Origin of the sequence: Leeuwenhoekiella sp. MAR_2009_132 (genome assembly GCF_000687915.1) — a bacterium.
Classification (GTDB): domain Bacteria; phylum Bacteroidota; class Bacteroidia; order Flavobacteriales; family Flavobacteriaceae; genus Leeuwenhoekiella.
On record NZ_JHZY01000002.1, the window covers coordinates 403700 to 519042 of the forward strand.

92 protein-coding genes and 1 tRNA gene (2 of these 93 running past the window's edge) are annotated in these 115343 nt (G+C 36.5%); 58 read left to right on the forward strand and 35 right to left on the reverse strand.

Translation table 11 applies throughout. The features are described 5' to 3' along the window. The 4 genes from P164_RS01725 to P164_RS01740 form a co-directional block, all read right to left on the reverse strand. A protein-coding gene (locus tag P164_RS01725) for a hypothetical protein (RefSeq protein ID WP_028374761.1) crosses the window boundary here: on the reverse strand, positions 1-45 show its start. It extends 2817 nt beyond the left edge of the window; the window shows 45 of its 2862 coding nt (coding positions 1-45); it begins with the start codon at positions 43-45; the stop codon falls past the left edge of the window. A 39-nt stretch (positions 46-84) separates the two neighbouring features. Beyond that, on the reverse strand, positions 85-876 hold the full coding sequence (locus tag P164_RS01730) for a WxL protein host-binding domain-containing protein (protein ID WP_028374762.1): 792 nt from the start codon (positions 874-876) through the stop codon (positions 85-87). 182 nt (positions 877-1058) lie between these two features. After that, positions 1059-1703 (reverse strand): hypothetical protein, encoded by a 645-nt coding sequence (locus P164_RS01735; RefSeq protein ID WP_028374763.1) that lies wholly within the window; start codon positions 1701-1703, stop codon positions 1059-1061. A 73-nt stretch (positions 1704-1776) separates the two neighbouring features. Beyond that, a complete protein-coding gene (locus P164_RS01740; protein ID WP_028374764.1) occupies positions 1777-2100 on the reverse strand; it encodes an STAS domain-containing protein in 324 nt (107 codons plus the stop codon). 400 nt (positions 2101-2500) lie between these two features. On the opposite strand from P164_RS01740, the gene P164_RS01745 reads away from it, so the two are divergent. Continuing rightward, positions 2501-2797 carry an STAS domain-containing protein gene (locus tag P164_RS01745; RefSeq protein ID WP_028374765.1) on the forward strand — a complete coding sequence of 99 codons (297 nt, stop codon included), beginning with the start codon at positions 2501-2503 and terminating at the stop codon, positions 2795-2797. 39 nt (positions 2798-2836) lie between these two features. On the opposite strand, the gene P164_RS01750 is transcribed toward P164_RS01745, so the two are convergent. Beyond that, a complete protein-coding gene (locus P164_RS01750) occupies positions 2837-3745 on the reverse strand; it encodes an AraC family transcriptional regulator (RefSeq protein ID WP_028374766.1) in 909 nt (302 codons plus the stop codon). Positions 3746-4047: 302 nt separating this feature from the next. Here P164_RS01750 and P164_RS01755 point away from each other — a divergent pair, with 302 nt between their 5' ends. The 6 genes from P164_RS01755 (at position 4048) to P164_RS01780 (ending at position 16863) form a co-directional block, all read left to right on the forward strand. Next, positions 4048-5646 carry a glycoside hydrolase gene (locus P164_RS01755; RefSeq protein ID WP_051621128.1) on the forward strand — a complete coding sequence of 533 codons (1599 nt, stop codon included), beginning with the start codon at positions 4048-4050 and terminating at the stop codon, positions 5644-5646. Between the two features lie 5 nt (positions 5647-5651). Continuing rightward, positions 5652-7052 (forward strand): sugar porter family MFS transporter, encoded by a 1401-nt coding sequence (locus P164_RS01760; RefSeq protein WP_028374768.1) that lies wholly within the window; start codon positions 5652-5654, stop codon positions 7050-7052. Positions 7053-7082: 30 nt separating this feature from the next. Continuing rightward, entirely contained in the window at positions 7083-9914 is a 2832-nt protein-coding gene (locus tag P164_RS01765) for a sugar-binding domain-containing protein (RefSeq protein WP_035899290.1), read from the forward strand. Between the two features lie 17 nt (positions 9915-9931). Then, positions 9932-13228, forward strand: coding sequence for a DUF5107 domain-containing protein (locus P164_RS01770; protein ID WP_051621130.1), 3297 nt, complete (start codon positions 9932-9934; stop codon positions 13226-13228). A 28-nt stretch (positions 13229-13256) separates the two neighbouring features. After that, complete coding sequence (locus tag P164_RS01775; protein ID WP_081817296.1) at positions 13257-16025, forward strand: sugar-binding domain-containing protein; 2769 nt, start codon at positions 13257-13259, stop codon at positions 16023-16025. A gap of 112 nt (positions 16026-16137) precedes the next feature. Beyond that, entirely contained in the window at positions 16138-16863 is a 726-nt protein-coding gene (locus tag P164_RS01780) for a DUF3891 family protein (protein ID WP_028374771.1), read from the forward strand. 21 nt (positions 16864-16884) lie between these two features. Here P164_RS01780 and uvrA read toward each other — a convergent pair whose 3' ends face one another. Continuing rightward, positions 16885-19425 carry an excinuclease ABC subunit UvrA gene (gene uvrA, locus P164_RS01785; RefSeq protein WP_028374772.1) on the reverse strand — a complete coding sequence of 847 codons (2541 nt, stop codon included), beginning with the start codon at positions 19423-19425 and terminating at the stop codon, positions 16885-16887. A gap of 531 nt (positions 19426-19956) precedes the next feature. Between uvrA and P164_RS01790 the strand changes: the two genes are divergently transcribed. Together P164_RS01790 and P164_RS01795 are read left to right on the forward strand one after the other, a co-directional pair. Further along, positions 19957-20346, forward strand: a complete 390-nt coding sequence (locus tag P164_RS01790; protein ID WP_028374773.1) for a hypothetical protein — start codon at positions 19957-19959, stop codon at positions 20344-20346. A gap of 88 nt (positions 20347-20434) precedes the next feature. After that, on the forward strand, positions 20435-21622 hold the full coding sequence (locus P164_RS01795; protein ID WP_051621132.1) for an AbiH family protein: 1188 nt from the start codon (positions 20435-20437) through the stop codon (positions 21620-21622). 464 nt (positions 21623-22086) lie between these two features. Here P164_RS01795 and P164_RS01800 read toward each other — a convergent pair. After that, a tRNA-Ser gene (locus P164_RS01800) sits at positions 22087-22171 on the reverse strand. A gap of 90 nt (positions 22172-22261) precedes the next feature. After that, on the reverse strand, positions 22262-22924 hold the full coding sequence (locus P164_RS01805) for a vancomycin high temperature exclusion protein (RefSeq protein ID WP_028374775.1): 663 nt from the start codon (positions 22922-22924) through the stop codon (positions 22262-22264). Between the two features lie 162 nt (positions 22925-23086). Here P164_RS01805 and P164_RS01810 point away from each other — a divergent pair, with 162 nt between their 5' ends. Then, entirely contained in the window at positions 23087-23716 is a 630-nt protein-coding gene (locus P164_RS01810) for an NAD(P)H-dependent oxidoreductase (RefSeq protein WP_028374776.1), read from the forward strand. Here P164_RS01810 and P164_RS01815 read toward each other — a convergent pair. From P164_RS01815 to nhaC, 11 genes are all read right to left on the reverse strand, one after another. Then, the gene (locus tag P164_RS01815; RefSeq protein ID WP_028374777.1) at positions 23711-24058 is read right to left on the reverse strand and encodes a hypothetical protein; all 348 of its coding nucleotides are present in this window, start codon (positions 24056-24058) and stop codon (positions 23711-23713) included. The two genes, P164_RS01810 and P164_RS01815, sit on opposite strands and share 6 nt — an antisense overlap. An 82-nt stretch (positions 24059-24140) precedes the next feature. Next, entirely contained in the window at positions 24141-25286 is a 1146-nt protein-coding gene (gene ribB / locus P164_RS01820) for a 3,4-dihydroxy-2-butanone-4-phosphate synthase (protein ID WP_028374778.1), read from the reverse strand. An 80-nt stretch (positions 25287-25366) separates the two neighbouring features. Beyond that, positions 25367-26983: an LptF/LptG family permease gene (locus P164_RS01825; RefSeq protein ID WP_081817297.1), complete on the reverse strand. Its 1617-nt coding sequence runs from the start codon at positions 26981-26983 to the stop codon at positions 25367-25369. 4 nt (positions 26984-26987) lie between these two features. Next, positions 26988-27644: a LolA family protein gene (locus P164_RS01830; protein ID WP_234405810.1), complete on the reverse strand. Its 657-nt coding sequence runs from the start codon at positions 27642-27644 to the stop codon at positions 26988-26990. A gap of 1 nt (position 27645) precedes the next feature. Next, the gene (locus tag P164_RS01835) at positions 27646-30039 is read right to left on the reverse strand and encodes a DNA translocase FtsK (RefSeq protein WP_028374781.1); all 2394 of its coding nucleotides are present in this window, start codon (positions 30037-30039) and stop codon (positions 27646-27648) included. 149 nt (positions 30040-30188) lie between these two features. Continuing rightward, positions 30189-30560, reverse strand: coding sequence for a diacylglycerol kinase family protein (locus tag P164_RS01840; RefSeq protein ID WP_028374782.1), 372 nt, complete (start codon positions 30558-30560; stop codon positions 30189-30191). A 3-nt stretch (positions 30561-30563) separates the two neighbouring features. Further along, complete coding sequence (gene tpx / locus P164_RS01845; RefSeq protein ID WP_028374783.1) at positions 30564-31064, reverse strand: thiol peroxidase; 501 nt, start codon at positions 31062-31064, stop codon at positions 30564-30566. A gap of 142 nt (positions 31065-31206) precedes the next feature. Continuing rightward, entirely contained in the window at positions 31207-31455 is a 249-nt protein-coding gene (locus tag P164_RS01850) for a DUF6952 family protein (RefSeq protein WP_028374784.1), read from the reverse strand. Continuing rightward, the gene (locus tag P164_RS01855; protein ID WP_028374785.1) at positions 31436-31750 is read right to left on the reverse strand and encodes a thioredoxin family protein; all 315 of its coding nucleotides are present in this window, start codon (positions 31748-31750) and stop codon (positions 31436-31438) included. Before P164_RS01855 ends, P164_RS01850 begins: the two co-directional genes overlap by 20 nt. Positions 31751-31855: 105 nt before the next feature. Then, positions 31856-32494 carry a peroxiredoxin gene (locus P164_RS01860; RefSeq protein WP_028374786.1) on the reverse strand — a complete coding sequence of 213 codons (639 nt, stop codon included), beginning with the start codon at positions 32492-32494 and terminating at the stop codon, positions 31856-31858. Between the two features lie 324 nt (positions 32495-32818). Further along, positions 32819-34303, reverse strand: coding sequence for a Na+/H+ antiporter NhaC (nhaC, locus tag P164_RS01865; RefSeq protein ID WP_028374787.1), 1485 nt, complete (start codon positions 34301-34303; stop codon positions 32819-32821). A 286-nt stretch (positions 34304-34589) separates the two neighbouring features. On the opposite strand from nhaC, the gene P164_RS01870 reads away from it, so the two are divergent. From P164_RS01870 to P164_RS01985, 24 genes are all read left to right on the forward strand, one after another. After that, entirely contained in the window at positions 34590-36968 is a 2379-nt protein-coding gene (locus P164_RS01870; RefSeq protein ID WP_028374788.1) for a hypothetical protein, read from the forward strand. Between the two features lie 280 nt (positions 36969-37248). After that, positions 37249-39462 (forward strand): hypothetical protein, encoded by a 2214-nt coding sequence (locus P164_RS01875; protein WP_028374789.1) that lies wholly within the window; start codon positions 37249-37251, stop codon positions 39460-39462. A 279-nt stretch (positions 39463-39741) separates the two neighbouring features. Then, positions 39742-41424: a hypothetical protein gene (locus P164_RS01880; RefSeq protein ID WP_028374790.1), complete on the forward strand. Its 1683-nt coding sequence runs from the start codon at positions 39742-39744 to the stop codon at positions 41422-41424. Positions 41425-41493: 69 nt separating this feature from the next. Beyond that, positions 41494-42900: a dihydrolipoyl dehydrogenase gene (gene lpdA / locus P164_RS01885; protein ID WP_028374791.1), complete on the forward strand. Its 1407-nt coding sequence runs from the start codon at positions 41494-41496 to the stop codon at positions 42898-42900. Positions 42901-43044: 144 nt separating this feature from the next. Then, positions 43045-44019 carry an NAD(P)H-quinone oxidoreductase gene (locus P164_RS01890; RefSeq protein ID WP_028374792.1) on the forward strand — a complete coding sequence of 325 codons (975 nt, stop codon included), beginning with the start codon at positions 43045-43047 and terminating at the stop codon, positions 44017-44019. Between the two features lie 20 nt (positions 44020-44039). Further along, positions 44040-45278 carry an ATP-binding cassette domain-containing protein gene (locus P164_RS01895; protein WP_051621134.1) on the forward strand — a complete coding sequence of 413 codons (1239 nt, stop codon included), beginning with the start codon at positions 44040-44042 and terminating at the stop codon, positions 45276-45278. Between the two features lie 200 nt (positions 45279-45478). After that, complete coding sequence (locus P164_RS01900) at positions 45479-49117, forward strand: PAS domain-containing hybrid sensor histidine kinase/response regulator (protein WP_051621136.1); 3639 nt, start codon at positions 45479-45481, stop codon at positions 49115-49117. A gap of 22 nt (positions 49118-49139) precedes the next feature. Further along, on the forward strand, positions 49140-49871 hold the full coding sequence (locus tag P164_RS01905) for an Hpt domain-containing protein (RefSeq protein WP_028374794.1): 732 nt from the start codon (positions 49140-49142) through the stop codon (positions 49869-49871). A 168-nt stretch (positions 49872-50039) separates the two neighbouring features. Continuing rightward, positions 50040-50408 carry a response regulator transcription factor gene (locus P164_RS01910; RefSeq protein WP_028374795.1) on the forward strand — a complete coding sequence of 123 codons (369 nt, stop codon included), beginning with the start codon at positions 50040-50042 and terminating at the stop codon, positions 50406-50408. Between the two features lie 111 nt (positions 50409-50519). Then, a complete protein-coding gene (locus tag P164_RS01915; RefSeq protein WP_028374796.1) occupies positions 50520-51515 on the forward strand; it encodes an NADP-dependent oxidoreductase in 996 nt (331 codons plus the stop codon). Between the two features lie 96 nt (positions 51516-51611). Beyond that, the gene (locus tag P164_RS01920; protein WP_028374797.1) at positions 51612-52037 is read left to right on the forward strand and encodes an HYC_CC_PP family protein; all 426 of its coding nucleotides are present in this window, start codon (positions 51612-51614) and stop codon (positions 52035-52037) included. A gap of 121 nt (positions 52038-52158) precedes the next feature. After that, on the forward strand, positions 52159-55914 hold the full coding sequence (locus tag P164_RS01925; protein ID WP_028374798.1) for an efflux RND transporter permease subunit: 3756 nt from the start codon (positions 52159-52161) through the stop codon (positions 55912-55914). Between the two features lie 98 nt (positions 55915-56012). Further along, positions 56013-57257 carry a TolC family protein gene (locus tag P164_RS01930; protein WP_081817298.1) on the forward strand — a complete coding sequence of 415 codons (1245 nt, stop codon included), beginning with the start codon at positions 56013-56015 and terminating at the stop codon, positions 57255-57257. Between the two features lie 11 nt (positions 57258-57268). Further along, positions 57269-57880 (forward strand): DUF3347 domain-containing protein, encoded by a 612-nt coding sequence (locus tag P164_RS01935; protein WP_051621138.1) that lies wholly within the window; start codon positions 57269-57271, stop codon positions 57878-57880. An 89-nt stretch (positions 57881-57969) separates the two neighbouring features. Beyond that, on the forward strand, positions 57970-60696 hold the full coding sequence (locus P164_RS01940) for a heavy metal translocating P-type ATPase (RefSeq protein ID WP_028374800.1): 2727 nt from the start codon (positions 57970-57972) through the stop codon (positions 60694-60696). 3 nt (positions 60697-60699) lie between these two features. Then, complete coding sequence (locus P164_RS01945; RefSeq protein ID WP_028374801.1) at positions 60700-61404, forward strand: PepSY domain-containing protein; 705 nt, start codon at positions 60700-60702, stop codon at positions 61402-61404. A gap of 16 nt (positions 61405-61420) precedes the next feature. Continuing rightward, the gene (locus tag P164_RS01950; protein ID WP_028374802.1) at positions 61421-61906 is read left to right on the forward strand and encodes a DUF305 domain-containing protein; all 486 of its coding nucleotides are present in this window, start codon (positions 61421-61423) and stop codon (positions 61904-61906) included. 31 nt (positions 61907-61937) lie between these two features. Beyond that, complete coding sequence (locus tag P164_RS01955) at positions 61938-63665, forward strand: efflux RND transporter periplasmic adaptor subunit (protein WP_028374803.1); 1728 nt, start codon at positions 61938-61940, stop codon at positions 63663-63665. A 217-nt stretch (positions 63666-63882) separates the two neighbouring features. Further along, positions 63883-64965: a 3-oxoacyl-ACP synthase III family protein gene (locus P164_RS01960; protein ID WP_028374804.1), complete on the forward strand. Its 1083-nt coding sequence runs from the start codon at positions 63883-63885 to the stop codon at positions 64963-64965. Positions 64966-65239: 274 nt separating this feature from the next. Beyond that, positions 65240-68860 carry a chemotaxis protein CheB gene (locus P164_RS01965; RefSeq protein ID WP_028374805.1) on the forward strand — a complete coding sequence of 1207 codons (3621 nt, stop codon included), beginning with the start codon at positions 65240-65242 and terminating at the stop codon, positions 68858-68860. A 1-nt stretch (position 68861) separates the two neighbouring features. After that, positions 68862-71075, forward strand: coding sequence for an ATP-binding protein (locus tag P164_RS01970; RefSeq protein WP_028374806.1), 2214 nt, complete (start codon positions 68862-68864; stop codon positions 71073-71075). A gap of 11 nt (positions 71076-71086) precedes the next feature. After that, positions 71087-71497, forward strand: coding sequence for a response regulator (locus tag P164_RS01975; RefSeq protein WP_028374807.1), 411 nt, complete (start codon positions 71087-71089; stop codon positions 71495-71497). A 1-nt stretch (position 71498) separates the two neighbouring features. Continuing rightward, on the forward strand, positions 71499-72086 hold the full coding sequence (locus P164_RS01980) for a response regulator (RefSeq protein WP_125411734.1): 588 nt from the start codon (positions 71499-71501) through the stop codon (positions 72084-72086). After that, entirely contained in the window at positions 72043-72606 is a 564-nt protein-coding gene (locus P164_RS01985) for a biliverdin-producing heme oxygenase (protein ID WP_028374808.1), read from the forward strand. Before P164_RS01980 ends, P164_RS01985 begins: the two co-directional genes overlap by 44 nt. Here P164_RS01985 and P164_RS01990 read toward each other — a convergent pair. Genes P164_RS01990 through P164_RS02005 form a run of 4 tightly spaced genes read right to left on the reverse strand, consistent with a single transcriptional unit; the run spans position 72603 to position 76025 of the window. After that, positions 72603-73793, reverse strand: a complete 1191-nt coding sequence (locus tag P164_RS01990) for a class I SAM-dependent methyltransferase (RefSeq protein ID WP_028374809.1) — start codon at positions 73791-73793, stop codon at positions 72603-72605. The genes P164_RS01985 and P164_RS01990 overlap by 4 nt on opposite strands. Before the next feature lie 3 nt (positions 73794-73796). Further along, the gene (locus tag P164_RS01995) at positions 73797-74891 is read right to left on the reverse strand and encodes an AI-2E family transporter (protein ID WP_028374810.1); all 1095 of its coding nucleotides are present in this window, start codon (positions 74889-74891) and stop codon (positions 73797-73799) included. Continuing rightward, complete coding sequence (locus P164_RS02000) at positions 74891-75403, reverse strand: TrmH family RNA methyltransferase (RefSeq protein ID WP_028374811.1); 513 nt, start codon at positions 75401-75403, stop codon at positions 74891-74893. The genes P164_RS01995 and P164_RS02000 overlap by 1 nt, the downstream gene beginning before the upstream one ends. Then, complete coding sequence (locus P164_RS02005; protein WP_035899479.1) at positions 75393-76025, reverse strand: DUF4159 domain-containing protein; 633 nt, start codon at positions 76023-76025, stop codon at positions 75393-75395. The genes P164_RS02000 and P164_RS02005 overlap by 11 nt, the downstream gene beginning before the upstream one ends. A 154-nt stretch (positions 76026-76179) precedes the next feature. On the opposite strand from P164_RS02005, the gene P164_RS02010 reads away from it, so the two are divergent. Next, positions 76180-76569 (forward strand): glyoxalase superfamily protein, encoded by a 390-nt coding sequence (locus P164_RS02010; protein WP_028374813.1) that lies wholly within the window; start codon positions 76180-76182, stop codon positions 76567-76569. Positions 76570-76574: 5 nt separating this feature from the next. Here P164_RS02010 and lysA read toward each other — a convergent pair whose 3' ends face one another. Then, positions 76575-77792, reverse strand: a complete 1218-nt coding sequence (gene lysA / locus P164_RS02015; protein WP_028374814.1) for a diaminopimelate decarboxylase — start codon at positions 77790-77792, stop codon at positions 76575-76577. 148 nt (positions 77793-77940) lie between these two features. Here lysA and P164_RS02020 point away from each other — a divergent pair, with 148 nt between their 5' ends. The 4 genes from P164_RS02020 to P164_RS02035 all read left to right on the forward strand — a co-directional run bounded on the left by P164_RS02020 (position 77941) and on the right by P164_RS02035 (position 81032). Further along, on the forward strand, positions 77941-78597 hold the full coding sequence (locus P164_RS02020) for an LON peptidase substrate-binding domain-containing protein (protein WP_028374815.1): 657 nt from the start codon (positions 77941-77943) through the stop codon (positions 78595-78597). A 98-nt stretch (positions 78598-78695) separates the two neighbouring features. After that, the gene (gene sucC / locus P164_RS02025) at positions 78696-79892 is read left to right on the forward strand and encodes an ADP-forming succinate--CoA ligase subunit beta (RefSeq protein WP_028374816.1); all 1197 of its coding nucleotides are present in this window, start codon (positions 78696-78698) and stop codon (positions 79890-79892) included. Between the two features lie 229 nt (positions 79893-80121). Next, positions 80122-80484 (forward strand): hypothetical protein, encoded by a 363-nt coding sequence (locus tag P164_RS02030; RefSeq protein ID WP_028374817.1) that lies wholly within the window; start codon positions 80122-80124, stop codon positions 80482-80484. 185 nt (positions 80485-80669) lie between these two features. Beyond that, complete coding sequence (locus P164_RS02035; RefSeq protein ID WP_035899300.1) at positions 80670-81032, forward strand: hypothetical protein; 363 nt, start codon at positions 80670-80672, stop codon at positions 81030-81032. Between the two features lie 53 nt (positions 81033-81085). On the opposite strand, the gene P164_RS02040 is transcribed toward P164_RS02035, so the two are convergent. Further along, entirely contained in the window at positions 81086-81982 is an 897-nt protein-coding gene (locus P164_RS02040) for a site-specific tyrosine recombinase (RefSeq protein WP_028374818.1), read from the reverse strand. 108 nt (positions 81983-82090) lie between these two features. On the opposite strand from P164_RS02040, the gene P164_RS02045 reads away from it, so the two are divergent. The 6 genes from P164_RS02045 to P164_RS02070 all read left to right on the forward strand — a co-directional run bounded on the left by P164_RS02045 (position 82091) and on the right by P164_RS02070 (position 86229). Further along, a complete protein-coding gene (locus P164_RS02045) occupies positions 82091-82702 on the forward strand; it encodes a porin family protein (RefSeq protein WP_028374819.1) in 612 nt (203 codons plus the stop codon). Positions 82703-83038: 336 nt separating this feature from the next. Further along, complete coding sequence (locus P164_RS02050; protein WP_028374820.1) at positions 83039-83641, forward strand: porin family protein; 603 nt, start codon at positions 83039-83041, stop codon at positions 83639-83641. Between the two features lie 196 nt (positions 83642-83837). Beyond that, complete coding sequence (locus P164_RS02055) at positions 83838-84365, forward strand: outer membrane beta-barrel protein (RefSeq protein WP_028374821.1); 528 nt, start codon at positions 83838-83840, stop codon at positions 84363-84365. Positions 84366-84447: 82 nt separating this feature from the next. After that, positions 84448-85020, forward strand: a complete 573-nt coding sequence (locus P164_RS02060; RefSeq protein WP_035899302.1) for a porin family protein — start codon at positions 84448-84450, stop codon at positions 85018-85020. Positions 85021-85071: 51 nt separating this feature from the next. Continuing rightward, positions 85072-85497: a type II 3-dehydroquinate dehydratase gene (gene aroQ, locus P164_RS02065; RefSeq protein ID WP_028374822.1), complete on the forward strand. Its 426-nt coding sequence runs from the start codon at positions 85072-85074 to the stop codon at positions 85495-85497. A gap of 6 nt (positions 85498-85503) precedes the next feature. Further along, positions 85504-86229, forward strand: coding sequence for a diphthine--ammonia ligase (locus P164_RS02070; RefSeq protein ID WP_028374823.1), 726 nt, complete (start codon positions 85504-85506; stop codon positions 86227-86229). Between the two features lie 124 nt (positions 86230-86353). Here the strand turns inward: P164_RS02070 and lpdA (P164_RS02075) are convergent, their stop codons facing one another. The 5 genes from lpdA (P164_RS02075) to msrB (P164_RS02095) all read right to left on the reverse strand — a co-directional run bounded on the left by lpdA (P164_RS02075) (position 86354) and on the right by msrB (P164_RS02095) (position 89993). Further along, on the reverse strand, positions 86354-87730 hold the full coding sequence (gene lpdA / locus P164_RS02075; RefSeq protein ID WP_035899303.1) for a dihydrolipoyl dehydrogenase: 1377 nt from the start codon (positions 87728-87730) through the stop codon (positions 86354-86356). An 85-nt stretch (positions 87731-87815) separates the two neighbouring features. Further along, the gene (locus P164_RS02080) at positions 87816-88385 is read right to left on the reverse strand and encodes a uracil-DNA glycosylase family protein (protein ID WP_028374825.1); all 570 of its coding nucleotides are present in this window, start codon (positions 88383-88385) and stop codon (positions 87816-87818) included. A 22-nt stretch (positions 88386-88407) separates the two neighbouring features. Continuing rightward, the gene (locus tag P164_RS02085) at positions 88408-88962 is read right to left on the reverse strand and encodes a hypothetical protein (protein WP_051621142.1); all 555 of its coding nucleotides are present in this window, start codon (positions 88960-88962) and stop codon (positions 88408-88410) included. Positions 88963-89043: 81 nt separating this feature from the next. Continuing rightward, the gene (msrB, locus tag P164_RS02090; RefSeq protein WP_028374826.1) at positions 89044-89445 is read right to left on the reverse strand and encodes a peptide-methionine (R)-S-oxide reductase MsrB; all 402 of its coding nucleotides are present in this window, start codon (positions 89443-89445) and stop codon (positions 89044-89046) included. A gap of 77 nt (positions 89446-89522) precedes the next feature. Beyond that, the gene (gene msrB, locus P164_RS02095) at positions 89523-89993 is read right to left on the reverse strand and encodes a peptide-methionine (R)-S-oxide reductase MsrB (RefSeq protein ID WP_028374827.1); all 471 of its coding nucleotides are present in this window, start codon (positions 89991-89993) and stop codon (positions 89523-89525) included. A gap of 179 nt (positions 89994-90172) precedes the next feature. Between msrB (P164_RS02095) and P164_RS02100 the strand changes: the two genes are divergently transcribed. The 6 genes from P164_RS02100 (at position 90173) to P164_RS02125 (ending at position 100513) form a co-directional block, all read left to right on the forward strand. Then, positions 90173-92107: an alpha-1,4-glucan--maltose-1-phosphate maltosyltransferase gene (locus tag P164_RS02100; protein WP_028374828.1), complete on the forward strand. Its 1935-nt coding sequence runs from the start codon at positions 90173-90175 to the stop codon at positions 92105-92107. 35 nt (positions 92108-92142) lie between these two features. Further along, a complete protein-coding gene (locus P164_RS02105; protein WP_028374829.1) occupies positions 92143-93780 on the forward strand; it encodes a trehalose synthase in 1638 nt (545 codons plus the stop codon). Further along, positions 93773-95695: a 1,4-alpha-glucan branching protein GlgB gene (glgB, locus tag P164_RS02110; protein ID WP_028374830.1), complete on the forward strand. Its 1923-nt coding sequence runs from the start codon at positions 93773-93775 to the stop codon at positions 95693-95695. The genes P164_RS02105 and glgB overlap by 8 nt, the downstream gene beginning before the upstream one ends. 108 nt (positions 95696-95803) lie before the next feature. Further along, positions 95804-98197 (forward strand): glycoside hydrolase family 31 protein, encoded by a 2394-nt coding sequence (locus tag P164_RS02115; protein WP_028374831.1) that lies wholly within the window; start codon positions 95804-95806, stop codon positions 98195-98197. A gap of 86 nt (positions 98198-98283) precedes the next feature. Beyond that, positions 98284-99096: a M48 family metallopeptidase gene (locus P164_RS02120; RefSeq protein WP_028374832.1), complete on the forward strand. Its 813-nt coding sequence runs from the start codon at positions 98284-98286 to the stop codon at positions 99094-99096. An 82-nt stretch (positions 99097-99178) separates the two neighbouring features. After that, complete coding sequence (locus P164_RS02125) at positions 99179-100513, forward strand: MFS transporter (RefSeq protein WP_028374833.1); 1335 nt, start codon at positions 99179-99181, stop codon at positions 100511-100513. A gap of 61 nt (positions 100514-100574) precedes the next feature. On the opposite strand, the gene P164_RS02130 is transcribed toward P164_RS02125, so the two are convergent. Genes P164_RS02130 through P164_RS02145 form a run of 4 tightly spaced genes read right to left on the reverse strand, consistent with a single transcriptional unit; the run spans position 100575 to position 103507 of the window. Then, positions 100575-101303 (reverse strand): head GIN domain-containing protein, encoded by a 729-nt coding sequence (locus P164_RS02130; RefSeq protein ID WP_028374834.1) that lies wholly within the window; start codon positions 101301-101303, stop codon positions 100575-100577. Positions 101304-101323: 20 nt separating this feature from the next. Further along, on the reverse strand, positions 101324-102424 hold the full coding sequence (locus P164_RS02135; protein WP_028374835.1) for a hypothetical protein: 1101 nt from the start codon (positions 102422-102424) through the stop codon (positions 101324-101326). Then, entirely contained in the window at positions 102405-102944 is a 540-nt protein-coding gene (locus tag P164_RS02140) for a hypothetical protein (RefSeq protein WP_028374836.1), read from the reverse strand. Before P164_RS02140 ends, P164_RS02135 begins: the two co-directional genes overlap by 20 nt. 5 nt (positions 102945-102949) lie before the next feature. Then, complete coding sequence (locus P164_RS02145) at positions 102950-103507, reverse strand: RNA polymerase sigma factor (protein ID WP_028374837.1); 558 nt, start codon at positions 103505-103507, stop codon at positions 102950-102952. Between the two features lie 227 nt (positions 103508-103734). Between P164_RS02145 and lon the strand changes: the two genes are divergently transcribed. The 5 genes from lon to P164_RS02170 all read left to right on the forward strand — a co-directional run bounded on the left by lon (position 103735) and on the right by P164_RS02170 (position 110986). Next, positions 103735-106185, forward strand: coding sequence for an endopeptidase La (lon, locus tag P164_RS02150; RefSeq protein ID WP_028374838.1), 2451 nt, complete (start codon positions 103735-103737; stop codon positions 106183-106185). A gap of 117 nt (positions 106186-106302) precedes the next feature. Further along, the gene (porQ, locus tag P164_RS02155; RefSeq protein WP_028374839.1) at positions 106303-107322 is read left to right on the forward strand and encodes a type IX secretion system protein PorQ; all 1020 of its coding nucleotides are present in this window, start codon (positions 106303-106305) and stop codon (positions 107320-107322) included. A gap of 52 nt (positions 107323-107374) precedes the next feature. Beyond that, positions 107375-108070 carry a (d)CMP kinase gene (cmk, locus tag P164_RS02160; protein WP_028374840.1) on the forward strand — a complete coding sequence of 232 codons (696 nt, stop codon included), beginning with the start codon at positions 107375-107377 and terminating at the stop codon, positions 108068-108070. Between the two features lie 21 nt (positions 108071-108091). Beyond that, positions 108092-109252: an MFS transporter gene (locus P164_RS02165; RefSeq protein ID WP_028374841.1), complete on the forward strand. Its 1161-nt coding sequence runs from the start codon at positions 108092-108094 to the stop codon at positions 109250-109252. A gap of 303 nt (positions 109253-109555) precedes the next feature. Next, positions 109556-110986: an NAD-dependent succinate-semialdehyde dehydrogenase gene (locus tag P164_RS02170; protein WP_051621144.1), complete on the forward strand. Its 1431-nt coding sequence runs from the start codon at positions 109556-109558 to the stop codon at positions 110984-110986. A 60-nt stretch (positions 110987-111046) separates the two neighbouring features. Here the strand turns inward: P164_RS02170 and P164_RS02175 are convergent, their stop codons facing one another. Next, positions 111047-111886, reverse strand: a complete 840-nt coding sequence (locus tag P164_RS02175) for an alpha/beta hydrolase (RefSeq protein ID WP_051621147.1) — start codon at positions 111884-111886, stop codon at positions 111047-111049. A 194-nt stretch (positions 111887-112080) separates the two neighbouring features. Between P164_RS02175 and rpsA the strand changes: the two genes are divergently transcribed. Further along, positions 112081-113934 (forward strand): 30S ribosomal protein S1, encoded by a 1854-nt coding sequence (rpsA, locus tag P164_RS02180; protein ID WP_028374843.1) that lies wholly within the window; start codon positions 112081-112083, stop codon positions 113932-113934. 271 nt (positions 113935-114205) lie between these two features. Further along, positions 114206-115343, forward strand: the 5' portion of a protein-coding gene (locus P164_RS02185; RefSeq protein WP_028374844.1) for a GlmU family protein. 41 nt of this gene lie beyond the right edge of the window; 1138 of the gene's 1179 nt are visible here — the first part of the coding sequence; its start codon is at positions 114206-114208; its stop codon lies off the right edge, out of view.

Sequence of the window (115343 nt, forward strand, 5' to 3'; positions counted from 1 at the left end):
GCACACCGGGACTATATAAATGAGTTTTAATAATTGAGTAAACATAATTTTATAAATTAGAAGTGCATTCGTTTTTATAGAATACTAGTTGATGTTGAGACTTATATTAGTGCCTATGTATTCCTTTCGGGAATCTGCTGTGAGAATGCATTGATAGGTTCCTTTCTTTAGGGTAGATATGTCGAGGTTATAATCTATACACATGCTAGGAAACACCATTAAACGTTTGGTTTTAGACTTTAAAATATTCTCCCCTTCTTCATCATAAACCTCTAGATTTAATTGTACACCTTCTACATATTTTGACTTGTTGAGCAGGTTTATTTTTAGAGAATTTTCATTTAGCTCATTTTTCTTGATATGCACATCTGTAAAATCAAGATCTACATTTGAAGCTTGATTTACGTGAGTTATTAGGCCTACGGCATATCTTATTTTGGTACTTAAATCTATTTGGCGTGTAAGATGTTCTTTCTTAACTGGTTTTGCTATTTCGATCATTAAAACAGACCAGAACGTGCCATTTATTGATTTGTCTTCAGGTATTTTAATTTGATATTTGTAAACAAATTTTTCTTTAGGTCCTATAAATTTATCCATTAGGTTTCCTTCAAACCAGGACTTAGAAGATTGTTCGTGAGTAATAGAATCGCTAAAGATTCTGTCATTTCCACAAGAGAAAATGGCGTCATTTAATTTAAACACAATTTGCTGCTCCTGGTCTGTAGTGTTCATTAGAACGAGTTCGCCCTGAATATACTCACCTGAGTTACCAGAGAAGGTATGTGTAAGACCATTTAATACAATTACACTGGCTTGACTTTTAAATAAAACCAGTAAAAAAAGGACGGTAGAATAGAATGTTGTTTTCATCATAAATAGTTATTTACTATAAATTTAAAGTTGAAAAAAACGCTTTATCGTTATTTTCGGTAGATGTATAATTGCCTTAGACCAGTGGAATATTTGAAACTGTGATAAGAATTTATATTCTTATGAATAGGGTAAAAAAAAAGCCCTTCACCTTCGTAAAGAGCTTTTTTATAAGCACTTATATTTTATAAGTCTGTTAGTGTGTATACAATAGTAGATTGATAACTACCTGCCTTAAAACTTGCAAAATTTCCATTCTGTTCTACAGTGTAGGTTAGTTTTACACCTTGATTATCATCACCGGTATAAACACTTTCAATACTATCTACCAGTAACGCATCTGTACCTACTGGTACCGTTTTTCCCAGGGCAACTCCTGTAGCAACCACAGTTCCTGCAGAATCTACTGTACCACCATCTGTTACAATTACAGGAGCATCAGGAGTGATTCTTAGATCTAGATTACCGGGAAACGTGCTGCCAGTTTCAAACCTTACGTTTATTTTCCGCGTTAAATCATAACCATTTGCATTAGAAGCTCCTGCCACAACACTGGTGTAGTTGAGGTACAGGTTTGTGTAACTCAATGCTTGAAAGTCGTATAAACCGGCTTCGGCATTTATACCAGATACTGTAGCATCAGACATATCAAATACAATGGCTGCAGCTTCTGTATTTGTGTTAGCATCAAAGATGTCTAACAAAGCAACTTCGGGAACATCAACATTGAGAATATGCGAAGCGATATTCGTATCATTGTTGTCTTGAGCGTTTACAAACTGAAAACCGGCTATAGCGGCACATACTAGGTAATTTTTTAAATTTTTCATGATAAAAGGATTTGAGGTTAACGTTTAGATATACTATAATTTTGATATTCTGTTTTAATGCAGTTTTTACGATTTAGGTATTCTTCCTTAAGGTCGACTTGCAAAAGCGCTCAACAAATAAATTACTTACTCCTGTTGCTTTTAATGCTTTTTTAAAGACTTCATTTTCTAAACCTATCAGGTTTAGTATTTTTTCATTTTCAGTAGCTAATTTTTTAATGAGATACAGCATAAATACACCTGAACTGTCTATAATTTCTATACCATTTATATTGATTGTGACATCTTTAAAGCGCATTAAAGCATATTCAATTTTCAATTGGATTTCAGATACGTTTTTACACGATAATTCTCCTGTAATTTTTATCTCGTGTTTAGAACTATCTAAGAAAAACATATAAGTGGGTTTTTGTTTCTCAAAGATTCTCAATCAAATTAGATATGTGTAAGAATTTTCGATAACTACCATTTATGTATAGACGAGCACCCTTTTTATATGTTCAAATTGAAATGTTATTTAACTAATGTTTGAATATTAGTGTTTTACGTAATAAAAAGGTTAAGATATTAAACAGTCTAAAAATGTTTTTTTTGTAAAGAAGAGCAGATGTTCGTATTTCTTTATCGTTAATTAATTTATTTTGACGATAGAAATGCGTAGTTGAAAGATACTTCTCAGGATTTTATCAAAAAAAAAGCGAAAAAGATTTTACTAAAAATATTTTTACCAGGAAGTGTTTGATGAGTATTGATTTGCAATAGCTTATAGATTGTGATATTAATTCAAAGTTGAAGCCATGACGTTAAAAGTAGAAATAGATAGTTCCATAATCAAACTGAATGGGGTATTCGCTGTAGAATCGATTCAATTAATAGAGGAAATGTTAAAAGCTTATTTAAAGACGAATACGCGTTTAATTATAGATTTATCAAGCCTTAGTAGAATAGATGTAGAATGTGTGTTTTTCCTCGAAAAATTTATTAAAAAGCAGGATAAAAAAAACAAATCTATTACGATACGTCGTGTAAAGAATAATAGAATTCTTAAGGCATTTAAAGTCTTAAAGTTAGAAACACTTTTTGAGGATTACTAAATCTGTGTATTGCGTTTTTGTATTACATTGCTACCCAAACTAAGCCTTAGTCCTTTCTGTTTTATACTCTTTTCTATAAGTAGATGGCGGCATACCCATAAGTTTCTTGAAAGCTTTTGAATAGTAATAGGCATCCTCATAACCTATTTTAGCGCAAATTTCCTTTATACTCAAATCTGTGAAATACAAATATTGACATGATTTCTGAATCTTTAGTTTATTAAAATATTGAATAGGGGAGTTGCCCGTTTTTAATTTAAAAAGCTCAGAAAAACGTGAAACCGATAAATTTTGCTGGGTTGCAATATCTTCCACTTTAAAGGTTTTACTTAAATTATTGTTTAAATATTCAATAGACTTTGAGATTGCATCCGTTTTTTCTGCAGTTGATATATCAACTTTACTGTAAATCATATTTACCAGTAAATTGTATAAGCTTAAGTTAGCAAGTTCCAGGTCCTGCATCTCATAACCAGACTCCAAGATGCCCATAATTTTTATAAATTCCTTTCGCCGGGTTTCACTGCGCGCAATAGCACGTACGCTTTCAACAGGAGCAGCAATGTAACGGTCGTATAAAAGATCTGCTTTGTTTCCAACAAAATGAGACCAGTAAATCGTCCATGGATTTTGAGTCGAACTTTGGTAATGATGGCTCACATGTGGCGGAATGATTATATAGGTATTGGGTTTGAGATCATATTTGTTTTCACCTAGTGTGATTTGTCCATTTCCTTCAGTACAATAAAGAAGTATGTATTCTTTACTCCCTAATCTACGTTTTCGATCATGATAAATCGCATGAGGATAATGACCGAGTGCTGTTGTATAAAAGTCTTGTATGAGAGGGTTTTGTGTTATTTCGTATTGCACATTAGGAGGTAGGGTAATCATACGCTGTCCCACAAAGCCATCTTTCACCTTTTTATATTTCGGTATATATTCCATATTAATATACTTTAGTAATCTCAATCTAAAATGAAGAACTCTTTATTTCCGTTTAGGAATTTAACATTATTCCTATTAAAATGCGGTTTGTTTAAGTTCTAATTTAATATCACAATAGAATTTTAGTTGACGCAGTAAACTTATACAATCGGAATATTTTACAGGTTTTCCGTTTTTTAGTCTATTTGGTAGCACAGCGAAAACGATATATTTGTAGGTGATATAAAGTTAGCAAGTTGCTGTAAATTATTAATTAGATTGTAAATAAGTATCTTAAGCTAACTAATTCTAAGTTTTAAATAATGCTCAAAAGACAACTGCATTTCGGGTTAATTACGAAGAATATTCTTGGAGTATTCCTCTGTTTTTTTGCGCTCAATTTAAAGGGTCAGGAACTAAAAGTTGTAATAGATGATTCGGTTATTTATCAGGAAATTGATGGTTTTGGTGCTTCAGATGCGTGGCGTTGTCAGTTTATAGGAGCAAATTGGCCTGCGGCGAAAAAAGAACAAATGGCAGACTGGCTATTCAGTAAAGAAGTTGATGCGAGTGGTAATCCTAAAGGCATTGCACTTTCGCTATGGCGATTTAATATAGGTGCAGGTACGGCAGAGCAAGGTCGTGATTCTCAAATACGCAATGAATGGCGCCGTGCAGAATCGTTTATAGATGCCTCCGGAACTTACGACTGGAATAAGCAGGCAGGCCAACAGTGGTTTTTACGCCAGGCGAAAGATGCCGGGGTTGAGCAATTTTTAGCTTTTTTAAACGCACCTCCCGTAATCTGGTCACTCAACGGAAAAGGATATGCTGCTACTAAAGATGGCGAACTCAATTTAAAACCCCGGCATTTTGAGGATTATACCGATTTTATGATTGCTTTTTTAAAGCACTTTAAAACTGAAGGAATTGAATTTGATTATATAAGTCCGGTAAATGAACCCCAATGGGATTGGGAAAAGCCTAATCAGGAAGGAACGCCGGCAACTAATTCCAATATTGCAACTTTGGTTAAGTCGTTAAATACAAAGCTTCTTGAAAATAAGCTCAAAACCACAATAACCATAACCGAAGCAGGCGAATTAGAATTTCTATACGAAGCTAATGGCAAGCCTAATCGAGGCAATCAGATTGAAGCATTTTACACGCCTGAATCTGTTAACTATCTGGGTGATTTAGAAAATTTAAGCGCTTCCGTTAGCGGACACAGTTATTTTACGACCTGGCCCGTTTCTAAATTGATAGAAACCAGACAAAAACTTAGCAAATCCCTTATTGAAAATAATGTAGATTACTGGCAAAGTGAATTTTGTATTCTTGAAAATACAGAGGATATAGGTAGCGGTAATACCCGTGATTTGGGTATGGCAACTGCACTTTATGTTGCACGCGTTATTCACGCAGATCTTACTTTGGCGAATGCCAAATCCTGGCAATGGTGGACGGCAATTACAGGGGTAGATTATAAAGATGGATTGATTTATATAGACACTGGTAATTCTGAAAATAGATATGACCGAACCTCATTAAAAACAGACGGTGATTTTCACGATTCTAAACTGCTGTGGGCATTAGGAAATTACTCCAGATTTATTCGCCCCGGGTTTCAGCGGGTTTCAGCATCATATTCAACCCAAAAAAGCCTTGAAGAACAATATAGCGACCTAATGGTTTCTGCGTATAAAAACCCGGATACAGGAGCTCTTGTTCTGGTTTTAATCAATTATGCAGACCAGGAACAGCATATAGCATTAGATGCATCAAAAGTGGCTTTTAAACACGCTTATGAAACTTCAGAAACGCAAAATATGCAGCATCGTAAGTTGACAGGAAACCAACTTAAACTGCCTCCACGCAGTATAACCACACTAACCAGCGAAAGCTTACAACCCGGTAATTAAACCTTATGGAACACACTAAATTTAATTTTAAGTACTTGCTTTTTCTTGCGCTTGTATCTGCAATGGGAGGTTTTCTTTTTGGTTATGACTGGGTTGTTATAGGTGGTGCAAAACCTTTTTATGAGCTCTATTTTAGTATAAATGAAATGCCTTCTTTACAAGGCTGGGCAATGAGTAGCGCACTGGTGGGATGTATTTTTGGAGCGGTAATTTCGGGGCTTGCTGCAGATCGTTATGGTCGAAAAATTCCATTAATTTTTGCGGCGGCTCTATTTACACTTTCTGCATTTGGTACCGGCTATGTAGACACATTTACTCCTTTTATAATTTACAGATTAATAGGAGGTCTGGGTATAGGTCTGGCTTCTACGTTATCGCCTATGTATATCGCAGAGATTGCACCTGCTAAATACCGTGGGCAGTTTGTAGCTATTAATCAGTTGACCATCGTAATAGGTATTCTTGCAGCTCAAATCGCTAATTATCTAATTGCAGATGCGATACCAGATGATCAGACAGCATCTCAAATGTTAACTTCCTGGAATGGACAAACCGGTTGGCGCTATATGTTTTGGGCAGAATTAATCCCTGCAGGATTATTCTTTATCCTTATGTTTTTAGTACCTAAGAGTCCGCGATTTTTAGCCAAAATCAACGAAGATCAAACTGCGCTTGGCGTATTAGAAAAAATTGGTGGGGCAGCATACGCCCGCAAAGAACTTGATACGATGAAGCTTACGCTTGCCGAAGGAAGTCAACGCAAAATTCAGTTTTCAGAATTACGCAGTTCTAAAGTATTACCCGTATTAACTATTGGGATTGTATTGGCAGTTTTTCAACAGTGGTGCGGTATAAACATCATCTTCAACTATGCCGAAGAAATATTTACCGCCGCAGGATATAGTGTTGGCGATATGCTCTTTAATATCATCATTACGGGTAGTGTAAACCTCATTTTTACTTTTGTCGCCATGCGTACCGTAGACAGTTGGGGACGTAGAAAATTAATGCTTTTTGGCTCTGTTGGTCTGGCACTGGTCTATGCATTATTAGGTGGAGCGTATTATTTTAATTTTAAAGGATTACCGGTTTTAATTCTAGTAATTGTTGCCATCGCAATTTACTCGATGTCACTGGCACCTATTACCTGGGTAGTTTTATCAGAAATATTCCCCAATCGTTTACGAGGCGTAGCGATGTCTATTGCTACTTTTTCACTATGGGTAGCCTCATTTATCCTCACATTTACCTTCCCTATTTTAAATGATTTGTTAGGTTCTTATGGCACGTTTTGGGTTTACAGCGGTATCTGTGTTCTTGGTTTTCTGTTTATCAAAAAGAAACTGCCCGAAACTAAAGGGAAGAGTCTCGAAGAAATTGAGTTTGAACTTACAAAGAATACATAATTCACAATACTAATCTTTAAATCTCAATATATGAAGTACGTCTTCAGCATTTTTATTTGCGCGGCAGTAGCACTTATTTCGTGTAAATCAAATCAAACTGAATCCCTGGACCTTTCGGGTAGCTGGAATTTTAAAATTGATTCACTTAATCAAGGTGAAGCCGAAAAATGGTACACCGCAAAACTTGAAGAAACGGTAGAACTGCCGGGTTCGATGACAACTAATGGCAAGGGAAATAAAATAAGTGTTGAAACAAAATGGACCGGTCAAATCGTAGATAGCGCCTGGTATACCGTAGATAAATATGCCAAATACCGTAAACCGGGGAATGTGAAAATTCCCTTTTGGCTACAGCCAGATAGGCATTATGTGGGCGCAGCATGGTATCAAAGAGAAGTTACGATTCCTGAAGATTTTAAAGGTAAAAATGCACAACTCTATCTGGAGCGACCACACTGGGAAACTACTTTATGGGTAGATTCAGATCGTATAGGAATGCAAAACAGTCTTGGGACGCCGCATACCTACAATCTGGGCGAACTAACTCCTGGGAAGCATTTGATTTCTATACGTATCGATAATGCAATTAAAGACATTAATCCTGGTATAAATGCCCACAGTATGACCGATCATACGCAGACCAACTGGAATGGGATTATAGGCGAAATAAAGCTGGAAGCAAAACCTTTAATTTCACTACAGCAGGTTAATTTATATCCTGATGCGTCAACAAAAACAGTTGCGCTTCGCGGAAAATTAAATGGTTCAATTAAGACAGAAGAACAGGTTATTTTAAAAATAGCTGTCAACGGTACGGGATCAAATACACAAACGTATAAGGAAGTATCTGAACATATAACACTCGATTCCGAAGGATATTTTAACCTGAATTATACGGTAGATGAGGTGTTGCTTTGGGATGAATTTACGCCCAACTTGTATGAGATGAATCTTACGCTTCAGTCAGAAAGCGGTACAGATACTAAAACAATTAGTTTTGGATTTAGAGACTTCAAAGCAAAAGGGCAGCAGTTAGTAATTAATGATCGTCCGGTTTTTTTACGTGGAACTTTAGAATGCGCCGTATTTCCTATTACAGGTTATCCTTCAACAGACGTAGCAGAATGGAAACGTATTATGAGCGTAGTAAAAGACCACGGATTGAATCATGTACGTTTTCACTCCTGGTGTCCGCCTGAGGCTGCTTTTGTGGCAGCAGACGAGTTGGGTGTTTACATACAGGCTGAAGCATCAACCTGGCCTAATGGAAATTCGTCTATAGGAGACGGCTTTCCGGTAGATAAATGGTTATACCAGGAAACTCAGGATATTTTAGATGCCTATGGTAATCATCCATCCTTTGTTTTAATGACCTCAGGTAATGAGCCTTTGCGTAGAAATCACAAACCCTATTTACGCAAATACGTAGATCATTTTAGAACTATAGATAACCGAAGATTGTATACCGGTGCTGCAGATCGCCCTTATCTTGATAATCTGGATTATTACAGCAATATGGATGCGCGGGTACAGCGCTGGGGTGAGGGACTCAATAGTGTGATAAATGGTAAAGCACCACAAACGCTTTTTGACTTTAGAAGTATAACAGATACAATCCCAATGCCGTATGTAAGCCACGAGATTGGGCAATGGTGTGTATATCCTAATTTTAAAGAAATGTCAAAATACACGGGAGTTTTAAAACCGAAAAATTTTGAGATTTTTAAAGAAACCTTAGAAGAGCATCACTTAGGTCATCTGGCAGATAGTCTGGTTTTAGCATCGGGAAAATTGCAAACCCTTTGCTATAAAGCAGATGTAGAAGCCGCATTGCGAACTAAAGATTTTGGTGGTTTTCAACTTTTGGGATTATCCGATTTTCCGGGACAGGGTACCGCATTGGTAGGTGTTCTTGACGCGTTCTGGGAAGAAAAAGGATATGTGAGTCCGGCAGAATTTAAATCTTTTAGTGGGGAGACCGTACCATTAGCACGTTTAGAAAAACGCACTTTTCTCAACAGTGATACGCTAAATGCTTCGGTAGAGCTGGCACATTATGGTCAAGAACCTTTACTAAATGTGACTCCTTTCTGGGTTATCAATGATACTAACGGAAACACCGTAGAAAAAGGAACGTTCCCAGCTCAAGATTTTCAAATAGGTAATGGGATTGCACTGGGCGAAATTTCGCTTCAGCTCAATAACATAAAAACAGCACAGCAATTAAAGTTAAGTGTCTCTGTTGAGGAGTTTACAAACAGCTGGGATATTTGGGTATATCCCGCCAAAAAAGAAGTATTAAATAGTAAAGTCCAGGTAGTTGAGAAGCTTGATGCAGCAACACTGGCATTTTTAGAACAAGGTGGCAGCGTTTTATTAAACGGGACAAAAGGGGCTCTTGTAGCAGGTAAAGGGGGTGATATCGGTATCGGTTTTTCGAGCATCTTCTGGAACACCGCCTGGACGCGTGGTGAAAAGCCAACTACCTTAGGGATTTTATGCGACCCCAATCATCCTGCGCTTGCAGATTTTCCAACACAATACCATTCTAACTGGCAATGGTGGGATGCTATGACGCACAGCAATGCGATAATTCTTGATGAATTTGGTTCAGAATTAAAACCTATAGTACGTGTTATAGACGACTGGTTTGAAAACCGAAGTCTGGGATTGTTGTTTGAAACGCGGGTAGGTAACGGAAAACTTCTGGTTTCAGGAATTGATTTACATACAGATCTTAAGAATCGTATTGAAGCTCAACAACTACTTTTTAGTTTAAAAAATTATATGAGTGGCGATGCCTTTAATCCTACTCAAGAATTAGATATCAATAAAATAAAGGCACTTTACACTTCTAAATAAATATTAAGAATACGAGAATGAGTACAGTTAAAGCTTGGAGAGAAACCGTTGTAATCCCTACGTATGAAGTAGGAACACCAGAAAAATATCCTGTATTTTTAGAAAAACGCGTGTATCAGGCCAGTACGGGTTCTGTGTATCCGCACCCGGTAATTGAGCAGATAAGTGACGAGAAAGTAGACAAAGAATGGGATGTTATTTTTATAGAAAATGACTACATACAGTTGATGATTCTTCCCGCTCTGGGCGGAAGAATTCAGCGTGCTTATGATAAAATACGTCAGCGTGATTTTGTGTATTACAATCAGGTGATTAAGCCTGCACTGGTAGGATTAACCGGTCCGTGGATTTCTGGTGGTATAGAATTTAACTGGCCACAACACCACAGACCCAGTACATATGATCCTACAGATTCCTATATTGAAGAAAACAAAGATGGAAGCGTAACCGTATGGGTTAGTGAACTCGAGCGTATGTTTCGCACTAAGGGTATGGCAGGTTTTACCTTGCATCCTGATAAAGCTTATCTAGAAATAAAAGCACAGTTATATAATCGTACACCTCACCCGCAAACTTTTTTATGGTGGGCAAATCCTGCGGTGGCAGTAAACGATCATTATCAATCTGTTTTTCCTCCAGATGTAAACGCGGTTTTTGATCACGGTAAGCGTGATGTGTCTGAATTTCCTATCGCAAAAGGAGAATATTACAAAGTAGATTATGCACCGGGCACCGATATTTCTAGATACAAGAATATTCCTGTACCTACATCTTATATGGCAATTACTTCAAAATACGATTTTGTAGGGGGCTATGAGAATGATAGTAAAGGCGGATTATTACACGTAGCAGACCATAATGTGTCGCCGGGTAAAAAACAATGGACGTGGGGTAATGGTGATTTTGGTCAGGCCTGGGATCGTAACTTAACTGATGAAGACGGACCGTATATTGAGTTGATGTGTGGGGTTTACACAGACAATCAGCCAGATTTCTCGTGGATGCATCCTTACGAAGAGAAAAGCTTCAAGCAGTATTTTATGCCGTATTATAATGTAGGTGTGGTAAAAAATGCTACTAAAGAAGCGTTGCTTAATTTGGAAATGGAAAACGGAAAGGCAAGATTAAAAATTTATGTCACGGGTATCTATGAGAATGCAAAAGTAACCTTAACAGCTGCCGATCACGTTTTTCTTGAAGAAACCCTTGACCTGGATCCTGCTTCCGGTTTTGATTCCTTAATAGATACGGCCACCGCAGACCATAAAGATTTAAAGGCAACGCTTACTGATGCTAACGGTAAAGTGTTGGTGAGTTGGTCGCCTGGTGATGATAGCGTAGAAGAAATTCCTGAAGCGGCAAAAGCAGCAAAAGAACCTCAGGAGATAGATACAGTAGAGCAATTATTTTTAAATGGGTTGCATCTTGAGCAATACCGTCACGCCACCTTTGATGCGACGGCCTATTATCTTGAAGCTTTAAAGCGCGCTCCCGGTGATGTACGCTGTAATAACGCCATGGGATTATGGAAGATGAAGCGGGGCCAGTTTGAAGAGGCGCTTGTATATTTTAATACTGCTATAGAAACACTTACAAATAGGAATCCTAATCCCTATGACGGCGAACCTTATTTTAATAAGGGTGTTGTTCTCAACTATTTAGGTAGAAAAGATGAAGCGTATGCGGCCTTCTTTAAATCCTGCTGGAATGCTGCCTGGCAAGCTGCGGGCTACTTTAATCTCGCGCAAATAGACTGTGAACGAGCAGATTTTGATAAGGCATTAGAGTTAGTAGACAAAGCTCTAATAAGTAACTGGCACAATCACAAGGCAAGACATTTAAAGGCGATTATCTTAAGAAAATCAGGAAACAAAGATGAGGCACTTCAGCTTATTGAAGATTCACTAAAGATAGACCGTTTTAATTTTGGAGTACGTTATGAGCGCTTTCTGCTAACCGGTGATCAAGAAGATTTAGTAACACTTAAAGAATTATTGCGAGGCTACCAGCATAATTATATAGAGTTTGCACTCGATTATGCACAGGCAGGTCAATATGAAGAGGCAATTGCACTGCTTAAAGAGATAGCTCAGGGAGAAAATGTATATCCGTTAGTGGGTTATTTTATAGGGTATTTCTATCAGCAAAAAGGAGAGGTTGCTAAAGCTTCAGTATGGTTTAAAAAAGCTCAAGAATTTTCACAGGACTATTGCTTTCCAAACCGTTTAGAAGAAGTAATTGCATTAAAAGCTGCCTTTGACTTTGATAACACAGATGCTAAAGCTTCATATTATTTGGGTAATTTTTGGTATGCTTCTCGTCAATACAAAGAGGCGCAAAATTGCTGGGAAGCGTCAATACAACTTGATGAGCGTAATGCTATTTGTCATCGTAACCTTTCTTTATTGTATTATAATAAAACCGATCAAAAAGATTTAGCACGCACGCACTTAGAACAGGCATTTAAATTAGATCCTACAGATGCACGTTTGTTGATGGAGCTGGATCAATTATACAAAAAGATAAATGTTTCCGTAGAAGCGCGTTTAGAACTTTTAGAGCAAAACTTGAGTTTAACCCAGTCTCGAGATGATTTGTATTTAGAGCGTATTGCCTTATATAACTTTAAAGGTGATCACGAGAAAGCTTTAGAATTGCTAGAATCACGACAGTTTCACCCGTGGGAAGGAGGTGAGGGGAAAGTTCCTTTTCAGCATATAAATACCCATGTAGAATTAGCAAAAAGATATTTAAGTAATGACAGGGCAGAGGATGCAATAACTCATCTGGAAGCCGCGCAGGAGTACCCTCATAATTTAGGGGAAGGCAAACTTTTTGGCGCGCAGGAGAATGACATCTTTTACTGGCTAGGTTGTGCCTATGAGCAATTAGGCAAAACACAATCTGGAAAAGAAGCGTGGCAAAAAGCTTCAGAAGGACTAAGTGATCCCAGCCCGGCGATATTTTACAACGATCAGCAGCCTGATAAAATATTTTATCAGGGTCTAGCCCTGCTAAAATTAGGGGAGCAGGCCGAAGCTCAAAAGCGTTTTGAAAACCTAAAAAATTATGGAGAAGCGCATAAAGAAGACGCAGTGAAACTCGATTATTTTGCAATCTCGTTACCCGATTTATTGATCTGGGAAGAAGACTTGCAAGTGCGTAACCGTATTCACTGTGACTATCTTATAGGTTTAGGCGCTTTAGGTTTAGATAATTTGGCAGCTGCCGAAAAAGCTCTTAGCAAGGTTCTACATGAAGATTTGTATCACCTTCCGGCGCATTTACATCGTAAGATGGCCTTGCAATCTTAAGTAGTCTAACTTTTAAAAATTCCATTTTATGTTTAAATTTTTTACGGGTATTGTACTAATCGTTGCGCTAAACGCTTGCAATACTGCAATTAAATCAGACATAACTGCTGGTGATACATATCGCATAAATCTTACCGGTAACTGGCAGGTAAAATTAGATTCGCTTGATGCGGGCGAAGCAGCGCAATGGTTTGCAAAAACCCTGAAGGGTCAGGCTATAACATTACCGGGTACATTAGATGATGCCGGTATAGGAACCGCAGATACACTTACTCCGGCTCTTAACAATTATGTGTTGTCTAATCTGGCACGTAAGCATCAATATATTGGTAAAGCCTGGTATCAACGGGAAATCACAATTCCTGAAAACTGGAGTGGTAAAGAAATTAATTTAAAACTCGAACGCGTATTGTGGAAATCTACTGTGTTTATAGATAATAAAAAGGTTGCCAGTCGTGAAAGTTTAATAGGTAGTCATGATTATGAGTTGGGTGCTTATTTAACTCCGGGGACACATAGCCTTACGGTGCTTATAGACAACTCAGATTTTTACCCAAATATTAATGTAACGGGTGATCGCTATCCTATTGAAGTTAATCAGGAAATGGCACATGCCTATACAAATCACACGCAGATAAAATGGAATGGTATTTTAGGAGAAATAGTCTTAACCGCTTCAGATAAAGCAACGATTGCTAACCTTCAGGTGTATTCAGATACTAAAAATGAACTACTTGATTTTGTTTTTGAATCGACTCAAAATAGCATTACAGACTTTAGTATAGAAATTCAAAAAGCTGACGGAAGTGTGCTTTTTTCGCAGCCTATAACAGCGCCAAAGCAAGATGGGAATCTTGTTAAGATAACGATTCAAAAACCAGAAAATATAGAGCAATGGGATGAGTTCAACCCTGTGACGTATAAGGCAGTTTTAAAAACTGAAAAAGAACAGATTGCTCTGGAATTTGGGTACAGAACTGTAACTACAGCAGATGCGCAATTGCACTTAAATAACCACAGAATATTTTTAAGAGGAAACTTAGAGTGTGTTATTTTTCCACTTACAGGGTATCCGCCTATGCAAGAAGCCGAGTGGGCAAGCCTTTATAAGCAAGCCAAAGATTATGGCTTAAACCATATACGTTTTCACAGTTGGTGTCCGCCCGAAGCGGCATTTGCAGCAGCAGACAAAGCCGGAATGTATTTACAGGTAGAATTGCCCCACTGGAGTTTAAAAGTAGGTAAAGATGCTGCTACAACTACATTTTTACAGCAAGAAGCAGATAAGATTTTAAAAGACTATGGGCACCACCCTTCTTTTTTATTCTTCTCGATGGGTAATGAATTAGAGGGTGATTTTAACGTATTAAATGATTTGGTAGCAGATTTAAAAATGAAAGATTCGAGACATCTGTATGCTACAACTAGTTATTCGTTTCAGAAACCTGCGGGGTTACGTCCCGAGCTTGAAGATCAATTTTTTATAACGCAGTACACCGAAAAAGGCTGGGTACGTGGACAAGGTATTTTTAATACCAAAGCACCACATTTTGATCAGGATTATACGGCTACAAGTTCGCATCTTAAAATACCTATGATTTCTCATGAAATCGGGCAATACTCGGTATATCCAGATTTAAGCGAAATCCCTAAATATACAGGAGTTCTTGCACCACATAATTTTGTTGCCGTTAAAAATGATTTAGAGCAAAAGGGGCTTATAGCTCTTGCTTCAGATTTTACTCGTGCATCGGGTAAACTTGCTGCGATGCTTTATAAGGAAGAAATAGAGCGTGCATTAAAAACCCCTGGTTTTGATGGATTTCAGTTATTGCAATTACAAGATTTTCCCGGTCAGGGCACTGCATTGGTAGGATTGTTAAATGCATTTTGGGAATCTAAAGGAATTATTTCGGGTGAAGAATTTAAAACATTTAATAGTGAGCTCGTACCCTTAGCTCGGTTTGAAAAAGCGGTTTATGAACAGGGAGAAACCGTTAAGGTTGATTTAGAAATCGCCAATTTTTATAAAGAACTCAAAAATCAAAAATTACTTGCTACGCTAAAAGACAGTAAGGGAACTTTAATACAAGAAACTCGTGTCGAAAATTTAAACCTTGCGCTAGGAAATAATGTTGATTTAGGAATATTAGAAACTTCAGTTCAAATTGACAAAGCTGATGTTTGGTCACTAGAATTAAAGCTTGATGGTACTAATTATGTAAATAATTGGTCTATTTGGGTATATCCTAAAGAGCGTGTTACTCCTGCACAAACTATTGTGACTACGCAATCTTTTGAAGAAGCAACTACAGCTTTAAAATCGGGCAAAACGGTATTTTTTAATCCGAAGTTAGAAGAATTAAAGGGAATTGAAGGGCGTTTTGTACCGGTGTTTTGGAGTCCGGTGCATTTTCCTGATCAGCCGGGAACTATGGGATTGTTGATAGATACTAAAAATAAAGCTTTAACAGATTTTCCTACTTCTACTTATAGTCAGTGGCAGTGGTGGGATTTATGTATTCAGTCAAAATCTGTAAAACTTGATGGACTTCAAATAAAACCTATCGTTAGAGTGATCGATAATTTTGTTACCAACCACGATCTGGCAAATCTGTTTGAAGCAAAAGTAGGCGACGGAAAATTGGTGTTTTCGGCTATAGATCTTTCCACCGATTTAAAAAACAGACCTGTTGCCCGTCAATTACGCAACAGTATTTTAAATTATATGGCTTCGGAAGAATTTCAGCCAAAAAATAATTTAGCACCTAAGGTTCTTACTGCATTTAAAAAGTAAAACAGAATTGCCAGCAGGTCTTTTTTAAGAAAATTTCCGTAAGTAATTTTATGCATTTAAAGTTATATTAAAGTAGAACAATGTATAGTTAAGTCCTGTTATATTTACGGCTATGATCGTAAGTGCAGACATAAACGGAACCCGTATAATTACGCAAACACACCACGCGCATATAGCGTGTTATATAGGGCATCAATTAAAAAATAAATATAAGAATGCTTATTTTGCTGATGTTATAGCGGCTATCGCTTTTCATGAAACCCGGGAAACCGATTTTAATTATACGCGCCAACTTAATGATCTAGGGCAACCGGTATCTTTTGACAAACCTGATGTTACCGAGGCGCAACTTGGTAAAAAGGCTGAAGAAATTTTGAATGGTTTAAAAAGCAGATCATTGCTGGTGGCTGCCTTAGTCTGTAGTCATCTTAAATTTTTATCTCCACAGGTTTTTGAAGCGGGATTGGTATCCACAATCAATTGTGATCTTGATAAGCAAGCGATGAAAGCCTATAATCTAAAAACAGATTCATATAATATTTTATATGGAATCGTACGTTTTTGCGATCGGCTTAGTTTAATGATTTGTCAGGACGAACTTCCCGATGCAAATCGTTCTTACGATATTAATGATGCGCTGGGAGATACTATTCACAACCTGTGCGATAAGGAGGGTGAGTTGATAATTAATCCGTGGCCCTTTCAAGAGGATGAGGTTATCATTAATTATGAATATCACATTTTAAAACAGCGTAGTTTTAAAAATAGCCAAACCTTCTACAAAGCATTTAAAGAAAGTGAAATAGGATTTTCTAAAATAGTTTTTAAAAAATCCTAATTTCTCAAGCTAGTGGTTTTATTAAGCAGTTCCGGTAAATTTTCGGCTTAAATAAACTGCAGTTTTGCTTTCTTTATTCTGTGCGACTTTTTCTGGTGTTCCTGCTGCAACTACAGTACCTCCTTCATCACCGGCTCCTGGGCCTATATCTATAACCCAATCACTTGCAGCAATAATTTGCATATCGTGTTCTACTACAATAACCGTATTGCCTGCGTCAACTAATTTTGTTAGCTGTACTTGCAACTTTTCAACATCTGAGGGATGCAATCCTGTAGTAGGCTCGTCGAGAATATAGAGGGTGTTTCCACGGTTTGTGCGTTGTAATTCTTTAGCCAGTTTAATACGTTGCGCTTCACCACCCGAAAGTTCGGTAGCGGGCTGTCCCAGACGTAAATATCCCAGACCTACTTCCTGAAGAACGCTAAGCGTGCGGTTGACACGATCGTCTTCCTTAAAAAAAGAAAGAGCCTCGTTAACCGTCATATTTAACACCTGAGCAATATTTTTAGTGTTATAAGTAACTTCTAAGGTCTCGTCATTATATCGCGTCCCGTTGCAAACAGGACAGGGCGCATAAACACTGGGCAGAAATAATAATTCTACCATGACAAAACCTTCGCCTTCACAATTTGCACAACGCCCTTTTCCCACATTAAAAGAAAAACGGCCCGCACTGTATTTGCGAGATTTAGCTAATGGTGTTGTCGCAAATAATTTACGTACAGCATCAAAAAAACCGGTATATGTCGCCAAATTTGAGCGCGGAGTACGGCCAATAGGTTTTTGATTAACCACAACCATGCGCTTCAGATTTTCAGCACCTTCGGTGATGGTGCCGCCTAATGTAGTAACGACATCCTGTTGAAGCTCATCTTCTAACTCTTCTTCTGCGGGAATACTGTTTCCGAAGTAGGTTGTCATCAATTCTACCAAAACCTGACTTACTAAGCTACTTTTACCCGATCCTGAAATTCCGGTAACGCTGGTTAATACTCCTAACGGAAAAGAAACTTCTAAATTTTCGAGATTGTTTCGGGTTACTCCACTTAAGCTTAGCCAACCGGAAGGTTCACGGGCTACAGGCTTTTTAAAAGGTAATTCATCAAAAAGATGCCTTCCGGTTTTTGAACGGTTAATTTCTTTTAAGCCTTTTGGCGGACCGCTGTATAAAATTTTACCACCGCCTTCACCTGCTTCAGGACCTACATCTACAATCCAATCTGCGTGACGTATTAAATCTAACTCGTGTTCTACTACAAATAGTGAATTTCCGCTTGCTTTTAGTCGGTCTAAGGTCTTTAATAAGGCTTCAGTATCTGCAGGGTGCAAGCCAGCAGATGGTTCATCTAAAACATACACCACACCAAATAAATTACTACGCACCTGAGTTGCCAATCGTAACCGCTGGTGCTCACCGGGTGATAGGGTAGGTGTGTTGCGTTCTAAAGACAAATAGCCCAGGCCCAGTTCTAATAATACAGCTACCCTGGCTATTAAATCTTCAGCAATGCGCTGTGCAACTAACACTTTTTCTTTATGGTCTTTGCCTAATTTTTTTAGTGCAGGAGCAGAGCCATCACTATAGGGTTGAAAAATAGCCTGTATTTTTTTTAAGGGTAATCGTGAAATATCGGCGATATCATAACCTTCAAAAGTTACGGAAAGCGACTCACGCTTTAAACGTTTACCGTGACAGGCAGGGCATATACTGCTCACCATATAATTAGCCACCCGCTTTTTCATCAATGCACTTTGTGAATTAGCAAACGTCTGTAGAATGTGTTTTTTTGCTCCTATAAAAGTTCCTTTATAGCTGGGTTGAAGACCATCTTTAATAGCTTGTTTTACTTCTTCCCGGTTAAAATTTCGATACACGGGAACCTGAGGTTGCTCGTCTGTAAATAGAATCCAATCCCGGTCTTTCTGCGGAAGGTCTTTCCAGGGGGTATCTACATCATAACCCAGAGTAACCAGAATGTCACGCAGATTTTTACCCTGCCAGGCTTTAGGCCAGGCATCAATGGCGCGTTCTCTAATGGTTAAGGTATCATCTGGGACCATGCTTTTTTCGGTCACTTCGTAAATTTTACCCAAACCGTGACACTCGGGGCAGGCACCTTCAGGCGTATTTGTAGAAAATGAATCTGCATATAAAATAGATTGACCATCAGGATAATCTCCAGCACGAGAATATAGCATACGCAACAAATTAGACAAGGTAGTCACAGAACCCACTGAAGAACGGGTAGAGCCAGAGCTGCGTTGTTGTTGTAAGGCAACCGCCGGTGGCAATCCTTCTATCGCATCAACTTCCGGAATGGGCATTTGATGAAACAACCTACGGGCATAGGGAGAAACAGATTCGAGGTATCTGCGCTGCGCTTCGGCATATAACGTACCAAAAGCAAGTGAAGATTTACCCGAACCTGATATTCCGGTAAATACAACCAGTGCATCTCGCGGCACCTCGAGCGATACGTTTTTAAGATTGTGCTGGCGTGCGCCCTGTATGGTTACAAAACCTTCTTTTAGTGACTTTTTATCAAACTTTTCTTTCATATACTTAGCTAGAATAGCAAACTTACCAAGAAGCCTATTGAGAGCTTTAGATTTGAGAGAACTTTAAGGTTTGAGCTGGTTAAAACTGTGCTAAATTATACTCAAAACAGAGATTTTTATACCGGTTGGCTTTGAACTTTAGGAATACCAAATTGTAATTAGGTATGGGTAAGTGTAGTTGAATATAATAATTGAAAATGCTCTTTTAGTGGTTTATTAGCAAAGGCTATTTCTGCAGAACGGTATCGCAACAAAAGATTGACTATATAGAGGAAGAGGTAGGAAAATTAGAAGCTGTTGAAATTTAATAGAACTGTAACGGGGCAACTCAAACCATCAAGGCTCGTGTAAAACTTAAAATGCTGAAATTATATTAATTAACAAAGATAATTTTAGAGCGTTGTTCTAATAAATATATTAGTAATTATAGATTTCCTCATTAATAACTTGTTGATTACTTGTAGTTTTAGTTGCGGTTTAAATATAAGTATTAGTTACTTTTAAATTATTAGTAATATTTTATAGTATCTAATGGTATTATTTCAAAATTCGGTGATTAATATAAATCTTTTTGATAAGCTTGTTATTTGGCAAGAGCTCTACATTAAAGTTTTTATCAAAGTGCTCATTAAAACTTTCAAAGTCAATAATAAATTCCGTGAAAATCTTGCCGAAGAAGCTACTGTCAGTTCGAGCGCAGTCGAGAACCGTAGCACGTCAACTCTAGCGCAGCTGAGAGATGAGAACTATGCCTTCAATAAAAATGACGAGTTTGAGTGGATGTCTCTTATTGAAGAAAACAAAAAGAAAGCTCAGGACCTGCAAAATCAAATTAACCAGACCGAGTGCAAGATTGACCAGATGGTTTATGAGTTGTATGGTTTGACGGAGGAGGAGGTTGCTATAGTTGAAAGTTCATAGTTAGTAAAATTTTAATAGAGCGATTCAAGAGATCTTGAAAAAATAGAAATGATACGAGTAAAATACAAACTGTGGAGAATTGTTAAGTATGGAATATAAACAAGAGTTGATAGTAAACAAGTTGGTTTTATTAGGCAATGGTTTTGATTTGGCATTAGGGCTTAGAACCGGTTATGCGGATTTTATGTACTGGCTGAAGAAGAAACTGATATTAGAAGCTTTTCAGTATCCTGGAAGGAGAGCAAGTAGACATTATTACGGCTATCTTGAAAATGACATTTATACAATTGAAATACCCGGAACGACTGAACAAAATTGGGGAATATGGCTTACTCAATATAAAAATACTAAAGTTAGTTATGAGGAAGAAAGAAGAGATTTTTATAAGTTCATACGTAATCAAGCGTCGTCACTCACCGTAAAACCAGTTTCAAATTTTATTAATCAAATAGATAAAAATATAGAAAACCTTGGTTGGGTAAATATTGAGTATATCTTTTACCAAAACCTTAAAGTTGCTAAGGGAAGTGATATAAACACTTTAAACGCACAACTTGTGCAACTGAAAGGGTATCTTAAAGAATACCTTATAGAAGAACAGGATAAAATAAAAAGTGAATCTTCTTCTTTTTCTCCTTATCGATCTCGTATCTGTCAATCTATTTTACAACAGAATGAATTTAACCCAGAGGTTGATCTAGACAATAAGGAGTTAAAGCTAGGTAAGATCCAGTTCGTAAATTTCAACTATACGAATACGGTTTCAAAACTTATTAAACAATTTGATGCAAGGCAAGAATTAATTACTAACCCTATAATTCAAATACACGGTGGTCTAGATGAATCAATGATATTTGGATATGGTGATGAGGAAGATGATGATTATCCCAGATTAGAAAAAACAGGGGAGAATAAATATTTAGAACACGTAAAATCTTTTAGATATCTTCAAAATTCAGATTATTATGATTTAATCCGCTTTATCAATTCAAGCCCGTATCAGATTATCATTTTAGGACATTCCTGTGGTCTTTCAGACCGTACCATGCTTAAAGAGTTATTTGAAAGTGAAAATTGTTTAAGTATTAAGCCTTTTTACTACCAATGGTCTGAGGAATATGAGGAAGAAGGAGAACCGAGGACTATACTATGCGATGATTATTTTGATAAAGTGATGGAAATTTCCAGACACTTTACTAACAATGGTTTGATGCGTAAAAAATTAGTATCATTTGATAAATGTGAGGTGATGCCTCAGATATTAAATAGGATTTAACTACCTATCAATGCCTTTTTTCAAGCGGCAAATGTATAGTTTGTAATACCGGTATATCAGCGTAATTATGATTGGACGTCAAAAGAATGTAGAGAGCTTGTAAAAGCTTTTTATAACATTTCCTAAATTAGAATATGAACTTTAGCTATTTACAGACAGCTTGAGATAAGAAAGATTTCAGATCCACAATCGGTGAATCCATAGCAAGCATAGAAACCATCGTCCGGCAAAAAAACTAGCCGCATTTCTTATTGATTTATTTGGCATTTAAGTAAAGTGCTTGAGCCATTCTAATAAACAAAAAACCCATCGCTAAAAAAGCGATGGGTTTCCTTTTGCTGAGAAAGAGAGATTTTGTTCCAATATCCCACTTTGAGCATTTTGCAAATGCCTAAGTCTTAAAACAAAAAAACCGCTAGCATAACTGCTGCGGTTTTTGTTATTTCAAGCCTTGCGCTTGATTGCGGAGAAAGAGGGATTCGAACCCCCGGAGGTGTGACCCTCAACAGTTTTCAAGACTGCCGCATTCGACCACTCTGCCATTTCTCCTGAGTGTCTCATCAGCTATTTGCTGATTGCGGGTGCAAATATAGAAAGTTTTTTTGATTATGAACTATACTTTTTAAAGGATTTTTTCATTTAATTATTTTTACCTGTAATAGGTATTTTATCTCCCTTAAAATGAGGCTCTTTGTTAATCGCGAGTTCTAAAAATGCTTTTACATTAGCCACTATTTCCCTAAACCGGTTGCGAGATTCGAGTTCGTACGCTCTGCGATCTCCATTATACCCATAATAATTAAGTCCCATTTGACGGGCAATGTAAATTGCTCTGGGTAAGTGAAAACGTTGAGAGACCACAATCGCATTATCTATCTCAAAGATATAAGACGCGCGATATACCGAGTCGTAGGTATCAAAACCGGCATAATCCATAAAAATAGCTTCTTCAGGTACACCACGCTCTCTAAGGTATTTCTTCATCGCCCTGGGCTCATTATAACTCGTAGAGCCATTGTCGCCACTAAGTAGAAACCGTTTTACTTTTCCATTCTCATAGAGTAATAAAGCAGATTCTACGCGGTCGCGCAACATAGTAGAGAGCTCTCCGCTGGGTAATACACTGGCTCCCAATACAAGTACCGAGTACGCCTCAGGAATTTCTGAAGCTTCATCAAAAATATAAGGTTCGCTGTACGATCTAATACGGTAGGAGAGGGTACTTATAAAAAGTAGCAGCACCACAAACGTGAGTGTTAAATAGCCCAGAAGTTTTAATAAAATTATTTTTTTTAATTGCATACTAAAGGTGTCGCATTTAATAAAAGTAAGATATACATCAGCCCATAAAGATAAGTTACCGCTTTTGATATTTAAGATTTAAAGTAGAATGCTTGTAATAAGTTAATCGTGTATAAATACTTATAAACAGGAACATCTTACCTTTGTACTAAAATGAAGACTATGAATGTAATAACGAGTTTGAAGTGGCGCTATGCAACTAAAAAGTTTGATGCAAAGCGTATTGTTGCAGAAGAAAAAATAAATATTCTTACAGAAGCCTTTAATCTTACTGCTACTTCGTATGGTTTACAACCTTTAAAACTGGTAGTTATTTCAGATAAAGAGTTACAGGAACGTTTATTAACTGCCTCAATGAATCAACGCCAGGTTGCAGACGCTTCGCATTTGCTGGTTATATGTATAGAAAAAACAGTAAAAGCTCCTTTTGTTACCGGCTATTTTGAACGGGTAAAAGAACTGCGCGGTACGCCAGATCTCATTCTTAAACCGTTTAGAGAAATGTTAGAAAATAAATTTGATACACAACCGGAAGATGAGACTAGAGCGTGGGCGATACAACAGGCCTATTTAGCTTTGGGAAATCTGCTTACGGTTTGTGCTGTTGAGCAAATAGATTGCTGCCCTATGGAAGGTTTTGAACCACACAAGTATGATGAGATTCTCAATTTAGGAAATTATGATTTGTCTTCTGTGCTTGTGATGCCTGTGGGTTACCGTGCCGAAGACGATATGTTTGCAGACTTTAAGAAAGTACGCAGACCTCTGGAAGAAACGATTATAAAACTATGATTGATAATTTTGATCTATCATAATGGGTTCTAAAACCTGTATTTTGTATTCATAAACAGGGTTAGGTTTATAAATACGCATAGGGTAATTAAGGGTTTCATCTGGTTTAAGGATGGGCATCCTATTTTTAATAGGATTCGGTTTTAGACCGGGTTTTGTCAACTCTGTTAATGCATCATGGTTTTCAAAAAATTCTAAATATGAAAAGTCTTTGCTATTAAGGTTAAATTTTAAGAAAAGTGAATCCTGCGGAATAAGCTGAATTTGAGGATTTACCTGAGCAGTTAAAATGCCTCCGAAGCAAAAAATAAATAAACCTGAAACGTATAATTTTGCATTCATAGAATTTAGTTTAGTATTTAAAATACGCTAAACATCTATTTGTGTTGCAAAATCAGTTCAGAATCACCTCTAATCGAGTCTTTTAATAGGTTACGCGATCTGTAATTTCAAGTCCGTAGCCTATCATACCCACACGCTTGTGGTCTTCGCTATTAGACAGTAATTTAATTTTGGTAATACCAAGATCGTGTAGAATTTGGGCACCTATTCCAAAATCTTTAAGATCCATTTTTGACGATACTACGTGTTCACGACCAGTTTCCTGTCTTTCTTTTAATTCCGCGAGGCGGAATAATAATTTGTTGGCGATGTTTTCCTGATTGATAAAAACAATAGCTCCTTTACCGGTAGTATTTATTGTTTCAAAAATTTTATCCAGTTTTCGGTCTTGTTCCTGCGTCAGGGTGCTTAGAATGTCATTGTTTACAAAAGTCGAATTTACACGTACCAGCACCGGCTCATCTATAGCCCAGGTTCCTTTTGTAAGTGCAATGTGTATTTGATCATTTGTAGTTTGTTGATACGCTCGCAGTCTAAAACTTCCGTAGCGGGTTTCTATATTGAAATCTTCTTTTTTAACAATTAACGAATCGTGTTGCATACGATACGCAACCAGATCTGCAATAGAAACAATTTTGAGATCAAAATTTTTAGCAACTTTAACGAGTTCTGGCAAACGCGCCATTGTACCGTCTGCGTTCATAATTTCTACAATCACACCGGCGGGAGCAAAGCCTGCCAGACGTGCAAAATCAATAGCAGCTTCGGTATGACCGGTACGACGTAATACGCCACCTTCTTTTGCTTTTAGCGGAAAAATATGACCAGGACGCGTTAAATCCCAGGATCGGGTATCAGGATCTATTAATGCTTGTATGGTTTTAGCTCGGTCTGAAGCACTGATTCCCGTAGTAACACCATTTCCCTTTAAATCTACCGAAACGGTAAAGGCCGTTTCCATAGGATCACTGTTAGTGCCTACCATCATATCGAGTTTCAATTCTTTACAACGCTCTTCGGTAATGGGAGTGCATATAAGACCGCGACCATGCGTAGCCATAAAATTGATCATCTCTGGGGTAACCATCTCTGAAGCAGCAAGAAAATCACCTTCGTTCTCGCGATCTTCATCGTCTACAACAATAATAACCTTGCCATTTTTAATATCTGCAATAGCTTCTTCTATGGTATTCAATTTAATATCCCGGGTTATGGTTTGCGTATTCATGCTTTCAATTTAGAATTGTAAAGGTACGATTTAGCGCTGTGAGCGTATATTAATCGTGGTAAAAAAGAACCTGTGGTAGGTTATTGCGCATCATTTTTTAGCAAGACTTCTGCAGCTTCTTTAAACTGAATAGAATAGCCATACTGTTTGTAATTTGCTACAATATCTTCAAGCTCTTGCCGGGTTTTAACCTTTAGAATGGCTTTTTCTGCATTTGATAATTCAGAATCTTTTAAAGGTTGCGTTTGGTCTGTTGCAATCTTATCTTTTTTTCTGAAGAGTTTTTTTACGGGATCGAGAAAGCCGTCCAGATCAAATAATCCTTGATCTGTAGTTGCTCTATAGGTCAAATATACACCTAACGGAAACAAGATTAAGGTACTTAACCAGCTTGCAAGCCAGGCTGAAATACTGCCATCTTCTGCACTGTTTTTAGCAAAAATACCTATAAAGTGATAGGTTAAAAACAGTACTACACCTACAACAATAGGAAGGCCAAGGCCACCTTTACGTATGATCGCACCTAGTGGCGCTCCCACAAAAAAGAGTATAATACATCCAAAGGCAAGTACAAATTTCTCGTGAAGTGCTATTTCATATTTACTTAAGACTTTAACTTTTTGACCGTTTGTAATTTTATCATTTTTGACGTCGTTGATTTCATTTTTTATTTTAGCCAACGTTCGGTCAAGCAGTTGCATTTTTTCAGTGTCCTTAAAATTCTCAAGTAACTCTGTATTTAAAACTCTACTGGTATCAATAGGAATATTTGCTAAATAGGAAGAATCTAAATTTTGCAAATACATCTCTCGTATTTGTCCTGTTCCTAAGGTTTTGAGATGGTTATTGTAGCTTTTTGAAATATCAACCAGGGTATCGCGCAGTTGCATTACCGTAAGCATTGTATAGGCGTTGTCGATACTTTTCTCATCCATATCTACATTATCAAGTTCAGATAAGTCAATATTTATGGTGTAAGTCTCAAAATAGCTCTTTACAAAAGGTTCTCTTTTTTGCTTATTGTAATCTCTTTGCTCGACTTCATCATAGTAGTTTCCGTCAATTAATTTAAGGGAAAGAATATTGTCTCCTTCAGCGCTTATGAGTTCGCCTTCACGTGCTTTAATTACGGTGTAGTTTCCTATACGGGTAGGGTCTTTCTCATAGATAATAACATCTTTTAAAAACTGACCGTTTTCTCCCTGTTTATCTGCAACTTTTATGACATAGCCGTCTGCAATATCTGTGTATTGGCCTTTTGTAATCGCCATCGCCGGTTTTACCTGTGCAATATTTCTACGCAGGTTTAGGGACTGAAACTCTGCCGCCGGAATCACATAATTAGCAAACATAAATGACGTGATAGCGAGCCCAATAATAAATACCGTAAGACTTCGCATAGCGCGCTGCAATGAAATACCTGTAGATTTCATTGCAGCGAACTCATAATTCTCAGCAAAATTACCAAAGGTCATAATGCTGGTAAGCAATACTGTAAGCGGTAGCACTAACGTTACAAGACGCGGTGAGAAATACATTAAAAACTTTATAATAATTACAAAGTCCAGATCTTTGCCAGCAAGCTCCTTAATGTACAACCACACCGTCTGAAGTACAAAAATGAACATCAGAATGATGAATGTACTCAGAAAGTTTTTAATGAATGTTGTTAGTATGTAACGGTCCAGTATTTTCACAAAACTAATCTAGCCTGTTGATGTAGTAATCTGCGTATTTCTTCTCGTCAAAAACAAATAAGTTGCCTGGTACAGGCTGGTCTGTTTTAAAAGAGTTTACGGTAATGGTAATTTTGGTACCGTTTTTTTGCGTCATTATGAGACGGTAAATATGCTTGGTTTGTGCATCTACACCTAATAAAGCAGATTTTAATTCGCTATTAGAATCAATAGGTATCAACTTTACATATTGAATTTTACGACCATTTACGTTTTGATCTATATCCCATTTATAGGTGTATCCCTTATTAAAAAAGGTAAGCATTTTTGAAGGCGTAATGGCATCATCATCACCGGGATCCTGCGTAGAAATAGTAATTTCTTCATCATCAGGAATTACAGTGTATAATTTTTTACCATCATACATTTGGGTAGTACCCATTAGATTTAATTTGTATTTGTCGCCAACTAAGGTTACATCTCCACGTGTTTCCTGATTAATACCTGCCGCATCGTTAGAAAGGCTGTATTTAAAATCTATAAACATATTCTTATAGGTTTTTACTTTTGTAGAAACCTCATTTAATAGCGCTTTAGCTTTAGCATCCTGTGCCTGGCTCATCGCAATACCAGAAAGAAATACGAGTAAAAAAGTAAGTGCTTTTATTTTTAAATTTTTCATTTTAATCATTGTTTAATTGTTGATTTAAGGCATTCATATCTGAAACGAGTACCTGTCTGGCTTTGCTGCCTTCAAAAGGTCCTACAATACCTGCAGCTTCTAATTGATCAATTATTCTACCGGCACGATTGTAACCCAGTTTCAGTTTACGTTGCAATAAAGAGGCGCTACCTTGCTGCGCTATTACTATAACTTCGGCGGCTTCCATAAAGAGCGCATCTCTATCGCTCACATCTATATCAAGACTTGTGCCACCTTCTTCACCCACATATTCGGGCAGGTGATAAGCATCAGGATATGCTTTTTGTGAACCTATAAATTCTGTGATTTTTTCAACTTCGGGAGTATCAACAAAAGCACATTGTACACGAGTAAGTTCATTACCCTGTGTAAATAACATATCTCCTCGTCCTATTAATTGATCTGCACCCTGACTATCTAAAATCGTACGGGAGTCAATTTTTGAAGTCACCCTAAAAGCAATACGTGCAGGAAAGTTTGCCTTTATGATACCTGTAATAACATTCACCGAAGGTCGCTGAGTAGCTACAATTAAGTGAATACCTATCGCTCGAGCTAATTGAGCAAGACGTGCAATAGGAGTCTCTACCTCTTTACCGGCAGTCATAATAAGATCTGCAAATTCATCAATTACCAGAACGATATAGGGTAAAAATCTGTGACCGTCATTCGGGTTAAGTTTGCGCGCTTTAAATTTTGCATTGTATTCTTTAATATTACGAGCCAATGCATTTTTAAGCAGATCGTATCGATTATCCATCTCAATACAGAGTGAATTTAAGGTATTTATAACCTTGGCATTATCTGTTATAATGGCTTCTTCAGAATCTGGTAATTTAGCCAGATAGTGACGTTCTATTTTATTAAACAGGGTAAGTTCTACTTTTTTAGGATCTACCAGAACAAATTTTACTTCCGCAGGATGCTTTTTATAAAGTAATGAAGTAAGAATCGCATTTAATCCCACAGATTTACCCTGCCCGGTAGCACCTGCCATAAGTAAGTGTGGCATTTTTGCTAAGTCAACCACAAAGGTTTCATTAGAAATAGTTTTACCCAAAGTTAAAGGTAATTCCATCTCTGCATTTTGAAAGCGGGGAGAGGCGATGGCAGAACGCATAGATACAATACGTGCATTTTTATTGGGTACCTCTATACCTATGGTTCCTTTACCTGGTATTGGCGCAATGATACGTATACCTAATGCCGAAAGAGATAAAGCAATATCGTCTTCAAGATTTTTAATTTTTGAAATACGCACGCCGGCTTCGGGTACAATCTCATAAAGGGTAACAGTAGGTCCTACCGTTGCTTTAATATGCGCAATTTCTATTTTGTAGTTTTTAAGGGTGTCTACAATTCGGTTTTTGTTTTCCTCAAGTTCTTCCTGATCTATAGTGATGCTTTGTCCCTTAGTATAATCTTTCAGTAAATCTATAGAAGGAAACTTATAGTTGCTTAATTCTAGCGTAGGGTCAAACTCCCCAAAATCCTGAACCAGTTTTGTGCTTAGATTTTCTACCAGTTCTTCTTCTTCAACGGTTTCTTCAATCTCAATCTCAAATTCTTCCTGAGCGGGTTGCGCAGTTTCAAGTTTAAGTTCGGGCTCATCAACATCCTTTGCTACAGGCTGAATTGGTTTAAGAGCCGGTTCTTCTGGTTTAATCTCTTTAGTAACCGGTGCAGGTTTCGGTAACTCGATATTGTCTTTGTCAAAGGCGTTATCTCTATACTCAGAAAAATCATCATCGTTGTCGTCATTAAGTTCGCTTTTAAGCGATTGCCTTTTTTGTTTTAGATAACTGCCTACTAACTCTGGCGTTATTTTTAACCTAACGGCGAAATATACAATGGCAAAGAAAGCGAGAATAAGTATCGTACCTATAAGACCTAAATAATCTTGAAGATAATCGTTAAGCTCGTAACCCACCATACCACCTAAAAGCGGTGCAGAATCTGAAAAAAAGCCGAAAAAGACAGAGAACCACAACATTAAAACAATACCCCAAAACCAGAAAGTACGTAAGGTTTTTTTCTCTTTGTCAAAAAAGTAGTAAAAACCGGTAAGCGTTATTAAAACAGCTAAAGTGAAGGAAGCCAGACCGAAGCCCTGATAAATAAAGAAATCACCTATAGCTGCACCAAATTTATTCAGCCAGTTTTCGGTTTTTACGTTGCGATCGCCCAGACTGTCTAGGGTACTTTGATCTGCCTGCCAGCTAAAAAAATAGGATATAAAAGAAAACAGCAAAGCCAGCCCCAGAAGAAAGAGAAAACTCCCCAGAACAATTTTTTGTTGTTTAGACAGCTTAAGCGATAATTTCTTAGACTGTGTAGTTTTTTTGGTTGTGGTTTTGGTTTTTTTTCGGGCCATTCCAAGGGTTGACTATTTGTACCAGTAACTCGTTATTAGTAGGGGTTTTTTGTTTGAAAATTTAAAAGTAGCAATCTAGTGATGACTTATTTTTAAACTTACAGGTGGGCAAAAATACAAATATCAAACGGTACTAAACTTATAAAATTTTATAACAGTTTTGGAATATATATAATAAGACCAATAATGGCAGCTATAAGAGCAGCAAAGGTTACTGCACCTGCGGCTACATCTTTTATATCACCTATTTTCTCATGGTATTCAGGATGTATAAAATCTGCTATTTTTTCTACTGCGGTATTGAGCCCTTCAACAGCTAATACTAAACCTATTGCCAGTAATTGAACCACCCACTCTGTGGCAGAAATATCGAGAATAAAACCAAGTAGTGTTACAATTATGGCACAGGTAAACTGTACTTTAATACTGGGTTCTTTACGTATTAATAGCCAGGCACCTTTAAAGGCATACTTAAACGCTTTTAATCTATTTACTATAAAATTGTCTTCAGCCTTATTCATAAATTAATTTAGCGCGTTAAGTGCAGTCTCGTAATTAGGTTCCTGACCTATTTCTGAAACCTGCTCGCTATAAACAATTTTATGATCTTCATTAAGAACAATAACTACACGCGAGTGTAACCCCGCAAAAGCACCATCTTTAATCTCGAGACCATAATCTTTGCCAAAAGAACCGTCTTTAAAATCTGAAAGTGTTATTACATTCTCTAAACCTTCTGCACCACAAAAACGAGCCTGTGCAAAGGGTAAGTCTCTAGATATGCAAAGTACTACAGTATCTTCAAGGTTAGAAGCATCCTTGTTAAAATGACGTACAGAAGCAGCACAAACGCCGGTATCAACGCTTGGGAAAATATTCATAACAACGCGTTTCCCTTTAAAGTCGTTAAGAGAAACCTGATGTAGATCTTTTGCAGCAAGATTGAAGTCTGGCGCAGGGCTTCCTGTTGTTGGTAATTCGCCTAGTGTATGTGTAGTGTTTCCACCTAAAGTGATCGTAGCCATATTGAGTTTGTATGTTTGAGTAAATGTACTTATAAGCTTAAAGAGTAGCAATTAAACAAATGCTAATTTGATACGTCTTTTAAAACAAAAAATCCCCTGGTTCTATTTAACCAAGGGATTTTTCTCTCATTTATTAATAAAATTATCGGTCTATAGAGCCTAAGACTTTTTGAGCAAAGCCATTAGCTGCATCACGTTCAGACATTCCGTTTGTGATCATTTGATGCATTTCTACAGCACCACATAAATTTGTGATGAGTTCACCTATAACATCCATCTCTTCATCAGAAACAGAACGATGTTCTGTAAAAGATTCCAAAACTTCTATAGTGTGCTCTAACGCCTGAGCGCTGTTGTTTTTTTGTAAGTGCTTAATTACTGGTAATTTCATCTACAAGTTCTTTTAAGATTTCAAACTTATTAGTTTGCACCTGGTTTTTAAAACTTCCGTTTTTAAAGGTGGCAAATGTAGGCAGGTTGTCTACAGTTGCTAGTTTACGGCTTTCTGGATACTTCTCTGCATCAACCAGTAAAAAAGCTGTGTTTTCATGTTCTGAAGCCAGTTTTTTAAATTTTGGCTTCATCAATCTGCAGTTACCACACCAGCCGGCCATATATTGTACAACAACAGTATCGTTTGTACTTACCAATTCTGCTAAATTATCTTGATCAAGTTCTTGAACCATATTATTTTTTTTAGTTCCACAACGTGGAATTTAATTTACTGAAGCCTCAACATGAATTAAAACATCAAGACCTTAATCCTAAATTAAAGTCTTGATTGTTTAATCTTAGTTAGATGATAAATAAGATGCTACACCATCACGATTTGCGCTCATGGCATCTTTACCTTCTTCCCAGTTTGCAGGGCAAACTTCACCTTTCTCCTGTACGTGCGTATACGCATCAATTAAACGTTGAAATTCATTAACGTTACGACCTAATGGCATATGGTTAATACCTTCGTGAAATACCGTTCCTTCTTCGTCTATTAAGTATGTAGCTCTGTAGGTCACATTATCACCGTCAACTAAAACATTACCATGTTCTTCATCGTAACGCTCGTTAGTAATATCTAATATGCCTAAGCGGTTAGCAAGATTACGGTTTGTATCTGCAAGAATAGGATAAGTCACACCTTCAATACCACCATTATCTTTTGCTGTATTTAACCATGCAAAGTGAACTTCTGGAGTATCGCAAGAAGCACCTATTACCATAGTATTTCTTTTTTCAAAATCTGCTAATGCAGCTTGAAATGCATGTAATTCTGTAGGACATACAAATGTGAAATCTTTAGGATACCAAAAAAGTAAAACCTTCTTGTTATTTTTTTGAGCTTCTTCAAGAATATTTAATTTGAACGTGTCACCCATTTCGTTCATTGCATCTACGCTGATGCTTGGGAATTTTTTTCCTACTAATGTCATTCTAGTTGTTTTTAATTTGGCTGCAAAAGTAACCCCAATTAAAGGATAAGTTTATGGGTGAAAATGAAAACTAACTATGCTACTATAGGCGTTTTCTATTGAAGTCGAAAGAGTAGGTTATTATTGAGATTGCAACTAAAATAGGCGCTACATTTTATCAAATTGATAAAAATGTGGCGTGCTTATTAGGTCTTTCGTAAAGCGTTAAAATGCAATTATTTTTTAATCAACAATTGATAATAAAATGTGTAAAGTTGAGTTTCAAGTTCAACAAATAGTTTCTATTCCACTAAAGACTGGTAATTGGTTATTTACTAAACTCAATTATTTAGCTTTTCCTGCCTGAGCGAGTGTTCTAATTTTTATACGGAAAGCTGCAAATATTAAAGTCATAAAGGGGCTTAACCAATTGAATATCGCATATACAAAATAGTCTGAAACTGATACACCAAGAACACCACTTTGATAAGCACCGCAGGTGTTATAAGGCACGAGTACTGAGGTTACTGTACCGCTGTCTTCTAATGTTCTACTTAAATTTTCTGGAGCCAGGCCTTTATCGCGATAGGCTTTTGCATACATTTTACCGGGAACAACTATTGCTAAATATTGATCACTAGCTGTTGCGTTTAAACCTATGCAGGTTGCTACAGTACTGGCAAACAGGCCAAAAGTGCTGTCAAATAAATTAAGCATAAACTTGCTTATTCTTGAAAGTGCTCCAATAGCATCCATAATTCCACCAAAGGTCATTGCGCAAATGATTAGCCAGATAGTTCCCAGCATTCCTGCCATTCCGCTTGCGGCAAAAAGATCATTAAGATTTTCATTTGTAGTCTCAATAGCGGTATCTACTGTAATGGCATTCATAACACCCATATAGCCGCTCTTAAAAGTTAGCGTATCGCTACCTCCTAAAGTAGCCACAATTTCCGGCTGAACAATTAAGGCTGCAATACCTCCTAAAAGCGTACCTATTAATAAAGCTATAAGTGGAGAAGTCTTTTTGATGATCATAAAAATCACAAGAGCAGGAACTACAAACAACCACGGACTTATTGTGAAAGCATCATCTATAGAGGCAAGTATGGTCGAAGTATCTGCATCACCCGTAGTGTCTATATTAAAACCAATAATTATAAAAACCAGTAAGGTAATAGTAATTGTAGGAACAGTAGTGTAGAGCATATATTGAATATGTGTAAACAGATCTGTACCTGCCATCGCCGGTGCGAGATTAGTAGTATCACTTAAGGGAGATAATTTATCTCCAAAATAGGCGCCAGAAAGAATAGCACCTGCCGTCATTCCTAAAGAGATGCCTAATGCATTTGCAATACCTATAAGCGCAATACCTACGGTCGCTGAGGTCGTCCAGCTGCTTCCGGTGGCAACAGAAATTATCGCGCAAATAACCACACAGGCTGCAAGAAATATAGAGGGATTTAATATTTGTAGGCCATAATAAATCATCGTGGGGATTATCCCACTTATAAGCCAGGTTCCTGCAAGTGCACCAACCATAAGGAGAATGATTATGGCTCCTGCGGTAGATTTAATATTTTGTGCAACTTCATCCATCATGGTTTCAAAAGAAGTTTTATTAAAAAAACCTACAATGGCAGCTACCCCAGCACCTAAAAGCAGAATAAATTGGTTAGACCCACTTAATGCATCATCACCAAAAACATATACATTATAGGCTAGCATTATAACCAATGCTACGATAGGGATCATAGCTTCCCATATATTGAGTTCGCGATTGTCTACGATTTCTTGATTTTTAGGATCTAGTTCCTGATTTTCCATGATATATTATAAAATGTTTACAATTATAATCATTCTTAGTTTAAAATGGGATATGGGTATGGGATAGCAAAGGTATTCTGTAACATTAAGTTTATAATTTAGGTTTGTATCATGTTTTTTTAATTGGCCAGAGAATAGTCATTAAAAAATATAACGTTATAGCTAATAGAAAGTTAAAGTGCAATATTTGAGGGATAAAATGCAATTATTCTAGATAAAGTGTTATTTTCGCATTTTAAATTTTTAATAATTTAAAAGCAGTAATCCCAACTCTAATTGACATTATATGAAGCAAATACTACTATTTGTATTTTTATTAGTTAATATTTCAATCTCTTTTTCTCAAGTAGGAATAGGGACTACAATGCCGCAATCTTCGTTAGATATACGAGGTGCAAATCATTTAGGTGGTGTTAGTGAATCTGATGGTATTTTAGTTCCTCGCGTAAATGCTTTGTCAACAGCTGGTTTAACAGATGGGCAATTAGTTTATTTAATTGCAGATGTTTCTACATTTTCTAAAGGATTTCATTATTGGGATTCCACTGCTAACAAATGGACGCCTATAAATAGTAATGTAGAACCCTGGAATGAAGCAGGTACAACCAATGCTGCTACATCTAACTCTGATAATTTATATACTATGGGACAGGTGGGGATAGGTACAGATAATCCGCTAGGAGCATTACATATAACAACTCAGAATTCTAGAGATGTTCTATTATTTAGATTTATAGACTCACCAGGTGACGATTTAGATATAGATCTACTAAGAGCCAGAGGGACTGCATCTGCTCCAACATTGCTTCAAGACAATACCCGTCTGGGGGGAATTAGGGGACAATCATTTACAGGTTCAAGTACACTTTTTAATCCAAGCGCAGAGATTTGGTTTCAGACAGAAGGAGCCAGTAGTCCCACCTCAAGTGCTGCTGAAATTAATTTTGCAACCACGCCTGTAGGAGCACTATCTACCATAGAGCGTATGACGATAAAGTCTGATGGGAAAGTGGGAATAGGTACAAATAGTCCTGGTGAATTATTACATATTTCTGGAGGAACTTTAAGAATTACAAACGGAACTCAAGCTGCAGGAAAAGTATTGACGTCTGATGCCAATGGGACAGCAACCTGGCAAGTTCCTGGTGCAAATGCTGCAAACTGGTCATTGCAAGGAAATACAATCACAGCAACAGATTTTTTAGGTACTACAAATGCCCAGCCACTTAATTTTAAAGTTAATAATATAAGTGTAGGAAGTATTCAGACCAATAATTCATTACATTTTGGTAGAGATGCATCAAGCGGTGGAATACGAGCAACAGCTTTAGGTAATGCAGCCATAGCTTCAAGTGACGAGTCTATTGCTCTAGGGAGTAGCGCTACTGCTTCTGGAGCGCAGTCTACAGCAACGGGTTATCAAAGTAATGCACAAGGAAATCAAAGTACTGCCTATGGTAGAGGAGCAAGATCTGAAGGTAGCAATACTGTCGCATTAGGTTCTAATGCTCGAGCCAGTACTGTTGGGGGTACTGCTGTTGGACCATCAGCAAGTACTACAGCAGATTATACAGTAGCTGTAGGAAATGGTAGTACAGCATCAGGCAATAATGCGGTAGCTTTAGGTAATGCAGCAGTTGCAAGTAATGGGCAAACTGTTGCCCTGGGAGTACAAGCTAATGCATCTGGTCAAAACGCTACTGCGCTAGGAAATAATACAGCGGCCTCTGGAGCACAAGGTGTTGCTGTAGGTAATATAGCAATTGCAAGTAATACTAATAGTATTGCGATAGGTAATGGTACAAATGCTTCGGGTTTAAACGCGGTCGCTTTAGGAAATGGTGCATTATCTACTAAATTAAATTCAATTGCTATAGGTCAAAATGCTGAAGCTAATGGTGCAAATGCTATCGCTTTAGGTAATGCAGTAGTTGCTCCTAATGACGATACAGTAATTTTAGGTAATAATTCAAAAGTAGGTATAGGAACGAATGCTCCTGCTGCAACATTAGATGTGGTGGGCCGTGCTACTAATTTAAGTGCTCTTGATGGGGTGATTCCACCACGTTTAACGGGTGATCAATTGAAAGCAAAAACGTATACTACTGCTCAAAATGGAGCTATTTTATATGTGACAGCTGCAACAACTGTCCCAGCAGGTCAAACCATAAATGTAACAGCAGAAGGTTTGTATGTTTTTTCATCGTCACAAAATAGATGGAATCCGCTTGGAGGTTCTGGCTTTAATGTTGGTGAACGTAAAAGTGTTTATAGAACCGTTAATTTGGCTAATAATGAATATTTGAACAATTCAGGATTAATAGAATTAGAAGGTTTGATACGGGTAACTGTTCAGCGTCGAGATGCAACGGTTTATAGACCTCAGTTTATAAATATTTCTGGAGGTAACTTAAAAGTGACCGTAACTGGTACAACTGAAGGTGCAACAAATCAAGTTGATCACGACACCAATTTAACACTTGGAGCAGGAGATTTTGTAAGTCCAGACCCAGATGGAATTACATATTGGAGCGCCACTTTATCAGAAACAGTTACGGGTCAAATAGCGCTTCCTAATGGGAGCTTTTATGAAGTCAAATGGTTAGCATTTCCAACAACTGGTGATGAGCGACGTATTTATATGAGCGCAGAACGTCTATTTTAAAAGTAGAATAAAAAAAATGCAAAAAAAAAATCCTCAGAATTTCTGAGGATTTTTTTTGCATTTAAACGACCCAAAATTACATATAACCGTTCTTTTTCAGCTTTTACTATTATTTCTTACAAACCTTAATTAAAATTTATACTTATATATAGATAAAAGGAGTTGTTATTTCGTTTATAAGTATAAATTACGTTTATTTGTACAAGTTTAAAATGACTACCCCCTTCGTATCAAGGTCTTATAAACTTACATATCCACAAACTAACTTAATAATTAGTGCATGAAAAAACTATTACTCTCTACTTTTTTCGTACTCAACTTACTGCCGGTATTCGCTCAGGTAGGAATAGGTACAACAACTCCCGAAGCCTCATTAGATATAAGAGCCGTAAATCATCTGGGCGCCGTAACTGCCTCAGACGGTGTTTTAGTTCCTCGTGTTAATAATCTTGCTACTAACGGTTCAACAGATGGGCAATTAATTTACTTAACAGCATCTGTATCACCTTACACTAAGGGTTTTCACTACTGGGATTCAGGGCTTAGCAGTTGGCTCCCTTTAAACAGTACGATAGAGCCCTGGTTTAAAGCTAAAACAACACAACCTGCAACATTAAATACAGACAATATTTATACGATGGGTCAGGTAGGTATAGGTACAAATAATCCGTTAGGTGCTTTACATATTACTACAGAAAATTCTAGAGATGTATTATTCTTAAGATTTATAGATGCATTAGATGATGATTTAGATATAGATTTATTCAGATCTAGGGGAACATTAGCTGCTCCAGGATTATTGCAAAATGATACCCGCATAGGTGGTTTAAGAGGGCAGGCGCTTACAAACGCATCAACCTATGCTTTTAGACCCAGTGCAGAAATCTACTTTCAGGCTGAAGGAGCCAGCAGTTCTGGATCAAGTTCTGGAAAAATAAAATTTGCTACTACACCCGTTGGTACAACTTCTACTGTTGATAGAATGGTTATTCGGGCTAATGGTTTTGTAGGTATAGGTACAATGAATCCTATAGAGCACGTTGAATTGAAACGGGCAGGAGATAACGATTTGCAGTTTACAAGCGCAAGTACAAATCCTCCCAATGTGATATTTTACAATACAGGCGGAACCTTAGAAACTCCTAATATATTGAGTACTAATCAGGAAATAGGTTCTTTGGTTTTTAAAACTCACGATGGTACTGCTATTCGGGAGGTTGGTGGTATACGAATGTTAATGGATGGTACGCCTGCAGCCGGAAATCTGCCTACTAAAATCATTTTTAATACAACAGCAGCTGGTGCTGTAAATCAAACTTTGGCGATTCCTGCAATGACAATTAATAATATAGGTCGCGTAGGTATTGGTGTAGCTGATCCTTTAGCAAAATTAGATGTTTTAGGTTCGATAAAAATTGCAGATGGTACTCAGGGAGCAGGCAGGGTACTTACTTCTGATGCAACTGGCCTGGCAACCTGGCAAGTTCCTGGTGCAAATACTGCAAACTGGTCGTTGCAAGGAAATGCAGTTGCAGCAACAGACTTTTTAGGTACGACAAATGCCCAACCACTTAATTTTAGAGTAAATAATATACCGGTAGGTAGTTTTAAAGTAGATAACTCTTTGCAATTAGGAGGTGAGACTTCAAGCACAGCAGCTAATGCTACTGCAGTAGGTTTTCAGGCAAAAGCTACGGCAGCAGACGCTACAGCATTAGGTCATAATACATCAGCTTCAGGCAGTAAATCAATAACAGCGGGATCTGGATCAAGTGCGCAGGCAGCGGAGGCTTCAGCCTACGGGAAAGGTGCTGCAGCAATGGGCCCAAGTAGTACTGCAATAGGAAGAGATTCTCGAGCTCAGGGTTCAAACGCGACATCTTTGGGCAAACAGGCACAGGCAACTGCAAATTCAGCACTGGCACTAGGACCTAATACTGTAGCTTCTGCAGAAAACGCAACTGCTATAGGAAATGGAGCTACAGCAGGTCAGGCAAATACTATTATTTTAGGAAATTCTTCAAGTACGATACCCTTTAATGTAGGTATAGGTACAAATACACCCACAGCCAAATTACAAGTTAATGGTACTTTACGTTACGTAGATACGACTCCGGGTGATGATAACGGCAAAGTTCTCACTTCAGATGCAAATGGTAATGCCAGTTGGCAAGCTATACCACAAGTTGTAGCTGCAGGTTTAGTTAATCCAGACGGAACTGCTCTAAAAATTACTGGTGCTACTGTTTCCAGAATTAATTTGGGTGATTATCAGGTCACTTTCGCTTCACCACGCTCTTCTGTAAATTATGTGATTAATTTAACTACAATAGATTGTATGGATTCTGCAGATTGTCCTTACGATGATCCTGGTATTGCATACTACGATCGTCAACCTACAGGATTTAAAATTAATATTGGAGATAGTGATAATGGAACTACTCAAAAAGCAGATATTGATATCGAATTTTCGTTTTCAGTAATAGATTTTTAAAGAGCTAAAATTTTTTATTTTTAGTTTATTAATAAAACTTTTCTTTAAAATTAAAAGTCTCGGATTTTCTGAGGCTTTTTTTTGCGGCATAATTAAATTATTAGTTATAGCACATCAAAACTATGTTCATTTTTTGACACAGTTGATCTAAGAAAGAATATTCTTTTTCTAAGAATTTGAAATTATGTTTATTTGTACAAGTTTAATCTGACTATTTTCTCTTCAGAATCAAGGTCTTATTAACCAAGTAAGATTACGAATCAACATAATTATTTAGGCTTGAAAAAATTATTACTCTCTACTTTTTTCGTACTCAACTTACTACCTGTATTCGCTCAGGTAGGTATAGGTACCACTACACCAGATCAATCTTCAATTTTAGATCTTAGTGCATCAAATAAAGGCTTTTTGGCACCCCGAATTAACTTAACATCGACTACTAATGCCAGTATAGATGGTATTAATGCCAATGCAAACGGATTAATGATTTACAACACTAATGCATCGTTAACAGGTGGTAATGGTGTGGGTTATTATTTTTGGGATGGAAGCACCTGGACCGCAATGAAAGCGGCTTCAACTGCAGGAACAAATTGGTCTCTTACAGGAAATACCGTTACCGCTACAGATTTTTTAGGAAGTACAAATTCTCAACCCTTAATATTCAAAGTTAATTCAACAGAGTCCGGAAAAATAGATCCTTCCGGAAGTTTGAGTTTAGGACTTAGTTCTAGTGCGACCGTAGCTAATGCTACCGCAATTGGTTCTAATGCCAAGGCTTTAACCAGCAATGCAACAGCAATAGGTTTTTCCGCGACCGCCCAGTCATTAAATGCTATTGCAATAGGTAATGGAGCAAAAGCTAAAGATTTTGACAATACAATAGCTATAGGCACAAATGCTTCCGCATCAGGAGGAATTAATGGAATTGCAATTGGTAATGGTGCAATTACTAATGTTGTAAGTGGCATCGCAATTGGGACAGGAGCATATGCAAAAGATTATGACAATACAATCGCAATAGGTAGATCGTCTCGGGCAAGTAAAGATTTTACTATTGCAATTGGAGATGGTGCTCAAACAAATGCTACAGGGTCTATTGTTATAGGAAGCAATGCAGCCAAAGTGGGAAATTATGGTGTGAGTATAGGAACTGCCGCTGGCTCTTCTTCTAGTGGAGACAGGGCAATTTCAATTGGTGCAGGTACCTCAACGGGTTTACGTGCTGTTGCAATAGGTAATTCTGCATTAGCTACAGGAACAGAATCTGTATCTCTTGGTAATAATGCAAAGGGATCTGCTGATAATGCGACAGCAATTGGTGCCAATGCAATTGCCAATCAAGCAAATACAGTTATTTTAGGTAGTAATGCTAATGTAGGTATAGGTACTAGCGCCCCTAAAGATAAATTACATGTTAATGATGGAAAGTTAAGAATCACAGATGGTACTCAGGGAGCAGGAAAGGTTTTAACTTCTGATGCTAATGGTAGTGCAACCTGGCAGGCACCTGCAAACCAGTATACTGAAGCATACGGTGAAATGTTTGGGAATAATGATGGAGGTGTAAATGTAACTGGTGATTACACACGAAGTCTTAATGCGAGCTCTGTTCTTAAAAATGTTCTGCATAGTACTACTGAATATTATTTACAAACAACCATAGCGGGTAATTATGAGATTTCATATGCCATCAGTATGTTAGCAAATGACGCAACCGCACGAACTTTTGATTTTTATGTTGAAAAAGCGCCTAACAATAATACATATACTAAAATAAATCAAAGCTCTAATCAAACCATGCATTTAGCAAATGGTCAGCGAGTAACTACTTCAAAAACGTTCTTAGTATATTTAGATGCTAATGATAGAGTTCGTCTTAGATATACTGTAGGAGCTGGTAGCACTTCATTTCCTGCTAACACCTGTAATTTATCTATAAGAAGAATAGGTGATAATTGATTAATTCTTTAATTGTCTAACGTATTTCTACATCGTACCTTTAAGCCCTCTTAAAAAGAAAGCAAAATTATGAGTACATACGACGTTGCGGTCATTGGTTCCGGTCCCGGAGGTTATGTGGCTGCTATTCGCTGCGCCCAACTGGGTCTTAAAACAGCTATTATAGAGAAATATTCAACTTTAGGCGGTACTTGCCTTAATGTAGGTTGTATTCCATCTAAAGCCTTATTAGATTCTTCACATCATTACGAGGATGCCATTAAGCATTTTGAAGAGCACGGTATTGAAATACCAGGAGAGGTAAAAATTAATCTGGAGAAAATGATGTCCCGTAAAGCATCTGTTGTTGAGCAAACAACTAAAGGGATTGAATTTTTAATGAGTAAAAATAATATCGATACCTACGAGGGTGTAGGTAGCTTTAAAGATAAGACACATGTTCACATTGCAGTTGCAGATGGGGATGATGTGGTTATTGAAGCAAAAAATATAATCATTGCAACAGGTAGTAAACCTTCTAGCCTGCCGTTTATCAATATTGATAAAGAACGCATAATCACTTCTACCGAAGCTTTAAAACTCACCGAAATACCAAAACACATGATCGTGATAGGTGGTGGAGTTATTGGTTTAGAACTTGGTCAGGTTTACAACCGTTTAGGTTCTGAAGTAAGCGTTGTGGAATATATGGATCGTATCATCCCAACGATGGATTCTGCTCAAAGTAAAGAATTAACAAAAGTGATGAAGAAGCAGGGGATTAAATTCTTTGTTTCTCATAAAGTAAATGGTGTAACCCGTAATGGCGATGAGGTTGTGGTTACAGCAATAGATAAAAAAGATAACGAAGTTGAGTTTAAAGGAGACTACGTTTTAGTTTCTGTAGGGCGTAAAGCGTATACAGATGGTCTTAATCTAGATGCTGCTGGTCTAAAAACAGATGAGCGCGGTCGTGTTTCTGTAAATGATCATTTACAAACCGAAGTTGCGAATATTTACGCAATAGGTGATGTAATCAAAGGAGCTATGCTTGCGCACAAGGCGGAAGAAGAAGGTGTTTTTGTTGCGGAAACTATTGCAGGTCAAAAACCACACATTGATTACAATTTAATCCCTGGTGTTGTATACACCTGGCCAGAAGTTGCATCTGTAGGTAAAACCGAAGAACAACTTAAAGATGCGGGTATTGAATACAAATCAGGACAGTTTCCTATGCGTGCTTTAGGGCGCTCTAGAGCATCAGGAGATACAGATGGTTTTGTAAAAATATTGGCAGATAAAACTACAGATGAGGTTCTAGGGGTTCATATGGTAGGTGCTCGTGTTGCAGATTTAATTGCAGAGGGTGTTACCGCGATGGAATTTAGAGCGAGTGCAGAAGATATTGCACGTATGTCGCACGCACACCCTACCTACGCAGAAGCGGTTAAGGAAGCGGCTCTCGCAGCTACTGAAGATCGTGCACTTCACGTATAATTTTTCAGTATAAAATAGTAAAAGCCTTCTCTATTAACGAGAAGGCTTTTTTTATGCTTACGATTTAATTTTAGCATACTCTTCACACCATAAATACTGCTTTAGCTCAGCTTATAATTAATTTAGCTCTATAAATTAAATATTATGAAAGCAATAGTTATAACAGAAGCAGGCGGCCCCGAAGTTCTTAAGCTTCAGGAATTACCAGATATAAAAATCAAAAGCGGTCAAATACGTATTGCAATAAAGGCTGCAGGTGTTAATCGCAGCGATATACTCACACGTGAAAACCCAGATGCGTATGGTTCTGACGCAGCAGCGGCAAGCATACCCGGTCTTGAAGTTGCTGGCGAAATCCTTGCGATAGGAAAAGACGTTACAACATTTAAAAAAGGTGATCGTGTATGTGCCCTTGTTGCCGGTGGTGGCTATGCTACAGAAATTTGCGTAGATGCGGGACTGTGTTTACCTATTCCTGAAGGATTGAATTTTGTAGAAGCAGCCTCGTTACCAGAAGTACTTTTTACAGTATGGTTTAATATTTTTCAGCAAGCTGAATTACAAAAAGGAGAAGGTTTACTTATTCACGGCGGTACCAGCGGTATAGGAATAATGGGCTTGCAAATGGCAAAAGCATTAGGAATGAACACCTTTACTACTGTAGGTTCTCAAACCAAGCTAGATTATATAAAAAAACACGATTTAGCTAAAGTTATTAATTATAAGGAAACCGATTTTGAAACTGCTTTTGCAGATGATAGAATTGATGTGATATTAGATATGGTAGGTGGTAATTACACCCAGAAAAATTTAAACATCTTAGCAAAAAAAGGAAGACTTCAATACATTAATGGGATGAAAAGTTTAACTCCTCAAATTAATCTATGGACACTGATGTCTAAACAGTTGAGACTTTCGGGTAGCTTACTCAAGCCACAAAGTATTGCAGTTAAATCTCAAATAGCTACTGAGCTCAAGGAGGTCATTTGGCCTTTATTTTTACAAAATAAAATAAAAGCTGTTGTTTATAAAACCTTTAAACTTGAGGAGGCCGGCAAAGCACACGAGTTAATGGAAAGTAGCGAGCACATTGGTAAAATAGTTTTAGAAGTTGCTTAAACTATCCGCGATTAATTATTATGACAAAGTTTAAAACGAAAACCCGTACCCATTATGCTCTTGATGTATCTCAAACTAACGTATCTAAAAAAGATGTAATAAAATTAGCATCATTAGACTGGTTAATCAAAGAGGCGGGGGAAACCGGTTTAATTTTTTCAGAAAGTACCCTTAATTACTATTTAGATGAGGAATATAGGCATTCAAAAAAGATACTCACAGCGTATAATGATAGTCTATTGACAAAATCTACAGGAGAGCGTAAAAAGTTGCTTTTAAATTATCAGTTAAAGCAAAACCCAGATTTTTTAATTCTTGACAATCCGTTTGATGCTCTCGATGTCGATACAGTAATTTGGTTTAAGGAAAAGCTTAAGCAGCTTTCAGAATCGACTACTTTAATTCAGCTTTATAAGCGCAGTAAAGATGTATTACCATTTATAATTACAAGCATTGTGCTTAAAGAAGGCAACTTTATAAAGACTACATTCCAAAAAGAGGATTCTTATAATGTAGAATTACTTCCTGCAGGTGACTTCCCGATGTCGCTGAATGATTTTAGTAATATTCCACAGTCTCTAATTCGTTTTGAAAAGGTTTACGTAGATTTTAATGAGAAGCCGGTTTTAAAAGATATTACATGGGAAATTAAGAAAGGAGAGTCCTGGCATTTAAAAGGTCCTAACGGTGCTGGCAAGACCACTTTATTATCTATGATTACCGGAGATAGTACAAAGGGTTATGGCAAAGACCTATATATATTTGACAGGAAAAAGGGAACCGGAGAGAGTGTTTGGGAAATCAAGCAAAAAATAGGTTTTTTTACAACTCATATGACCGAGCGTTTTGAGGGTATGCACACCGTAATAGAGATGATACTTTCTGGTTTCTATGATAGTGTGGGTCTTTATAAAAAACCAACAACGCTTGAAATTAAGATTGCGCAAGACTGGTTATCTTTTATGAATATTGAATTTTTAAAGGAAAAACGTTTCAGAGACCTTGATGAGGCGCATAAGCGAATGGTTTTAATTGCACGGGCAATGATTAAGCATCCGCCTTTATTAATATTAGATGAACCTACGAGCGCATTGAATGCCATTGGAGCTGCGCGAGTGGTTCAACTTCTAAACAAAATAATTACTTCTGGTAAAACAGCGGTGATATTTGTTTCTCATAGAACAGAAGCGCAGCTAAATTTATCACATACGTTTGAATTAATCAAAACAGCCTCAGGTTCTCGGGGATTTATTAGTTAAATATATTCATAAGTCATAAAATATCTATTTAAATAATTTATAGGAATTAACTTTTTATTAGATTAAAAAGTCATTAATTTGCAGATATTGTCGTTAAAGAGCTTATATTTAAGTTTAAATGTCATACATTTGATTTACCCGTGAGTTTCTAACCCTTTGTTTTAAACTCAAAACCAACTTAATATCTAATATTTTAGACAATGTCTAAAGCATCAACTCTAAATCAAGATTTCCATCGCATCATTTGTGAAAATCCAGAATTACTTTCCTGGCTCACAAATGAGATGAATCTTGGGTATTATTATTCAAATCTTACAAAGTCTAAAGAATTTTTAGTTGCGCAATCTATCTGGACCCAATTAGATTATAATGAGCCTGCTTCAGAAGATTTGGCTGATTTGTGGTGGCAATGTGTGGGTAATGAAGGTCGCCATAAAATAGAAAATTTTTCAAATCTTATTATAACAGGTAAAAAGCTTCCAGAAGAAAAATGTTTGTCTGCTCTTCTTACCCGTGATGGAGAATTACTTAACTGTGAGGTTAAGCATTTTATTCATAAAGATGCTATGGGTAACTCACATCTTATCTTAAAGTTTGTAGGTAAGAAAGAAAGCCAAATTTCAAATACAGAATTTTCCCGTAAAATTAAAAGACTTAGAAAATTTAATGAGATCTATGAAGAGACAAATGAATTAGCTACTGTAGGTGGCTGGGATGTAGATCTCGTAAAAAACACTATAACCTGGACAAAAGTCACTAAAGAAATTCACGGGTTAACTGAAGAATATGAGCCCAACCTTGAAACGGCAATTAATTTTTTTAAAGAAGGTTGGAGTAGAGATTTAATAATAAAATTATTTACAGAATGTACCGAAAATGGTACTCCATATGATGCTGAACTTATTATAGTACTCAATGACGGCAGAGAAAAGTGGGTGCGCAGTATGGGTAAAGCAGAAATGTGGGAAGGTAAATGCATTCGCGTTTACGGTGCATTTCAGGATATTAACGACCGCAAAATTCAGGAGTTAGAAAAACACGAAGCAGAGCTCAGATTCAAAAATGTTTTCGAAAATTCTTCATTAGGAATCGTCTTAGTTAATGGCAAAAGCCAACTTGAAATGGTTAATCCTGTTGCGCGTAAGATTTTCGGTTTAGAGCATTTATCAGATAATGATATTCTACAATATACATTTAAAGACGTTATTAAGCCAGATTTTCTTGATTTAGCCGTTCAACATAGAAAGAACCTGCTTAGTGGAGAGGTTGATAAATACAATATAGAAGTTGAGTGTTATCATTTTAAAGGTCATTCAATATGGTGTAATCTAAATTGCTCGCTCGTTAAAAATGGAAGCGATAATTTAATAATTACTCAGGTAGAAGATATTACCCATAAAAAAAGATTAGAACGTAAATCTTTAGAAAATGCAACACGATTTAAGCGTGTTTTTGAATTCTCTCCTAATGGTATGGCATTAGTAGATTTACGTGGTCGCTGGCGTAATGTAAATAATAACCTCGCCGCTATGCTAGGTTATACTAAAGAGGAAATAGTAAATTATCGTATTGAAGAAATTACGCATCCCGACGATAGAGATAACGATATACACGAATTTTCAAAAATCATTAAACATCAGATTGATTCGTATCAAATAAAGAAAAGATACATTCATAAAAATGGCCATATCGTACATTGTTATTTAACGGTTTCAGGTCTTAAAAATGAGCATGGAGAAGTTTCTTCACTTATAGGTCATGTAGTTGATATGACCGATGAAATTAATGCCAAAACTGCACTTGAAAAAAGCTTACTTGATCTAAGAGCCTTATTAGATTCTACAACACAGGTAATTATAATAGAAACAGATTTAAATCATGTTATACGAAAATTTAATAAAGGAGCAGAGAATTTACTGGGTTATAAAGCAGAAGATGTTGTAGATAAAATGACACCCAGTGTATTTCACCTCAAAGAAGAAATGCTTGATTATGCTATTCAACTTGAAGAATTATACGGAGAGCCTGTTGCTACTCATAAAGTGTTTACGCATAAATTAGGTAAAAATGATCTTGAAGCTAGTGACTGGACCTATGTTAGAAAAGATGGTTCTGAGCTTCAGGTGCATTTAGTGGTTACTGCGATAAAGAATGAGCAAGGTGAGATCAAAGGATATCTAGGTGTAGCTTCAGATATCTCTGATTTAAAAGCTATGGAAGCTTCGCTACTCAAAGCAAAAACGAGGGCTGAAAATGCAAATAGATCTAAGTCTGAATTTTTGGCAAATATGAGTCACGAGATACGCACACCACTTAATGGCGTAATTGGCTTTACAGATATATTGATGCAGACCGATCTGAATGAGAATCAGCGTAAGTATATGGAAACCGTTTATACTTCAGCCGTATCCTTACTAGATCTTATAAATGATATTCTTGATTTTTCAAAAATTGAAGCCGGTAAGTTAGAAATTAATGAAGAACATGTAAACCTTAGTGATTTATGTGGCAGGTCTGTAGAAATGATTAAACAACTGGCGCACGAGAAAAATATTGAGATACTTTTAAATATTCCGGGTAATCTTAATCACTACGTTATGGCAGACGGCCTGCGTCTGCGTCAGGTACTCATCAACTTATTAAGCAACTCTGTAAAATTTACCCATAAAGGTGAAATAGAACTTAAAATAGAACAGCAGGGAATAGACGAAGAAAGTCAAAAAAGGAATTATAAATTTTCAATACGTGATACCGGTATTGGTATTGCACCTCAAAATCTTCAGAAAATATTTAGAGCTTTTGATCAGGAAGATGCTTCCACCACAAGAAAATATGGAGGTACGGGATTGGGTCTTACCATTAGCAATCGCTTATTGGAGTTAATGGGCAGTAAACTTGAAGTTACCAGTGAATTGGGTTTTGGTACAACTTTTTCTTTTACAGTTAATTTTGCAAATGAGCCTTATCTTACTAATGACACCCCTAATGATATTTCTTTAAAACGGGTTCTTATTATAGACGATAACCAAAATAACAGGGTTATTTTAAAAGAGATGTTAAGTAGCAGAAATATTGAAACAACTCTGGTAGAAAATGGTATTGATGCACTAGAAATTTTAGAGGGAGATATTGATTATGATCTTGCAATCATAGATTATCATATGCCGTATATAAACGGTATAGATTTGGTTTGTCACATGCGCAACGAACTCAAAATCCCAAAAGAAAAATTACCTGTATTATTATTGCACAGTAGTGGAGAAGATCAACAAATAAATAGTAGAAGTGAAGAGTTAGGTATTATTAATAAAATGGTAAAACCGGTTCAGCGGCATCAGCTGTTTGAATTTATAGATGATTTTGAAAATCCTGTAGCACTTATACCTACTACGTTTGAGACTGTAGAACCTATTGATTTAACAACACTTACTCCCACAATTTTAATTGCTGAAGATAATCCTGTAAATAAGTTTTTGACGCGTACTATAATTCGTAAACTACTACCATTAGCTAAACTTATAGAAGTAGATGATGGTTTTCAGGCGGTAGAAGCTTTTAAGAATTCGACTCCTATAGATTTTATATTAATGGATATACAAATGCCTATAATGAGTGGTTTTGAGGCTACTGAAGAAATTAGGTTGTTAGAAAATGAGGAGAGAAGAATTCCCATTATTGCATTAACCGCCAGAGCTATAAAAGGAGAGCGGGAGCGTTGTCTGCAGAATGGGATGGATGATTATGTTTCTAAACCTGTAGTCCTCGATGATTTAAAAAAGTGTGTTGAACAATTTCTTGTAGAAAAAGATAAATCTGGAGATTGTAAGTCTATTGCTTAATACCCCTAAATACTAAACCTGAATGGCTGTGCGTACTCGTAAAAAACATATCATTTTTATAGATTCAAATTTAAAGTCTCAAACTACTTTTAGTTCGGTTATTCGTTCTTCTGAAGCTCTGGTTACAAATTTTACAACAGCAATGGGAGCTATTCAATTTATAAAACAAAATGAGTTGCCAGACCTTATCATTATAGAAGAACACATAAAGCCTTTAGGAGCTTTGCAGACTCTAAAATATTTAAATGACCAACTCAATTATTGTGGTAGCGCTTTAATCATTTCAGATTCTAAGGAAAAAATATATACAGATACGCACGTTTATGGCGTATTGAGTAAAGGATTTTCGGAAGAAGATATTTTAAAAGTTAGGAGTCTTCTTAACGATATGAATGGTAATAAATTAGATACAGAGCCTGCATTCTCTTTAAATTATTTGAAAAATTTATCAGATAACGATCAGGAATTTATTTTTGAAAGTTTGAAAATTTTTAAAGATTCTGTAACTGTACGTCTTAAGGAGATGGAAACTTGTTTACAAAACACAGATTATAACTGTATCAAAGAAATAGGGCATAACATTAAACCTTCTTTTGAAATGCTAGAAAGCGCAAAAGGAAGTCAAATTTGTGATAAACTCGCTCATTTTGCCACACCTGAAGAAATACCAGGCCTCGTTTCAGCATTAAAAATAGAAACCCATAAAATTGTATCTGGTATAGAACGTGAGTTTCCTGCATTGTTTGAAAAATAATTTCTGGAATTTAAGAGCTTAATGTCAGAAGTTAAAATTCGTTTTTATTGATTGAATCGTTTAGAGATTTTAAGTGTTTGGCTTTAGTATTAAATGAATTATTGATTAACTAAATAATAGTTTAAATTAGCCATTACTATCTACAACCTTCAAAAACGATTTATTATAATGAGTCAGCGCATTCTTATTGTTGAAGACAATCCTATGTTAGCGGCTGCCTTAAATTATAAACTTTTAAAAGAGGGATATTTAGTAGATGTATGCAGAGACGGAACTTCAGCAATCATTAAAATAGGTCAGGAGAATTATGACTTGATTTTAATAGATTTAGTTTTACCATTTACTTCAGGACTTAAGGTTATTAAGTGGGCAAAAACTGAATACCCTGTTCTTCCTATTATTGTCTTATCTTCTGTTTATGAAGAGCATATTATTACGCGTACTTTCTTAATGGGAATTGCAGATTTTATTTCAAAACCCTTTGATCCTCTTGCGCTGTCTGCAAGCATTAAGAAGCATATTACTCCTTCTAATTAGACGTTACTAGTGTTAAATGTGTGAGGTTCTTTTAAGAAAACCTTACAAGCCTAAACCTGTAATTGGTCTAATTTCCTGTTTAACTTTGCACTTTATTTAAATATCAATATGATGAATAAAGTAATTAGATTAAAAAATAGACCAGAGGGAACTCCTCAAACATCAGATTTTGAATTTGTAACTGAAGATACTCCGTCACCTAAACAAAATGAGATTTTACTTGCAGCGCGCTATGTGTCTGTAGATCCTTATTTGCGCGGGCGTATGATGGATCAAAAGTCATATATAGAACCGTTTAAATTAAATGAACCTATAGTTTCGGGGATAATTGCAGAAGTAATAGATTCTAAAAATGAAAACTTTAAAAAGGGAGACTTTGTAAATGGAATGCTATCCTGGAAAGAAATTCAAACTTCTACAGGAGAAGGTTTGAGTAAAGTTGATCCTGATAAAGCACCGTTATCTACCTATTTAGGTGTTTTAGGATTAACGGGCTTAACGGCTTATTTCGGTCTTATGAAGTTGGGAATGCCTAAAGAAGGTGATACGTTAGTGGTATCTGGTGCAGCAGGTGCTGTGGGTACCATTGTAGGTCAGATAGGTAAAATTAACGGATGCAAGGTAATAGGCATCGCCGGTAGTGATGAGAAAGTAGAAATGCTTAAATCTAAGTTTGGGTATGATGTAGCGATCAACTACAATACGACTTCAGATATGAATGCGGCTATTGCCGAAGCTGCACCTAATGGCGTAAATGTATTTTTTGATAATGTAGGAGGTCCTATTTTTGACGCAGTTATGGCAAATATTGCTCGCAATGCTCATGTGGTTTTATGTGGTGCAATTGCAGATTATAACAAAACCGAAACTCCTACAGGACCACGTGTTAACACTGCTATAATCAAAAATAGTGTTACTATGAGTGGTTTTACTTTAGGCGATTTCAGATCAGATTTTCCCGAAGGAGTTCAAAAACTTGCAGGATGGTTATCTTCAGGAAAATTAGAATATGAAGAAACTATTGTTGAAGGTTTTGATAATATTCCACAGGCATTTTTAGATCTTTTTGATGGAAAGAATAAAGGTAAAATGGTTGTAAAAATTTAAAGACTATTTTTTAGATTTTATATATAGAAGAAGCCTGTAAATTGAATGTTACAGGCTTTTTATTTGCAATTTGAATTTGTGTATCTTTGCAGTATTATGAAACAAGTTTTTAACCAAATAATGGCTGTTCTAATGGCATTTGTAGTATTGTGTACTACAATGTCATTTACTGTGAATATGCATTATTGCGGCGATACGCTTGTAGATTACTCACTTACAAATCATACCAAATCCTGTGGTATGGAGGTAAAGCAGGATAAAAAGATACCCAGTGCTTGTGATACTATGGTTAACGCAAAATCTTGTTGTTCAGATAAAACTTTAAGTGCTAAAGCTCAGGATGATCTAAAACCCGTTTTTCATTCTTTAGATTTAAAACAGCAGTTTTTAGCGGTTACCTTTTTATATAGTTATGTTTCTATATTCAGTTTAGAAACTTTAGATACCACTTCTTTCACGGCATACTCGCCGCCCACTTTGATACGAGATATACAGACGCTCGATCAGGTTTTTATCATTTGATAGTTTATTGAGAAGAATGTGTTGCGGCATTTTCTATTTAATTTTTCGCAGTTGCGGAAGAATTTAGTGTGTTTCAAATAGTTTTTGAAACTCAGTATTCTCATCTCAATACTAATTTCTTATGCTCAATAAAAGCATCAAATTTTTTATAGAAAACAAGCTTGTTGCGTTTTTGATTCTTGCAGTCTTTATAGGTTGGGGAGTTTCAACAGCACCTTTTAATTGGGATACAGGCTTTATACCCTCAAATCCTGTGGCAGTTGATGCCATACCAGATATTGGCGAGAACCAACAGATTGTCTTCACAAAGTGGCAGGGTCGTTCTCCACAGGATATCGAAGATCAGATAAGTTATCCGCTTACTTCTGCATTATTGGGTATTCCGGGAGTAAAAACGATTCGTAGTTCGTCTATGTTTGGTTTTTCAAGTATCTATATCATTTTTGAAGAAGATATAGAATTCTACTGGAGTCGCAGTCGTATTCTTGAAAAATTAAACTCTTTACCGGCTACACTTTTACCAGATGGGGTTAATCCCACATTGGGCCCAGATGCAACAGGTCTTGGTCAAATATACTGGTACACACTAGAAGGGCGTGATCCTGATGGTAATGTTACCGGCGGTTGGGATTTACAGGAATTAAGAAGTATACAGGATTATTATGTAAAATATGGTCTTGCTGCCGCGGGTGGAGTTTCTGAAGTAGCATCTATAGGCGGTTTTGTACAAGAATATCAAATAGACGTAAACCCTGAACTGCTAAGACAATATGGCTTAGGTCTTGATGCCTTAGTGAACGCTGTAAAAGAGAGTAACCAGGAGATAGGTGCACAAACTTTAGAAATTAATAAAGCAGAATATCTGGTAAGGGGTTTAGGCTACGTAAAATCTATTTCAGATATCGAGAATGCTGTTGTTTCTTCAAAAGATTACACCGCTATACGAGTAAAAGATATTGCAAAAGTTAGTCTTGGGCCTGCACCCAGACGTGGTATTCTAGATAAAGAAGGAGCTGAGGTTGTAGGTGGTGTTGTGGTGGCGCGCTATGGGGCTAACCCTATGGAAGTTATTACCAATGTAAAAGAGAAAATAAGCGAAATAAGTAGTGGTTTACCTAGTAAAGTCTTAGCAGATGGCACTAAATCACAGCTCACTATTGTTCCTTTTTATGACCGTACGGTACTTATTAAGGAAACCTTAAATACGCTTGATGAAGCGTTAACTATGGAAATTCTCATAACCATTCTGGTTATAATTGTGATGCTTTTTAATTTAAGAGCTTCGGTACTCATTTCAGGTTTATTACCCGTGGCGGTGTTGATGGTATTTATAGCGATGAAGCTTTTTAATGTAGATGCTAACATAGTAGCATTATCCGGAATCGCAATAGCCATAGGTACGATGGTAGATGTGGGTGTTATACTCACCGAAAATATGATTCGGCATCTTGATGAGTCTAATGTTGATGGGGTTGAGAAACTTCCGCTTAATACCCTTATTTATAATGCAACTGCAGAAGTTTCGGGAGCGATTGTAACTGCCGTGCTCACAACGATTATTAGTTTTATCCCGGTGTTTACCATGATAGGTGCAGAAGGAAAATTATTCCGGCCATTGGCATTTACAAAAACTGCAGCGTTAACAGCGTCGCTGGTCATTGCCTTATTTCTAATTCCCCCTTTTGCAGCTTTAATTTTCCGTAGAAAGACAATTACAAAAACAGCTGCTGTTGCGACACAGGGAATACTTATCACTCTAGGTGTTGTTGCAGTAGGATATGGCTATTGGCTGGGTTTAATTTTAATCGCTTTTGGGACACTGGCGTTACTGTGTAGGTATAAAAAAGTACCACTAAATGGTTTACCGCAAGCGGAAGCGATACTGGCAATCGTCGCCATTATATTTTTATTAGCAACCTATTGGCGCCCTTTAGGTTTTAACCGAAGTATTCTAATCAATCTATTTTTTGTATCACTTATTTGTACGCTGTTCTTTGGTGCATTTTGGTTGCTCAAACACTTTTACGAGCGTATTTTGAAATGGGCTTTAGCAAACAGGCTGTTATTTTTAATGATTCCGGCTACGGTATTAATTTGTGGAGGTTTTATACTTTCTAATACCGGTAAAGAATTTATGCCTTCTTTAAATGAAGGAACTTTTTTATTAATGCCTACCTCCTTGCCACACGCCGGTGTTGAAGAAAATAAGCGTGTACTGCAACAATTAGATATGGCCGTTGCAAGTATTCCTGAAATTGAAACGGTTGTAGGAAAGGCGGGACGTACCGAGTCTGCATTAGATCCTGCACCCTTGTCGATGTATGAAAATATCATTCAGTATAAACCCGAATATATGCTGAATAGTGAAGGGAAAAAACAACGATATCTCGTAGATGATACTGGTTATTTTATGCTGAAGAATGGCGGAATCACCAATAATCCTAACTTAAATTTAGCTTCTGAAGATGATGTCAACTTGAACGCAGTCAAGCATTTTTTTCCGGTTTCTTCCGGAAAATTAATTGCTGATGATTCTGGGGAATATTATCGAAACTGGAGACCCGAAATACATTCACCCGATGATATCTGGAATGAGATTGCACGTGTTTCAAAATTACCGGGAGTTACCTCTGCGCCAAAACTTCAACCTATAGAAACACGGCTTGTTATGCTACAAACCGGTATGCGGGCGCCTATGGGGATTAAAGTGAAAGGTGGGAGTTTAAGAGAGATTGAAGCATTTGGTCTAGAACTTGAAACTATTTTAAAAGAAACCGAAGGTGTAAAAAGCGAGGCAGTTTTTGCAGATCGTATTGTGGGTAAACCGTATTTACTTATCGACATCAAGCGCGAGCAGCTGGCGCGATATGGGATTTCTATACAAGATGTACAACAAGTGCTTGAAGTTGCAGTAGGCGGTATGCCTATTACGCAAACGGTAGAAGGTAGAGAACGCTATATGGTGCGTGTGCGCTACCCTAGAGAATTACGTGAAAATCCAGATGATCTTAAGAAAATTTATGTTCCGGTAAACAATGGGGTTCCCGTGCCGCTGGGAGAACTTGTTGAGATAAGGTATGAACAGGGACCGCAGGTAATTAAGAGTGAAGATACATTTTTGGTAGGCTATGTGCTGTTTGACAAACTTGATGGCTTTGCCGAAGTTAATGTTGTGGAGCATGCACAGGCACGCGTACAATCAAAAATAGATTCGGGTGAGTTAGTGGTTCCTCAGGGTGTAAGTTACAAGTTTACCGGTACTTATGAAAACCAGTTACGCGCAGAGAATACACTTTCTGTTGTTATTCCTATGGCGTTGCTTATTATTTTTCTCATTCTTTATTTTCAGTTTAAATCGGTAACCACCTCATTGATGGTTTTTACAGGAATCGCAGTTGCTTTCGCCGGAGGCTTTATTATGCTTTGGTTATATGGGCAGGATTGGTTTTTAAACTTTGGTTTTTTTGGAGAAAATCTAAGGGATTTATTCAATATAAAAACGGTGAACTTAAGTGTTGCGGTATGGGTTGGCTTTATTGCGTTATTTGGTATTGCTACAGATGATGGTGTGGTGATGGCGACCTATTTAACCCAGACTTTTAATAAGGAGACTCCAGAAGATCTAAAAGGTATTCGCAATGCTACACTAGAAGCAGCCACTAAACGTATACGACCTTGCTTAATGACTACGGTAACCACAATACTCGCTTTATTACCGGTGCTTACTTCAACAGGGCGCGGTAGTGATATTATGATACCTATGGCGATACCAGTTTTTGGGGGAATGATTATAGATGTGACTTCCTATTTTATCGTACCGGTATTGTACAGTTGGAAAAAGGAACGAGAACTTAGGAAATTAAGGGTCAATAGTTGAGAGCATGAAGATTAGTCAGTTTAAGGAATTAAAAATCAACCTGTCGAAGCCTGTTTCACAGTCGAGGCAAGACTAGAATTTTGATAATACATGTAGAAATGAAAAATAAACAAACATATTGCCACCGCACTTTAGTCGCTATGTTGTGCGCTATTCTGGCTTTATTTAAAATGGAAGCACAGGATCTGGCAGGATATATTGAACAGGCAGAAACGAACAATGCTGATTTAAAGGCTTATGAAGTACGGTATTCTATTGCCCAGGAAAAATCGAATGAAGTAAAAAGTTTGCCAGATACAGAGTTTGCGGCAGGCTATTTTGTGAGCACTCCGGAAACCCGGGTGGGAGCACAGCGCGCCCGGTTTTCAGTAAAGCAGATGTTGCCCTGGTTTGGTAGTATTAACGCCCGAGTAAATTACCAGGATGCATTAGCAGAAGCGACCCATGTTGAGTATACTATTGCAAAGCGAAAGTTACGTCTTGAAGTGGCCCAGAGCTATTATGAGTTGTACCGCATTATGGCAAGTGGTGCGGTCTTAGAAGAAAGTTTAAAGCTGCTTAAGAGTTATGAAGAGTTGGCTTTAAACTCAGTTGAAGTAGGAAAAGCATCGGCGGTAGATTTCTTAAAAATACAAATACGACAAAATGATTTGATTGCTCAGCTAGAGGCTTTAGAAGAAGATTTGAAAGCTGCGAAAATTCAATTTAATACTGTTTTAAATGTTAGCGAGACGTCACCGGTTTTTGTTGTAGATAGCCTGGTGTTGCCACAAAGTGACGTAGAAGTTTCTATTAAATATCTTTCGCAAAACCCCGAGGTTTTACAATACGACAAACTTTATGAGAGTATTACGCAGTCAGAATTAGTAAATCAAAGAGATGCAGCACCAAAACTGGGGGTGGGATTTGATTATATACCGGTTTCTGAACGTACAGATATGAATATGGTAGACAACGGAAAAGATGTTGTTATGCCTATGGTTTCGGTTTCGGTGCCCATTTTTAATTCAAAATACAAATCGGTTTCCCGGCAAAATGAACTGAAGCAGGAAGAATTGAGCGCTCAAAAAAATCAACGTTTAAATACCTTGAAAAGTCTTTTTGCAGATGCGCTTAAGAATAGAAATACGGCTCGTATAAATTATACTAAAGAGGTGAAGAATTTAAAGCAGGCTCGTGACGCTGAAGAAATTCTGCTTAAAAATTATGAAACTGGAACAATAGATTTTAATGAAATTCTAGATATACAAGAATTGCAGTTACAATTTAATAAAAATCAAATAAATGCCGTACAGCGTTATTATGAGCAAACAGCATTAATCAATTATTTAATTACATTTTAAAAATAGAAACTATGAGAACTACAGTAAAATTTATGGGTATTGCCGCTATAGCACTAACATTAGGCGCTTGCGGAAATGATAAGAAAAACGATAACGGGGAAGAATCTTCTGAAGAGACGGTAACACGAGACGAGCAAATGATGAATACCGTTCAAAATGATGAGGGTACAAAGACAATTGAATCAAGTTCAAAATCATCAGACATGAGAATAGATAAAGCTTCTTTATCTTTTAAAGATGAGACTTCTAAAGGAGTGTGGACTTCTTACAACGCAGTGCGCCTGGCACTTATAGCCTCTGATTCTGAAAAATCAAAACAAGAGGCTGCAAATCTAGCAATGATTTTTGGTGAAAATAATATGAAGTTAAAATCTGCAGCAGAAGCTATCGCAACCACAGAAGATCTAGAAGCTCAACGTAAAGCTTTTTCTCAATTTTCAGTTGCTGTTCAATCCTATTTTAAGAAGAATATTGATGCAGGAACACTTTATAAACAACATTGCCCAATGGCATTAAATGGAAAAGGAGCAGACTGGTTATCTAATGAAGCAACAATTAAAAATCCCTATTATGGTGATAAAATGTTGAACTGTGGTACGGTAACGGCTACGATTACTAAATAAATTGAAAATTTAGCAGATTAATCTGAGCAATGCAGATTTATTAGGTCTAGAGTTTTAAAACAGACCTACAAATTTTAAAATATAATAAAATGAAACATACCTATACTGTTACCGGAATGAGCTGCAAGGGTTGCCGCAAGCACGTGGAGCAAACACTTAATAACGTAGAAGGTGTGAAAAGTGCAAGCGTTGACTTAGCTAAAGCCGAAGCCGTAATTGAGATGGAACAACATATTGCCATAGAGAAGTTTCAGAAGGCTTTAAAAGAAGATGGAGGAGGTTACGGTATTGTCGAGCCTAATGCTACTCATAATATGAAACATACCTATCCCATTACCGGAATGACCTGTAACGGCTGCCGCAGTCACGTTGAACAAATTCTTTCTCGAATAGATGGTGTGAAAAGTGCTAGCGTTGATTTGGCCAAGGCCGAAGCTGTAATCGAGATGGAACAACACATTCCCATCACGACCTTTCAAAAGGCGCTGGTAGACGACGGTGGTAGTTATGAGATTCATAAGCACGGAGAAAAGCCCGCTAAAGATTCGCAAAAAGTGAAGAAGACCTCAAATACTAAAGGCACCGGTACCTTTTACTGCCCTATGCATTGTGAGGGAGATAAAACCTATGATAAATCCGGCGATTGTCCTGTTTGCGGTATGGATTTGGTTGAGGAGCAATCTGCGAACGCAGTTACCAGAACCCAATACACCTGCCCAATGCATCCTGAGATTGTTGAAGATGAGGAAGGCAGCTGCCCTATTTGCGGTATGGATCTGGTTCCCAAAGAACCCGATCTTTCAGCAGAAGAGAAATCCTATAATAAGCTATTGCGCAAATTTTGGATTGCATTAGGTTTTACCCTGCCGGTATTTCTCATTGCGATGAGTGAGATGTTAAGCAACAACCCTTTATACGACTTAATGCCTATTAAATACTGGAACTGGGTGCAGTTTGCATTATCGCTACCTGTGGTATTTTACGCCACCTGGATGTTTTTTGAACGGGCCTGGCGTTCAATAAAAACCTGGAATCTCAATATGTTTACCTTAATAGGTATAGGTGCAAGTGTTGCCTGGGTTTTTAGTGTATTCGGGATGCTGTTTCCAGACTTTTTTCCATCACAGTTTAAAACAGAGTCTGGTTCTGTTCACGTGTATTTTGAAGCGGCAACAGTGATTTTAACTTTGGTTTTGATGGGACAGGTACTTGAAGCGCGGGCACACAGCAAAACAAATTCGGCTGTCAAAGAACTTTTGAAGCTGGCACCTAACAAAGCTATAAAAGTGGTTGATGGGGAAGAGCAGGAAGTTAAAATAGATACAATTGAGAAAGCTGATGTTTTGAGAGTTAAGCCGGGAGCGAGAATTCCGGTTGATGGGGTAATTACCGAAGGAGAAACTTCGGTAGACGAGTCGATGATTACCGGTGAGCCTATTCCGGTTAGTAAAAGAGTAGGAGATAAGGTGAGTAGCGGTACTATAAATGGGAAACAGTCCTTTTTAATGAAAGCCGAAAAAATAGGCGGAGAGACCTTGCTTTCACAAATTATAGAAATGGTCAACAAGGCGAGTCGCAGTCAGGCTCCTATTCAAAAATTGGCAGATAAAATTTCCGGTTATTTTGTGCCGGTAGTTGTTGGTATTTCTATTCTCACCTTTATAATCTGGGCAATTTTTGGACCTGAGCCGGTTTATGTTTACGCACTCGTAAATGCAATTGCAGTACTTATTATCGCTTGCCCTTGTGCGTTAGGTTTAGCAACGCCCATGTCTGTAATGGTAGGTGTGGGTAAAGGTGCGCAAAATGGGGTATTGATTAAAAATGCCGAAGCACTCGAGAAAATGGATAAAATTGATGTGCTGATTATTGACAAAACAGGAACCATAACTGAGGGAAAACCATCTGTAGAAGCCGTAGGTTCTTCCGAAGGTTTTGATGATAATCAGGTTTTGCAATACATAGTCTCCTTAAATACGTTGAGTGAGCATCCTTTAGCAGAAGCGACAGTTCGTTATGCTAAAGAGCAAAAGGTAACTTCAAGCAAAGCTGAAAATTTCAATTCGGTAACCGGAAAGGGAGTAACAGGAAATTTAAATGGTAAAACCCTTGCTTTAGGAAATTTAAAAATGATGCAGGAAGCAGAGGCAACTATCCCAGAAGGGTTAATGCAACAAGCGACGGCAGCACAGAAAAAAGGCAAAACAGTATCGTTTCTTTCAGTAGACCAAAAGGCGGTGGGTTATATCGTGATTTCTGATAAAATAAAAGAAACCAGCAAAAAAGCGATAAAAATTCTTAAAGAAAAGGGAATAGCAGTTATAATGCTTACTGGCGATAATGAAGATACGGCTCGTGCAGTTGCAGAAGAACTCAATCTAACCGATTTTAAAGCAGGAATGCTTCCGCAGGATAAATTAAATGAGGTAGAACGCTTGCAAAAAGAAGGTAAAAAAGTGGCGATGGCAGGTGACGGGATTAATGATGCGCCGGCCCTGGCACAAAGCAATGTTGGTATTGCGATGGGCACAGGAACAGATGTTGCGATAGAAAGTGCTGCAATTACTTTAGTTAAAGGGGATTTACACGGTATTGTAAAAGCGAGAAATCTAAGTGATGCGGTGATGAAAAACATTAAGCAGAACCTGTTTTTTGCCTTGATATATAATTCTATTGGGGTGCCGGTTGCAGCGGGAGTTTTATACCCGTTTTTTGGGATTTTATTATCTCCTATGATTGCTGCATTGGCAATGAGTTTTAGTTCGGTATCTGTAATTGCAAATGCATTACGTTTACGGAATAAATCATTAGACTAGAGAATGGGTAAAATTAGAATCAGAAAAAAAATAAGAAAAACCCATAGGTATTTGGGGCTGTTCATTGGTATTCAATTTATATTTTGGACGGTAAGTGGCTTGTATTTTAGTTGGACCGACCTTGACGAGATTCACGGAGATCACTTTAAGCAAGATCAACAGCCGATTGCGTTTCAGGGTTTAGTGAGTCCGTCTGCAATAGATTCAACCCTAAAAATAGAAACGCTTGCGCTACGCGAAATTAATGGTGAACCGTACTACTGGATAAACCATAACCTACTTTACAATGCTAAAACAGGAGCGCTAAAGGATGGGATTTCTGTAGAAGAAGCATTAAAAATTGCATCAGCTAGGATGTTACCAGAGCTTAAAGTTTCTGGAGTTGAAAAAATAGATCAAGTTAACAAACACCACGAATATCGGGAAAAATTACTTCCGGCGTATGTTATAAGTTATGCAGGTGATGAGGCAATTAAAGCTTATGTTTCGGTAGCTGATGGGACTTTTCAAACGGTACGACACCGTGACTGGCGCTGGTTTGATTTTTTATGGATGACCCATACGATGGATTATGAAGGTAGAGATGATATTAATAACTGGCTGCTTAGAGCCTTTTCCATTTTAGGCTTAGTAACCGTTTTAAGTGGCTTTATACTGTGGTATATAAGCTCACCCAGTTTGAGAATGTTGAGAAAAAGGAAGCAATAACTTTAAAACCAATATGATGAAAACAGAAAACAATAATTCTAATTCACACAAAGGCAATTACACTAAGTTTTTAATGATGCTTGGGTGCTCGTTTATTGCGATGTACATCACGATGTATTTAAATACCTATAAGATTGATCACGTATATTTTAGTTTAACGCGTTTTTATATGAGCTGTTTGGGTATTTGTACAATGGCTGTAATTATGTTGTTGTTTATGCTAAAGATGTATAAAAGCAAGACTAAAAATGCAGTGATCTTAATAGGAAGTGTTCTTGTTTTTTGCAGTGCACTTTACCTGGTACGTGCTCAAAAGCCGGTAAATGATGTGACGTGGATGAGAGCTATGATACCGCACCACTCTATAGCTATTTTAACCAGTAAACGGGCAGATATCAAAGACCCAGAAGTTAAGAAACTAGCAGAAGATATTATTAAAGCGCAAGAAAAAGAAATAGGAGAAATGAAAGCAATGATTAAGCGCTTAGAAGCAGCTGAATAATCTTTTTTCTTCGGAAGTAAAATAAAAAACTATGAATAAATCTATTGTCTATATACTACTCGCCGCCATATTGGGTCTGGGATTAGGGTATATTTTATTCAATACCGCTACTAAAAATACCGGGCAAAATAAAGTAGATTCCCACGAGCATAGCGCAAATGAGTCGGGTCAATTGTACACCTGTTCTATGCACCCTCAAATTATACGTGAAGAACCGGGCGATTGCCCTATTTGTGGTATGGACCTTGTTGAAAAAGAGTCTGCTGCCTCGGGCTTAACTGTAAATCAGTTTAAAATGACTGAAAATGCTTTAGCACTTGCAGATATTCAAACCTGGGTTATAGGGAACTCGTCTGAAGCAAATGCAGGAAGCATTACACTTTCGGGTAAAATTGCGGTTAATGAAAACGAGACAGCAACACAACCGGCACATTTTGACGGAAGAATTGAAACCCTAAATGTAAAATCATTAGGGCAGCAGGTTGCTAAAGGGCAACGCGTAGCAACTATTTATTCTCCTGAACTCGTAGCAGCGCAGCAAGAATTGATTACTGCTTCAAAAATTAAAGAAACGCAACCCAGGCTTTACGCAGCGGTACGTAATAAATTTAAAAATTTAATGATAAGTGGTTCTATTCTAGATGAGGTTGAAAAAACCGGGAATGTAATTACACGGTTCCCTATATACTCTAATGTTTCTGGGGTGGTAACAGAAATTTCTGTAACTGAAGGTGCTCATGTAATGAACGGAAGCGCCATTTTTAAGGTGAGTAATCTATCCAGTATTTGGGCAGAATTCGACGCCTATGAGCGACAGCTTAGTCAATTTCAAAAAGGTCAAAAGCTAGCTATTAAGACAAATGCCTATCCTAATAAAACCTTTACCGGTGAAATTTCTTTTATAGACCCTATTCTAAATGCAGATACGCGAACGGTTATTATTAGAGCTACGCTTGAGAATTCTGAAGATTTATTTAAACCGGGAATGTTTGTCTCGGCAACTGTCGAAAACTCTATTGGGATATCTACCTCAGAATTAAGTATACCGGCTACTGCTGTAATGTGGACGGGGGAGCGCTCACTTGTATACGTAAAACCAAATCCTACACAACCGGTTTTTGAAATGCGCGAAGTGAGTCTTGGTCAAAAAACAAGTGACCATTATACTATTGTTTCCGGCTTGTCAACCGGTGAGGAAATTGTAATAAACGGTACGTTTACCGTAGATGCAGCAGCCCAATTAGGAGGAAAAAAGTCTATGATGAATACTGCAGAAGGAGCATTATCTGTTGAAAAAAAACTGGTTTCAGTAATGCTTCCTGAGCAGGCTCAGGAAGTAATCAAAAAAGCAATTCCTACCTATTTAAATATGACTGAAGCTTTTATAGATTCTGATGTCGCTAAAGTTTCCGCGCTAGCAAAAATGTTTAAAAGTCAATTAGAAAAAGTAGATATCGCAAGTTTAGAAATTACAGAGAAATCGCACTTTTCTAAAGTATCACAAATGCTTACAGCTATTAACCAAGCGACAAAAATCGAAAATCAGCGAGAACATTTTGTTTTATTAAATGAGCATCTGGCCGCAATCGCAAATAGAATAAAGAAATTAAATGCTACCTTATATTTGCAGCGTTGTCCTATGGCAAATGATAGTAAAGGCGCTGTTTGGCTCAGTGAATCTGAAGAAATAAAAAATCCCTATTACAGTGATGCTATGCGTAGCTGCGGGAGCGTAATTTCGGTGTTTAAAGGTCAATAGAACTGAGTTTTTAAAATTTAAAAATTACGTTAAAAAACTCGGTAGCATTTTGTATATCAATGTTTTAAGTATTTAAAGTTAGCTCTGAACATTGTAATAAAAGAGTACGTATAACGCTAATTAACTAAGAAGATTGTATTTTAACCCACATATGTTTAAATATGATCTATTCTAAACGTAAACTAAAGGTGTAAGCTGCGACTAAATGCAGGAATTTATGACAAAGAAGATTTACAGCACGATTACCGGTACAGGAAATTATATTCCTGAAAAACGCATAAAAAACAGTGATTTTTTAAATCATGAGTTTTATGAATCTAATGGAAACCCTGTAGCAAAAGATAACAATTACGTTATTGAAAAATTTCAGGAAATAACAACTATAGAAGAGCGACGCTACGTCACCGATGATTTAGTGGCTTCTGATATTGCCTTTTTTGCGGCTCAAGAGGCTATTAAAGATGCGGGTATAGATCAGGAAACGCTAGATTATATTATTGTGGCGCATAACTTTGGAGACGTAAAGCATGGTTCAAACCGCAGCGATATGGTGCCGGCTTTAGCAGCGCGTGTAAAACACAAATTGCGTATTGAAAATCCTGATTGTGTAGCCTATGATTTACCATTTGGTTGTCCGGGTTGGTTACAGGGAATGATTCAGGCAGATTATTTTATAAAATCTGGCGATGCAAAAAAAGTTCTGGTAGTAGGTACCGAAACGATTTCGCGTATTATTGACCAGCATGACAGAGATAGTATGATTTATGCTGATGGCGCCGGTGCGACTATTTTAGAAGCTGTAGAAAGTGAACAGCCTATAGGAATACTCGCGCACAAAACGAGATCAGACACGTATAGATATGCAGAAATGCTCACTATGGGGTGCTCTTACCATACTACTGATTTAAATAAGGACGATCTTTATTTGAAGATGAATGGTCGTAGATTATATCAATATGCTTTAGAAACGGTACCCTTATCTATTAAAGCTTGTTTAGACAAAGCAGGTAAAGATATTTCTGATGTGCGTAAAGTACTTATACATCAGGCAAATGGTAAAATGGATGATGCTATAATAGAACGTCTCTTTAAACTTTATGGTAAAGAAGAGGTGCCCGAAAAAGTTATGCCTATGATTATTTCATGGTTAGGAAACTCATCTGTAGCAACAGTACCTACCTTACTTGATCTTATTCTTAAATCAAAAGTAGAAGGGCACAGTATTAATCCCGGAGATTGTATTGTATTTGCTTCTGTAGGAGCCGGTATGAATATTAATGCGGTTGTTTATAATTATTAGTTTCAATAATAAAATAAATAAAAAAATGCTCTTTAGCGTTTTTTTTATTTCATACCAATTTTTGGTAAAACTATTTTCAGAACTTCAAAATAAGTTCTCAATTAGCTATAAAATATTACGGATAATAATATAATACTTAAGGAATTCTTAAATTTTAACACCCTCTTAAATTTATATTCTTAAAAGGTTTATTTTTGTTAACTACCTCTGAGGTGTATTATTATTAATAATATTATTATCATTAGTAGTTCAACTAACCACGCAAGATATTTTTGTGATTACAGATACAACCAACAGAAACGCTAAACATATAATTGTAGGTATAGGCGCAAGTGCGGGCGGTCTTCAAGCTCTTAATGAGTTTTTTGACAATGTGCCTAATTCTTCTTTGTATAGTTACATTGTAGTACAACATCTTTCACCAGACCATAAAAGTCTTATGGCCGAATTATTAAGTAGGAATACAAAGATTCCTATAAAAATAATTGAAGATGGAGGTGAGATTCTGGCTAATTGTATCTATTTGATTCCCCCTACAAATAATTTAGTTATAGAGGGTAATTGCTTTAAGCTACTACCAAAGCCTACAGATAAAACGTTAAACCTTCCTATAGACTTATTTTTTGATTCATTAGCAGAGGCAGCTGGTGAACATTGCGCAGCAATTGTACTTAGTGGTACCGGTAGCGATGGGTCTAGAGGTATTCGCTCTATAAAAGAGAAAGGCGGTGTTGTGATGGTACAGGAGCCTGGTCAGGCAAAATTTGACGGGATGCCGCGCAATGCTATTAAAACAGGCTTAGCAGATTATATTGTTCCGGTTGGCCGTATGAGTGATGAGCTTGCTAATTATTTTGAAGCTCAAAGTAATATTAATTTTGATGCTGGTTCCTTTCAGTATGATGAGAACCTCTTAAAAGATATTCTTGCTATTTTAAAAGTACATACAGATCTTGATTTTAGTCTGTATAAACGACCTACACTTCTAAGACGTATAGGAAGACGTATACGTGTATTAAAGTTAGAGTCGCTAGAAGATTATTTTGCCTATCTCAAAGAGCATCGCAAAGAGGTAGAGATTTTATATAAAGAATTTTTAATAGGCGTTACCAAATTTTTTAGAGATGAGCGGGTCTGGGAAATTCTAGAAACAGAGGTTATACCAGAAATAGTTTCAGAAAAAGCAGAAGGTGAAGTAATAAAGATTTGGGATGTAGGTTGCAGTACAGGAGAAGAACCTTTTTCCCTGGGAATTCTTTTTTTAGATGAAATTGAAAAACAGGGAAAAGATATAAGTCTTAAAATTTTTGCGACTGATATTTCAAGTGATCACTTAGATATTGCAGGTAAAAGTCAATATTCTAAAAATGTTTTAGGAGATATTTCTGAAGAGCGTATAACCAAGTATTTTAATAGAGATAAAGAGACCTATACCGTAAAAGACAAACTTCGAAAATCTATAATATTTTCAAACCATAATATTACAAATGATCCACCATTTAAAAATATGGATATGGTCATCTGCCGTAACCTGCTCATTTATTTACAAAGCAGTGTACAGGCAAAGGTTATTCATATTTTACATTATGCATTAAAAGAAAATGGCATCATAACTTTGGGGACCAGTGAGTCTTTAGGTGAACATACAGATTCTTTTGAGGAGGTAAATAGAAAGTGGAATATATATAGAAATATAGATACTCCTAATCGTTTAAGAACTGAAATTTTAAGTTCTACAGCAGAGCGCAATGCTTTTAAAAATCAAATATCAGATTTGAAAAATTCAAGTAATAAAAAACAAACAACCAAAGAATTTTTAAGGAATGAGATAAGTACCGCTGTACTACAACAATTTGGTGCAGCCAGTATTTATATAGATGAAGAATTTAAAATCATTGAAGCCATGGGTGCATTTAACAAATATGCCCAGTTACCGGTTGAAGGGTTTACCACAGACCTAATGAGTATGATCGCGCCAGAGCTTGCTGTAGCGGTGCGTAATGCGGTACGTAAGGCAGCTCGTAAACTCAAGGTTATATTCTATCAGGAAGTAGAATTATTTGATGAGAATAAATATTTGGAAGCTGTTGTAGATGTTCTTGTAAAACCTATAAATACGGGTAAAAATGATGTTTACAATTATATTGTTACATTTTTAAAACAAGATAGGGCAAATTTAAAAGGAGTAGTTGTTGAGCGTGCAGACATTCATAAAAGTGCGCAAGAACGTATATCTAGTTTAGAAGAGGAGCTTAGAGAAACCCAACATGAACTTAGTAATGCTTTGGAAGAAGCAGAAACAAGTAATGAGGAGTTACAAGCTTCAAATGAAGAATTACTAGCCTCAAATGAAGAGTTACAGAGTACAAACGAAGAGTTGCAAAGTGTAAATGAAGAATTACATTCTATAAATGCTGAGCATATTGAAAAGATGGAAGATCTGGCAATGCTTAATGCAGATATGGATAATTTATTAGATAGTACTCGTATAGGAACTGTATTTCTTGATGAAAATCTCATCATACGTAAATTTACTCCCGCGATTAAGGAACACTTTCATCTAGTAAAACATGATATAGGACGTTCTATAGATAATTTTGTGTCGAGTTTTAGTGTATCTAGCGAACGTACTTTAGTAGAGAATGCACGTAATGTGATGCAAACCGGTACTGTGTTTGAAAAGAGAATTATAAGTAGATCGGGGAGACATTTTATTAAAAGAATTTCTCCATTTATTAATCATGGAGAGCAAATACAGGGTGTAGTAATATCTTTTATTGATATCACAAAAATTGAAAAATCACAGGAAAAATTACGTAAAAGCGAAGAAAAATTCAAAGCCTTTTATGAAGATGATCCGGTAATGCACGTGAGTTTAAATGCAGATTCTGGAAGAATTGTAGAGTGCAATAAATTGTTTATTAAGACCTTAGGTTTTGAAAAGAAAAGTCAGGTTATAGGCTCTTCAATATTTGATTATTATACAAATGAAAGTAAGCTGAAGGGCTTGCAGTTACATAAAAAATTAAAAAAAGAGGGCAAGGTAACAACAGAAGAAATGACTCTTGAGAATACCTCAGGAGAACGCATAGTAATTCTCTTTAATGCAGACGCGCTAAGTAATTTTGATGAAACCGAAACACTTTATCGCTGTACTCTAATGGAAGTGACTGAATTGAAAAAAATTCAGCAGGAATTGATGCGTCAAAAAGAAGATTTAGTGCGTACCAATACAGATCTAGAGCAGTTTGTCTCTATTTGCTCGCATGATTTACAAGAGCCGCTTGCAACCATACGTTTTAGTAGTGATTTTATACTTAAAAAGTATAGTGAGCAGTTAAATGAAAAAGGTATTGAATATCTGGGTTACATCCATGAAGCATCAGGTAGAATGGCAGAGCAAATAAAAGCTTTGTTAGAACACAGCAGAATAGGTGAAGATTTAAAGAAGACAAAAGTAGATGTAGGTGAGCTTCTTGAAGTAGTAAAGTATGATTTAAATAAAAGTATACGTGAGGCAGAGGCATCTGTGAGTGTAGGTAAAATGCCTAAGGTAATGGCTTATGAGACAGAGTTGCGCCTTTTATTTCAGAATCTAATAAGTAATGCCTTAAAGTATCGAAAAAAGGATAGTAAACCTGTAATACGAATTTCAACATTTGCAGATGATGAGTACCAGACGTTTACAATATCAGATAATGGTATAGGCATACCGGAAGATGATTTAGAAGGAATTTTTAAAATATTTGGTCGTGTACCTACCGAAGAAAAATATGAAGGTACCGGCGTAGGTTTGGCACATTGTAAGAAAATTGTAAAACTACATGATGGTCACATTTGGGTAGATTCTCAATTTGGTGAAGGAAGTACGTTTTATTTTAAAATTAAGATTTAGTATGGCAGAAGGCTCTAAAGAATTGTATCCTAAAGATCTATCATTAACAAATTGCGACAAAGAGCCGATACACATAATTGGTAAAATTCAGGATCATGGGTACCTTCTGGTCTACGATGCATTTTCATTAAAGATTACTTATTGTAGTGAAAATGTATCGATAATTTTAAATACCCCTATTGAGAAAATCTTAGGAGCATCAATACATTCGTTTATAGAAGATGTACTTGTCTTAGATTTTAATAGTTTAGAAAAAAATACAAAGCTTGCACCTATAATCCTAAGTTTTAATACATCAGATTTTTTATTAATTGCCCATAAAAATGATGATTCTGTACTATTAGAATTTGAAGAATACACACAACCTTCAGATCCGTTTAATTATCAAATTCAGCTTTCTCAGATTGTTACAAAATTAAATGATATACGTGAGGAGCAACAGATGTGCGATGTTGCGGCAGATCTCATAAAACAATTTTATGCTTACGATAGGGTAATGATTTACCGGTTTGATGAGAATTGGGATGGTATTGTAGTTTCTGAAGCGAGAGAAGAAGAGTTAGAGTCCTGGCTGGGGTTGCGCTATCCGGCTTCAGATATTCCGAAACAGGCACGTGAATTATTTTTGAAGCAAGGTGTACGTATTATTTCTGATATACATAGTGAACCTGTCTCAATTTTAGCTTTAGAAGGTGAAGAACGTGAAAATCCTGTAGATCTTACTCTAAGCGAATTACGAAGTTCATCTCCTATTCATATTGAATATTTAAAAAATATGAATGTGGGTGCAACACTCACTGCAGCTATTGTTTCAAAAGGTAAATTATGGGGTTTAATCGCTTGCCATCATTATAAACCTAAGTTTATTAATTATTACGAGCGACAATCCTGTAATTTTTTAACGCAGGTGTTTTCAAATCAGCTTATACTGTCTGCTTCAAATACACTGCTACAAAAAGTAAACGCTTCTGCCGTTTTACGAAATACATTAATTGAGCAAATAACAAGAAACTGGGATATACGCGCAGGTTTAACAGGTGATAATTTAACACTATTAGATCTTACAGAAGCCACTGGTGCAGCTTTGTGTCTAGATGATGTAGTTTATCGTCTAGGAGAAGCTCCTGAAGAGGCTGAAGTTTTTGAAATAATAAAACATATTAGAACTCAAACTTCTGAAAATAGTTATGTCAATAATGCGTTTTCTTTAGATTTAAAGAGCACACCCGAAGTTGTAAAAAAGGCTTCTGGCGTATTATGTATGTTTATATCAAAGCTTCAAAATGATTGTTTAATTTGGTTTAAGCCCGAAAAAATAGCTACAGTAACATGGGGTGGTAATCCGGAGAAGGCGGCGCATGAAGAACATAATTTTAAAATTTCTCCACGTAAATCTTTTGAGAAATGGTCTGTAGAACAAAGAGGAAAATCAGAACCCTGGCAGGATTATGAGATTGCAGCTGCAGAGGCCTTAAGACAAAATATTTCCGAAATTATTTTAAAGCAGTATGAGGAGGTAAAGGCGCTTAATGAGAAACTTAGAAATGCCTATGAAGATTTAGAAACCTTTAGCTATAGTGTTGCTCACGATTTGAGAGCTCCTTTACGTGGTATAGATGGTTTTACTCAAATTCTGAAAGAGGATTATTACGATCAACTTGATGATTTTGGCAAATCTTCTATTGAAACTATTGTAGATTCTGCAAAAAATATGAATCAACTTATTGATAATATTTTAGAATTCTCAAGAGTGACGCAATATCAAATTAACCGTGAACCTTTAAATATAAAAGAACTTACAGAGGGAGTACTGAGTTTTTTAAATGTAAAACAGAATTACCCCAAAACACAAATTAGTATACAGTCTGATTTGCCGATAAGTTATGGAGATTATAATATGATAGCTCAGTTGCTTCAGAATCTATTAACTAATGCACTTAAATATACTGAGCATTCAGAACAACCATATATAGAATTAGGATCTGTAGAACTGGAAGAAAAGCAATTTTATTTTGTTAAAGATAATGGTATTGGTTTTGACCAGAAGCATGAGCACCGCATATTTAAATTATTTAATCGCCTTGTGGGTGATGAGTATGCGGGATCTGGCATAGGACTTACAATTGTAGAACGTATTATCAAAAAGCATCAAGGAGTGATTAAAGTAAAAAGTGCAGTAAATCAAGGAACTACTTTTTACTTTAACTTAGGATAAAAATAAATTTAGTGTACTCAAAACATATACTTTCAATAGAAGATAACAAAACAGATGTTGCGCTGATGAAGCGCATATTTAGCAAGCACGTACCCGATTATGAAATCACGTATATAAGTGATGGCGAAGAGGCAGTTTCTTATTTAGAAAGTAATACCTTCAAAAAAGCATTGCCAAAATTGATTCTTTTAGATATGAAAGTACCCCGAGTAGACGGGTTAGAGTTATTAAGAAAAATTAGGTCTCACGAAGAATATTTACATATCCCCGTCGTTATGTTAAGTTCTTCAGATTTACCTAACGATATTAAAGAAGCCTATGAAATAGGCGCAAATAGCTTTGTTGAAAAGCCTAAAAATTATGTGGATTTGTGTAAAGCATTACCTGTTTTAATACAATATTGGATTGTTTATAATAAATAATATGATAAAAGAACCTTTGCAGATTTTAATGGTTGAGGACAATCCTAGTGATAGTACTTTAATACGCCGCGAAATATCTAAAGTTGCTGAAAAAGCTACGATATCGGTCTGTAACAATTTAAGTGATTTTGAACTTGCTGTTGTTAACTTAAAGCCAGATCTCATACTGTCTGATTATAATTTACCTACATGTTCAGGATTAGAGGTTTTGGAGCTGGCTCAGAAACTTGCACCTTCTGTTACTTTTATTTTTATCACGGGAACAATTAATGACGAGGAGCTCGCAGCAGACACAATCCTTAATGGTGCGTCTGGCTATATACTAAAGAAAAACATAAGTACCCTGCATAAACGCCTAGAGCCCTATTTAAAAGCTATTAGTAACAACGGACCTTATATAAATCCTGTACGTCAGCGTATTTTAGAAAGTAAAAAGCTTGTTAGTGATATAGAACTGTTTTTAGAAAATTTTTCTAAAGAAAATATGTCTCACCGGGATGGAATGCAGAAAATACAAGAAGACCTTAAACGCCTTAAATTAGGATATGATTCTAAAACAGCTAAAGACCAGAACAGCGACGCTTCATAAAGAAACTGAAGAAAATAATCTTGCAAAATATATACTTGACCATAGCATAACAATAGAACAGTACCAGAGCTTACTTACTCAAAATTACAAAGCATATGTTACCCTTTCAGAGTTGTCTGAAAAACACATGAAATTAATTGATGATGATTTAAAAACCTTTGCTGATGCCCAAAAATCGGAAGCATTAAAGCGGGACTTAAAACAATTAAACGTAGCGATACCTGAAAAAATAAATCTTGAAATCCCAGAAAATATAAGTCCGTTTTTTTTGCTAGGAGTGCTTTATGTTGCTGAAGGTTCTATGATGGGGGGATTATTAATTAGAAAAAATCTCGAAGCGTGTACGAATCTGAAGTGTATTGAAGACCACCATTTTTTTGGTAAATCTGCTCCAGAAGTTCTTAATCGTTGGAAATCATTTACAGAAGCGGTAGAAACAAAAACCTATACAGATGCAGAGATTGATGAGGCTGTATCGGGAGCAAATTTTGCTTTTTCAGTATTTAAGCATTCGTATTAATCTACAAGCTTAGAGCACCTAAGCATACACGTTTTATTGTTTGCCAGTGTTGTAAAGAATAAATAGGTATCACCACCATCTTTTACTTTAAACTTTTCTCGTAGTGCATTGCTGGTTTCTTTAAAATTGCGTGTTGTAATGTGTGCTTTTGTATTTTTAATCTGCTTGCTAATTTCTTTTTTTGAATACGGTAATACCGAATCTATTTTAAAAACCCTTCCCGGGAAATTAACCTTATGGTTAGAGGTATATAAATGTGAGTTAGGAGCAAGTTTATCGAGGTTGTAATGGGCGCTAATCCAGTTGAATGCTCCTAATTTCATTACAGCAGCGTTGGGCTCATATAAGTAAGAGGAAGGCTCACCATAGTTTGCAACAGATTCGTATAGAGCACTTACATCTAAACTTATAGGTTGGTTATAGTTGCTTTCGAGATTTACGCTCACGAGCTTTACAGGTTTATTTACCGAATCTTTTCTTAAAATCCACAGTAGCTCTTTAACTTCATTTTTTAATGCGACAGCGTGAACTTCTGTGACATTTTTAAGTTCTTTTAAACCGGCACTAATATCAAGTAAGGGGCTGGTTTTAATAAGTACAGTTTCAGTTTTTTTAAACAAAAGAGATAAAGCTTCTGGGATATTAGGCTCACAGTCTTTAAGCATAAAAACTTTGCCTTTGAGATCACTTCTGCGAGAAGGGTCTGCATAAATCACATCGTACCGGTCTGTTGTATTTTCTAAATATTTCAGACTATCTTGTTTAACAACAGTAACATTAGATACGTTGAGTTTATCATAATTGTGAGTAGCGATAGTTGCGAGATCTTCATTAAGTTCACAATGTGTTACGCGTGCAAACTGCATACTTAGGTAGAAATCATCTATACCAAAACCACCTGTAAGATCTATCAGTTTATCACCTTTAAAAAGAGACGCTTTGTATTGGGCTGTAGGTTCTGATGAGGTCTGTTCTAAATTTAATTTAGGCGGAAAATAAATGCCTGCTGTTTTAGCCCAGGTAGGTAATTTAGTTTGTGCTTTTTGAAATCCTAAAACTTGCTGTGCCAGTTCCTGTATGTTAACGTCAGGGAAAGGGCTTCCGTTTAAAATTAAACGCGACACCTCTTCTTTTAAATTTGTTTTAATAAATTCTGAAACGTCTGGATCTAGAATGCGTTTATTCAAAAATTAGAGATTTTTAGTAAGCTTTTGAACAATTTTATATTCTGATAAAAACTCTTGAGCAACTACCTTTATTGCAGTGTACGTAGGTATTGCGACAACCATTCCTAAAATTCCAAATAATAAACCGGCTATAATTATTACCAGAAATATCTCTAACGGATGTGATTTTACGCTATTACCAAATATAAGCGGTTGATTAATAAAATTATCAATGAGCTGCGCAATACAGTAACCAATGAAAATGTAAATCATTTTAGGCAATATTACTGTTTCAAAATCTGCTGTAAAATAACCCGAAATAACGAGTAACATCATTACCCCACATCCTATAACAGGACCTATATAAGGAACAACATTAAGCATAGCGCAAAATAGAGCAATAGCAAATGCATTAGGGATTTGGAAACTAAATAAAAGAATAGAGTAAATGATAAATAGGATGAGTAATTGTAATAAAATCCCAATAAAATAACGGGACAGCAAATGCTTTGTTTTATGAAAAACGTGCTTAAATTTATTCTCTTCACCCTTGTTTGCAAATACTAAAAAGCTATCTAGTAAAAGCCTGCTGTCTTTTAGTAAGAAAAAAGAAATAAACGTCACAGAAAGTAGGCCTACAACCAGAGAACTGAAGTTGCCCAGAATACTGTTTATAAACGTTGGGATTACCGATATATCAAAGTTTTTTATAAATTCAGACTGCTTAAAACCCTCAATTAATGTAACCTGATCTACGCCCAGTGAACGGCTAAATTCTACATTGAGTCGGTTTACGTTATGCTGTACTTCTTCAAAGTTTATTTTGCTTATGTGTTCACTTTGATCTATCAAAATGGGTACAAAAATAGCTATAATACCTACGATAATACCCATTACAAAGAGTAGGGTAGTTATTGCTGCACCAATATCATTAAACCTTAATTTGGTTTTTAAAAATGTTACGATAGGTCTTCCTATTAAAGAAACCACTGCAGCAATTGCAATAAACATAATAACAGCCTGTACCTTATATAAAAACCAGAGAATTAATATGATACCGCCCACAATACCCAGAGCTCGCAGAATGCCGTATGCTATTATTTTAGATCTATCTTCCATTAAAGCCTGTTATTTATAAGAGTGTAAGCCGCTATAGCAGCTGCCTGAGCAACATTCATACTACTATTTTTACCATACATAGGTATGTAAATAGATTTATTCAATTTTGTAAGTACAGAAGCAGAAATCCCGTGTCGCTCATTCCCTAAAATTAAAGCGATTTTTTCATTTGCCTGCATATTAAAATCTGTCAAAGATATGCTGTTATTTGTAAGTTCTAAACCTAATAAGGTATAGTTTTCCTGCATAAGTTTTTCAAGAATCGTATCACAATCTGATGTCTGCGTATAAGGTACATACATTTCTGTAGATCGTGAAGTTCTTTTAAACCGTGAACTCTCAAAATTAATAGTACTATTACAAAAATAAAGGTGTTTTACTCCTAAAGCATCTGAAAGACGCATTAAACTTCCAGCATTTGCAGGACTAGAAATACCATCACAAATTAAAACCAAATCATGTGCCCCAGACTCACTTAATGTAGTGTTGTGCGTTAATTGCTCAGTTTTCAAAGACGTATTTTATGATATTAGCTCCCATCTTCAAGGCTTTTTCGTGTACAACTGCAGGGTCGTTATGAACTTCGGGATTCTCCCAGCCATCACCCAGATCGCTCTCTAAGGTATATAATAAAACCAGTCTACCTTCTCTAAATATCCCCAGTGCTTGTGGTCTTGTACCATCGTGCTCGTGAATTTTAGGCAGGCCTTTTTCAAAAGTATAAGCCACAGAAAATAGCGGGTGAGAAGCCGGTAATTCAATCAATTCTTCATCAGGATACAAGCGCTGCAGTTGGGGTCTTAAATATTGGTCTATTCCGTAGTTGTCATCTATGTGCAAAAATCCTCCGGCATTGAGATAGTTTCTTAAATTTAACAAGGCTTCATCAGAAAAGTACACATTTCCGTGGCCGGTCATGTGTACAAAAGGATATTGCATAATTCCGGGATCTGTTGCTTTTACAGTAGCAACCTTAGGATTTAAACGGGTACTAATATTTTGATTGCAAAACGAAACGAGATTAGGAACCGATGTAGGATTAGAATACCAGTCACCACCACCTTCATACTGTAGTACAGCTACTTGTTGAGCACTTACAGATGAAAACAGCGAGTAAATAAATAAACCTGTGATTAATAATCGGTACACGTAAAATTTGTTTTTAAATTGAAGAGCGAAATTAACTATTTTCTAGCCAAAAGACTATTGTATAAGATATTCATTATTGAGTATTTTATATGATAATTAAAAATAATTTTGCAAACAATAGCACATAAAATTTTTAATTATGGGGAACTCCACTGAAGCCTTATTAACTCAAATTACTCCTGTGCTTTATGTATCTGATGTACTAGAAGCGCTCGAGTTTTATCTTAAAAAATTAGGCTTCGATCTTGTTTTTATAGATGAAGAACGTAATCCTAATTATGCTGGCATTCGCCGAAATAAAATTACAATTCATTTCAAAAGGTTTGATCTAAATCACTTATATGACAATTCTAAGAATAGCACAATCATTAGGATACACGTTCAAACGATTGAAAAACTTTTTAAAGAATACAGGCTAATGTGCGTATTTAATAATCATACGTCATTAGAAGAAAAGCCCTGGGGTTCTCTAGAGTTTACCATTTACGATCCTTTTAAAAACGAATTGGTTTTTTACCAGATGATTTAGAGTAATTAAGCTTTTTCGGTTTGCTTTAAAGGTATTTGATGCTTTAATAAATCGTCAAAAGTCTCTCGCTCTCTAATTAAATGCGCTTCCCCGTCTAAGAATAATACTTCTGCAGGGCGGTATCTAGAATTGTAGTTGCTTGCCATGCTATAGCAATAAGCTCCTGCATTACTAAAAGCAAGCATATCACCTTCAGCAATCTCAGGGATTCTGCGATTAGTTGCAAAAGTATCTGTCTCACAGATATAACCTACAACCGAATAAAACCGCTCACGACCCAGCGGGTTGCTTATGTTGTGAATCTCGTGTTGACTGCCGTAAAGCATAGGACGTATTAAGTGATTAAAACCACTATCTACCTGAGCAAAAACAGTTGAAGTTGTTTGTTTAACTACATTTACGTTTACTAAGAATTTGCCGGCCTCACTTACCAAAAATTTACCAGGCTCAAAGACAAGTGTTAATGGTTTACCGTATGATTTAGCAAAATTATTGAATCGGGTAGATAGTTTATCGCCCAGTTCTTCAATATCGGTTTCAATATCACCCGTTTTATAAGGCACTTTAAAGCCGCTTCCGAAGTCTAAAAATTCAAGATCCTTAAAGTCTTTTGCAGTGTCAAAAAGAATTTCTGCTGCGTGAAGAAAAACATCAATATCAAGAATATCACTACCGGTATGCATGTGAATACCGTTAATATTCATTTTTGTGTTTTCAACTATACGTAGTAAATGAGGAATTTGATGTATACTAATACCAAATTTACTATCTATATGACCTACTGAAATATTAGAGTTTCCGCCGGCCATAACGTGTGGATTTATACGTATACAAACCGGAGTGTTAGGGTGTTTAGTGCCAAATTGTTCTAGGATAGAAAGGTTATCTATATTAATCTGAACACCCATTTTATCTACTTCTTCCAGTTCGCTTAATGAAACACCGTTAGGAGTAAACATAATTTTAGAAGGGTCTATACCTGCAGCAAGACCTAGTCGTACCTCTTGAATACTTACCGTGTCAAGACCTGCACCATAGCTATGTATGAGTTGGAGTATAGCTAAATTAGATAGTGCTTTAACAGCATAGTTAATACGCAGTTCCTTTACCTTTTTAAAAGCACTGGTTAATCTGTTGTATTGAGATTCTATTTTAGCGGCATCATAAACGTAAACAGGGCTGCCGAATTCTTTAGCAATTGCTAAAAGATTTTGATTGGTCATAACTATATAGACTTTAAGCGTACAAATCTAATATAGAATATCTACTTAAGCACTTTACCAGACTAAAAAATGATAAATCTATAATAGAAATACCGAAAATTTATTTTTTGCAGGGTATTTACCTAAATTCACAAGAAAAAAAATAGTTATGACAACGACTTTAGCAATGTTTCCATTAGAAATGGTTGTTTTTCCCCACGAGCGACTTGCCTTGCATATTTTTGAAGACCGCTATCAACAACTTATAAACGACTGTGAAGATAAGGAAATCACCTTTGGAGTACCCGCATATATAAATCGCAAGATGGCTTACGGTACCGAAGTGCGATTAGAAAAGATTGAAAAGAAATACTTAACCGGAGCGAGTGATGTGGTTTGCAGAGGATTACGTGTCTTTAAAATCATAGACTTTCAGGCAACATTAGAAGACCGGTTATACGCCGGCGCAGAAGTAACATATAGAGAAGATTACAAAGATGGTTCAGTTAGGCAGAAAGACCATTTTATTAACCTGGTGCAACGTTTATATGCTGTTCTCGAAGTTGATTTCCCACATATTGTATATGAGGAGATTACGAGTTATAGTTTTGCGCACAAACTGGGTTTATCTTTAAGACAAGAACTTCATCTATTAAGGATGATGCGTGAGTCTGATCGTTATATTTATTTAATAGACCACTTAACCGTAACCATACCTGTAATCGAGGAGATTAACCGCACCAGACAACTCATAGAACTTAACGGTCATTTTAAAAACTTTAATCCGTTAGATTTTACAGACTATACCCTGGGGGAAATAGATTAGTATCTACAGGACGAAATCCCAAGTATTTTACTAGTAGGGTTTGCCTTAAAATACTTATTTTTGCTCTGCAAAATTCAAATACATAGAAACGCCTGATTATGAATCTACACGAATATCAAGGAAAAGAAATACTAAATAGTTTTGGAGTGCGCATTCAGCGCGGTAAAGTTGCTAGCAGTCCGGCAGAAGCCGTTGAAGCTGCAAAAAAACTTACTGAAGAAACAGGTACCGGATGGCACGTAATTAAAGCTCAGGTACACGCCGGTGGTAGAGGAAAAGGTGGTGGAGTAAAACTTGCTAAAAATTTACAAGAGGTTGAGAAAATCGCAGGAGACATTTTAGGAATGCACCTGGTAACTCCTCAAACATCTGCAGAAGGTAAACTTGTACATCAGATTTTAGTTGCTGAAGATGTCTATTACCCTGGTGATAGCGAGCCGGAAGAATATTATATGTCTGTACTTTTAAACAGAGGAACAGGTAGAAATATGATTATGTATTCTACAGAGGGTGGAATGGATATCGAAGAAGTAGCAGAAAAAACACCACATCTTATATACACTGAAGAAGTAGACCCTGCTGCAGGATTATTACCTTTTCAGGCAAGACGTATCGCATTTAATTTAGGTTTAAGCGGGACTGCATTTAAAGAAATGACAAAGTTTGTAACTGCGCTTTACAAAGCGTATTCAGATTCTGACTCATCTTTATTTGAGATCAACCCGGTTTTAAAAACAAGTGACGACAAGATACTTGCTGTTGATGCTAAAGTTTCTTTAGATGACAACGCGTTATACCGTCACAAAGATTACGCAGCAATGCGTGATACTCGCGAAGAAAACCCTGTAGAAGTAGAAGCTAAAGAAGTAGGTCTTAACTATGTTGATCTTGACGGTAACGTAGGATGTATGGTTAACGGTGCAGGTCTTGCAATGGCAACTATGGATTTAATTAAGCAAGCGGGTGGTGAGCCTGCAAACTTTCTTGACGTAGGTGGTACTGCAGATGCAGAACGTGTTGAAACGGCATTTAAATTAATTCTTAAAGATCCTAACGTAAAAGCAATTTTGGTTAATATCTTTGGAGGTATTGTACGTTGCGATCGTGTAGCTCAAGGTATAGTAGATGCTTATAAAAATATGGGGACTATAAATGTGCCTATCATTGTACGTCTTCAAGGAACAAACGCAGATATCGCTAAAGAACTAATAGACAATAGCGGTCTAGATGTTCAAAGTGCAATACAATTTCAAGAAGCAGCAGATAAAGTACAAAAGGTACTTGCTAATTTATAGAGTTTTAAAATTTAGATTCGAAAAAAGGCTCTCCATTTGGAGAGCCTTTTTTTGTTTTTATAATATATTGAAAATCAAAGTGCTGTAAGTAGATTAATTGATTTAGTGATTGTTTTAAAAGACTGATTATCAAGTTTTAAATACGTTAACGTCGTGTTAAAATAGGTCAGACACTGTAACTCAATTACGTTTGAAGCGTCTTTTAAGTATCAATCAAAAATCAAACATTATGAATTATTTTAAGACAATCGCATTAGCAGGATTAATCGTTTTTAGCAGTGTTTTGCACGCAAACGTACCAGAACCTACAAACCCGGTAAAGAAAATTACTAGTGAAGCTGTAAAGGCTTCCATGAATAAAGAACTGGGTGCTTTATTAACAGAATCAAAGATAAAATTAGAGCAAACCGTTTCTGCAACTGTTTCGTTCACAATTAATAGCAACAGCGAGGTAGTTGTTCTTGATGTGGAAACAGAAAATGCACAGGTTGAACAGTTTATTCAAAACAGATTAAATTATAAAAAAATCAAAGCAAATGCTTTAAAAGGACAGACCTATCATCTACCGGTCGTTTTAGAAAGTAGATTATAGACAAAAATTTTGTTTAGTTAGGGGAATGAGCTCGGCTGTTAAGTCGGGCTTTTTCTTTATTAAGAATTTATAATAAATTAATATTCAATGACTTAAAAAGTTAAAACTATGTTAACGGTTGTTTTTAACTGTAACTCTCGGGTTTTCTGATTGTCTTTATATTATCAATCAAAAAATCAAATATCATGAAATCAATCAAAATTTTTATGCTTGCAATTGCAATCATTAGCGGAAGTGTTTTAAAAGCAAACACAGTAGATCCTACTAAGCCGGTAGGTAAGACTACCAGTAAAGAAGCAAAAGCTTCTATGAACAAACAGTTAATACATTTATTAACTGATGCGACTTTCAAAGTAAATGAAGAGACAGTTATACAAATTTCATTTACCGTTAACAAAGATAATGAGATTGTAGTTCTCGATGTATCCTCAGAAGATTCTGTTATTAGAACTGCTATTCAAAATAGGTTAAACTATAATAAATTGACCGCAGAGGTTATAAAAGGGCAAACTTATTTTTTACCCTTACGTTTAGTAGTTAACAATTAGTGAGACTCATTTTTAAATCTTAGAACCGACTTAATTGTCGGTTTTTTTATGCGTTATTTTCTGGGGTGATATTCATTCATTACCTGAGTAAGATGGGTGCGGTCTATATGCATATAAATTTCGGTAGTTGTAATACTCTCGTGTCCCAGCATTAATTGTATTGCGCGTAAATCTGCCCCGTTTTGCAAAAGATGTGTTGCGAAAGAATGTCTAAACGTATGCGGACTAATAGTTTTTTGAATACCAGCAATTGTAGTGTGTTGCTTTACAATTGTAAAAATCATAGCGCGCGTAAGTTGGGCGCCTCTTCTATTCAGAAAGAGTATGTTTTTATATTCGGGTTTAGGATTTTCGTGAATACGTATTTGATCTTTATATATGTTTATGTAACGCTGCGTAATAGGCGCAATAGGTACAAAGCGTTGTTTGTCTCCTTTTCCGGTAACGAGTATATAGCCTTCATCAAAAAACAAATCAGACAATTTAAGATTTAATAATTCAGAAACGCGCAAACCACAGCCGTATAGCGTTTCTAAAATTGCTCTGTTGCGTTCTCCCTGCGGAAGACTTAAATCTACTGCATCAATAATACTATTTACTTCATCTTCAGAAAGTGTATCGGGTAGTTTTCGCCCTATTTTAGGAGATTCAATAAGATCTGTAGGATTGTCTTTGCGATAATCTTCAAAAACGAGATAATCAAAATAGCCTTTTAATCCTGATATTAAACGAGATTGTGAGGCTGCGTTAAGTTCTTTCGCAGCAGTATATATAAATTGCTGTAAATGTTCTTTAGTAATATTTATGGGGTTTGCTTCAGTATTAGAAAAAGTTAACCAGTCAATTAATTTCTGAATATCAAACGCATAGTTAATAATAGAATTTTCAGAAAGGCCACGCTCTAGCTTTAGGTATATTTTGTAATCTGTTAAGGATTTTTGCCAATTCATTAATTCTGATGTACTCTTTGGGAGTTATTTAAATAATATTTAATTATCTGTTAAGATTCTTCAGTCAAAAGACCTAGTAGATTTGTCTCAAATTTAAAACTTATCATTATGAAAAAATTATTTATTGCAGCAATAGTATTTGTAACCGGATCTTCAGCAATGATGGCACAGAGTAGCCTTGCATTTGGTGTTAAAGGTGGTGTAAACTTCTCAAACTTCACAGGTGATGGTAGTGACGGTTTTGACGACGATAGTGCCAGAACATCTTTCAATTTAGGAGCTGTTCTTGAAATTCCTGTAACTGAAAAATTTGCAGTACAGCCAGAAGTTGTGTATTCTGGTCAGGGTTTTGATTTGGTTCAACGAGATAATGAGCAGGATACAGAATTTCAACTAAACTATATTAATGTACCAGTGCTGGCGAAGCTATACTTAGTTCAGGGACTTTATGTTGAAGCAGGTCCACAAATAGGTTTTTTAGTAGACAGTAAAATTGATGGTCCTAACGGTAGTATTGATATTGATGAAGATAACTTTAATGATATTGATTTTGCAGGAGCAGTAGGAGTAGGTTATAAGTTTGACGGAGGCTTATTTTTAAACGCACGTTACACTCAAGGTTTCTCTGATGTGTATGACAATGGAAACAATGTTGATACTGATTTTCTAGATGCTAAGAATGGTGTATTTTCTGCATCACTTGGTTTTAGCTTTAATTAAAAGATTAAAATATATAAAATTTAAAGCCCCGCATTGCGGGGCTTTATTTTTGAAATAATCCTGAGTTTAGTTTTGTTAACATATTTTAACACTAAAAATAAAATGTAGCTTAATCACAATAAATTGCAAGATTATGTGAGTCAATATTTTAAATGGATCTTAAGTACCCTAAATAACGGCCAAAAATCCTTAAATCACACAAAGTCAAAACCTTCTGTTTTTAAAAGTAAACAGCTTGCCAATTGGCAATTATTTAGATAAAATTAGAGAAGTCTTAGCATTCGTTAGGCCTTGTAGAATATAGCTTTGCAGCGAAATATAAACAACAAACAATTTATGAAAAAGCTAATTTTAATTGCAAGTTTTATCGCTTTAGGAACAACCGCAGCTAAAGCTCAAGAGTCATTTCAATTTGGTGTAAAAGGTGGGGTTAACTTTGCAAATATTGCAGGTGATGATTCTAACGATCCAGATTCAAGAACTGCGTTTTATGCAGGTCTGGTAGCTGAGTTACCTATCTCTGAAAAATTCTCTCTTCAACCAGAGGTAATCTATTCTGCACAGGGAGCAACAATTGCTACTATAGATCAGGATAATATTTTTGATGTTGATGATAACACAGAATATCAGTTAGATTACATTCAGGTACCTTTAATGGCTAAGATTTATTTAGTAGATGGTTTGAGCCTACAGGCAGGACCTTCTTTTAACTTTTTAGTTAATGAGGAAATTGATTATGAGCCAACTAATAATGGTGGTGATGTAAATATCGTAGATGGTGCAAATGATTTCGAATTTGGTACTGCAGCAGGTTTAGAATATAAATTTGATAGCGGTTTATTCATTCAAGGCCGTTACACTAGAGGATTTACTAAAATTTACGATAACGTAAATGCATACAACTATGCAATACAGGCAGGCGTAGGTTTTGTATTCTAAAAAACGCTTAAACTAACCAACTATTTAAAAGCTCCACCTGTGTGGGGCTTTTTTTATTATTTAGATTAATAATTTATTGTAAATATAAAATTCTGATTATTAATATTTTAATAATTTATTTGTACTAAATATAATTGAGGTTTAACTATTATATTAGTTGAATTATTATTTTAGCAGAAACAAATAAACTTTTTTAATGAAAAAAATTACATTTATTCTATTGTTTGCCTTATCGGCATTATCAGTATCTGCGCAAGAAACTAAATTTGGTTTTACAGGAGGTTTCTTAAACGCGGAAGTTGAAATTAGCGCAGACAATCAAGGGTCGATTTCAGAATCGGACTCCGGGTTTTATGTAGGAGCACTTGCAGACATTGACCTTAATGGTTCACTTCATTTACAACCAGAAGTATTATATGGAAATATTAACGATGCTAGCGTCTTATTTATTCCTGTTTTATTAAAATATTATATCTCAGAATCTAACTTTAATATTATGGCAGGACCTCAGGCTACTATAGACCTAGAAGAGGGAGATGAGGGATATAACGAATTAGGAATTGATGCCAGTTTTGGTGTAGGTTATGACATTACTGACAACTTTTTCATTGACGCGAGATATAGTCTTGAATTAACCAATCGTATTGGCGATGTGCAAGGAATACCTGAAGATTATAAAGGAAAGATTAATACACTTCAAATAGGAGTAGGGTACAAGTTTTAGTTTTTGAAAACAATTTAAAAAGCTCCTTAAAGGAGCTTTTTTTGTATAAATGATGTTTAAACAATAATTCAAAAATTCTAATATGCAAAGAACTATTTTTTACTTAGTATTTTTACTTTCATCCTTTTCACTAAGCGCTCAAGATTTCAAATTTGATATTAATGCTGGGTATTTGCTGGCTACAACACGATTTCAAGTAGATCTAAATCAACTCAATATCTTTACTCCTAATGATCCCTTTATACAAAATGGTGATTTAGATGAAACTAATTCTGAAAGCGGTTTTTTTATAGGCTTGGGAGGACAATTGCGTTTTTCTGAAAAAGTGGGTTTAACCGGGCATATTAATTACGCATCCTATGCCGAATCAAGCTATTTTCAAATACCTGTTTTGTTGAATTATTATTTGGGTGATAGCGGATTGAATATTCAGGCAGGACCACAGTTTTCTTATATATTAGAAGACTTGAGTGTTTTTGAAGATGACATCAATAAGTTAAATATAGGAGCTGGTGCAGGATTAGGATATGATTTTACTGAAAATCTATTTTTAGAAGCACGCTATATCTTTCAATTGAATGATTATTTTAAAATTGATAATGCACCCAAAATAAAAACCAATTACTTGAATTTAGGATTAGGTTATCGGTTTTAGTATTCTTTGAATTTGAAGGAAACGGCTATATTTGAATCACAAATAAAATCAATGGCAAAAGAACTCAAAATACTCATCATAAACGGTCCCAATCTTAATCTTTTAGGCAAACGCGAACCCGATGTTTATGGAAATCAATCGTTTGGAGATTATTTTTCTACGCTTCAGTTTCAGTTTAAAGAAACTGAGCTTTCCTATTTTCAATCAAATAGTGAAGGAGATTTAATTTCAAAAATTCAGGAGGCAGATGGTGTTTTTGATGGTATTGTTTTAAACGCAGCAGCATATACGCATACTTCGGTAGGTATAGGTGATGCAATTGCGGCGGTTTCTGTACCGGTTGTAGAAGTGCATATTTCTAATACGTTTGCACGTGAGTCTTTCCGACATCATTCGTATATTTCTAAAAATGCTGCAGGAATCATCGTAGGTTTTGGTCTTAAAAGTTACGAGTTGGCAATTAAATCTTTTTTATAATTCAATTTGAAACAGGCTTATTTTAACTGGAGTAGTGGTAAAGATTCTGCTTTTGCGTTTTACAAAATCCTGGAGCAACAAGAATTTAAAATCACAAAGCTGGTGACGACATTAAATTCTGATTTAGATCGTGTTTCTATGCACGGCCTGCGGGAAGAGCTGTTAGACCTTCAGGCGGAAAGCCTGGGATTACCACTTGAGAAAATTCTGCTTTCAGGCAACGTGAGCATGTCTGAATATTCTAAAATTCTGGGAGATGCCGCTGAAGCATTAGTAGCAGCAGGAAATACGCATAGTATTTTTGGAGATATTTTTCTTGAAGATTTAAAAGCCTATCGCGAGGAGCAACTTGAGAAAGCGGGTTTAAAAGCTGTTTTTCCGCTTTGGCAACAGGACACAGAAGCACTTATTAATGAGTTTATTGATTTGGGTTTTAAAGCCATTACGGTTTGCGTAAATGCTAAACTTCTTGATGAGTCGTTTGTAGGGCGTGTGATTGATAAACAATTTATTGAAGATTTACCAGCAGGTGTTGATCCCTGTGGAGAGAATGGCGAGTTTCACACTTTTGTCTATGATGGGCCTATTTTTAAAACTCCAATTGATTTTAGCATAGGTGAAAAAGTGTTACGCGGTTATGAACCCTCAGAAAATGATGATGATAATTGCTTTTCTGATGATCAAAAATCCTGGGATACTAAATTTTTGTTTTGTGATTTAATACCGGTTTAGTTTCAAATAACTAGTTTGATCACATTTCGATAAGCTTAAAATGATACTAAAACTATAGCAAATAAAAAATCCTGTAACTCTTAGATGAGTTACAGGATTTTTAGTTTTATATAAAGTCTAATGTCTATAAGTGTATCACTTCATCGTAAGCAGCAGCAACAGCTTCCATCACGGCCTCACTCATCGTAGGGTGTGGGTGTATAGCTTTTAATACTTCATGACCGGTAGTTTCTAGCTTGCGTCCTAAAACTGCTTCCGCAATCATATCGGTAACGCCGGCACCTATCATATGACAGCCTAACCACTCCCCATATTTCGCATCAAAAATCACTTTTACAAAGCCATCTTTGTTACCTGAAGCACTTGCTTTACCAGATGCAGAGAATGGAAATTTACCTATTTTAAGTTCGTAACCAGCCTCTTTAGCTTGTTTTTCGGTCATACCTACAGATGCGATTTCCGGTGATGCATATGTACAACCTGGGATGTTTCCGTAGTCTAATTTTTCAACATGCATTCCTGCAAGTTTTTCAACACAAAGAATCCCTTCTGCAGAAGCAACGTGTGCTAATGCAGGTCCTGGTGTGATGTCACCTATTGCATAATAACCCGGCATATTTGTTTGATACCAGTCATTTACAATCACTTTATCTTTATCAGTAATAATACCTACATCTTCAAGGCCTATACCTTCAATGTTAGTTTTAATACCCACAGCAGAAAGGATGATATCTGCTTGTAGTTTTTCTTCTCCTTTAGCTGTCTTTACAGTTGCAACCACGCCATCGCCAGAAGTATCAACAGACTCTACAGAAGAGTTGGTCATTATTTTAATACCGGTCTTTTTAAGACTGCGTTCAAATTGTTTAGAAACTTCTTCATCTTCAACAGGAACGATATTTGGCATAAACTCAACGATAGTAACTTCGGTTCCCATAGAATTGTAGAAGCTACCAAATTCGCAACCTATAGCGCCAGATCCTACTATGATCATACTCTTGGGTTGCTCTTTTAAGGTCATTGCCTCACGGTATCCAATTACTTTTTTACCGTCTTGTGGTAAGCTAGGTAACTCGCGAGAGCGAGCACCGGTAGCGATTATAATATTATCAGCACTATATTCTGTACCGTCAACGTCAATTTTTTTACCTGGTTTTAGTTTACCAAAACCGTTAATAACGTCAATTTTATTTTTCTTCATTAAGAATTGAACTCCTTTGCTCATTCCTTCTGCTACACCGCGGCTACGTTTAACTACGGCATCAAAATCTTTATCTGCACCTTCTACTTTTAGACCGTAGTCTTCAGCATGTTTAAGATATTCAAAAACCTGTGCACTTTTTAGAAGGGCTTTAGTAGGGATACAACCCCAGTTTAAACAAACACCTCCAAGGCTTTCTTTTTCTACAATAGCGGTTTTAAAACCTAATTGTGAAGCACGAATAGCTGTAACATAACCACCGGGTCCACTTCCTAAGACAATAATATCGTATTTACTCATAGTTATCAGTGAAATTTGAAGCGACAAATTTACACATAAAAAGCCTAAAAAACGAACCGGAACTTCTCTGGATTTACGCGTTGTTTTATAGCTGCAATCGGTGCTTAATTTCCTGTTGTAAGTGTGGGATTACATCGGTTAAAAACCATTTGTTTTTATTAATCCAGAAATGGTTAACAGGCGAGGGGTGAGGTAGTACAAAATAATTAGGCAGGTAGCTTTCAAAATTTTGAATACGCTTTGTAAGGGTAAGCTTGTCTTGTAAATAATAGCTTTGCGCGTGGTTACCTATTAAAATATAAAGTGGATTTTCTTCAAATTTTTCTACAACCTGCTGATGCCATAGTGGAGCACACTCGGGTCTGGGAGGCAAATCACCGGTTTTACTCTTTCCTGGAAAACAAAAGCCTAAAGGCAGAATGGCAAAATTATCTGCATTGTAGAAAAGTTCTTCATCAACGTCTAACCATTCGCGAAGACGTCGCCCACTGGGATCATCCCAGGCAATAGATTTCTCATGAGCGATTCTTCCTGGCGCCTGACTTGCTAAAATTATTTTACTTTTTGGCGAAGCCGAAATGATGGGGTTGGCACCTAAAGGCAAAAAAGGCTTACAAACGGTACAATTGCGTATTTCCGTGAGTAAGCCTTTCATAAAATTTATTTAATAAAATTTTTTAGTCTAATACTTGAATATCAGATTCCTTTAATTCTAAGGTAGACATCACTTCATTATAGTTTGAGAAGTTTCCATTAAAATCTTGAGCATATTCAGCAGGTATAACTACAATTCTTACTTTTTGATTAGAAACGGCAGCATTATTTAAAGTGCTTAAATCGAAGTTTCCAACAATATTTAACTCTACGCTATCAAAAGTATAGTTGAATTCATATTGAAATTCATTGTTTCGATTATCAGGATCATAAAAAGTTATAGGCATTAATTTCCATAAATCTGTAGGTTGACCATCTGATGCAGTTACAGTACCATCAGCTAGATATACTAATACTGCGTCACCCTCTAGTACTTCTATACCATCAAATGGAATAGGATTTTGAGTAAACCATTCATTATTTGCATTATCATAAACGTAATTTATGCCTGTAACTTCAAATACAGTACTTAGCGTATTTATTCCATCAAGACCATCTATTCCGTCTCTTCCGTCAGAACCGGAACATGAGGCAAGTAGTAAGGTAAATAAGCTAAGAATTATTGTTATTTTTTTCATGTTTTAGTTTTTTAATTGATTTATATTCTAGAGTGTATCAAGAGTTGTTCCAAAAAAAGTACTCTTGATTTTATTTATTAATTACTGATTTGTTTCAAAGTCTACTGAAGCGCTATTAACGCAATAACGCTGTCCCGTTTTTGTGGGGCCATCATCAAATACATGACCCAGGTGGCTTCCGCAGTTTGCACAAAGTATTTCGGTGCGCATCATTCCAAGCGTGGTGTCTCGCACATATTCTACAGCACCTTCTATAGACTCGTCAAAGCTTGGCCAGCCGCAACCGCTTTCAAATTTACTATTTGCTTCAAATAGTTTTGCATCACAGGCGCCACAGTGATAGCTGCCGTTTTTGTCAAAATGCAAGTTGTATTTTCCGGTGTGTGGTCTTTCGGTACCTTTTTGGCGCAGAACATAATAGCGTTCTGGTCCCAACTGCTCTTTCCATTCAGCTTCTGTTTTTTGTATAGGGTATTCTTTCATAACTAGTTTTTTTCATTTCCTTAACTACGGAAATCCTTTAAAAATCATTTTTACTTCTTATTTAGAGTTGGCAGCGCTTATTCCGCAGGAATAAATTTTAGGGCGTCACCATTAATACAGTGGCGCTTACCGGTGGGTTTTGGTCCGTCATTAAATACATGACCTAAATGACCGCCACAGGTTGCACAATGTTCTTCACTGCGGGTATATCCTAATTTTTGGTCTGTAGAAAATGCTACATTACCTTCAATATAATCGTAAAAAGAAGGCCAGCCGGTGCCACTATCAAACTTGGTATTGCTTTTAAAAAGTGGTGTTTCACAAGCTGCACAAACGTAAGTTCCTTCTTTCTTAATGTTAAGTAATTCACTGCTAAATGGGCGTTCAGTCCCTTCTTCCCTAAGAATGTAGAATTGCTCTGAGGTTAAAGAAGCTTTCCATTCTGCCTCTGTTTTATTAACTTCAAAAGATTCTTTTTTTTCTTTTTGTGCTGTGCCTTTACATGCGGTTAAGGAAACCAAAAGGCTAAGTATTACTAATTTTCTCATAGATCTATTTTTGATAAAATTAATTAAAGCGTAAAGCTTGCCGCAGTATTGGTCGATTATTTAACAAAAGCCTAACTAAGAGACTCTTTTTGTTAAAGAGTCGTCAAATTAGTATTTTACGTACTCATATAATTAATTAGTGCTAATTTTAGGTATCAACTTTTAAAATATATTCAATCTTGACACGAGAACGTATCGTAATACAAAATATAGAGCCCCAATTACAAAATGGTGAGTTTTTTATAAAAAGAGTAGTAGGAGAGTTAATTGAGGTAACCGCAGATGTACTGGGAGACGGTCACGACGTATTACAAGCAGAAATTTGTTACAAGTGGGAGCATTCTAAAAACTGGGAAACGATACGGCTAACACCTCTAGAGAATGATGTGTATACCGGTGTATTCAATGTTGAAAACCAGGGTTTTTATGATTATAAAGTTAGTGGTTGGATAGATCACGCCTTAAACTGGCAGCACGGTATTGAAGCAAAACTAAAGGATGGTCAATACGTGAAGAGTGAGTTGTTAGATGGTATTCAGTATATAAAAGCCATTGAAAAGCAGCTTGATAAGGAGGGCAAGAAGTATTTAAAAAATGCTAAGGAAGCTTTTGCAGATGAAGCGCGTTATGATGAGGCTATAACAATAGCGAAATCTGGTGATTTACACCAAATATTTTTAGACAATCCTACCCGCAAATTTGCTAAAGACAGTAAGGTACTTCAGGTTTATGTAGACCGAAAAAAGGCTGGTTTTAGTACCTGGTATGAGTTTTTCCCCAGATCAGCGAGTGAAGTGCCCGGTAAGCACGGTACGTTTAAAGATTGTGAGCGTTTATTGCCTCGCGTTGCAGCTATGGGGTTTGATACATTGTATTTTCCTCCCATACATCCCATAGGAGAAGTAAACCGAAAAGGAAAAAATAACGCTGTTAATGCTGCTGAAGGAGATAGCGGTGTGCCGTGGGGAATAGGTTCTAAATTTGGAGGTCATAAAGCGATACATCCTGAATTAGGTTCTGAGAAAGACTTTAAACATTTAATTAAGAAGGCAGATGAGATGGGGATTGAAATTGCTATGGATCTTGCGTTTCAGGCAGCACCAGATCATCCTTACCTTAAGGAGCACCCATCGTGGTTTAAGAAACGACCAGATGGTACAATGCAATATGCAGAAAACCCGCCTAAAAAATATCAGGATATTGTAAACTTCAATTGGGAATCTGATGACTTCAAAGAGTTGTGGAAAGAGCTTTTGAGTGTAGCTTTTTATTGGATAGATTTAGGAATAAAGATCTTTAGAGTAGATAATCCGCATACCAAGCCATTTTATTTCTGGAACTGGTTTATTTCAGAAATTAAGAAAAAGCATCCAGATGTGTTGTTTTTAGCTGAAGCATTCTCCAGACCTAAAGTGATGCAGCAACTAGGTAAAGAAGGTTATAGCCAGTCTTATACTTATTTTACGTGGAGAACCAGCAAACACGAGCTAACGCAGTATATGACTGAATTAACACAAACCAAACAAAAAGAATACTACAGGCCTAATTTTTGGCCCAATACACCAGATATAAATCCCTATCATTTACAAGGAGCAAATGAAGCACAGCATTTAATTAGATATGCACTAGCTGCAACGATGAGCGGAAATATAGGGCTGTATGGTCCTGTTTATGAGTTTATGGTTACAGATGCAGTACCGGGAAAAGAAGAGTATTATAATTCTGAAAAGTATCAAATTCAGCATTGGGATTGGAACACAGATAATAAGCTTATTCGAGTGATTTCAAAAATTAATGCAATACGTAAGGAGCAGACGGCATTGCAGCAAACTAATAATATTAGATTTTGTGACATTGGTAATGAAGGTCTTATCGCCTATTATAAATGGGATCAGGATATGACTAACGAACTTCTAATTGTTGTAAGTCTTGACCCGTATTACAAACAAGCAGGAAAACTACGGTTACCCTATGAATTAATGCGTCACACCCCGGGCGCCCACATTATGGTAAAGGATTTAATTACAGACAGTACGTATCACTGGAATGAAGAATGGAATTATATTGAATTGCACCCATCATTGCCTTTTCATATTTTTCAGATTTTCAGGTAATACAGCTAACATTTAAAACTAACAAAGACATAAATATGAGTCAGGATATTCACGGAGAGGGGAGTTTTTTAATACACTATGATGTAGAATGGAAAAACCTATTAGAAGAAGAGCGCTTTAGAAAAGAGCTCTGTGAGAATATCCTTGAGCACTATATTTTAAATCAACGCTGGTATGGTGGCAAGGCAAGTGCGTTAAAGTATATAGAAATTATTGATGATTTTCCTATAGAGCGTGAAGGAGATCTTTTTTATGGTATCGTCCTTGAAGTGAATTACAAGGAAGCTTTTGTTCAAAATTATTTTCTTCCTATAGCATTTGTTACAGACGCAGACCTAATAGGTGATAAATATATTGTGCGCATAAAATTAAACGGAGTCGATGGCTATCTCGTTGATGCACTTATTTTAGAATCATTTAGAAAGCAAATATTTGAAAAAATACTCGAGGGTGATAAGTTTAAATATAAAGAAGTAGCCTACAGACGAGGGCGTACTAATGATGCTAAAAGTTATGAGAGTAGCAGACTTATGGGGGTTGAGCAAAGCAACACCTCAATAATTTACAATGATAAGTACATTCTAAAAATTTTTAGAAGGGTTTATGTAGATGAAAATCCCGATTATGAGATAAGTAAATACTTAACGATGAAGGGGACATTTATAAATACCCCAAAATATCTAGGAAGTATTACACTGCGTTTTAGTAATAAAAATGTCATTACATTAGGCTTACTTCAGGCTTTAGTGCCTAATCAAGGTGATGCGTGGGAGTTTTTTACACACGAACTCAAACTTATATTTGAAGAATTATCAAGACAAAAACCAAATGTAGACTCCCTGCAAGTCACTAAGTATTTGGAGCAAATACCTATAGATCAGATTCCTTCAGAAATTTTAGCCTGGTGTCCTCAAAGTTTTTTTACAGACGTGGCACAAATAGCAAAGCGTACCGCCCAGATGCATATTGCGCTGGGTTCAGAACGGTCTAACACAGCGTTTACACCTCAGGCTTTTGGAAATGATTATACCGTATGGTTAAAAAACCGACTTATTTATCAGTTTGAAAACCGAATAAATCTAGTTGAGAATAATATTTATAAGCTTAGTGGTTTAGCGCTTGAATTAGCTGAAGAACTGCTGAGTAAGAAAAAAATAATACGGAAACAGCTTCTTGATTTTGACGAGGATAAGTTAAAAAGTGAGCGCATACGCATTCACGGGGATTATCATCTGGGGCAAATTTTAGTTCAGGGTCACGATTTTTACATCATAGATTTTGAAGGTGAGCCAGAGAGCACTATTAGAGATCGTAAAGTAAAGCAACCTCCTATTAAAGACATTGCAGGCATCTTTAGGTCTTTTAATTATGCTATATATGCCACCATATTTAATAATGAGAACGAATTAGATTTAAGTCAGGATGCACTTTTTAAAATAGCTGATGTTTTATACAGTCATATCGTAGGGGTATTCCTAAAGACGTATATCACAGAAGTTCAAACAGCCAATTTAAACATAGGCTACATAAAAGAAATCGAATTTTTATTGCAATATTGCCTGCTTGAAAAAGCAGTATATGAGCTGGGTTATGAGCTCAATGCCAGACCTACCTGGGCAATTATTCCTTTAAAAGGAATCTCAAATATACTTAACCAACAAAATTATGAGTAACGTACACGTTTATAGTCTTTTTTCTGACTTTGATATTGATCTTTTCAAAGCGGGAAAACATTTTAGACTTTATGAAAAATTGGGTTCACATCCTACAATCGTTAATGGCGTGAAGGGAACTTATTTTGCAGTCTGGGCACCTAGTGCAAAAGCAGTTTCTGTTATTGGTGATTTTAATTTTTGGATAGAAGGTGATCACAAGCTTAATGTACGTTGGGACGGCAGTGGTATTTGGGAAGGTTTTATTCCGGGTGTAGCGGCTGGCACAATCTATAAATATAAGATACAGTCTACTAATAACGATATTAAAACTGAAAAAGCAGATCCTTTTGCACGTAGAGCAGAACACCCGCCCAAGACAGCATCTGTAGTTTATGAAGCAGATTACAAGTGGAAGGATAAGAAGTGGATGGCAAACCGAAGCACTAAAAATGCATTAAACGCTCCGATTTCTGTTTATGAAGTTCATTTAAGCTCCTGGAGAAAAACAGGAGAAGAAAACCGAAGTCTCAGCTATACAGAAATGGCAGACGATTTGGTAAGCTATGTTAAGGATATGCAGTTTACACATGTTGAGTTTATGCCCATAATGGAGTATCCTTATGATCCTAGTTGGGGATATCAACTTACTGGCTATTTTGCGCCAACATCACGTTTTGGATACCCAGAAGAATTCAAGTTACTTGTAGATAAATTTCATCAGGCTGGCATAGGTGTTATTTTAGACTGGGTTCCTTCTCATTTTCCTGAAGATCCACACGGCCTGGGTAACTTTGATGGTTCTCATTTATATGAGCATCCAGATCCTAGAAAAGGCTGGCATCCCGACTGGAAATCGTACATTTTTAATTATGGACGTAATGAAGTACGTGCATTTTTAATTAGCAATGCACTATTCTGGTTAGATCAATATCACGTTGACGGTTTGCGGGTAGATGCAGTAGCATCTATGCTTTATCTAGATTACTCCAGAGAAGAGGGACAGTGGGAGCCAAATGAATTTGGTGGAAATCAAAATCTGGATGCTGTATCATTTTTTAAAGAATTGAATATTGCAGTTTATGAGAATTTTCCTGATGTACAAACCATAGCCGAAGAGTCAACAAATTATGCCGGGGTTTCTACTCCTGTTTTTGCAGGTGGGCTTGGTTTTGGTATGAAGTGGATGATGGGCTGGATGCATGATACACTGGAGTATTTTAAGAAAGATCCCGCTTTTAGAAAATTTCATCAGCAGGACATCACTTTTAGTATGACTTATGCCTTTACCGAAAATTTTATGCTACCGCTGTCACACGATGAGGTGGTTTATGGTAAAAAGTCACTTTTAGACAGAATGCCCGGTTCAGAATGGCAGCGTTTTGCAAACCTGAGGTTGATGTTTGGTTATATGTTTACGCATCCCGGAGCGAATCTGATTTTTCAGGGAGGTGAGTTTGCTCAAAGTTTAGAATGGAATTTTCAGCAGAGCTTAGACTGGCATTTATTAGAATATGAGTACCACTCCGGAATACAAAACTGCGTAAGGGACTTAAATAAATTATACAAAGCGTATCCTGCTCTTTATGAAAATCAATTTAGTAAGGAAGGCTTTGAATGGTTAGAATGGAACGACAGTGAGAACAGCGTACTTACCTATATGAGAAAAGGTAATAAGCCAAAAGATACGGTTGTTGTCATCTGTAATTTTACACCGGTACCTCGAGAAAATTACCGTATAGGTTTACCTTCCGAAGTATTTAACGTAAAGAAGAATCTTAAGGAGATTTTTAATAGTAACAAGACTGTTTACGGTGGTAGTGGCGATTTTATTATCGATAAACTAACGGTAGAAGATACCTCTTGGAATGGTAGAGCACATTCTATACAAGTTGATTTAGCGCCATTAGCAATGATGGTTTATACCTTAAAATAGTAAACGTACAGCGTTAACGTTATAGTGGGTATTTTTTATTATTTAGACAAATCATGAAGATGGAAACCCTTACTTTGGTAAGGCTAACATAAATGTAAGGCGCGGTTTATGATTATTAATACAGAGTTAGAGCAGAAGGGTAATCAATTTCCTAATGATATAAAAGAAGTGCGGCAAGAAGTAGATACGCTGTACTTTACAACCTTAAATGAAGTCATTTTGCAACTTACCGTTTTACGGGATAGTGTTATACGATTTCGATATGGCACCAGAGGCATTTTAGAAGATGATTTCTCGTACGCCATAGATCCCGATAGTCACATAGGTTATAATCATCTTGAACTTTCAGAGAATAAAAACTACTATATAGTTACCACTAAGAAGCTTATTATTAAAATCGAAAAAATAAGCTTGCAAACTAAGATTCTAGATAGTGAGGGTTTTTTAATCAATGAAGATGAGATAGGTTTTCATTATGAAGAGAGTTTTACTTTAGGTGGAAACATTGTAAAAATGAGTAAACGGGCTCATCCCGGAGAGACCTTTTTTGGACTGGGAGATAAACCTGTACACCTTAATTTACGAGGAAAGCGCTTTGCTAACTGGGCTACAGATTCGTATGCATTTGGTAAAGATACAGACCCTATCTACAAGTCTGTACCATTTTATATAGGTCTTAAAGAAAAGAAAGCCTACGGAATATTTTTTGACAACAGTTTTAAAACCAACTTTGATTTCTGTCAGGAACGTTTAGATGTTACTAATTTTTGGGCTCCGGGAGGAGAAATGAATTATTACTTTTTCTACGGTCCTAATATGAGTGATGTGGTTGCTAATTACACACACCTTACAGGGAAGCCAGAATTACCACCGTTATGGACTTTAGGTTTTCAGCAAAGTAAATGGAGTTATTACCCTGAAAGTACGGTTAAGTCCTTAGCTAAAAAGTTTAGAGATCTTAGAATCCCTTGTGATGGTATTTATCTTGATATTGATTACATGGAAGGTTTTAGATGCTTTACGTGGAATAAGGAATATTTTCCTGATCCTAAACGTATGGTAAAGGAGCTTGAGGCAGATGGTTTTAAGACGATAGTAATTATAGATCCCGGTATTAAAATAGATTCTGAATATTGGGTTTACAAAGAAGCATTAGAAAATAATTATTTCTGTAAACGTGCAGATGGACCATACATGATAGGTAAAGTTTGGCCGGGTGAATGTGCCTTTCCAGATTTTACAAACCCTGAGGTACGCGAGTGGTGGGCAGGTCTTTTTAAAGAACTTGTAGGGGATATAGGTGTACGCGGTGTTTGGAATGATATGAACGAACCCGCAGTGATGGAGGTTCCCGGTAAAACCTTTCCTGATGATGTGCGTCACGATTATGATGGCCACCCGTGTAGTCATCGTAAAGCTCATAATGTATACGGTACTCAAATGGCACGAGCGACATACGAGGGCGTAAAAAAATATGTGTATCCTAAACGACCTTTAGTAATTACCAGATCTGCTTATAGCGGCGCCCAGCGTTACACCAGTTCGTGGACGGGTGATAACGTAGCAACCTGGGAGCATTTATGGATAGCCAATAATCAGGTACAGCGTATGTGTCTCTCGGGTATGTCTTTTACGGGTACTGATATTGGTGGTTTTGCAGAACAACCCACGGGCGAATTGTTTGCCCGCTGGATTCAACTGGGAGTTTTTCATCCATTTTGTAGAGTGCATTCTTCAGGACATCATGGAGATCAGGAGCCGTGGACTTTTGGCGATGAGATAACCGATATTACTCGTGGCTTTATTGAAATGCGCTATACGTTTCTTCCGTACATATATACGATGTTTTATGAGTATGCTACTAAAGGAATACCTATGATTAAACCCCTGGTGTATTACGATCAGGAAGACCCGCATACAAACTACCGCACAGATGAGTTTATCTTTGGGAACAATATTTTAGTTTGCCCTATTCTTGAGCCTAATTCTAAGGGAAGGCGCATGTATCTTGCGCGCGGAACGTGGTATGATTTCTGGGATAAAACGGTAATTGAAGGTGGTCGCGAATTGTGGGTAGATGCAGATTTAGATCGCATACCTATGTTTGTTAAGGAAGGCTCTATAATACCGAGATACCCTGTTCAGCAATATGTTGAAGAGAAAGTGATAACAGAGTTAAAACTTGATGTGTACTACAAATTGGGTAAAGAGGCATCTCAGGTTTATGAAGATGCAAACGACGGTTATGATTACAAGAAGGGACGTTTTAGTCTTCGTAATTTAAATTTAACGGGTAAAGAAAAAGAGTTAACTATTCAGCAGCATAAATCAGGTAGTTTTGAAACATCTTACGATACCATAAAGCTGCACTTAATAGGACTGCCATTTGTTATTAAAGCAATTACGGTAGACAATGTGGAGTATGATTTAAATAATCTTGATAAAGAGGGTAAATACCTGAAACTTAACAAGAATTTTACGGTTGTACATCTTATTGGATAAAATGGCTATTGCTAAAGTTTAGCTAATCTATAAAAGCGCATTGTGTATAATTTGTAACTTTCGGTCACTAACTAAATATAATTTAAATGAAATCTAAATCAATACTTCTGGCTCTTGTCGCTGTACTTTTTGTAGTGAGCTGTAAGACAAGTCCATTTACAGGTAAGCAAACGCTTAACAGATATGATAATTCTACGCTGTTTCCAATGGCATTTCAACAATACGATGCTTTTTTAAAGGAAAATAAAGTGGTAAAAGGTACTGCAGATGCACAAATGGTGCAACGTGTAGGTTCTAATATCGCAAAAGCTGCAGAGCGTTACATGACCGCTCTAGGGTATCCTAATTATCTTGATGAATACCGTTGGGAATATAATTTAGTTCAGGATGAGGCAGTAAATGCGTTCTGTATGCCTGGCGGAAAAATAGTTGTATATACCGGTATTTTACCCATTGCTCAGGATGAAGCTGGTTTAGCAATGATTTTAGGCCACGAACTTGCTCACGCTTTAGCAAATCACGGTGGTCAACGTATGACTGCAGGAGAAGCACAAGCTGTAGTAGGAGCTGTAGGTGGTTTGGCTCTGGGTGATTCTAAATCTGGTCAGTTATTCAATCAATACTATGGTACTGCAAGTACTATAGGTGCTATTTTACCTTTTAGCAGAGGGCACGAATCTGAAGCAGATGAGATAGGTACTATAATTGCTGCAATTGCAGGTTATGACCCTTATGAAGCTCCTAAATTATGGGAACGTATGAAGGCTCAGGGAAGTTCAGGAACTCCAGAAATACTAAGTACGCACCCTTCTCCAGACACCCGTATTCAAGCTTTAACGGCTATAGCTCCCAGAGCAGCTGCCGAAGCAAAAAAGTTTGGGGTTACTTCATTTAAATAAGTAATTAAAAAATTAAAAAGTAAAAGCCGCTCTATTAGAGCGGCTTTCTTAATTTAGGGCTTTCAACAAGGAGCATTTATCTATGGAAGTTTTACCTAAAGGAAGTAAAAAATTATTGAATGCCTGGGCATTCTACGACTGGGCAAATTCAGTGTACAGTCTTGTAATTGCATCTGCTGTTTTCCCTATTTTTTATGGTGCTTTAACGCTCGTAAAAGACGAGAACGGAAAAATACTAGACGATACGATTACTTTTTTAGGCATAGACTTTAATAATGATACACTCATTAGTTATGTCACTGCTGCTGCGTTTTTAGTCGTTTCTGTATTAAGTCCGTTGCTGAGTGGTATTGCAGATTATATAGGAAACAAGAAAAGTTTTATGAAGTTTTTTTGTTATCTGGGAGCAGTTTCCTGTATCGGTCTTTTTTGGTTTGATATAGAATTTTTGTGGTTTGGTTTACTCTGTTATTTTTTGGCCTTAATAGGTTTTTGGTCGAGCCTTGTATTTTATAACTCGTATTTACCAGACATTGCGTTCCCAGAACAGCAAGATAAAATAAGTGCAAAGGGCTATTCTTTAGGGTATATAGGAAGCGTGATACTTTTAGTTTTGTGTCTTGCAATGATTTTAATGTACGAGACATTTGGTTTTGAAGATGAAGGTTTACCCACAAGACTTTCTTTCATACTTACAGGGCTATGGTGGATAGGTTTTAGCCAATACAGTTATTATTATTTACCTAAGGGAAACAAGAAAGAAAAGTTTACAAAAGATGTGTTGTTTAACGGATTTAAAGAGTTAAAAAAAATCTGGAAAAAACTGAAATCAGATAAGCCTATGCGTACGTATCTAACTGCTTTTTTTGTCTACAGTATGGCTGTACAAACCATAATGCTCGTAGCTACCTATTTTGGAATTGAAGAGTTAGACTGGGGTACTACAAACAGTACCACAGGATTAATTGTAAGTATTTTATTAATTCAGCTTGTAGCAGTTTTAGGAGCCTGGCTAACCTCTAAGGCATCAGCAAGATTTGGAAATATTCAAACGCTTATAGTTATCAACTGTATCTGGATTGCGATTTGCATTTACGCTTATACAATTACAACGCCATTTGAATTTTATTTTACAGCAGCTTTTGTAGGTTTAGTTATGGGAGGAATCCAATCCCTGTCGCGTTCTACCTATTCAAAATTAATTCCGGAAGGGGAGAAAGACACGGCTTCGTATTTTAGCTTTTATGATGTTTCTGAAAAGATAGGAATCGTAATAGGTATGTTGAGTTATGGTTATGTTGCACAACTCACAGGAAGTATCAGGTATGCTATTCTGTTTTTTATCGTCTTTTTTATTGCCGGTGTAATCCTTTTACTTTTTGTTCCACGGAAACGTATTACAGAAACTTTAAAATAAAAAAAGGCTGCTTATTAAGGCAGCCTTTTTCAGATTAATATTTTGATTGATGTATTTATATTTAGTTGCTCACACTTCCTGAACCTACTACTTTAGAGTTCACATTATTGGGCTTGCCAGAATAGCGAATATCGCCAGAACCTGCTACGCTTGCTTTTAAATCACCGCCATCACAGTTTAAGCTAATATCGCCAGAACCTGCTACACTTGCTTCAGCATCTATACTCTTTAAATCTGAAGCGTCTAAATCGCCACTTCCTGCAACTTTAAGAATGCTTCTTTCAGATTTCCCGCTAATAGTTAAATCTCCAGAACCGGCAACTGAAGCGCTAACATCTTTAGCATTAACCTCAAGAACCATATCTCCAGAACCGGCAACAGCACATTCAAAATGGTCTGCTGCAATAAGATCTTTTCCTATAACATCTCCAGAACCTGCCATACTTACTTTATTGATATCTTCAAAAGGTACCGTGATCGTAATACCGTTATTTCTGCTTGTATTTAAATTATAACCGTCTTTAGTATAAATTTTAAGTTTATCGCCTTTAACTTCAGTAATAATGTATTCCTGTAAATTTGCTTCAGCTTCAACCGTGATTTTCCCTTCTTTACCTGCGATTAAAATCACATCAAAAGAGCCGGCAACACCTATTTCATCATAATTGCCTAAATCCCGATTATTTGTAACCAGATTACCATTTCCCTGTATTTTTTTACTGCCCCAGGATTGAGCATTTGCAGTAGCGGCTATTAAAACAAGCGCTACGAGTAGTGTTAATTTTCTCATTATTGATTTACATTATTTGATTAATTGACTTTATAAAAACTTACCCCACCGTATTCAGAATTTACAGTGATTGTATTTTTTGATGAAGCGCTACCGTAATAGCCTTCATAGTATTTATCTGTTGATTCGATTTGTCTTTTTGTGACTTCTAAATTTTCATCTCCTTTAAGACTTGCATAATCAAGTTTGATTGTAAATCTAAAATTAGCGTTTGCATTGTATCCCACTTTTACTCCTGCATATTCTGTATTTATACGCACGTCTCCGGCATTAGCGGTGATTTCTTCAATCTTGAGAGAGCCATAATCCATATTGATATCTAGCGCGCCATTTATTTTACCTAAGCGTACACTAAGATAGTCTGAGCTCCCTTCAACAGTACCCACTGCATTAGCGCTGATGCTTCCGTAATCGCAGTTGTATTTTAGATATTTTAAGCTTCCAAAGTTAGATTTTGTATAATCTGCACTCAAAAGCACCTTATCTGCTTTATCGAGTGTAAACGAACTGTAATCTGCGCTAATTTTTCCGTTTTTCATATATGCGATATTTGAGTTGTTTGTGTAATCAAAACTCAATAAATTATTGTCACCTAATAATTCGCCTATATCTAAATGACCGTAATCACACGAAATCTTCGCCTGGCCTTTGATTTTATCTAGTGAAATGCCGCCATAATCATTACTTAAATCTGCATTGTTTGTTACAGGCATTTTAATTTTATAATTAATTTCCATGTTTACGTTGTTGCTTCCAGAAGTAAAGGCGCTCCACCATGAGCTATTGCTTTCAGAAATTTCGGTAATTGCAGAAACCATTGTTGCATCACCCTGAAACTTAACATCAATGTCATTAAGTTTTTTAATCACTTTGTCTTCGTCATTCCCGTTGGTTTTAACGGTAACTTCAATCGTAATGCGGTTTTGATCCCAGGTGATTACATCTACGTTGCCATAGCTATTATTAATTTTAAGTAATGCGTTTGCATTTACCGTGTACTCTTTAGATATTTTTTTCTCTTTAGTATATCTGCCTCCTAACTTGGGATCTGTAGTATGTGCAATTGCAGAAAACGTAGAGACAAACAGAAGTAGTATAAATTTAAAGTAGTTGGTTTTCATAATCTGTATTTTTGATTGATTCAATTTCTTCTAAAACTGAGGTTAATAAGTTGATGCGTGCTTGAAAGTTTGAAATCATCGCATAAATAACACGTTTGTCTTCACCACTTTCGGTTAAGTCTTTAGTCAGTTTTGAGTAATCATTTTCTAAGACTTTTAATTGTTTAAGAGCGTCGTTTACTAGTTTTTGAGTTTCTGGGGTACGGGCCTCATTGATGTTGTACAATTCTTCTTCAATTGCTTTAGTAAAGAAGTCCTGAGTTTTTGCCATTTCTGGCGATACAGCTGCCAGATCTGCAATTACCGATGGGTGATAAGTGCTGTACCCCACAAAAAACACTATTAGCACTGCTGCCGCAGCAGCTAATGGCTTCCTCCAGTTTAGTTTACGTACTGAGTTTTGATTTACCGGGGTAGCTTTCAATTTGGCTAAAAAGCGTGCCTCGTGATCATCGGCTGGTTCTGCGATATCAAAACAGTTGCGCTGTTCTTCAAACCAGTTGTCTAAATTATTTTTCATAGTATTTAATCTCTTATTAAATCACTTAATTTTTTCCGCAGGCTATCTTTAGCCCTTGATACCGTAGTTCTGCAATTAGCATAACTAATGTTTAGAATTTCACTCATTTCTTCATAGTCAAAACCTTCAATTAGGTTTAAGGTAAGCGCAACTCTGTAATTTTCTTTAAGTTCGTTCATCGTCTGCAGCACGCGTTGAACTTCAAAACTACTGGTGTCGCAATCTGTTATTCCCTGATCGTCTTCGAGCTTGTATAACGAGTCGTCCAGGTCATCTTCTTTTAGACGTTTTCTTTTATTATAGCTACTTATGCTGTTGTTAACCACTATACGCTTCAACCAGCTTCCAAAAGAAGATTCTGCATTATAGCTTTCTAGCTTAGTAAAAGCACTTAAAAACGATTCTTGCATGATGTCTTCTGCTTCATTACTATCTTTAACAATGCGCAATGAGGTATTGTACATCGCTTTGTAATAGCGTTTGTAAACAGCGAGCTGTGCTTGCTGATTTCCGTTTTTGCATTGCTCTAAAAGCAAATCAATATGATGGTTAGTTGTGTTCAATTGGTTTGTGCTTCATTATAAAGATAGACCTGTTTTTATTTTGTTACAGTTGCTATTAAAATATTTCATTTATTAGGTCTTTACGGTGGCATATTAATTGAAATATAGGTAGTGTAAGAAAGCCTGAAAGTATTTAATATAGTGCTTTACAGGTCTTTAAATCAAATAAAAAAAGTTTACATTTCACACAGATTAATTCAATTTGTGACAATGTGACGTTAAATAGTATGGCTAGAACAAAATTTACAAATCTTGACAATCTGTCATTGCAGGATTTTGATGGTGAAGCAGATTTAATCCCATTGATGACCCCAGAAGACGAGGAAGAGATAAATAAAGAAGAATTACCCGAAACCTTACCCATTTTACCACTCAGAAATACGGTATTGTTTCCCGGTGTTGTAATTCCAATTACAGCAGGACGCGATATGTCTATAGATCTTATTAATGAGGCAAACAAGGGTTCAAAAATCATTGGTGTAGTTTCTCAAAAAGACGAGTCTGTAGAAAATCCAACGGCAGATGATATAAATACCACCGGTGTTGTGGCGCGTATTCTTAGAGTTTTAAAGATGCCAGACGGTAATGTTACCGTAATTATTCAGGGAAAAAAGCGTTTTAATATCGCTGAGGTTATAACTGAAAAACCCTATATAGTAGCCACAGTTCGCGAAGTGCCTGAACTGCGCCCTGAGAAAGGCAATGAAGAGTTTAAAGCTATTATTGAGTCTATTAAGGAGCAGGCATTGCAGATAATTAAGCAATCTCCAAATATTCCTAGTGAGGCCGGCTTTGCAATCAAGAATATTGAAAGTGAGTCTTTTCTAATCAATTTTGTGAGTTCAAATATGAACTTAACGGTTGAAGAAAAACAGAAACTTTTAGAAATAGGAGATTTAAAAGAGCGTGCCTTGCAGACGCTGCGTCATATGAATACCGAGATGCAGAAGTTAGAGCTTAAGAACGATATTCAAAATCGTGTGCATAATGACATGAGTCAGCAGCAAAGAGAGTATTTCTTGCATCAGCAAATGAAGACTATTCAGGAAGAGCTAGGCGGTGTATCTCAAGAAGATGAGTTAGAAGAAATGCGCCTGCGCGGAAAGAAAAAGAATTGGGATGAAAAGGTTGCGAAGCACTTCAATAAGGAACTCGCAAAAATGCAACGTATGAATCCGCAGGTGGCAGAGTACAGCATTCAGCGTAATTATCTTGATTTATTTTTAGACCTTCCGTGGAATAAATTCAGTAAAGATAAATTTGACCTAAAACGTGCAAAACGAATTCTAGATCGTGATCATTATGGTCTTGATGATGTAAAAAAACGGATTATAGAATATCTCGCAGTATTAAAACTGCGTAATGATATGAAGTCGCCTATATTGTGTTTGTATGGTCCACCGGGAGTAGGTAAAACCTCTTTGGGTAAATCTGTTGCAGAGGCTTTAGGAAGGGAGTATGTACGTATGAGTTTAGGTGGCTTACGAGACGAAGCAGAAATACGGGGTCATCGTAAAACTTATATAGGTGCGATGCCTGGCCGTATTTTACAAAGTCTTAAAAAGGCAGGGACCAGCAATCCGGTTTTTGTTCTAGATGAGGTAGATAAATTAAGCAACAGTAATCAGGGAGATCCTTCTTCTGCTTTATTAGAAGTTTTAGATCCTGAACAAAATGCAGATTTTCACGATAACTTCTTAGAATTAGGTTTTGACCTTTCTAAAGTTATGTTTATAGCAACTGCAAATAATTTAGGTGCAATACAGCCTGCGCTACGCGACCGTATGGAAATTATAAATGTTACCGGTTATACCATCGAAGAAAAGGTAGAAATAGGTAAGCGTCATTTATTACCAAAACAATTAAAAGAGCACGGTGTTAAAGATGATCAATTAAAAATTGCGAAGCCTCAACTAGAGAAAATCGTAGAGGGTTATACCCGAGAATCTGGAGTACGTGGCTTAGAAAAGCAAATTGCAAAAATGGTACGCTATGCAGCCAAAAATATTGCAATGGAAGAAGAGTATAAAGTAAAGGTTGATAATGAGATCGTTATAGATGTTTTAGGTGCTCCTAAGTTAGAGCGCAATAAGTATGAAAACAACGATGTTGCCGGTGTTGTTACAGGTCTTGCCTGGACACAGGTAGGTGGTGATATTCTGTTTATAGAATCTATTCTATCTAAAGGTAAAGGAGTTCTTTCGGTTACCGGAAACCTGGGTAAAGTGATGAAAGAAAGTGCTACCCTTGCGTTAGAATATATTAAATCAAATGCAGAATTATTGAATCTGGATCCTTCCGTTTTTGAGAAGTATAACGTACACATTCACGTGCCGGAAGGTGCAACGCCTAAAGATGGACCAAGCGCCGGTATAACGATGCTAACATCATTAGTTTCTTTATTTACCCAACGTAAGGTGAAAAAGAGTCTTGCAATGACAGGAGAAATTACTTTAAGAGGTAAAGTACTTCCCGTAGGTGGAATTAAAGAAAAAATTCTGGCAGCAAAGCGCGCGCACATAAAAGAGATTATTATGTGCAGAGAAAACGAGCGTGACATTAAAGAAATTAATGAAGAATATCTAAAAGGTCTTACTTTTCATTATGTAAACGATATGAGTGAAGTACTCGATATTGCTCTTACACAAGAGAAAGTTTCTAAGGCAAAAGAGCTGTAAGAACAGCGTTTAATATAGCTAAAACCCGTTACTCTCTGAGTTAGCGGGTTTTTTTATGGGCTAGAAATAAAGTATTATTGTAAACGTTTTAATAATGACCGGGAGCCTGTTTGCTTTATGATAAAAAAACTACTAGTTCTTATTTCTATAGCTTATGCTTCAGGTCTTTGGGCTCAATTGGGAGGGCGGTCAACCTATCAATTTCTTAATTTAGTATCTTCTCCTAAACAGGCTGCGATGGGAGGTAAAGTAGTAACAGATTATAGTTACGATCCCACAGCTGCATTATTTAATCCTGCGACTATTAATGCAGCGATGGATAATCAACTTTCACTTAATTACGTCAACTATCTCGCAGATGTGAATTACGGTACCGCAAGTTATGCGTATTTGTATGACAGGCGTACGCAAGTCATTCACGCCGGAGTTACCTATGTTAATTACGGAAATTTCTCGGGATATGATGAGCAAGGTAATGCGACATCAGATTTTAGCGGTGGGGAAGTAGCGTTGTCATTAGGCTACGCATATAATATTCCATATACCGATTTATTTATAGGAGCAAACCTAAAGTTGATATCCTCTAAATTAGAACAGTATAGTTCCCTGGGAGGAGCAATAGACTTGGGTTTTATCTATGTAAACGAAGATATAAATCTTAATATAGGAGGCGTGGTGCGCAATCTGGGAACGCAGTTTACGGCTTATGATGCAGTTTATGAAAAGCTTCCGTTAGAGATTGATATAGGAATTTCTCAACAACCTGCACACGTACCGCTACGCTGGCATTTTACCTTAGAAAATCTCCAAAACTGGAATCTTGCATTTGAAAATCCTAACAGGGCAACTTCAGATTTAAATGGAAATTCAACGCCAGAAACAATACGTTTTTTTGATGAGGCCCTTCGGCATATGATCATAGGAGCAGAATTGTTTCCAGATAAAGGTTTCAATATTCGTGTGGGATACAACCTGCGCAGAGCAGAAGAATTACGGATTCTAGATCAGCGTAGTTTTGCAGGTCTTAGTGCCGGTTTTTCTGTTAAGTTTAATAAATTGCGGCTTAGTTACAGCTACGCCAGATACAACAGCGCAGCGAGTTCAGGATTTTTTGGTTTAAATATGGACTTAAGGTAAAGCAAGGCTCTGTTCTAATAAGAGCTACATTCTAATCTTCAATCTTAAAAATTTGAAAAAGATAACTATAGCCATTGATGGCTTCTCATCTACAGGTAAAAGTACAGTCGCAAAAATGCTGGCTAAAGAATTAGACTATATTTATGTAGATACCGGTGCGATGTATAGAGCTGTAACCTTGTTTGCAATGCGGAAACTTTTTATAAAAGATGGGCATTTTGATAAAGAAGGATTAATACGTAATCTGTTTTTAGTATCCGTAAATTTTAAATTGAATCCGGTGACAGGGATTGCAGATGTTTATTTGAATAACGAGAATGTAGAAAAGGAAATTAGAACTCTAGAGGTATCTAATTTTGTTAGTCCTATTGCTGCTATTTCTGAAGTGCGCCAACTCCTTGTTCAAAAGCAACATGAGATGGGAAAAGAAAAGGGTATCGTGATGGACGGTCGCGATATAGGAACTGTTGTTTTTCCTGATGCAGAGCTTAAGGTATTTATGACTGCCAGCGCAGATGAGCGTGCTCGCAGACGTTATGATGAGCTCATCGCTAAAGGTGATGATGTAAGTTTTGAGGCGGTTTTAGAAAATGTGCAAAAGCGTGATCGGCTTGATACTTCACGCGAAGATTCTCCACTTGTGCAGGCAGATGATGCTATATTATTAGACAATACATACACTAATATAGAAGATCAGTTTCATATACTTCTTCAGTTAGCGAAAGACCGTATTTACGGAAGGTGCTAGCAATTAGGTTCTAAACCATTTATGGAAAAAATTAAGCTTAGCAAAAGCCTACTCTATTTAATGGCTGTAGGCGCCGGTCTTGTAGTTGCTAATAATTATTACAATCAACCACTTCTTAATTTAATGGCTAAAACTTTTGAGGTAACCGAGTCTCAGGTAAGCAGAATTCCGCTTGCTACTCAATTGGGTTATGCGTTTGGTCTATTATTTATCATTCCGCTGGGCGATAAATTTTCAAGAAGAAAAATTATACTTTTTGATTTTATAGCAATCATAGCTGCCTTGCTTGTAACAGCTATTGCTCCATCTTTGTGGATACTTACAGTCTCTAGCTTTCTTATAGGTTTTACCTCTGTAGTGCCTCAATTATTTGTGCCTATGGCTGCAGAATTAGCTACAGAAGAAACCCGAGGAAAGGTAATAGGTATTGTTATGAGTGGTCTTCTAATAGGAATTTTAGGAAGTCGTTTTTTAAGCGGATTGATTGGGGAATACTATGGTTGGCGTATTATGTATTATCTAGCAGCCGGAATCATGGTTGTTTATGCCACTTTACTATATTATAAGCTGCCTAATGTTGTAACAGATTTTAAAGGAACCTATGCAGAATTGATGCGCTCTCTGATTAATATCATGAAGACGAAGCCCGAAGTGCGCATTGCTGCCATACGTGGTGGTCTCGCTTTTGCCGGTTTTAGTGCATTTTGGACTACGCTGGTTTTTCTTATGGAAACCAACTTTGGTTATGGTAGTGCGGTATCGGGTATGTTTGGATTGCTGGGGATGATAGGTGCTTTAGGCGCTGCTCTTGCAGGAAAATTAAATGATAAATACAAACAAAAAAAACTTGTTTTAATCTTTTCGGCACTATTAATTTTATCGTGGGTCGTTTTTCAGTTTTCCGGAAATTCAATTATTGGTCTGGTTATAGGTGTTCTGCTTGTAGATTTTAGTTTACAATCGCTGCACGTTACCAATCAAAACATCATTTTCTCAAAAAATCCTGACGCCAGAAATCGGGTGAATACCATTTATATGGTAGGTTATTTTATAGGCGGTGCGTTTGGTACTGTTGCAGGTGCTTATGCCTGGGAGCATTTTCAATGGATGGGTGTTGCCACCCTGGGTCTGGTGTTTTCAATCCTAATCTTAGTATTTAATACCATACTAAAATCTGAGTAAGCTTTTTATTACACCTTTTCTTTATTTAATAGCATTACTCCATTCCTTAAGACTGCGATCATAACTGAACCGTACACGTACCGTGTTAAAGTCATTCAAAGTGCTCTAAATTATTTCAATTTCATCAAGAGTTATACAAATCCTATCAGTTCTCCTAAAGTATTTATAAGATGTACTTAAGGCTTTGCTAAAACAACTAGATGCAGAGCGTATGTTTTTTAATTTTATATCAGAAAATAAAGATAAAACTGAGATAGTATCAAAATCTACAGAATTATCTATTGCTAACATAAAAGAAAAAAGATGAGTACAGAAACTGCGGACAAACCAAAAAATAAGAATTCAGAATCTAAACAAGAATTTCTGAAAACTATAAATCCGGCTACAGGAAAAGAATTGAATCAATATGAGATGATGAGTGATGATGAGGCCAAAGAAGCCGTTGAAGCATCACACAATGCATTTTCTAAATGGAGACATGTATCGTTAGAAAAACGTGCTGAACATATTAAAAATATTGGCAAAAGTTTTAAAAAGAATAAAGATAAGCTCGTTAAGCTAATGACGGCAGAAATGGGTAAAATGCTGAGTCAGGGAGAGCAGGAAATTGATCTTTGTATTGCTATCTGTGATTATACGGCAGAAAATGGACCTAAAGAATTACAAGATGTAAACAGAACGCTTCCTGATGGAGGTAAAGGATTAATTACATATTCTCCTTTAGGTGTTATCTATGGTATTCAACCCTGGAATTTTCCAACTTATCAGGTAGTCCGATATACTATTGCCAACTTAATGGCAGGAAATAGTATTTTATTAAAACATGCCGAAAACGTAACCGGCTCTGCTTTGCTTATTAAAGAAATTTTAGATGAAGCCGGTCTTCCTGAAAACTTATTTACAGTATTGCGTATTAGCCACGATCAATCTGATGCTATTATAGATAATGACCATGTACAGGGAGTTACACTTACTGGTAGTGGGGCAGCAGGTAAAATTATTGGAGAGAAAGCTGGAAAAGCTTTAAAGAAAATGGTACTAGAATTAGGTTCTAATGACGCATACCTTGTCTTAGAAGATGCTGATGTCGATACTGCAGTTAAATGGTGCATACAAGGTAGAACTTATAATAACGGAGAAACCTGTGTTGCCGCAAAACGATTTGTGGTTACTGAAAAAGTATATGACGAATTTAAAGAAAAGTTTGTTGCCGGAATGAGCGCGTTGAAAGTAGGTGATCCTACAGATGATTCAAATGATATGGGCCCTATGGCACGTAAAGATTTGCGCGAAAAATTACACGAGCAAGTTGAAGAGAGTGTAGAAAAAGGAGCAGAAATTCTTTGTGGAGGAAAATTACCTGAAGGCGAAGGTTATTTTTACCCTGCTACTATTTTAGGAAACGTAACTCCGGGGCAACCTGCATATGATGATGAATTGTTTGGACCTGTAGCTTCACTTATTAAAGCCAAAGATGACGAGGATGCAATGCGTATTGCAAATGATAGTCGATTTGGTTTAGGTGGTGGTATTTTCTCTAAAGACGAGAAGAAAGCTTTTGAACTTGCAAAAAATCATTTTGATACAGGTATGGTATTCATAAATAGCTTTGGCGTTGCACAGCCCAATATGCCATTTGGTGGAGTGAAAAACTCAGGATATGGTAGAGAACACGGTGGGTTCGGTCTTAAAGAATTTGTAAATGAAAAAGCAATAATGAGTCTTGAAGGCTAATAATAGATAGCAATTTATAAATTAAAAATCCCTCTTCTAGATACCTAGAGGGGGATTTTTTCATTTTAATCGATTTAGAATCCAATTAGAATAAAAGTTTAAAACTTCTTCTTTGTTAAGTTCGTTATGGGTCTCGTGTCTCAATCCATCCCAAAGCTTTAGTGTAATTTGATTAGGATGTCTTGAGGCCAAAATTTGGGAAGCCCTATATTTTGTAATGGTATCTGCAGTACCATGTGCTAATAAAATGGGTGTTTGAAAGTCAAATTTTTTATCCATTAGATAAACACCATTATCATTTAATGCAAAATACATACGTATTGAAGCTATGCTGTGCACTAAAGGATCATTTAAATAGTTCTGACCTATTGTAGTGTCTCGAGATAGGGCATTAGGATCAAGTTTTGCTTTCTGAGTTTTATTTAGTCCAAGGCTTAAAAGTGTTCTTGCAATCACCACTTCAAAAGCATTTGGTTTTTTTACCAGATCTAGCCAGGGAGAAGTGATAAGTGCTCCGGCAGGAGGTAGCGAGGTTAATAATAAGTAGCGTAAAACAATACCACCACCCATACTGTGACCGTAGATAAAAACGGGTAAACCCTCGTTTTCGAGAACTGCTTTTTCATAGATATAGTCAACGGCAAGTATAAAATCTTGTAATGATTGTACAACCCCTGGTTTACCGCTAGATTTACCGTGACCCGGTAAGTCTATAGCGTAGCAAGAAATACCGCAGGTGTTAAAATGACGGGTTACGTGCTCGTATCTTCCCAGATGTTCTCCAAAACCGTGAATAAGACAAACGACAGCTTTGGGATTTGCAACCCTCCAGGATTTGCCAAAGAGCTCATGTCGTGAGGTTTGCCCTTGAAATGTTTCGGTAGAAACTTCTTCAAACATATTTTTAGTTTAGGACTTTAAAATAAGAAAACTTTGCGTAATTTTGCACACCTTTTAGCAATGTTAGGAAGCATAAAAGGACTTCGATATCGGTTTTAATCGGTATGTGTTGAAAACAAATGAATTAAACCTCTTTTATGGTTTTGTGTTGTTTAGCTTCCGCGAAAGCGTAAAATACAAATTATTAATCAGCAATGGCTGAAGAAAACCAAAATCCGGAAACTGCTCCTGCAGTTGAAGAAACAAGCACTGCTCAAGCAGCAGCGCCAAAAAACTACAAAAGCGCTTCTCAAGAAAATCCTGAGAAATTTCTAGAAGAATTTAACTGGCACAACTACGAAGAAGGAATTGATCCTATCGACGATGAGAAGCTAAGTGAATTTGAGAAATTAGTAGCTGAGAACTTTGTAGATACTCTTGATGATGAAGTAGTAGAAGGTACAGTAATAAACATTACAGATCGTGATGCTATTATTGACATCAACGCAAAATCTGAAGGTGTAATTTCTCTTAACGAATTTCGTTACAACCCAGATCTTAAAGTAGGAGATAAGGTAGAAGTATTAATAGATGTACGTGAAGACGCTACAGGTCAATTAGTTCTTTCTCACCGTAAAGCTCGTGTGATTAAGGCTTGGGATCGTGTAAATAAAGCGCACGAAGAAGGTACTATTGTTACTGGTTTTGTAAAAGCACGTACTAAAGGTGGTATGATCGTAGATGTATTTGGTATAGAAGCTTTCTTACCAGGTTCGCAAATCGACGTTAAGCCTATTCGTGACTATGATGCTTATGTGAATAAAACAATGGAATTTAAGGTTGTTAAAATCAACCAGGAATTTAAAAACGTTGTTGTTTCTCATAAAGCGCTTATCGAAGCAGATATTGAAGAGCAGAAAAAAGAAATCATTGGGCAGCTTGAAAAAGGTCAGGTACTTGAAGGTACTGTTAAAAACATTACTTCTTACGGAGTATTTGTTGATCTTGGAGGTGTTGATGGTTTGGTACACATTACAGACCTTTCTTGGTCTCGTATCAACCACCCGAATGAGATAGTTGATCTTGATCAGAAATTAAACGTGGTTATTCTTGACTTTGATGAGGATAAAACACGTATTCAACTAGGTCTTAAACAACTTAAGAAGCACCCATGGGATGCTTTAAGTGAGACTTTAAGCATAGGTGATAAAGTAAAAGGTAAAGTAGTGGTAATCGCAGATTACGGTGCTTTTGTTGAAGTAGAAGAAGGAGTAGAAGGTTTAATCCACGTTTCTGAAATGTCTTGGTCTACGCACCTGCGCAGCGCTCAGGATTTTGTAAATGTTGGTGACGAGGTAGAAGCTCAAATTCTTACTATGGATCGTGATGAGCGTAAGATGTCTCTTGGTATCAAACAATTATCTCAAGATCCTTGGACAGATATTACTTCTAAGTATCCTGTAGGATCACGTCATACCGGTATTGTACGTAACTTCACTAACTTTGGTGTATTCGTAGAATTAGAAGAAGGTATAGATGGTCTTATTTACATCTCTGATCTTTCTTGGACTAAGAAAATCAAACATCCATCAGAATTTACAAACATTGGTGATAAGCTAGAAGTTGTAGTTCTTGAATTAGATGTAGATGGTCGTAAACTAAGTTTAGGTCACAAACAAACAGAAGAAAATCCTTGGGATAAGTACGAAGATGATTTCGCAGTAGGTACAAAACATACTGGTGTAATCGGAGACGTGGTTGATAAAGGAGCAACTATCGAATTTAATGAGGATATCGTGGCATTTGTGCCAGGTCGTCACTTAGAAAAAGAAGATGGTAGCAAGTTAGGAAAAGGTGATAAAGCCGAATTCCAGATCATTGAGTTTAATAAAGACTTTAAACGTGTAGTTGCATCGCATACTTCATTGTTTAGAGAAGAGGAAGCTAAGATTGTTAAGCAGGCAGCTAAGAAAGCAGCTGACACAGCAGCAGCTAGTGCACCTACTTTAGGAGATGCAAATGATGCTCTTGCAGCACTTAAAAAGAAAATGGAAAATGGCGGTAACTAAGCCTTAACATTTTAAAGATAGAAAGCCCTTTAACGTAAGTTAAGGGGCTTTTTTTATGGCGTTACCTCACTAAAAAAAGTGAGGTCAGGCTTTACGTTTCAATTCCTCATAGCCTTCACTACCGCTTCGGCAATTGCGGGATTTTCACTGCAATCCCTAACGCAAGTCCAAGAGATTTAGTTATTTTTGAAGGCCTGTAATTAAAACTATATTTTCCTATAAAGTAAGTTATACCTGGCTTAGCATAGGAAACAAGAAATTAAATTAAATCATGAATTATATCCTTTTTGACGGCCCTGTTCGCAATCAATTATTGCCTTTAACCTTTACAAGACCTGTGGCAGATTTGCGTATTGGTATTTTAACCATTAGAGAAAAATGGGAGAAGCATTTAGGAAGCACCACTTCAACAGTAACGGAAGAATATCTTGCAGATAAATACCCAATGGTAGAATTTGAAAATAATATTATGATCAATGCTGCCTATATTCCTACTTCAGCTTTATTAGATTCTGTTTTTGATTTAAGGCCTATGCAAGCGTTATTTGACGGGGAAGATGTGGTGGCTTTTTATACGCAGGATACACAGGAGGAAATAGATTTTGATGCATACGAGCAACTAGAATTAGATCAAAAAGCTCTTTTTAAGATTGAACACACATGGGATTTGTTTAGTAAAAACCATAAAGCTATTCAGCTAGATTACGAGTTGCTTACAGAAGAACGTGAATCCTTGAAAATTCCGAAGAATGTACAGGTAACTAATCCTGGTAATATATTTATTGAAGAAGGAGCTAAAGTTAATTTCTGTTCTTTAAATGCTTCCGAAGGTCCTATTTTTATTGGTAAAGATGCTGAGATAATGGAAGGCGCCTTAATACGTGGGCCTTTTGCATTATGTGAAGGTGCGATTGTGAAAATGGGAGCAAAGATTTATACAGGCACTACTATAGGACCATATTGTAAAGTAGGAGGTGAGATTAATAATTCGGTTTTAATGGCCTATTCTAATAAAGGGCACGATGGTTTTTTGGGTAACTCAGTATTAGGTGAGTGGTGTAATATAGGAGCAGATTCTAATAATAGTAATCTTAAAAATAATTATGAAGAAGTGCGTGTTTGGGATTATGAGACCGAAGGTTTTGCCAAAACCGGACTTCAATTTTGTGGTCTAATAATGGGCGATCACAGTAAATGTGGAATCAACACAATGTTTAATACCGGCACGGTAATAGGGGTAAGTGTTAATATATTTGGTCCTGGTTTTCCTCGTAATTTTGTACCCTCGTTCTCCTGGGGTGGTGCGAGTGGTTTTACAACGTATAAAACAGAAAAAGCATTTCAGACCGCAAAATTAGTTACAGAACGCCGAAACATACCTTTTGATGAGCAGGAAGCGGCAATTCTGG

What these genes read in the sequence shown, in the direction of transcription:
- P164_RS01730 (WP_028374762.1), bottom strand. Translation starts at nt 876, where the DNA reads ATGATGAAAACAACATTCTATTCTACCGTCCTTTTTTTACTGGTTTTA.
- P164_RS01830 (WP_234405810.1), bottom strand. Translation starts at nt 27,644, where the DNA reads ATGAAAAATTTAAAAATAAAAGCACTTACTTTTTTACTCGTATTTCTT.
- P164_RS01950 (WP_028374802.1), top strand. Translation starts at nt 61,421, where the DNA reads ATGAAAACAGAAAACAATAATTCTAATTCACACAAAGGCAATTACACT.
- P164_RS02035 (WP_035899300.1), top strand. Translation starts at nt 80,670, where the DNA reads ATGAAATCAATCAAAATTTTTATGCTTGCAATTGCAATCATTAGCGGA.
- P164_RS01765 (WP_035899290.1), top strand. Translation starts at nt 7,083, where the DNA reads ATGAAGTACGTCTTCAGCATTTTTATTTGCGCGGCAGTAGCACTTATT.
- P164_RS02105 (WP_028374829.1), top strand. Translation starts at nt 92,143, where the DNA reads ATGAGTCAGGATATTCACGGAGAGGGGAGTTTTTTAATACACTATGAT.
- P164_RS01810 (WP_028374776.1), top strand. Translation starts at nt 23,087, where the DNA reads ATGAATGTAATAACGAGTTTGAAGTGGCGCTATGCAACTAAAAAGTTT.
- sucC (WP_028374816.1), top strand. Translation starts at nt 78,696, where the DNA reads ATGAATCTACACGAATATCAAGGAAAAGAAATACTAAATAGTTTTGGA.
- P164_RS02125 (WP_028374833.1), top strand. Translation starts at nt 99,179, where the DNA reads ATGGAAGTTTTACCTAAAGGAAGTAAAAAATTATTGAATGCCTGGGCA.
- P164_RS02020 (WP_028374815.1), top strand. Translation starts at nt 77,941, where the DNA reads ATGACAACGACTTTAGCAATGTTTCCATTAGAAATGGTTGTTTTTCCC.
- P164_RS02140 (WP_028374836.1), bottom strand. Translation starts at nt 102,944, where the DNA reads ATGAAAAATAATTTAGACAACTGGTTTGAAGAACAGCGCAACTGTTTT.
- P164_RS01860 (WP_028374786.1), bottom strand. Translation starts at nt 32,494, where the DNA reads ATGACATTAGTAGGAAAAAAATTCCCAAGCATCAGCGTAGATGCAATG.
- P164_RS01770 (WP_051621130.1), top strand. Translation starts at nt 9,932, where the DNA reads ATGAGTACAGTTAAAGCTTGGAGAGAAACCGTTGTAATCCCTACGTAT.
- aroQ (WP_028374822.1), top strand. Translation starts at nt 85,072, where the DNA reads ATGGCAAAAGAACTCAAAATACTCATCATAAACGGTCCCAATCTTAAT.
- P164_RS02115 (WP_028374831.1), top strand. Translation starts at nt 95,804, where the DNA reads ATGATTATTAATACAGAGTTAGAGCAGAAGGGTAATCAATTTCCTAAT.
- porQ (WP_028374839.1), top strand. Translation starts at nt 106,303, where the DNA reads ATGATAAAAAAACTACTAGTTCTTATTTCTATAGCTTATGCTTCAGGT.
- P164_RS01960 (WP_028374804.1), top strand. Translation starts at nt 63,883, where the DNA reads ATGACAAAGAAGATTTACAGCACGATTACCGGTACAGGAAATTATATT.
- P164_RS01840 (WP_028374782.1), bottom strand. Translation starts at nt 30,560, where the DNA reads ATGAATAAGGCTGAAGACAATTTTATAGTAAATAGATTAAAAGCGTTT.
- P164_RS01970 (WP_028374806.1), top strand. Translation starts at nt 68,862, where the DNA reads ATGGCAGAAGGCTCTAAAGAATTGTATCCTAAAGATCTATCATTAACA.
- P164_RS01920 (WP_028374797.1), top strand. Translation starts at nt 51,612, where the DNA reads ATGAAACAAGTTTTTAACCAAATAATGGCTGTTCTAATGGCATTTGTA.
- P164_RS01890 (WP_028374792.1), top strand. Translation starts at nt 43,045, where the DNA reads ATGAAAGCAATAGTTATAACAGAAGCAGGCGGCCCCGAAGTTCTTAAG.
- P164_RS02050 (WP_028374820.1), top strand. Translation starts at nt 83,039, where the DNA reads ATGAAAAAGCTAATTTTAATTGCAAGTTTTATCGCTTTAGGAACAACC.
- P164_RS01855 (WP_028374785.1), bottom strand. Translation starts at nt 31,750, where the DNA reads ATGGTTCAAGAACTTGATCAAGATAATTTAGCAGAATTGGTAAGTACA.
- P164_RS02085 (WP_051621142.1), bottom strand. Translation starts at nt 88,962, where the DNA reads ATGAAAAAAATAACAATAATTCTTAGCTTATTTACCTTACTACTTGCC.
- rpsA (WP_028374843.1), top strand. Translation starts at nt 112,081, where the DNA reads ATGGCTGAAGAAAACCAAAATCCGGAAACTGCTCCTGCAGTTGAAGAA.
- P164_RS01795 (WP_051621132.1), top strand. Translation starts at nt 20,435, where the DNA reads ATGGAATATAAACAAGAGTTGATAGTAAACAAGTTGGTTTTATTAGGC.
- P164_RS01995 (WP_028374810.1), bottom strand. Translation starts at nt 74,891, where the DNA reads ATGGAAGATAGATCTAAAATAATAGCATACGGCATTCTGCGAGCTCTG.
- P164_RS01755 (WP_051621128.1), top strand. Translation starts at nt 4,048, where the DNA reads ATGCTCAAAAGACAACTGCATTTCGGGTTAATTACGAAGAATATTCTT.
- P164_RS02030 (WP_028374817.1), top strand. Translation starts at nt 80,122, where the DNA reads ATGAATTATTTTAAGACAATCGCATTAGCAGGATTAATCGTTTTTAGC.
- P164_RS02175 (WP_051621147.1), bottom strand. Translation starts at nt 111,886, where the DNA reads ATGTTTGAAGAAGTTTCTACCGAAACATTTCAAGGGCAAACCTCACGA.
- P164_RS01745 (WP_028374765.1), top strand. Translation starts at nt 2,501, where the DNA reads ATGACGTTAAAAGTAGAAATAGATAGTTCCATAATCAAACTGAATGGG.
- P164_RS02130 (WP_028374834.1), bottom strand. Translation starts at nt 101,303, where the DNA reads ATGAGAAAATTAACACTACTCGTAGCGCTTGTTTTAATAGCCGCTACT.
- P164_RS01940 (WP_028374800.1), top strand. Translation starts at nt 57,970, where the DNA reads ATGAAACATACCTATACTGTTACCGGAATGAGCTGCAAGGGTTGCCGC.
- uvrA (WP_028374772.1), bottom strand. Translation starts at nt 19,425, where the DNA reads ATGAAAGAAAAGTTTGATAAAAAGTCACTAAAAGAAGGTTTTGTAACC.
- P164_RS01895 (WP_051621134.1), top strand. Translation starts at nt 44,040, where the DNA reads ATGACAAAGTTTAAAACGAAAACCCGTACCCATTATGCTCTTGATGTA.
- P164_RS01915 (WP_028374796.1), top strand. Translation starts at nt 50,520, where the DNA reads ATGAATAAAGTAATTAGATTAAAAAATAGACCAGAGGGAACTCCTCAA.
- P164_RS01775 (WP_081817296.1), top strand. Translation starts at nt 13,257, where the DNA reads ATGTTTAAATTTTTTACGGGTATTGTACTAATCGTTGCGCTAAACGCT.
- P164_RS01900 (WP_051621136.1), top strand. Translation starts at nt 45,479, where the DNA reads ATGTCTAAAGCATCAACTCTAAATCAAGATTTCCATCGCATCATTTGT.
- P164_RS01850 (WP_028374784.1), bottom strand. Translation starts at nt 31,455, where the DNA reads ATGAAATTACCAGTAATTAAGCACTTACAAAAAAACAACAGCGCTCAG.
- P164_RS01930 (WP_081817298.1), top strand. Translation starts at nt 56,013, where the DNA reads ATGAAAAATAAACAAACATATTGCCACCGCACTTTAGTCGCTATGTTG.
- tpx (WP_028374783.1), bottom strand. Translation starts at nt 31,064, where the DNA reads ATGGCTACGATCACTTTAGGTGGAAACACTACACATACACTAGGCGAA.
- P164_RS02170 (WP_051621144.1), top strand. Translation starts at nt 109,556, where the DNA reads ATGAGTACAGAAACTGCGGACAAACCAAAAAATAAGAATTCAGAATCT.
- P164_RS02135 (WP_028374835.1), bottom strand. Translation starts at nt 102,424, where the DNA reads ATGAAAACCAACTACTTTAAATTTATACTACTTCTGTTTGTCTCTACG.
- P164_RS02040 (WP_028374818.1), bottom strand. Translation starts at nt 81,982, where the DNA reads ATGAATTGGCAAAAATCCTTAACAGATTACAAAATATACCTAAAGCTA.
- P164_RS01985 (WP_028374808.1), top strand. Translation starts at nt 72,043, where the DNA reads ATGATTCTAAAACAGCTAAAGACCAGAACAGCGACGCTTCATAAAGAA.
- lysA (WP_028374814.1), bottom strand. Translation starts at nt 77,792, where the DNA reads ATGACCAATCAAAATCTTTTAGCAATTGCTAAAGAATTCGGCAGCCCT.
- P164_RS01780 (WP_028374771.1), top strand. Translation starts at nt 16,138, where the DNA reads ATGATCGTAAGTGCAGACATAAACGGAACCCGTATAATTACGCAAACA.
- P164_RS02060 (WP_035899302.1), top strand. Translation starts at nt 84,448, where the DNA reads ATGCAAAGAACTATTTTTTACTTAGTATTTTTACTTTCATCCTTTTCA.
- P164_RS01735 (WP_028374763.1), bottom strand. Translation starts at nt 1,703, where the DNA reads ATGAAAAATTTAAAAAATTACCTAGTATGTGCCGCTATAGCCGGTTTT.
- P164_RS01870 (WP_028374788.1), top strand. Translation starts at nt 34,590, where the DNA reads ATGAAGCAAATACTACTATTTGTATTTTTATTAGTTAATATTTCAATC.
- glgB (WP_028374830.1), top strand. Translation starts at nt 93,773, where the DNA reads ATGAGTAACGTACACGTTTATAGTCTTTTTTCTGACTTTGATATTGAT.
- P164_RS01750 (WP_028374766.1), bottom strand. Translation starts at nt 3,745, where the DNA reads ATGGAATATATACCGAAATATAAAAAGGTGAAAGATGGCTTTGTGGGA.
- P164_RS01740 (WP_028374764.1), bottom strand. Translation starts at nt 2,100, where the DNA reads ATGTTTTTCTTAGATAGTTCTAAACACGAGATAAAAATTACAGGAGAA.
- lon (WP_028374838.1), top strand. Translation starts at nt 103,735, where the DNA reads ATGGCTAGAACAAAATTTACAAATCTTGACAATCTGTCATTGCAGGAT.
- P164_RS01815 (WP_028374777.1), bottom strand. Translation starts at nt 24,058, where the DNA reads ATGAATGCAAAATTATACGTTTCAGGTTTATTTATTTTTTGCTTCGGA.
- P164_RS01905 (WP_028374794.1), top strand. Translation starts at nt 49,140, where the DNA reads ATGGCTGTGCGTACTCGTAAAAAACATATCATTTTTATAGATTCAAAT.
- msrB (WP_028374826.1), bottom strand. Translation starts at nt 89,445, where the DNA reads ATGAAAGAATACCCTATACAAAAAACAGAAGCTGAATGGAAAGAGCAG.
- lpdA (WP_028374791.1), top strand. Translation starts at nt 41,494, where the DNA reads ATGAGTACATACGACGTTGCGGTCATTGGTTCCGGTCCCGGAGGTTAT.
- P164_RS01925 (WP_028374798.1), top strand. Translation starts at nt 52,159, where the DNA reads ATGCTCAATAAAAGCATCAAATTTTTTATAGAAAACAAGCTTGTTGCG.
- P164_RS02080 (WP_028374825.1), bottom strand. Translation starts at nt 88,385, where the DNA reads ATGAAAGGCTTACTCACGGAAATACGCAATTGTACCGTTTGTAAGCCT.
- P164_RS01875 (WP_028374789.1), top strand. Translation starts at nt 37,249, where the DNA reads ATGAAAAAACTATTACTCTCTACTTTTTTCGTACTCAACTTACTGCCG.
- P164_RS01945 (WP_028374801.1), top strand. Translation starts at nt 60,700, where the DNA reads ATGGGTAAAATTAGAATCAGAAAAAAAATAAGAAAAACCCATAGGTAT.
- P164_RS01935 (WP_051621138.1), top strand. Translation starts at nt 57,269, where the DNA reads ATGAGAACTACAGTAAAATTTATGGGTATTGCCGCTATAGCACTAACA.
- P164_RS02010 (WP_028374813.1), top strand. Translation starts at nt 76,180, where the DNA reads ATGGGGAACTCCACTGAAGCCTTATTAACTCAAATTACTCCTGTGCTT.
- P164_RS02165 (WP_028374841.1), top strand. Translation starts at nt 108,092, where the DNA reads ATGGAAAAAATTAAGCTTAGCAAAAGCCTACTCTATTTAATGGCTGTA.
- P164_RS01835 (WP_028374781.1), bottom strand. Translation starts at nt 30,039, where the DNA reads ATGGCCCGAAAAAAAACCAAAACCACAACCAAAAAAACTACACAGTCT.
- P164_RS02045 (WP_028374819.1), top strand. Translation starts at nt 82,091, where the DNA reads ATGAAAAAATTATTTATTGCAGCAATAGTATTTGTAACCGGATCTTCA.
- P164_RS02055 (WP_028374821.1), top strand. Translation starts at nt 83,838, where the DNA reads ATGAAAAAAATTACATTTATTCTATTGTTTGCCTTATCGGCATTATCA.
- P164_RS01955 (WP_028374803.1), top strand. Translation starts at nt 61,938, where the DNA reads ATGAATAAATCTATTGTCTATATACTACTCGCCGCCATATTGGGTCTG.
- P164_RS01805 (WP_028374775.1), bottom strand. Translation starts at nt 22,924, where the DNA reads ATGCAATTAAAAAAAATAATTTTATTAAAACTTCTGGGCTATTTAACA.
- ribB (WP_028374778.1), bottom strand. Translation starts at nt 25,286, where the DNA reads ATGAATACGCAAACCATAACCCGGGATATTAAATTGAATACCATAGAA.
- msrB (WP_028374827.1), bottom strand. Translation starts at nt 89,993, where the DNA reads ATGAGAAAATTAGTAATACTTAGCCTTTTGGTTTCCTTAACCGCATGT.
- P164_RS01910 (WP_028374795.1), top strand. Translation starts at nt 50,040, where the DNA reads ATGAGTCAGCGCATTCTTATTGTTGAAGACAATCCTATGTTAGCGGCT.
- P164_RS01790 (WP_028374773.1), top strand. Translation starts at nt 19,957, where the DNA reads ATGGTATTATTTCAAAATTCGGTGATTAATATAAATCTTTTTGATAAG.
- lpdA (WP_035899303.1), bottom strand. Translation starts at nt 87,730, where the DNA reads ATGAGTAAATACGATATTATTGTCTTAGGAAGTGGACCCGGTGGTTAT.
- P164_RS01760 (WP_028374768.1), top strand. Translation starts at nt 5,652, where the DNA reads ATGGAACACACTAAATTTAATTTTAAGTACTTGCTTTTTCTTGCGCTT.
- P164_RS02120 (WP_028374832.1), top strand. Translation starts at nt 98,284, where the DNA reads ATGAAATCTAAATCAATACTTCTGGCTCTTGTCGCTGTACTTTTTGTA.
- P164_RS01980 (WP_125411734.1), top strand. Translation starts at nt 71,499, where the DNA reads ATGATAAAAGAACCTTTGCAGATTTTAATGGTTGAGGACAATCCTAGT.
- nhaC (WP_028374787.1), bottom strand. Translation starts at nt 34,303, where the DNA reads ATGGAAAATCAGGAACTAGATCCTAAAAATCAAGAAATCGTAGACAAT.